103 protein-coding genes, 4 tRNA genes, 3 pseudogenes, 1 riboswitch and 1 other annotated feature (2 of these 112 cut by a window edge) are annotated in these 115,343 nt (G+C 46.0%); of the genes and pseudogenes, 66 read left to right on the top strand and 44 right to left on the bottom strand.

Translation table 11 applies throughout. From position 1 onward, the window contains the following. Positions 1–1,456, bottom strand: the 5' portion of a protein-coding gene (nadB, locus tag Q4Q57_RS01775) for an L-aspartate oxidase (RefSeq protein ID WP_006080772.1). Its footprint begins 158 nt before the window's first position; the window shows 1,456 of its 1,614 coding nt (coding positions 1–1,456); the start codon lies at positions 1,454–1,456; its stop codon lies off the left edge, out of view. 190 nt (positions 1,457–1,646) lie between these two features. On the opposite strand from nadB, the gene rpoE reads away from it, so the two are divergent. The 12 genes from rpoE to Q4Q57_RS01715 all read left to right on the top strand — a co-directional run bounded on the left by rpoE (position 1,647) and on the right by Q4Q57_RS01715 (position 11,736). After that, positions 1,647–2,225 (top strand): RNA polymerase sigma factor RpoE, encoded by a 579-nt coding sequence (rpoE, locus tag Q4Q57_RS01770; RefSeq protein WP_107946832.1) that lies wholly within the window; start codon positions 1,647–1,649, stop codon positions 2,223–2,225. Positions 2,226–2,266: 41 nt separating this feature from the next. Then, positions 2,267–2,893 carry an RseA family anti-sigma factor gene (locus Q4Q57_RS01765; RefSeq protein WP_311889443.1) on the top strand — a complete coding sequence of 209 codons (627 nt, stop codon included), beginning with the start codon at positions 2,267–2,269 and terminating at the stop codon, positions 2,891–2,893. A 12-nt stretch (positions 2,894–2,905) separates the two neighbouring features. Then, positions 2,906–3,838 carry a MucB/RseB C-terminal domain-containing protein gene (locus Q4Q57_RS01760; protein ID WP_311889441.1) on the top strand — a complete coding sequence of 311 codons (933 nt, stop codon included), beginning with the start codon at positions 2,906–2,908 and terminating at the stop codon, positions 3,836–3,838. A 10-nt stretch (positions 3,839–3,848) separates the two neighbouring features. After that, positions 3,849–4,319, top strand: coding sequence for a SoxR reducing system RseC family protein (locus Q4Q57_RS01755; protein ID WP_220776558.1), 471 nt, complete (start codon positions 3,849–3,851; stop codon positions 4,317–4,319). Positions 4,320–4,488: 169 nt separating this feature from the next. Continuing rightward, positions 4,489–6,279 (top strand): translation elongation factor 4, encoded by a 1,791-nt coding sequence (gene lepA, locus Q4Q57_RS01750; protein WP_311889438.1) that lies wholly within the window; start codon positions 4,489–4,491, stop codon positions 6,277–6,279. Positions 6,280–6,461: 182 nt separating this feature from the next. Further along, a complete protein-coding gene (lepB, locus tag Q4Q57_RS01745; RefSeq protein WP_220592335.1) occupies positions 6,462–7,379 on the top strand; it encodes a signal peptidase I in 918 nt (305 codons plus the stop codon). Position 7,380: 1 nt separating this feature from the next. Beyond that, the gene (rnc, locus tag Q4Q57_RS01740) at positions 7,381–8,061 is read left to right on the top strand and encodes a ribonuclease III (protein ID WP_300478021.1); all 681 of its coding nucleotides are present in this window, start codon (positions 7,381–7,383) and stop codon (positions 8,059–8,061) included. Continuing rightward, positions 8,058–9,074, top strand: coding sequence for a GTPase Era (gene era, locus Q4Q57_RS01735; RefSeq protein ID WP_220776557.1), 1,017 nt, complete (start codon positions 8,058–8,060; stop codon positions 9,072–9,074). Before rnc ends, era begins: the two co-directional genes overlap by 4 nt. Before the next feature lie 28 nt (positions 9,075–9,102). Then, the gene (gene recO, locus Q4Q57_RS01730; RefSeq protein WP_311889429.1) at positions 9,103–9,813 is read left to right on the top strand and encodes a DNA repair protein RecO; all 711 of its coding nucleotides are present in this window, start codon (positions 9,103–9,105) and stop codon (positions 9,811–9,813) included. A gap of 70 nt (positions 9,814–9,883) precedes the next feature. Further along, entirely contained in the window at positions 9,884–10,621 is a 738-nt protein-coding gene (gene pdxJ, locus Q4Q57_RS01725; protein WP_259543805.1) for a pyridoxine 5'-phosphate synthase, read from the top strand. Further along, complete coding sequence (acpS, locus tag Q4Q57_RS01720) at positions 10,621–11,004, top strand: holo-ACP synthase (RefSeq protein ID WP_311889426.1); 384 nt, start codon at positions 10,621–10,623, stop codon at positions 11,002–11,004. Before pdxJ ends, acpS begins: the two co-directional genes overlap by 1 nt. 210 nt (positions 11,005–11,214) lie before the next feature. Then, positions 11,215–11,736, top strand: a complete 522-nt coding sequence (locus tag Q4Q57_RS01715; protein WP_311889424.1) for an Mpo1-like protein — start codon at positions 11,215–11,217, stop codon at positions 11,734–11,736. 100 nt (positions 11,737–11,836) lie between these two features. On the opposite strand, the gene Q4Q57_RS01710 is transcribed toward Q4Q57_RS01715, so the two are convergent. Together Q4Q57_RS01710 and Q4Q57_RS01705 are read right to left on the bottom strand one after the other, a co-directional pair. Beyond that, positions 11,837–13,111 (bottom strand): HlyC/CorC family transporter, encoded by a 1,275-nt coding sequence (locus tag Q4Q57_RS01710; protein WP_006080785.1) that lies wholly within the window; start codon positions 13,109–13,111, stop codon positions 11,837–11,839. Between the two features lie 99 nt (positions 13,112–13,210). Then, positions 13,211–13,999, bottom strand: a complete 789-nt coding sequence (locus Q4Q57_RS01705) for a cytochrome c biogenesis protein CcsA (RefSeq protein WP_311889422.1) — start codon at positions 13,997–13,999, stop codon at positions 13,211–13,213. Positions 14,000–14,288: 289 nt separating this feature from the next. Between Q4Q57_RS01705 and ffh the strand changes: the two genes are divergently transcribed. From ffh to Q4Q57_RS01650, 11 genes are all read left to right on the top strand, one after another. Beyond that, positions 14,289–15,662 carry a signal recognition particle protein gene (gene ffh, locus Q4Q57_RS01700; RefSeq protein ID WP_311889421.1) on the top strand — a complete coding sequence of 458 codons (1,374 nt, stop codon included), beginning with the start codon at positions 14,289–14,291 and terminating at the stop codon, positions 15,660–15,662. Between the two features lie 218 nt (positions 15,663–15,880). Then, positions 15,881–16,132 (top strand): 30S ribosomal protein S16, encoded by a 252-nt coding sequence (gene rpsP / locus Q4Q57_RS01695; RefSeq protein ID WP_006080788.1) that lies wholly within the window; start codon positions 15,881–15,883, stop codon positions 16,130–16,132. 20 nt (positions 16,133–16,152) lie between these two features. After that, the gene (rimM, locus tag Q4Q57_RS01690) at positions 16,153–16,683 is read left to right on the top strand and encodes a ribosome maturation factor RimM (protein ID WP_006080789.1); all 531 of its coding nucleotides are present in this window, start codon (positions 16,153–16,155) and stop codon (positions 16,681–16,683) included. Between the two features lie 15 nt (positions 16,684–16,698). Next, the gene (trmD, locus tag Q4Q57_RS01685; protein WP_028760810.1) at positions 16,699–17,445 is read left to right on the top strand and encodes a tRNA (guanosine(37)-N1)-methyltransferase TrmD; all 747 of its coding nucleotides are present in this window, start codon (positions 16,699–16,701) and stop codon (positions 17,443–17,445) included. Positions 17,446–17,479: 34 nt separating this feature from the next. Continuing rightward, entirely contained in the window at positions 17,480–17,833 is a 354-nt protein-coding gene (gene rplS, locus Q4Q57_RS01680; protein ID WP_006080791.1) for a 50S ribosomal protein L19, read from the top strand. 259 nt (positions 17,834–18,092) lie between these two features. Beyond that, entirely contained in the window at positions 18,093–19,184 is a 1,092-nt protein-coding gene (locus Q4Q57_RS01675; RefSeq protein ID WP_311889405.1) for a 3-deoxy-7-phosphoheptulonate synthase, read from the top strand. 26 nt (positions 19,185–19,210) lie between these two features. Continuing rightward, entirely contained in the window at positions 19,211–20,350 is a 1,140-nt protein-coding gene (gene tyrA, locus Q4Q57_RS01670) for a bifunctional chorismate mutase/prephenate dehydrogenase (RefSeq protein ID WP_106649862.1), read from the top strand. Between the two features lie 216 nt (positions 20,351–20,566). Then, positions 20,567–22,231, top strand: a complete 1,665-nt coding sequence (gene hcp, locus Q4Q57_RS01665) for a hydroxylamine reductase (RefSeq protein ID WP_311889404.1) — start codon at positions 20,567–20,569, stop codon at positions 22,229–22,231. Positions 22,232–22,363: 132 nt separating this feature from the next. Then, positions 22,364–23,530 carry a hybrid-cluster NAD(P)-dependent oxidoreductase gene (locus Q4Q57_RS01660; RefSeq protein WP_311889403.1) on the top strand — a complete coding sequence of 389 codons (1,167 nt, stop codon included), beginning with the start codon at positions 22,364–22,366 and terminating at the stop codon, positions 23,528–23,530. 162 nt (positions 23,531–23,692) lie between these two features. Further along, positions 23,693–24,028 carry a hypothetical protein gene (locus Q4Q57_RS01655; RefSeq protein WP_006080796.1) on the top strand — a complete coding sequence of 112 codons (336 nt, stop codon included), beginning with the start codon at positions 23,693–23,695 and terminating at the stop codon, positions 24,026–24,028. A gap of 43 nt (positions 24,029–24,071) precedes the next feature. Further along, positions 24,072–25,376, top strand: coding sequence for a sodium:proton antiporter (locus tag Q4Q57_RS01650; RefSeq protein WP_311889402.1), 1,305 nt, complete (start codon positions 24,072–24,074; stop codon positions 25,374–25,376). A gap of 165 nt (positions 25,377–25,541) precedes the next feature. Here Q4Q57_RS01650 and Q4Q57_RS01645 read toward each other — a convergent pair whose 3' ends face one another. Then, positions 25,542–27,536 carry a chorismate mutase gene (locus tag Q4Q57_RS01645; protein WP_311889401.1) on the bottom strand — a complete coding sequence of 665 codons (1,995 nt, stop codon included), beginning with the start codon at positions 27,534–27,536 and terminating at the stop codon, positions 25,542–25,544. Between the two features lie 41 nt (positions 27,537–27,577). After that, positions 27,578–27,694 (bottom strand) — a sequence feature (Phe leader region). A 1,651-nt stretch (positions 27,695–29,345) separates the two neighbouring features. Then, entirely contained in the window at positions 29,346–29,702 is a 357-nt protein-coding gene (hpf, locus tag Q4Q57_RS01640) for a ribosome hibernation-promoting factor, HPF/YfiA family (protein ID WP_006080799.1), read from the bottom strand. A 299-nt stretch (positions 29,703–30,001) separates the two neighbouring features. Here hpf and Q4Q57_RS01635 point away from each other — a divergent pair, with 299 nt between their 5' ends. Continuing rightward, on the top strand, positions 30,002–30,694 hold the full coding sequence (locus Q4Q57_RS01635) for a cytochrome b/b6 domain-containing protein (RefSeq protein WP_107946843.1): 693 nt from the start codon (positions 30,002–30,004) through the stop codon (positions 30,692–30,694). Positions 30,695–30,769: 75 nt separating this feature from the next. On the opposite strand, the gene Q4Q57_RS01630 is transcribed toward Q4Q57_RS01635, so the two are convergent. The 5 genes from Q4Q57_RS01630 to pepA all read right to left on the bottom strand — a co-directional run bounded on the left by Q4Q57_RS01630 (position 30,770) and on the right by pepA (position 38,216). Then, positions 30,770–31,219, bottom strand: a complete 450-nt coding sequence (locus Q4Q57_RS01630) for a cytochrome c (protein WP_311889400.1) — start codon at positions 31,217–31,219, stop codon at positions 30,770–30,772. 339 nt (positions 31,220–31,558) lie between these two features. Next, positions 31,559–34,435 (bottom strand): valine--tRNA ligase, encoded by a 2,877-nt coding sequence (locus Q4Q57_RS01625; RefSeq protein WP_311889398.1) that lies wholly within the window; start codon positions 34,433–34,435, stop codon positions 31,559–31,561. 20 nt (positions 34,436–34,455) lie between these two features. Further along, entirely contained in the window at positions 34,456–34,959 is a 504-nt protein-coding gene (locus tag Q4Q57_RS01620; RefSeq protein ID WP_071938331.1) for a DNA polymerase III subunit chi, read from the bottom strand. A 247-nt stretch (positions 34,960–35,206) separates the two neighbouring features. Continuing rightward, positions 35,207–36,250 carry a diguanylate cyclase domain-containing protein gene (locus tag Q4Q57_RS01615; RefSeq protein ID WP_311889394.1) on the bottom strand — a complete coding sequence of 348 codons (1,044 nt, stop codon included), beginning with the start codon at positions 36,248–36,250 and terminating at the stop codon, positions 35,207–35,209. A gap of 457 nt (positions 36,251–36,707) precedes the next feature. Next, entirely contained in the window at positions 36,708–38,216 is a 1,509-nt protein-coding gene (gene pepA / locus Q4Q57_RS01610; RefSeq protein ID WP_012197436.1) for a leucyl aminopeptidase, read from the bottom strand. Positions 38,217–38,459: 243 nt separating this feature from the next. Here pepA and lptF point away from each other — a divergent pair, with 243 nt between their 5' ends. Both lptF and lptG read left to right on the top strand, forming a co-directional pair. Then, positions 38,460–39,572 carry an LPS export ABC transporter permease LptF gene (lptF, locus tag Q4Q57_RS01605; protein WP_311889393.1) on the top strand — a complete coding sequence of 371 codons (1,113 nt, stop codon included), beginning with the start codon at positions 38,460–38,462 and terminating at the stop codon, positions 39,570–39,572. After that, positions 39,569–40,627: an LPS export ABC transporter permease LptG gene (gene lptG / locus Q4Q57_RS01600; RefSeq protein ID WP_006085768.1), complete on the top strand. Its 1,059-nt coding sequence runs from the start codon at positions 39,569–39,571 to the stop codon at positions 40,625–40,627. Before lptF ends, lptG begins: the two co-directional genes overlap by 4 nt. A 127-nt stretch (positions 40,628–40,754) precedes the next feature. Here the strand turns inward: lptG and Q4Q57_RS01595 are convergent, their stop codons facing one another. The 5 genes from Q4Q57_RS01595 to Q4Q57_RS01575 all read right to left on the bottom strand — a co-directional run bounded on the left by Q4Q57_RS01595 (position 40,755) and on the right by Q4Q57_RS01575 (position 44,398). Further along, positions 40,755–41,264 carry an RDD family protein gene (locus Q4Q57_RS01595; protein WP_006082594.1) on the bottom strand — a complete coding sequence of 170 codons (510 nt, stop codon included), beginning with the start codon at positions 41,262–41,264 and terminating at the stop codon, positions 40,755–40,757. Positions 41,265–41,317: 53 nt separating this feature from the next. Beyond that, entirely contained in the window at positions 41,318–41,575 is a 258-nt protein-coding gene (locus Q4Q57_RS01590; RefSeq protein WP_006082593.1) for a DUF2960 domain-containing protein, read from the bottom strand. Positions 41,576–41,604: 29 nt separating this feature from the next. Next, complete coding sequence (locus Q4Q57_RS01585; protein WP_006082592.1) at positions 41,605–41,955, bottom strand: DMT family protein; 351 nt, start codon at positions 41,953–41,955, stop codon at positions 41,605–41,607. After that, positions 41,952–42,449 carry a GNAT family N-acetyltransferase gene (locus Q4Q57_RS01580; RefSeq protein WP_311889381.1) on the bottom strand — a complete coding sequence of 166 codons (498 nt, stop codon included), beginning with the start codon at positions 42,447–42,449 and terminating at the stop codon, positions 41,952–41,954. The genes Q4Q57_RS01585 and Q4Q57_RS01580 overlap by 4 nt, the downstream gene beginning before the upstream one ends. Positions 42,450–42,892: 443 nt before the next feature. Next, complete coding sequence (locus Q4Q57_RS01575; protein ID WP_311889380.1) at positions 42,893–44,398, bottom strand: carboxypeptidase M32; 1,506 nt, start codon at positions 44,396–44,398, stop codon at positions 42,893–42,895. Between the two features lie 63 nt (positions 44,399–44,461). On the opposite strand from Q4Q57_RS01575, the gene Q4Q57_RS01570 reads away from it, so the two are divergent. From Q4Q57_RS01570 to Q4Q57_RS01560, 3 genes are all read left to right on the top strand, one after another. Continuing rightward, positions 44,462–45,028, top strand: a complete 567-nt coding sequence (locus Q4Q57_RS01570; protein ID WP_311889379.1) for a DsrE family protein — start codon at positions 44,462–44,464, stop codon at positions 45,026–45,028. A gap of 106 nt (positions 45,029–45,134) precedes the next feature. Beyond that, on the top strand, positions 45,135–45,770 hold the full coding sequence (locus Q4Q57_RS01565) for a YqiJ family protein (protein WP_311889378.1): 636 nt from the start codon (positions 45,135–45,137) through the stop codon (positions 45,768–45,770). Positions 45,771–45,806: 36 nt separating this feature from the next. Then, a complete protein-coding gene (locus Q4Q57_RS01560) occupies positions 45,807–47,585 on the top strand; it encodes a flotillin family protein (protein WP_107402360.1) in 1,779 nt (592 codons plus the stop codon). A 187-nt stretch (positions 47,586–47,772) separates the two neighbouring features. On the opposite strand, the gene Q4Q57_RS01555 is transcribed toward Q4Q57_RS01560, so the two are convergent. Next, positions 47,773–50,142: an OmcA/MtrC family decaheme c-type cytochrome gene (locus Q4Q57_RS01555; protein ID WP_311889377.1), complete on the bottom strand. Its 2,370-nt coding sequence runs from the start codon at positions 50,140–50,142 to the stop codon at positions 47,773–47,775. 355 nt (positions 50,143–50,497) lie between these two features. Between Q4Q57_RS01555 and Q4Q57_RS01550 the strand changes: the two genes are divergently transcribed. From Q4Q57_RS01550 to Q4Q57_RS01540, 3 genes are all read left to right on the top strand, one after another. Then, positions 50,498–51,142 (top strand): 4Fe-4S dicluster domain-containing protein, encoded by a 645-nt coding sequence (locus Q4Q57_RS01550; protein WP_006085762.1) that lies wholly within the window; start codon positions 50,498–50,500, stop codon positions 51,140–51,142. Between the two features lie 16 nt (positions 51,143–51,158). Then, positions 51,159–53,282, top strand: a complete 2,124-nt coding sequence (locus tag Q4Q57_RS01545; RefSeq protein ID WP_311889374.1) for an aldehyde ferredoxin oxidoreductase — start codon at positions 51,159–51,161, stop codon at positions 53,280–53,282. A 94-nt stretch (positions 53,283–53,376) separates the two neighbouring features. Continuing rightward, entirely contained in the window at positions 53,377–53,898 is a 522-nt protein-coding gene (locus Q4Q57_RS01540) for a hypothetical protein (RefSeq protein ID WP_310454482.1), read from the top strand. A gap of 200 nt (positions 53,899–54,098) precedes the next feature. On the opposite strand, the gene Q4Q57_RS01535 is transcribed toward Q4Q57_RS01540, so the two are convergent. The 3 genes from Q4Q57_RS01535 to Q4Q57_RS01525 all read right to left on the bottom strand — a co-directional run bounded on the left by Q4Q57_RS01535 (position 54,099) and on the right by Q4Q57_RS01525 (position 56,393). Next, on the bottom strand, positions 54,099–54,851 hold the full coding sequence (locus tag Q4Q57_RS01535; RefSeq protein WP_071938323.1) for an ABC transporter substrate-binding protein: 753 nt from the start codon (positions 54,849–54,851) through the stop codon (positions 54,099–54,101). Between the two features lie 159 nt (positions 54,852–55,010). Next, the gene (locus tag Q4Q57_RS01530) at positions 55,011–55,646 is read right to left on the bottom strand and encodes a DUF2913 family protein (protein WP_012587120.1); all 636 of its coding nucleotides are present in this window, start codon (positions 55,644–55,646) and stop codon (positions 55,011–55,013) included. A 99-nt stretch (positions 55,647–55,745) separates the two neighbouring features. Further along, positions 55,746–56,393, bottom strand: a complete 648-nt coding sequence (locus Q4Q57_RS01525) for a peroxiredoxin-like family protein (RefSeq protein WP_311889372.1) — start codon at positions 56,391–56,393, stop codon at positions 55,746–55,748. 404 nt (positions 56,394–56,797) lie between these two features. Between Q4Q57_RS01525 and Q4Q57_RS01520 the strand changes: the two genes are divergently transcribed. From Q4Q57_RS01520 to Q4Q57_RS01510, 3 genes are all read left to right on the top strand, one after another. After that, on the top strand, positions 56,798–57,013 hold the full coding sequence (locus tag Q4Q57_RS01520; RefSeq protein ID WP_311889371.1) for a TIGR02450 family Trp-rich protein: 216 nt from the start codon (positions 56,798–56,800) through the stop codon (positions 57,011–57,013). 468 nt (positions 57,014–57,481) lie between these two features. Then, the gene (locus tag Q4Q57_RS01515; RefSeq protein WP_311889370.1) at positions 57,482–58,384 is read left to right on the top strand and encodes a homocysteine S-methyltransferase family protein; all 903 of its coding nucleotides are present in this window, start codon (positions 57,482–57,484) and stop codon (positions 58,382–58,384) included. Between the two features lie 9 nt (positions 58,385–58,393). Then, positions 58,394–59,794, top strand: a complete 1,401-nt coding sequence (locus Q4Q57_RS01510) for a basic amino acid/polyamine antiporter (protein ID WP_006082575.1) — start codon at positions 58,394–58,396, stop codon at positions 59,792–59,794. A gap of 142 nt (positions 59,795–59,936) precedes the next feature. Here the strand turns inward: Q4Q57_RS01510 and Q4Q57_RS01505 are convergent, their stop codons facing one another. Together Q4Q57_RS01505 and Q4Q57_RS01500 are read right to left on the bottom strand one after the other, a co-directional pair. After that, positions 59,937–61,238, bottom strand: coding sequence for a DEAD/DEAH box helicase (locus tag Q4Q57_RS01505; RefSeq protein WP_011847413.1), 1,302 nt, complete (start codon positions 61,236–61,238; stop codon positions 59,937–59,939). Positions 61,239–61,628: 390 nt separating this feature from the next. Beyond that, on the bottom strand, positions 61,629–63,197 hold the full coding sequence (locus Q4Q57_RS01500; RefSeq protein ID WP_311889368.1) for a methyl-accepting chemotaxis protein: 1,569 nt from the start codon (positions 63,195–63,197) through the stop codon (positions 61,629–61,631). 594 nt (positions 63,198–63,791) lie between these two features. On the opposite strand from Q4Q57_RS01500, the gene Q4Q57_RS01495 reads away from it, so the two are divergent. After that, positions 63,792–65,057: an HD domain-containing phosphohydrolase gene (locus tag Q4Q57_RS01495; protein WP_311889367.1), complete on the top strand. Its 1,266-nt coding sequence runs from the start codon at positions 63,792–63,794 to the stop codon at positions 65,055–65,057. A gap of 193 nt (positions 65,058–65,250) precedes the next feature. On the opposite strand, the gene Q4Q57_RS01490 is transcribed toward Q4Q57_RS01495, so the two are convergent. Then, positions 65,251–67,038, bottom strand: coding sequence for an aminopeptidase P family protein (locus Q4Q57_RS01490; protein ID WP_311889366.1), 1,788 nt, complete (start codon positions 67,036–67,038; stop codon positions 65,251–65,253). Between the two features lie 392 nt (positions 67,039–67,430). Between Q4Q57_RS01490 and Q4Q57_RS01485 the strand changes: the two genes are divergently transcribed. Both Q4Q57_RS01485 and Q4Q57_RS01480 read left to right on the top strand, forming a co-directional pair. Further along, positions 67,431–68,216, top strand: coding sequence for an ROK family protein (locus Q4Q57_RS01485; protein WP_115334163.1), 786 nt, complete (start codon positions 67,431–67,433; stop codon positions 68,214–68,216). 312 nt (positions 68,217–68,528) lie between these two features. Continuing rightward, positions 68,529–68,617, top strand: a riboswitch (cyclic di-GMP riboswitch). 114 nt (positions 68,618–68,731) lie between these two features. Beyond that, positions 68,732–71,338: a glycosyl hydrolase family 18 protein gene (locus Q4Q57_RS01480; protein ID WP_311889365.1), complete on the top strand. Its 2,607-nt coding sequence runs from the start codon at positions 68,732–68,734 to the stop codon at positions 71,336–71,338. 96 nt (positions 71,339–71,434) lie between these two features. On the opposite strand, the gene Q4Q57_RS01475 is transcribed toward Q4Q57_RS01480, so the two are convergent. Beyond that, positions 71,435–71,905 (bottom strand): FKBP-type peptidyl-prolyl cis-trans isomerase, encoded by a 471-nt coding sequence (locus Q4Q57_RS01475; protein ID WP_115334165.1) that lies wholly within the window; start codon positions 71,903–71,905, stop codon positions 71,435–71,437. A gap of 234 nt (positions 71,906–72,139) precedes the next feature. Between Q4Q57_RS01475 and Q4Q57_RS01470 the strand changes: the two genes are divergently transcribed. Further along, positions 72,140–73,495, top strand: coding sequence for a TIGR00366 family protein (locus Q4Q57_RS01470; protein ID WP_311889364.1), 1,356 nt, complete (start codon positions 72,140–72,142; stop codon positions 73,493–73,495). 74 nt (positions 73,496–73,569) lie between these two features. Here Q4Q57_RS01470 and Q4Q57_RS01465 read toward each other — a convergent pair whose 3' ends face one another. The 5 genes from Q4Q57_RS01465 to Q4Q57_RS01445 all read right to left on the bottom strand — a co-directional run bounded on the left by Q4Q57_RS01465 (position 73,570) and on the right by Q4Q57_RS01445 (position 77,483). After that, positions 73,570–74,037, bottom strand: coding sequence for an Sbal_3080 family lipoprotein (locus Q4Q57_RS01465; RefSeq protein ID WP_261273167.1), 468 nt, complete (start codon positions 74,035–74,037; stop codon positions 73,570–73,572). An 82-nt stretch (positions 74,038–74,119) separates the two neighbouring features. Further along, positions 74,120–74,659, bottom strand: coding sequence for a DUF1294 domain-containing protein (locus Q4Q57_RS01460; RefSeq protein ID WP_311889363.1), 540 nt, complete (start codon positions 74,657–74,659; stop codon positions 74,120–74,122). Positions 74,660–74,697: 38 nt separating this feature from the next. Beyond that, the gene (locus tag Q4Q57_RS01455) at positions 74,698–75,894 is read right to left on the bottom strand and encodes a DUF418 domain-containing protein (protein ID WP_311889362.1); all 1,197 of its coding nucleotides are present in this window, start codon (positions 75,892–75,894) and stop codon (positions 74,698–74,700) included. Positions 75,895–76,062: 168 nt separating this feature from the next. Beyond that, positions 76,063–76,500 carry a nucleoside deaminase gene (locus tag Q4Q57_RS01450; RefSeq protein WP_006082562.1) on the bottom strand — a complete coding sequence of 146 codons (438 nt, stop codon included), beginning with the start codon at positions 76,498–76,500 and terminating at the stop codon, positions 76,063–76,065. Positions 76,501–76,565: 65 nt separating this feature from the next. Next, positions 76,566–77,483 (bottom strand): LysR family transcriptional regulator, encoded by a 918-nt coding sequence (locus tag Q4Q57_RS01445; RefSeq protein WP_259559846.1) that lies wholly within the window; start codon positions 77,481–77,483, stop codon positions 76,566–76,568. A gap of 135 nt (positions 77,484–77,618) precedes the next feature. On the opposite strand from Q4Q57_RS01445, the gene xapA reads away from it, so the two are divergent. Then, positions 77,619–78,446 (top strand): xanthosine phosphorylase, encoded by an 828-nt coding sequence (gene xapA / locus Q4Q57_RS01440; protein ID WP_311889361.1) that lies wholly within the window; start codon positions 77,619–77,621, stop codon positions 78,444–78,446. Positions 78,447–78,753: 307 nt separating this feature from the next. On the opposite strand, the gene Q4Q57_RS01435 is transcribed toward xapA, so the two are convergent. Then, complete coding sequence (locus tag Q4Q57_RS01435; protein WP_311889360.1) at positions 78,754–79,254, bottom strand: hotdog fold domain-containing protein; 501 nt, start codon at positions 79,252–79,254, stop codon at positions 78,754–78,756. A 224-nt stretch (positions 79,255–79,478) separates the two neighbouring features. Here Q4Q57_RS01435 and Q4Q57_RS01430 point away from each other — a divergent pair, with 224 nt between their 5' ends. Both Q4Q57_RS01430 and Q4Q57_RS01425 read left to right on the top strand, forming a co-directional pair. Continuing rightward, positions 79,479–80,393, top strand: coding sequence for a DUF368 domain-containing protein (locus Q4Q57_RS01430; protein WP_311889359.1), 915 nt, complete (start codon positions 79,479–79,481; stop codon positions 80,391–80,393). A 203-nt stretch (positions 80,394–80,596) separates the two neighbouring features. Further along, complete coding sequence (locus Q4Q57_RS01425) at positions 80,597–82,186, top strand: hypothetical protein (RefSeq protein WP_311889358.1); 1,590 nt, start codon at positions 80,597–80,599, stop codon at positions 82,184–82,186. A 51-nt stretch (positions 82,187–82,237) separates the two neighbouring features. On the opposite strand, the gene Q4Q57_RS01420 is transcribed toward Q4Q57_RS01425, so the two are convergent. The 3 genes from Q4Q57_RS01420 to Q4Q57_RS01410 are packed head-to-tail and all read right to left on the bottom strand — an operon-like array spanning position 82,238 to position 84,630. Further along, positions 82,238–82,897 carry a PAS domain-containing protein gene (locus Q4Q57_RS01420; protein ID WP_311889357.1) on the bottom strand — a complete coding sequence of 220 codons (660 nt, stop codon included), beginning with the start codon at positions 82,895–82,897 and terminating at the stop codon, positions 82,238–82,240. A 50-nt stretch (positions 82,898–82,947) separates the two neighbouring features. After that, a complete protein-coding gene (locus Q4Q57_RS01415) occupies positions 82,948–84,222 on the bottom strand; it encodes a serine dehydratase subunit alpha family protein (protein WP_261273158.1) in 1,275 nt (424 codons plus the stop codon). A 24-nt stretch (positions 84,223–84,246) separates the two neighbouring features. After that, positions 84,247–84,630 (bottom strand): RidA family protein, encoded by a 384-nt coding sequence (locus Q4Q57_RS01410; RefSeq protein WP_220592380.1) that lies wholly within the window; start codon positions 84,628–84,630, stop codon positions 84,247–84,249. Positions 84,631–84,886: 256 nt separating this feature from the next. Here Q4Q57_RS01410 and Q4Q57_RS01405 point away from each other — a divergent pair, with 256 nt between their 5' ends. After that, on the top strand, positions 84,887–86,158 hold the full coding sequence (locus Q4Q57_RS01405; protein WP_106649901.1) for an amino acid permease: 1,272 nt from the start codon (positions 84,887–84,889) through the stop codon (positions 86,156–86,158). A 177-nt stretch (positions 86,159–86,335) separates the two neighbouring features. Here the strand turns inward: Q4Q57_RS01405 and Q4Q57_RS01400 are convergent. The 3 genes and pseudogenes from Q4Q57_RS01400 to Q4Q57_RS01390 form a co-directional block, all read right to left on the bottom strand. Beyond that, positions 86,336–87,954, bottom strand: a pseudogene (locus tag Q4Q57_RS01400) (methyl-accepting chemotaxis protein). 44 nt (positions 87,955–87,998) lie between these two features. Beyond that, on the bottom strand, positions 87,999–88,409 hold the full coding sequence (locus tag Q4Q57_RS01395) for a phosphate ABC transporter substrate-binding protein (RefSeq protein ID WP_311889356.1): 411 nt from the start codon (positions 88,407–88,409) through the stop codon (positions 87,999–88,001). A gap of 9 nt (positions 88,410–88,418) precedes the next feature. Further along, a pseudogene (locus Q4Q57_RS01390) lies at positions 88,419–89,490 on the bottom strand (porin). A 690-nt stretch (positions 89,491–90,180) separates the two neighbouring features. Between Q4Q57_RS01390 and Q4Q57_RS01385 the strand changes: the two are divergent. From Q4Q57_RS01385 to Q4Q57_RS01375, 3 genes are read left to right on the top strand one after another with little or no spacing between them, the layout of a single operon-like run. Further along, positions 90,181–91,323, top strand: a complete 1,143-nt coding sequence (locus Q4Q57_RS01385; protein ID WP_311889355.1) for a transglutaminase domain-containing protein — start codon at positions 90,181–90,183, stop codon at positions 91,321–91,323. Between the two features lie 16 nt (positions 91,324–91,339). Continuing rightward, positions 91,340–91,657 carry a hypothetical protein gene (locus Q4Q57_RS01380; protein WP_063884598.1) on the top strand — a complete coding sequence of 106 codons (318 nt, stop codon included), beginning with the start codon at positions 91,340–91,342 and terminating at the stop codon, positions 91,655–91,657. Then, positions 91,654–91,938, top strand: a complete 285-nt coding sequence (locus Q4Q57_RS01375; RefSeq protein WP_063884572.1) for a heavy-metal-associated domain-containing protein — start codon at positions 91,654–91,656, stop codon at positions 91,936–91,938. The genes Q4Q57_RS01380 and Q4Q57_RS01375 overlap by 4 nt, the downstream gene beginning before the upstream one ends. A 247-nt stretch (positions 91,939–92,185) precedes the next feature. Here Q4Q57_RS01375 and Q4Q57_RS01370 read toward each other — a convergent pair whose 3' ends face one another. Further along, positions 92,186–92,692: a hypothetical protein gene (locus Q4Q57_RS01370; protein ID WP_259562199.1), complete on the bottom strand. Its 507-nt coding sequence runs from the start codon at positions 92,690–92,692 to the stop codon at positions 92,186–92,188. 314 nt (positions 92,693–93,006) lie between these two features. Here Q4Q57_RS01370 and Q4Q57_RS01365 point away from each other — a divergent pair, with 314 nt between their 5' ends. From Q4Q57_RS01365 to Q4Q57_RS01310, 12 genes and pseudogenes are all read left to right on the top strand, one after another. Further along, positions 93,007–93,960: a YbgA family protein gene (locus Q4Q57_RS01365; RefSeq protein WP_006082548.1), complete on the top strand. Its 954-nt coding sequence runs from the start codon at positions 93,007–93,009 to the stop codon at positions 93,958–93,960. A gap of 60 nt (positions 93,961–94,020) precedes the next feature. Beyond that, positions 94,021–95,031, top strand: coding sequence for a MerR family transcriptional regulator (locus tag Q4Q57_RS01360; RefSeq protein ID WP_311889352.1), 1,011 nt, complete (start codon positions 94,021–94,023; stop codon positions 95,029–95,031). A 22-nt stretch (positions 95,032–95,053) separates the two neighbouring features. Further along, positions 95,054–96,532, top strand: coding sequence for a deoxyribodipyrimidine photo-lyase (phrB, locus tag Q4Q57_RS01355; RefSeq protein ID WP_375163671.1), 1,479 nt, complete (start codon positions 95,054–95,056; stop codon positions 96,530–96,532). A 23-nt stretch (positions 96,533–96,555) separates the two neighbouring features. After that, on the top strand, positions 96,556–97,002 hold the full coding sequence (locus tag Q4Q57_RS01350) for a nuclear transport factor 2 family protein (RefSeq protein WP_006082545.1): 447 nt from the start codon (positions 96,556–96,558) through the stop codon (positions 97,000–97,002). Then, positions 97,002–97,802: an SDR family NAD(P)-dependent oxidoreductase gene (locus tag Q4Q57_RS01345; protein WP_259573453.1), complete on the top strand. Its 801-nt coding sequence runs from the start codon at positions 97,002–97,004 to the stop codon at positions 97,800–97,802. Before Q4Q57_RS01350 ends, Q4Q57_RS01345 begins: the two co-directional genes overlap by 1 nt. Then, positions 97,799–99,049 carry an NAD(P)/FAD-dependent oxidoreductase gene (locus tag Q4Q57_RS01340; RefSeq protein WP_115334179.1) on the top strand — a complete coding sequence of 417 codons (1,251 nt, stop codon included), beginning with the start codon at positions 97,799–97,801 and terminating at the stop codon, positions 99,047–99,049. The genes Q4Q57_RS01345 and Q4Q57_RS01340 overlap by 4 nt, the downstream gene beginning before the upstream one ends. Further along, positions 99,046–99,870, top strand: coding sequence for a DUF1365 domain-containing protein (locus Q4Q57_RS01335; protein WP_311889347.1), 825 nt, complete (start codon positions 99,046–99,048; stop codon positions 99,868–99,870). Before Q4Q57_RS01340 ends, Q4Q57_RS01335 begins: the two co-directional genes overlap by 4 nt. A gap of 1 nt (position 99,871) precedes the next feature. Further along, positions 99,872–101,158, top strand: a complete 1,287-nt coding sequence (locus Q4Q57_RS01330) for a cyclopropane-fatty-acyl-phospholipid synthase family protein (RefSeq protein ID WP_259513613.1) — start codon at positions 99,872–99,874, stop codon at positions 101,156–101,158. Between the two features lie 81 nt (positions 101,159–101,239). Next, positions 101,240–101,812, top strand: a pseudogene (locus Q4Q57_RS01325) (DUF2878 domain-containing protein); the annotation flags it as partial. A 21-nt stretch (positions 101,813–101,833) separates the two neighbouring features. Further along, positions 101,834–102,379: a chalcone isomerase family protein gene (locus Q4Q57_RS01320; RefSeq protein ID WP_311889484.1), complete on the top strand. Its 546-nt coding sequence runs from the start codon at positions 101,834–101,836 to the stop codon at positions 102,377–102,379. Beyond that, positions 102,367–102,912 carry a DUF3833 domain-containing protein gene (locus Q4Q57_RS01315; RefSeq protein WP_311889344.1) on the top strand — a complete coding sequence of 182 codons (546 nt, stop codon included), beginning with the start codon at positions 102,367–102,369 and terminating at the stop codon, positions 102,910–102,912. The genes Q4Q57_RS01320 and Q4Q57_RS01315 overlap by 13 nt, the downstream gene beginning before the upstream one ends. Before the next feature lie 264 nt (positions 102,913–103,176). Continuing rightward, complete coding sequence (locus tag Q4Q57_RS01310) at positions 103,177–103,407, top strand: hypothetical protein (RefSeq protein WP_106649918.1); 231 nt, start codon at positions 103,177–103,179, stop codon at positions 103,405–103,407. A gap of 96 nt (positions 103,408–103,503) precedes the next feature. On the opposite strand, the gene Q4Q57_RS01305 is transcribed toward Q4Q57_RS01310, so the two are convergent. Continuing rightward, positions 103,504–103,848 carry a DUF3634 family protein gene (locus Q4Q57_RS01305; RefSeq protein WP_220777163.1) on the bottom strand — a complete coding sequence of 115 codons (345 nt, stop codon included), beginning with the start codon at positions 103,846–103,848 and terminating at the stop codon, positions 103,504–103,506. 153 nt (positions 103,849–104,001) lie between these two features. Here Q4Q57_RS01305 and Q4Q57_RS01300 point away from each other — a divergent pair, with 153 nt between their 5' ends. Beyond that, complete coding sequence (locus tag Q4Q57_RS01300) at positions 104,002–104,187, top strand: hypothetical protein (RefSeq protein WP_106649920.1); 186 nt, start codon at positions 104,002–104,004, stop codon at positions 104,185–104,187. Positions 104,188–104,457: 270 nt separating this feature from the next. Here Q4Q57_RS01300 and Q4Q57_RS01295 read toward each other — a convergent pair. The 4 genes from Q4Q57_RS01295 to Q4Q57_RS01280 all read right to left on the bottom strand — a co-directional run bounded on the left by Q4Q57_RS01295 (position 104,458) and on the right by Q4Q57_RS01280 (position 105,321). Then, positions 104,458–104,533, bottom strand: a tRNA-Thr gene (locus tag Q4Q57_RS01295). Positions 104,534–104,540: 7 nt separating this feature from the next. Then, positions 104,541–104,616: transfer RNA gene (locus tag Q4Q57_RS01290), tRNA-Phe, on the bottom strand. Between the two features lie 532 nt (positions 104,617–105,148). Continuing rightward, a tRNA-Thr gene (locus tag Q4Q57_RS01285) sits at positions 105,149–105,224 on the bottom strand. Between the two features lie 21 nt (positions 105,225–105,245). Continuing rightward, a tRNA-Phe gene (locus Q4Q57_RS01280) sits at positions 105,246–105,321 on the bottom strand. Positions 105,322–105,709: 388 nt separating this feature from the next. Here Q4Q57_RS01280 and Q4Q57_RS01275 point away from each other — a divergent pair. Both Q4Q57_RS01275 and Q4Q57_RS01270 read left to right on the top strand, forming a co-directional pair. Further along, a complete protein-coding gene (locus Q4Q57_RS01275; protein WP_259503825.1) occupies positions 105,710–106,261 on the top strand; it encodes a cytochrome b in 552 nt (183 codons plus the stop codon). 4 nt (positions 106,262–106,265) lie between these two features. Next, on the top strand, positions 106,266–106,841 hold the full coding sequence (locus tag Q4Q57_RS01270; RefSeq protein ID WP_106649922.1) for a YceI family protein: 576 nt from the start codon (positions 106,266–106,268) through the stop codon (positions 106,839–106,841). Between the two features lie 87 nt (positions 106,842–106,928). Here Q4Q57_RS01270 and Q4Q57_RS01265 read toward each other — a convergent pair whose 3' ends face one another. Further along, positions 106,929–107,207 (bottom strand): oxidative damage protection protein, encoded by a 279-nt coding sequence (locus tag Q4Q57_RS01265; protein WP_006082532.1) that lies wholly within the window; start codon positions 107,205–107,207, stop codon positions 106,929–106,931. Between the two features lie 2 nt (positions 107,208–107,209). Further along, entirely contained in the window at positions 107,210–108,301 is a 1,092-nt protein-coding gene (mutY, locus tag Q4Q57_RS01260; protein WP_259213162.1) for an A/G-specific adenine glycosylase, read from the bottom strand. A 199-nt stretch (positions 108,302–108,500) separates the two neighbouring features. On the opposite strand from mutY, the gene trmB reads away from it, so the two are divergent. The 5 genes from trmB to Q4Q57_RS01235 all read left to right on the top strand — a co-directional run bounded on the left by trmB (position 108,501) and on the right by Q4Q57_RS01235 (position 112,906). Continuing rightward, positions 108,501–109,217, top strand: coding sequence for a tRNA (guanosine(46)-N7)-methyltransferase TrmB (gene trmB, locus Q4Q57_RS01255; protein WP_011847376.1), 717 nt, complete (start codon positions 108,501–108,503; stop codon positions 109,215–109,217). A gap of 53 nt (positions 109,218–109,270) precedes the next feature. Continuing rightward, on the top strand, positions 109,271–109,597 hold the full coding sequence (locus Q4Q57_RS01250; RefSeq protein WP_006082529.1) for a YggL family protein: 327 nt from the start codon (positions 109,271–109,273) through the stop codon (positions 109,595–109,597). Continuing rightward, on the top strand, positions 109,597–110,511 hold the full coding sequence (gene glsB, locus Q4Q57_RS01245) for a glutaminase B (RefSeq protein WP_311889341.1): 915 nt from the start codon (positions 109,597–109,599) through the stop codon (positions 110,509–110,511). The genes Q4Q57_RS01250 and glsB overlap by 1 nt, the downstream gene beginning before the upstream one ends. A 182-nt stretch (positions 110,512–110,693) precedes the next feature. After that, on the top strand, positions 110,694–111,515 hold the full coding sequence (locus Q4Q57_RS01240; protein ID WP_259540874.1) for a YggN family protein: 822 nt from the start codon (positions 110,694–110,696) through the stop codon (positions 111,513–111,515). Positions 111,516–111,964: 449 nt separating this feature from the next. Further along, positions 111,965–112,906 carry a LysR family transcriptional regulator gene (locus Q4Q57_RS01235; RefSeq protein ID WP_006082526.1) on the top strand — a complete coding sequence of 314 codons (942 nt, stop codon included), beginning with the start codon at positions 111,965–111,967 and terminating at the stop codon, positions 112,904–112,906. Positions 112,907–113,617: 711 nt separating this feature from the next. On the opposite strand, the gene Q4Q57_RS01230 is transcribed toward Q4Q57_RS01235, so the two are convergent. Next, positions 113,618–115,343 carry the 3' portion of a DUF885 domain-containing protein gene (locus tag Q4Q57_RS01230; protein ID WP_311889338.1) on the bottom strand. 125 nt of this gene lie beyond the right edge of the window, so only the last 1,726 of its 1,851 coding nucleotides appear in the window; the start codon falls outside the window, past its right edge; the stop codon is at positions 113,618–113,620.

The raw sequence follows: 115,343 nt of genomic DNA, 5'->3' as shown, positions 1-115,343 counted from the left end.
TGACTCTGAAGTTACTGTAATACTCCTGAATTTCTTGCTGTAACATCAGGCAGCGACGCAGAGCGCGTTCCAGACGTTTATCCGAGCGCACGATCCCGACGTAGTCCCACATGAATAACCGCAGTTCGTGCCAGTTATGGGCGATGACCACTTCTTCGTCCGAGTTAGAGACTTTGCTTTCATCCCATGCTGGAATTTGTCCCGGCATTTGAATTTTATACAGCTGGCTCTCTATATCATGTGACGCCGCACGGGCAAACACTAAACATTCGAGTAGCGAGTTACTCGCCAGACGATTCGCGCCATGTAAGCCGGTATAGGCCACTTCACCAATGGCATAGAGGCCATTGAGATCGGTTTGACCGTGCATATCTGTCATTACACCACCGCAGGTATAGTGCGCGGCAGGCACGACAGGGATAGCATCTTTAGTGATATCAATTCCCAGCTCTAAGCAACGGCTATAGATGGTTGGGAAATGCTTCATCACAAAGTCAGCATCTTTATGGCTGATATCCAGATACACACAATCGGCCCCCAGACGTTTCATCTCATAGTCGATAGCGCGGGCAACAATGTCACGTGGGGCGAGTTCAGCGCGTTCATCAAAGTCCGGCATAAAACGGCTGCCATCAGGACGACGCAGATACGCCCCTTCACCACGCAGGGCTTCGGTGAGTAAGAAGTTGCGCGCATCGGCATGGTACAAACACGTCGGATGGAATTGGTTGAACTCCATATTCGCCACGCGGCAACCTGCACGCCATGCCATGGCAATACCGTCACCGCTAGCGACATCGGGGTTAGAGGTATATTGATAAACTTTAGAACTACCGCCGGTCGCTAACGCAACAAACTTGGCCTTAACGGTTTCGACGTGTTCTTCGTTGCGATTCCACACATAAGCGCCTAACACTCGATTTCCTGGGCGATTTAATTTACGGGTGGTGATAAGGTCGATGGCGTTATAGCGTTCTAAAACTTGAATATTGGGGTGGGCGAGTGCACGCTCTTGTAGTGTGGTTTGCACTTCTTTGCCTGTGGCATCGGCAGCGTGCAAAATACGTCTGTGGCTATGGCCGCCTTCACGGGTTAAATGGTAAGGTGCATCTTTTGCATTGCCGTCTGTGGTTTCTTCTTTATCGAAGGCGACGCCACATTCGATCAGCCATTGCATTGCACTCTTAGCATTTTCAGCGGTAAAGGTGACGACGTCTTTGTCGCATAAACCCGCACCTGCAATTAATGTGTCTGCAACATGGGATTCGATAGTGTCACTTTCGTCGAAGACGGAGGCGATACCGCCCTGGGCGTAGTAAGTCGACCCTTCCGAGAGTGGGCCTTTTGAAAGCAGAATTACTTTTGCTTTTTCAGCAAGATGCAAAGCTAGTGTCAGACCTGCGGCACCGCTACCTATGACTAATATGTCAGATTGGTGTTCAACTACTTGTTTCATCGGGTATCATGATGTGACTGAAGAGTGCCAACTATGGTAAACCAACTCACGGATTATGGGTACTTTCCTTTTAACCTTACTTTTTTTGTATATTTTTTAGAACTTTTTCAAAGTACGCGAGTCTACATAAGTGAATATGATTCGAGCGACTGAGAAATCAGCATTTTAGATTTAGGAGAAGTCGGCTCGGATGAGTGGACAATTAAGTGATCAACAATTAGTTGAGCGCGTACAACAAGGTGATAAAAACGCTTTTAACCTGTTAGTGCTTAAATATCAAAGTAAAGTCATTAGCTTGATATCCCGTTATGTACGGAACCAAGCGGACGTTGCCGATGTCGCACAGGAAGCGTTTATCAAAGCTTATCGAGCTTTGCCAAACTTTCGCGGTGAAAGTGCATTTTATACTTGGTTGTACCGCATCGCAGTAAACACTGCGAAGAATTATCTCGTATCACAGGGGCGTAGAACGCCCGCTAATGATGTTGATGCAGAAGATGCCGAATATTATGAAGGCAGTGATGCGCTGAAGGAGTTCGCCTCCCCAGAACGGCTATTGTTATCGGATGAAATTAAAAAAGTGATTTTCGATACCTTAGAAACGCTGCCAGAAGAATTACGAATGGCCATCTCGTTGCGTGAACTTGATGGAATGAGTTACGAAGATATTGCCATAGTCATGGATTGTCCCGTAGGGACCGTAAGATCGCGTATCTTCCGAGCTCGAGAGGCAATCGATAAAAAGCTCCAGCCGTTGCTGGAAGCCTAAATTCTTATTTTAAGAAACCCTTATATTTAGACAGGTGAAAAATGGATAAATTAGGTCAAGAATGGGTATCTGCCGCAGTCGATGGAGAGACTGATGCGCAGACCATGGCAGAGTTATCTGCTGATACACATTCACATGATAAATGGCATAACTATCATATGATAGGCGATGCCATGCGTGGCGAGTTGCCGCAGAATATTGTGTTAGATCTCTCTGCTAGCATTGCCGCCGCCATTGAGCTTGAGCCAGCGATAGTTGCGCCTAAGCATTATGCGTCTAAGGTTGCTGCACCTGTAACCCCGCAAATTGCCGCCAATGCGCAGCAAAACCGCGTCGTACCTTTGTTTAAGCAATTTGGCCAATATGCCATTGCTGCGACGGTTGCCATGTTTGCGATTGTCGGTGTGCAGAATTACAATCAGAGCGCCGATGATGCCGCGTCACCATCGCCAGTATTGATTACCAGACCGCTCATTGGTAGCGCATCACCTGTGAGTCTACAAACGGGTCCAGTTCAACAGAATCAAGGTTATACCAATGATCAAGTGAACGAGCAGCGTCGCCGAATTAATACTTATATTCAAGATCATATGTTGCAACAACGATTGAATACCGGTGCGGTTGTAGAGGACAATACCGAGGTCGTACCCGTTCCGGTCAATCAATAACGAGGAGTTAGCTTGCGTCTAATCCTGTTGGCTTTATTAGCCTTGGTCTTTCCTGCGATGGCGCAGGAAGATATGCCTGCCAAAGTCTGGCTCGAGAAAATGAGTCAGGCTTTACGAGAGAAAGAGTTTAAAGCATCGATTATTCAACTTCAGGCCGATCATATTCGGCCTTTGGTTTACCTGCACGGTAAGGTGAATAATCAAGAAGTTGCCTTTCTAGAATACCTTAACGGTCCACCTAAAAATGCTGTGCGTGTCGGCAATCGTGTCACCTTTATTGAGCACGACGAGCCTGCATACAGTATTGTTTCTAATCATATCCAAGGTGTTTGGCCTGCCGCTTTTTCTGCCAATATGGCGGATTTAGAAGTGGGGTATCAATTTGTGCTTGGTGGTCGCACCCGTATTGCTGGGCGCCCTGGGCAAATGATCCGCCTGTTGCCCAATGATGAATTCCGTTATGGCTTTCAAATTTGGCTCGATATGGAAACTTATCTGCCGCTGCGATACGACATGCTGACTCAAGATAAGCAATTGCTTGAGCAGATCATGGTGATTGAACTCATCGAACTCAGCGAGCCGCCAGCTATCTTGCAAGAAGCCTATAAGCAAGAATGGCCGGCAGTTATCGATCAAGCCGAGCGCCAAGACGGTCAAAACTGGCAATTTGCTTGGTTACCCGCAGGTTTTACTGTGGTCGTGCGTGATCACCATAGATTGATTGGCAGCCATGAGGCGGTGGAATACATAGCACTGACCGATGGGCTGGCAAATATTTCAGTTTATGTGGCGCGGGCGGGGACGAGTCCATTGCCTGAAGAATTAATCACCCGAAATGGCTTGTCGTTAGTCTCAGAAAAAGTGGGGAATGCCGAAGTGGTTGCTGTGGGTAAAGTGCCGACAGAAACCCTAACACGCATAGCTAAAAGTCTGACGCTAGAATAGGACGCCGATTATGATGGAAGAAATTGCCCGAGTCGTCGCCAGTGATAGCCAAGGCTGGTTGACGGTTGAAGTCGAACTTAAGAGTACCTGCAAGAGCTGCAGTAATAGCGAGTCTTGCGGGACCTCTGCTGTGGCTCAGGCTTTTTCCTCGAAAACTCAGCAATTTTCGATCCAGAGTGACCGCCGCTGCGAGGCGGGTGAGTTACTAAAATTAGGACTTCCCGAGAGCGTGATCCTCAAAGCGGCGGCATTAATCTATTTAATGCCGCTGTTTGGTTTGTTTGTTGGCGCAGCATTAGGACAATTTTTAGGCCAGTTACTTGAGTTTAATCCTAACCTAGGTGCCATGGGCTTTGCGGCCGTTGGTGCCTTGCTTGCATGGTCTTTTGGTAAGCAACAGGCCAAACGCTTAGAAGTCGATGCTCAACCTGTGATTTTGGCCTATTTGGGTATGAGCATCAATTTGCAAGAATTAACTTAATAATTTCAGTGCCTTATTTTTAATTAAAAAACAGCTAACTGCGGTTTTGGGCGTTGTTTTATCTGTCTGTCTTAAGTCGGAGTGAATGTGATTGGTATTGAAACCGCAATCAGGTACAATTTCGCTCCTTTGAACCGTATCCATTTTCAGTATTAGTCATTGCAGCATAATGAAACAAATTAGAAACTTCTCAATTATTGCCCATATCGACCATGGTAAATCGACGCTATCAGATCGTCTTATTCAGGTTTGTGGCGGTTTAACCGACCGTGAAATGGATGCTCAAGTTTTAGATTCGATGGATCTAGAACGTGAGCGTGGTATTACGATTAAGGCACAAAGTGTCACTTTGGATTACAAAGCCAAAGATGGCCTAGTCTATCAACTCAACTTTATTGATACCCCAGGTCACGTTGACTTCTCCTACGAGGTCTCGCGCTCATTAGCAGCCTGTGAAGGCGCTTTGCTGGTGGTTGATGCGGGTCAGGGCGTTGAAGCTCAGACATTGGCAAACTGTTATACCGCGCTGGATATGAATCTAGATGTGGTCCCAATTTTAAACAAGATTGACTTACCACAAGCCGATCCAGAACGTGTTGCTGCCGAGATTGAAGATATCGTTGGTATCGATGCGATGGATGCTGTGCGTTGTTCGGCTAAAACTGGTGTCGGTGTCGACGAGGTTTTAGAAGTCATTGTTGCCAAAATTCCACCGCCAGAAGGCGATCCTGACGCACCATTGCAAGCCTTGATCATCGATTCTTGGTTTGATAACTACTTAGGCGTAGTGTCGTTAGTGCGAATTAAACACGGTAGCCTGAAAAAAGGTGACAAGTTTAAGGTCATGTCTACAGGGCAAAACCACACTGCGGATCGCGTCGGTATTTTCACTCCAAAACAAACTGACAAAACCGAACTTAAAACCGGTGAAGTCGGCTTTGTGATTGCGGGTTTGAAGGAAATTCACGGCGCGCCCGTGGGCGATACGTTAACTTTAGCCAAAAATGGTGCTGAAAAGCCGTTACCTGGTTTTAAGAAAGTGAAGCCACAGGTATACGCTGGCGTATTCCCGATTTCTACCGACGAATATGAAAACTTCCGTGATGCGCTGAACAAACTCAGCCTGAACGATGCGTCATTATTCTTTGAACCTGAAAGTTCATCGGCACTCGGTTTTGGTTTCCGCATTGGCTATTTAGGCCTGCTGCACATGGAAATCGTCCAAGAGCGTTTAGAGCGTGAATACAACCTAGAGTTGATCACTACTGCGCCAACCGTAGTGTACGAAGTGGTGATGACCAGCGGTGAAACGATTTACGTTGATAACCCGTCTGATTTGCCAGCGATTAACAACATCGAAGAAATGCGTGAGCCGATTGTTGAGGCCAACATTTTAGTGCCAAAAGAATACTTAGGTAACGTGATTACCCTATGTATTGAAAAACGTGGCACGCAAGTGAACATGGTTTACCACGGTAACCAAGTGGCTGTGACTTATCATCTGCCAATGGCGGAGGTGGTCATGGACTTCTTCGACCGTTTGAAATCCACTAGCCGTGGCTATGCGTCACTCGAATATAACTTTATTCGTTTCGATCCCGCTGACATGGTGCGTTTAGATATTCTCATCAATGGCGACAGAGTCGATGCCTTGGCTATGGTTATCCATAGATCCAACATTCGTCACCGTGGTTTAGCCTTAGTCGATAAGATGAAAGAGCTTATCCCGCGTCAGATGTTTGATATCGCGATTCAAGCGGCTGTGGGCAGTCAAATTATTGCCCGTTCAACCGTGAAAGCCCTGCGTAAAGATGTAACGGCTAAATGTTATGGCGGCGACGTTTCTCGTAAGAAAAAACTCTTAAATAAACAAAAAGAGGGTAAGAAACGGATGAAGCAAGTGGGTAACGTTGAGGTGCCACAGGAGGCATTCTTAGCGGTACTTAAGCTAAACGAGTAATCGTTAGCATAGAAATGACCATTTAGTTGACTATTGCGCCGCTGTTTGCGGCGCTTTAGTTAGGTTATCGTATTGGTTTATCACTTTGGTTTACCAAGGTCGAATACGGTAAGTTAACTAAAGTATGATATTCGCTGAGTTAGGCACCTTTAAATGATTTTAAAGCAGGAGTTCAATAAGCAATGGCAGCGTATTTTTCCATTATTCTAGTGCTAATCACCCTGATCTCGGGACTTATTTGGTTAGTCGATGTACTCGCATTCGCCCCTAAGCGTCGTGAGAATTTAGCGTTAGCCAAGGCCTCGCAAGCGACGTTAACCGAAGAAGCTGAGTACCAAATCATCCGTGAGTCGACCATAGTCGAAACCGCGCATTCTATTTTCCCTGTGATTGCCTTTGTGTTGATCCTGCGTTCATTCATTTATGAACCATTTCAAATCCCATCGGGTTCTATGATGCCTACCCTCTTAGTGGGCGACTTCATTCTGGTGGAGAAATTCAGTTATGGGCTTAAAGATCCCGTATGGCGCACTAAACTGGTTGAAACTGGCGAGCCAAAACGCGGTGATGTGATCGTGTTTAAATACCCTGAAAATCCGCAAATTGACTACATCAAACGTGTTGTCGGTTTACCGGGTGATAGAATTATTTACCGTAACAAGCAGTTGATGATCCAGAAGGCCTGTGGCGTTGAGCAAACAGCTTGCCCAGAACCACAAGTTATCGCCCGTACTGAAATCAGCCGTGGTGATTATAGCCAAGATGGCGTGCCATTACTGCGTTACACGGAGCAACTGGGCGAGGTTGCCCACGATATTTTGATCAACCCAAGTCGTCCCGACATGCTGGGATATTTTAAGCGCGAAGGTAATTTACCTGCGGGTGAGTTTTTAGTACCTGAAGGCCATTATTTTGCCATGGGTGATAACCGCGATAACAGTACCGACAGTCGTTTCTGGGGCTTTGTGCCAGAAGAAAACCTGGTCGGTAAAGCGGTAGCGATTTGGATTAGTTTTGAATTTGACCGTTCAAAAGCCGACTTCCTCCCAACTTGGGTGCCAAGCGGTGTGCGTTTTGAGCGTGTAGGTGGAATTAAATAGCATGGAACCGATTAAAAATTTGCCACGTTTGTGTCGTACTTTAGGTTATGAGTTCGAGAATATTGAGCTGTTGACTCAAGCGCTGACCCACAGAAGTGCGGCAAATAAACACAATGAACGCTTAGAGTTTTTAGGTGATTCAATTTTATCTATTGTGATTTCTGATGCCTTATATCATCAGTTTCCGAAGGCGACCGAAGGCGATTTAAGCCGGATGCGCGCCACCTTAGTGCGCGGTGATACCTTAACTATCATCGCCCAAGAATTTAAGCTCGGCGATTATTTGTATCTCGGTCCTGGTGAATTAAAAAGTGGCGGATTTAGACGCGAGTCGATTCTTGCCGATGCGGTTGAAGCCATTATTGGCGCCGTTTACCTTGATTCCGATCTCGAAGTTTGCCGTGTATTACTGCTGAAATGGTATGCCGAACGTTTGGCAGAAATCCAACCTGGGATCAGCCAAAAAGACGCGAAAACCTTACTGCAAGAGCATTTACAAGGGTTTAAAAAGCCGCTGCCTGATTACCAAGTAATCAACATAGAAGGCGATGCCCACGATCAGACATTTACCGTTGAATGTCGTATTGAAGACTTGAGCCAAAGCGTCATTGGTGTGGCGAGTTCACGCCGTAAAGCCGAGCAAATCGCGGCCGCTCAAGTATTGGAGTTACTAAAGAAATGACCAAAAAAACAGACTTGTCAGGTATCGATGCTGCAAAAGCGGCAACTGAGCCGAGTTTAGATGAATTACTGGCAAGGATGAATGCGGCCGCGCCAACGCCGTCGGCCCATTACGATGTCACTTATTGCGGCATGGTAGCGATTATTGGTCGCCCTAACGTCGGTAAATCGACGTTAATCAACCGTTTGCTTGGCCAAAAGGTGAGTATTACTTCTAAAAAGCCGCAAACGACGCGCCACCGTATCATGGGTATTCATACCGATGGTCCTAAGCAAATCGTGTTCATCGATACACCGGGTTTGCACATAGAAGAGCAGCGGGCGATTAATCGCTTGATGAACCGTGCTGCGGCCAGTTCACTTGCTGATGTGTCTATGGTGATTTTTGTGGTTGATGGCATGACCTGGACCGCCGATGATGAAATGGTGCTCAGCAAATTACGTCGTGGCGGTGAAGAACGTCAGACGATTCTGGCGATCAACAAAGTCGATAATATCAAAGACAAAGAATCACTATTCCCATATTTGGAAGAAGTCGCCAAAAAATATCCTTTCGATGAAATTTTGCCGATTTCAGCCAGCAAGGGCACTAACGTCCAGCGCATTTTAGAGCTGGCAGCGGCATCGATTCCTGAGGGACCTTTCTTCTTCCCTGAAGATTATGTTACTGACCGTTCGCAACGTTTTATGGCGTCGGAAATTGTGCGTGAAAAACTGATGCGCTTCCTAGGTGATGAATTACCCTATGATGCCACGGTTGAGATCGAACAGTTTAAGATGATGGAAAATGGCGTTTATCAAATCAATGCCCTGATCCTCGTTGAGCGTGAAGGTCAAAAACGTATGGTGATCGGTAGCAAGGGCGAACGTATTCGCACTATTGCGACTCAAGCCCGCTTAGACATGGAAACCTTGTTTGATAATAAAGTCTTCCTTGAAGTGTGGGTGAAAGTGAAATCTGGTTGGGCCGATGATGAACGCGCCCTACGTAGCTTAGGTTACGGCGACGATTAAGCATTAATTCCAGCGAGCGCGCTTACCGATGAAACGTGGTTACGTTTTACATCATCGCCCATATCGAGAGTCCAGTGTCTTAGTTAACCTCTTAGTTGACGGCATTGGACGGGTCGATGTGGTTGCCCGAACCGGCAGCGGTAAGCGCTCTATCAAGAGTATTCTCCAGCCCTTTCAACCGCTGATCTTCGAATTTAGCGGTAAGTCTGAATTAAAAACCTTAACTCAAGTCGAAGCCGCTGCACCTGCTGTGCCTCTATCGGGCCAAAGTTTATTTGCTGGCATGTATATCAATGAGTTATTGGTTCGCACTTTGTCTGTGCAGCACAATGCTGAAGAGTTATTCCTCATTTATCATCAAGCCTTAGTCGGCCTTGCAGCGAAGTTTTGTCAATCCCAACTGCGCTATATTGAACTCGCCCTGCTGCGGGAAGTAGGTTTTATGCCTTCGCTTAGCCGCGATACTCAGGGTGAACCACTCGTTGCTGAAGATTATTACCAGCTCGTGCCTGAGTTAGGCTTTCAATTTGTGCTCAACTCCCGTGCTCGCAACGCCTATCAAGGTGCTATGTTGACGGCACTTAACGATAATCAACTCGCTGACGTGCATTTTTTGAGCGCTAAGTTATTGATGCGCTCCCTGTTAAAGCCATTACTTGGGACTAAACCTTTGCTGAGTCGACAATTGTTTGTCAGCGCTGCCACGCCAACCAAGATTGATGGGAATAATTCGCCCTAGCTCCTGTTTTTTTGTGTAAGCCTAAGTACAATAAGCCGCAATATCAGCGTTCAACATTAAGGAGTTCCCGATGAGCCGTATCTTATTGGGCGTGAATATCGACCATATTGCTACCCTGCGTCAGGCGCGTGGCACCAGTTATCCTGATCCTGTGCATGCCGCCGCCGTTGCTGAACATGCGGGCGCCGATGGTATCACTATCCATTTGCGTGAAGACAGACGCCATATCATAGACCGCGATGTATATCTGCTGGCGAAAACCTTAAAAACCCGCATGAATTTCGAATGTGCTGTTACCGAAGAAATGCTTAACATCGCCTGTGACATTAAGCCGACCTATGTTTGTTTAGTGCCAGAAAAACGTCAAGAAGTCACCACTGAAGGCGGTTTAGATGTGGCGGGGCAGTTAGATAAAATCACTGCTGCGGTTACTCGTTTAGCCGCTGAGGGCATTCAAGTTTCCTTATTTATTGATGCCGATAAAACCCAAATCGATGCCGCTGTTGCCTCTGGCGCACCGCTTATCGAAATCCACACTGGCTGTTATGCCGATGCGAAAACGGAAGCACAAGAAGCCACTGAGTTAGCGCGTATTAGCGAAATGGCCAAATACGCCCATGGCAAAGGTTTAGTGGTTAACGCGGGTCATGGTCTGCATTATCACAACGTGAAACCGATTGCGGCGATTCCTGAGTTATATGAACTCAATATCGGTCATGCGATTGTCGCCCGTGCCGCGATTGACGGTTTAGCGACAGCAGTGAAAGACATGAAAGTGTTAATGCTTGAAGGTCGTCGAGGCGAATAATGGCGATTGTTGGCCTAGGCACAGATATCGTCGAGATTGAGCGTATTCAGGCGCATGTGGCGCGCGCAGGCGACAAGCTGGCGAAACGTGTGCTGACCGAGGCTGAGTTGACCATTTATACTGGCCATAGTCAGCCAAGCCGTTATCTTGCCAAGCGTTTTGCCGCAAAAGAAGCTGCAGCCAAAGCGCTCGGTACGGGCATTGGCCGCGGCGTGTCGTTTCAGCATATTCACATTGGCAACAATGAGGATGGTGCGCCGACGATTCACTTTACCGAGGGGGCGCTTACGCGCTTACAGCAGCTTAAAGCGACGGTTGGGCATATCTCTATTGCCGATGAAAAATCCTATGCGATTGCGACGGTAATCATAGAGTCTCAATAAACCCGAGTTTTGTGTCTGTCGGCGGTAAAAAAGGAACCTCAGGGTTCCTTTTTTCATTTCTGGATGGATATCAAAATAAGTACTAAACAAGTAAATGCAACAATTCGTTTACTTTTGCTGTTCAGCTTAATTGTTTTGCGCTAGTTTATGGCTTGCGCACCTCGCAATTTGGCGCAGGTAAAAGCAGGGGAAAATGAAGAGGAATCCGACATGAAATCCGCCGCAGAGCAGTTATCGACCTACAAAAGTGTGCATTTAAATCAGCGTAATATTCAGACCCATTTTATTGGTATCCCACTGATTATTTGGTCTGCTTTCTTGTTGCTGGCCACTGTACGTATTCCGCTTGGCAGTCTGGGTGAGACCAGTTTAGCCGTGATTGTCGGCGTGTTAGTGTCGGCCTACTATGTCCGTTTACACTTAAGGCTCTCAATGGGGCTGATCTTATTTATGGTTCCTGTACTGCTCACAACTGAATGGGCGGCGCATATTGCCGGTGCCACTTGGCTTGCCCTAGGGGTATTTGTGGTGGGCTGGGTGTTCCAGTTAATTGGCCATAAATATGAAAAAGCCAAGCCTGCCTTTGTAGATGATTTGAATCAGTTATTAATTGGGCCATTCTTCTTGATGGCGGAAGTGTATTTTATGTTGGGCCTAGAAAAGGCGCTCAATGCCCAGATAACGCCGATGGCGATTGAAAAGCGTCGCGCATTGGAGGCGAAAAAGATTTAACTCGTTACATCACTTGGGAAAAGTATTGCTCGGGGGAGCAGTCGGCCGAACGACATTTTAGTATGTGGTTCGGCCGATTTTTTATGGGGCAAATCGAAAGCTAAGCTCTGGGCGGGTGATAGTGCAGCGGTATGATTCGCACAGTTTTAATCATATTTTCTGCTACATCGATGATCTCTAAGGGATAACCGGCTAAACGTAAACTGGTGTTGGCAGATGGGATTTCCTCTAGGTATTCTAGGATCAGACCGTTGAGGGTTTTAGGGCCGTCGGTCGGGAAGTTCCACTTCATTTCTTTATTCAAATCGCGAATGGTAATGCTGGCATCGACTAAGTAACTGCCATCTTGCTGCACTTTGATATCTTCACTCGGCGTGGTTAACATTGAAGTAGTAAAGTCGCCGACAATCTCTTCGAGAATATCTTCGAGCGTCACTAGACCTTGAATATCGCCATATTCATCAACCACTAAGCCGATGCGCTCTTTGTTCTGTTGAAAGTTAGCCAGTTGCACATTGAGTGGTGTACCTTCAGGCACAAAATAGAGCTCTTTCACTGCGCGCAGCAGAGATGACTTACTAAATTGCTCTTTCGATTGTAATCGCAGGGCATCGCGCAAATGAATAAAGCCCACCGCATCGTCAACTGTGTCGCGATACACTAACACTCGGGTGTGTGGACTTTGGATGACCTGCCGATTGATGACCTTAAACTCGTCATTGACGTTAATCCCGTAGATATCTGAGCGCGGCACCATAATGTCTTCAACGGTGACTTTCTCTAAATCTAGGATAGATAACAGCATTTCTTGGTGACGTTGGGGGATAAGTGCCCCAGCTTCATGTACGACAGTGCGCAACTCTTCTTGGCTTAACGCATCGCTACTATTGACGGTTTTAATTCCCATTAAACGTAAAAAGCCTGACGTGATGAGGTTTACGCCTTTCACGAAGGGCGCTAATAGGATCAACAACCAGCGCAGCAGTATGCTGGAGGGGAAGGCGATACGTTCGGGATTGAGTGCGGCGATGGTTTTGGGGGTGACTTCAGCAAATACCAATACAACGAGTGTCAGCACACCGGTAGCGATGGCGACACCTAAGTCCCCCCAGAGGCGCATACCAATAATAGTGGCGATAGCCGATGCTAAAATATTGACTAAGTTATTGCCGATTAAGATCAAACCAATCAAACGGTCAGGACGCTCAAGCAACTTCAAAGCTCTAATCGCCCCTTTATGGCCATTGCTGGCTAAGTGGCGTAGACGGTAACGGTTGAGTGTCATCATGGCGGTTTCTGAGCCTGAGAAATAGGCAGAGAATAGGATAAGCACTAGTAAAACGATCAGGAGTGCGCTTGTCGATATAGCGTCCAAAAAAGGCTCCAATATGGCCAGTAAACTTAAGTAAATACCGACATTTAAAAAAAGTGTCAAGTCGGCAGCGGCATTAACTGCCTTTGCCGACTTAAATGTTTAGTTGAGGATTAACTCTTTGACAATGCGCGCGCCAAAATAAGCGAGCGAAAGTAAGGTGGCGCCAGTCAAAGTGTAAATGACTGCGGTACGAATTTTACAGCCGACCCAATACTGTTGCCACAACATAGTAATGTATACAAACCAAGCTATTATCGACAGGATAGCCTTATGACCTTTGCCATCGGCGAACATGTCTTCAAGAAAGATAAAGCCGGTTGCGAGTGATAAACTGAGCAAGATAACGCCGATAATCACTAAATGATAAAGTTGTTTCTCAACTGTCATCAGTGGCGGAATGCCTGGGCTCAGCATAAATTGTTTTTTCTTCAGCTTATTTTGGATCATCGCCAGTTGTATCGCATACAGGGCGGCTATCATCAGGGCACTGTAGGCCATGAGTGACAATACGACGTGGGCTAATACTTCAGGATAAAGCTCAAAATGCGTGATGAACTTAGGCGGTAATAACCAGAGCAGGGCCACCGAGAGCACAGAGCAGGCGTAAACCACGGGCACTACGACGATCACCTTCAGCCTGAACATCAACACTGTAAAAGTAAAGGCGATAATCCAGTTCACTAAGGAAATCACGTTCGTCAGGCTAAAGTTTTGCCCATCAGTGGTGAAAATCACTTGGGATAATGCAGCAGCATGCAGAATGACCGCAATGGCTGCTATGCCTGCGACGGCGCGGCGATTCGGACCGTCGGGGTGGAACAATCGACTCGTCACTAGTACCAATGCAATGCAATAAAAAAACATGGCTGAGGCAGAAAAGATGACCATGGGTAATTAACCTATTTGTGTAGTTAAAGGTGCCTTATAAACGGGGCATACAGATCAATATTTTCCCTAGAATAACATGAGCTGTCGGCAAATGGGCAGTGACATGAGTTGCAAAATTTAGCAGATTCTTATTGTTAGGGTTAAATAGTGTGTTAACGACAATAAAACATGACTCAGCGCAAGTAAAACACTTAACCACAATCAAGATGGGTGCAGCAGTAGCATAATGCGCATGCATCGTTATAATACAGCCCATCAATCGAGATTCTTAAAGGTATAGAACAGGACGATGTTTGAGAACCTAACCGACAGACTGTCACGCACACTGAAAAATATCAGTGGCCGTGGTCGCTTAACTGAAGAAAACGTTAAGGAAACCCTGCGCGAAGTGCGTATGGCACTGCTGGAGGCCGATGTTGCCCTGCCTGTGGTGCGCGAATTCGTTAATAATGTAAAAGAACGTGCCGTTGGCCAAGAAGTCTCTAAAAGCTTAAGCCCTGGTCAAGCCTTCATTAAGATAGTTCAAAGTGAACTTGAAAAATCCATGGGCGAGGCGAATGAAGCCTTAGATTTAGCCACTCAGCCGCCTGCTGTGATCATGATGGCGGGTTTGCAAGGTGCGGGTAAAACCACCAGTGTGGCCAAACTGGGTAAATTTTTACGCGAACGCCATAAAAAATCGGTATTGGTGGTTAGTGCCGACGTTTACCGCCCAGCGGCGATTAAACAGCTTGAGACATTAGCGCAAGAAGTCGCTGTGGAGTTTTTCCCATCGGACGTTAGCCAAAAGCCAATCGACATTGCGAAAGCGGCGATTGCCCACGCTAAATTAAAGTTCATCGATGTGGTGATCCTCGATACCGCGGGTCGTCTGCACGTCGACGAAGCCATGATGGACGAGATCAAAGGCTTACACTCTGCGGTCAAGCCTATTGAGACCTTGTTCGTTGTGGATGCTATGACAGGTCAAGATGCGGCGAACACGGCTAAGGCGTTTAACGAAGCTTTGCCACTGACAGGGGTTATCTTAACCAAAGTCGATGGTGATGCACGTGGTGGTGCTGCGTTATCGATTCGCCATATTACCGGCAAGCCAATTAAATTCCTCGGTGTCGGTGAAAAAACCGATGCGTTAGAACCGTTCCATCCCGATCGTATTGCTTCGCGTATTTTGGGTATGGGCGATGTGTTATCGCTGATCGAAGAAGTTGAGCGCGGCGTCGATAAAGAAAAGGCCATGAAACTGGCTTCGAAAGTGAAGCAGGGTGGCAGTTTCGATTTAGAAGATTTCCGTGAGCAGTTACAGCAAATGAAAAACATGGGCGGCATGATGAATATGCTGGAAAAACTGCCCGGTGTAGGTCAATTGCCCCCAGAAGCCTTAGCGCAAATCCAAGACGGCAAAATGACAGGCCAAATGGAAGCCATCATTAATTCGATGACGTCCAAAGAGCGTAAGAACCCTGATTTAATCAAGGGCTCACGCAAGCGTCGTATTGCTGCGGGTTCTGGCACGCAAATCCAAGACGTAAACCGTTTATTGAAACAGTTTACGCAGATGCAAAAGATGATGAAAAAAATGTCTGCTAAGGGCGGCATGCAAAAAATGATGCGCGGAATGCGTGGCATGATGCCGCCTGGAATGAAATTTCCAGGTCGTTAATCGGACATTTTTAGTTAAACCTAGCACTTTATCAGTCGGTTGACTCTGGTAACAATGAACCGCTAACGAAGGACGCAGGCGTAATAATCGCCATCTTTGGTTGCATTAGTTGGAAACTCAGGTAAAATCTTCCGGCTTTCTATCTGGGACTCTTCGCGAACACGGGGTTCCAGTTTTTATTTTTGCTTCAAAGCAAATCATTAGAGGATTGAAAACGCATGGTTACCATTCGTTTAGCTCGTGGCGGCGCAAAAAAGCGTCCATTTTACAACATCGTTGTTGCTGATAGCCGTAACGCTCGTGACGGTCGTTTCATTGAGCGTGTAGGTTTCTTCAACCCATTGGCCCGTGGCCAAGAAGAAACATTACGTTTAGACCTAGCTCGCGTTGAGCACTGGGTTTCTAACGGTGCAGCTGCTACAGAACGCGTAGCAAAATTGATCAAAGACGCTCGTAAAGCAACTGCTTAATAGCGTTAAGGTATAGATTGATGAGCAGTAACCAACAGCCAGTCGTACTGGGGAAATTAGGCTCCTGTCATGGCATTAAAGGTTGGCTGAAAATCACCGCCTATACCGATTCTGTTGAAGGTATCTTTGACTACTCGCCTTGGCTTATTAAAGAAAATGGTGAGTGGCGCGAAATAAAGGTCACCCAGTGGCGTTATCAAGGCAAGGCCGTTGTTGCCTTACTTGATGGCGTAGAAACACGGGAGCAAGCGCAAATGCTCACAAATTGTGAGATTGCGATTTTGCCGGAACAGATGAACGATTTGCCAGCAGATGAATTCTACTGGCGTGATCTCATCGGTTGCGAAGTGGTCAATACAACTGGCTATAACATGGGAATTGTCGATCAGATCGTGGAAACAGGATCGAACGACGTATTACTCGTTAAAGCCAACGCTAAAGATAGTTTCGGCAAAGTGGAACGTATGATCCCCTTTGTCCCTGAGCAGTTCATCAAAACGGTGGACCTGCAAGGTAAACAGATTTTAGTGGATTGGGATCCTGACTTCTAAGTCGAGGTACAACAGATGTGGTTAGGGGTAATAACCCTGTTCCCAGAGATGTTCCGTGCCGTGACAGACTTTGGAGTTACGGGTCGAGCCGTGAAAAACGGCCTGCTCGAGTTGCACACGTGGAATCCCCGTGATTTCACCCATGATAGACATAATACGGTAGATGACAGGCCTTACGGCGGTGGTCCCGGAATGTTGATGATGGTGCAACCCTTGCGTGATGCCATTCATGCAGCGAAAGCCGCAGCGGGTGAAGGTGCGAAGGTGATTTACTTGTCACCTCAAGGACGCAAGCTGGATCAGCAAGGCGTCACTGAGTTGGCTCAATCATCACGTTTGATTTTGGTCTGTGGTCGATACGAAGGTATTGATGAACGCATCATTCAAACGGAAGTGGATGAAGAGTGGTCGATAGGTGATTACGTGCTTTCGGGCGGCGAATTACCGGCGATGACTCTGATAGATTCAGTATCGAGATTGGTTCCTGGCGTGCTAGGAAAACAAGCTTCGGCGGAGCAAGATTCTTTCTCCGACGGTTTACTGGATTGTCCACATTACACTCGCCCTGAAAGCCTAGATGGTCTTGACGTACCAGCAGTGCTGCTAAGTGGCAACCACGAACAAATTAGACTCTGGCGTTTACAGCAAAGCCTTGGTAGGACTTTACTGAGACGGCCAGAATTATTGCAAAATCTAGCTCTGACTGACGAACAAACGACTCTATTAGCGCAGTTCGTTGAAGCAATGAACAAGCATGCTTAGTCGTAGCTCAGTTAATTCTAGAACGGAGTAAGTTATGAACAACATCATTAAAATGCTCAACGATGAGCAAATGAAACAAGACGTACCTGCGTTTGGTGCTGGTGATACAGTAGTCGTTCAGGTTCGTGTTAAAGAAGGCGATAAAGAGCGGTTACAGGCTTTTGAAGGCGTTGTAATTGCTAAGCGTAACCGTGGTCTGCACTCTGCATTCACAGTACGTAAAATCTCTAATGGCGAAGGTGTTGAGCGTGCTTTCCAAACGCACAGCCCACTGATCGCTAGCATTGAAGTTAAGCGTCGTGGCCGCGTTCGTCGCGCCAAACTGTACTATCTGCGTGATCGTTCAGGTAAATCTGCACGTATCCGTGAGAAGCTGGCAACTAAGTAATAGTTACCGCTACAGAAAAAAAGACGTAGTGTTCGCACAGAAAACCGCCCTAGTGGCGGTTTTTTGTTGCTGTTTTTTGAGTATTTATACTTGATCTAATGGGAATGAACAGGCATAGTGGTCGCCTGATTGTAATGGTGTAGCATTACGAAAGTACATTGCGATGGGTTTACGCTATTTTTATCCGAAATGAATGCCCAAGCTGACTTGAAGTCCTGCTTCGACAACTGGGTTAAACACTAAGTCTTAGGTGGTAAGCATGCAACAAGATACGATTAACAACGTACACATTAGTTCAGAGAAAGTTTTAATCACGCCGCAAGAGCTTAAAAATGCCTTGCCACTCTCTGAGCATGCTTATCGTTATATTCTTAATGCTCGCAAAACCGTGGCTGATATCGTCCACAAGCGCGACAATCGAGTATTGATCGTCACTGGCCCTTGCTCTATCCATGATATCGCCGCCGCAAAAGAATACGCTTTAAGGCTTAAAACTCTGCACGATGAACTCAGTGATGAGTTTTACATCTTAATGCGAGTCTACTTTGAAAAGCCGCGTACTACAGTAGGTTGGAAAGGCATGATCAACGATCCCGATATGGATGAATCCTTCGATGTCGAAAAAGGCCTGAAAATGGCCCGTGAGCTGATGATTTGGTTGGCCGAATTAGGGCTACCAGTCGCCACTGAAGCGCTTGATCCTATCAGTCCTCAGTACATTTCTGAGCTAGTGACCTGGTCAGCCATTGGCGCTCGCACTACTGAATCGCAAACCCATAGGGAAATGGCATCGGGTCTGTCTATGCCGGTGGGCTTTAAAAATGGCACCGATGGTAAGCTCGATGTGGCGATTAATGCGCTAAAATCGGCAGCCAGCAGTCACAGATTTATGGGCATAAACCAGCAGGGCCAAGTGGCGTTATTGCAAACCGCGGGTAACCCTGATGGTCATGTGATTTTACGCGGCGGCGCAACACCCAACTACGATGCTAAGAGCGTTGCTGAGTGTGAGGCGCAGTTACACAAAGCTAAACTGAATGCACGTTTGATCATCGATTGCAGCCATGGCAATTCATCCAAAGACTACAGCCGCCAAAAGCCTGTGTGTGAAGATGTGTTCGAGCAGATTTATAACGGCAATAAATCGATCATCGGCGTTATGCTAGAAAGCCATTTAAATGAAGGCAATCAAAGCTGTGATAAGCCATTAAGCGAGCTAGCTTATGGTGTATCTGTGACAGATTCCTGTATTAACTGGGAAAAAACAGAAACCATTTTACGTGACGGCGCGGCGAAGTTATCTTCAATACTTCCAACGCGTTTCGATATGCTTAAAGTAGCTAATGCGTAAATTGCTACAGCTTAATGGACTCAAGTATGAATGAAAAAACAACGGCCGAATTAGAACATCTTCGTGGCCTGATTGATGGTGTCGATCAGCAATTATTGCATTTACTGCGTAAGCGCTTGGATCTCGTAGCGCAAGTGGGCACAGTGAAACACGGCGCCGGTTTACCGATTTATGCACCGCAGCGTGAAGCCGCCATGCTCGCTAAACGCCGCGAAGAAGCGAAAAACATGGGGATTGCGCCGCAATTAATTGAGGATATTTTACGCCGCTTGATGCGTGAGTCTTATCTCAATGAAAAAGATGTTGGCTTTAAGCAGGTTAAAAAAGATTTAGGATCTGTGGTGATTATCGGCGGTAAAGGGCAACTCGGTGGACTATTTTCACAAATGCTGACCCTATCAGGCTACCAAGTGGAGTTGCTTGATAAAGACGATTGGCAGCAAGCAGATAGCTTATTTGCCGATGCGGGAATGGTGTTAGTGACTGTGCCGATTGCGATTACTTGCGAGCTTATTCGTGAAAAGCTGAGCCAATTACCGGCAGACTGCATTCTGGCAGATTTGACCTCCATTAAGACTGAGCCGGTTAACGCTATGCTTGAGGCGCATTCTGGTCCGGTTGTAGGTTTTCATCCTATGTTTGGTCCCGATGTGGGCAGTCTGGCGAAGCAAGTCGTGGTGGTGTGCCACGGACGTGAGCCTGATAAATACCAATGGTTACTCGAGCAGATCGCAATATGGGGCGCGCGGATTGTCGAAGCAGAGCCTGAACGTCACGACAGTGCGATGCAGTTAGTGCAGGCAATGCGTCACTTTTCGACCTTTGTGTATGGTTTGAATCTGTGCAAGGAAGAGGCAGATATTGATACTTTACTGCAATTTAGCTCGCCTATTTACCGCTTAGAATTGGCTATGGTAGGGCGATTATTCGCCCAAAGCCCAGAGCTTTACGCCGATATTATTTTTGCTCAGCAAGATAGCCAACATGCAATCGGCGATTACTTAGATAACTACCGTGAAGCGTTGGAGCTGCTAAAACGCGGTGACAGGGACGAGTTTATTAAGCAGTTCCAAACCGTCGCTAAATGGTTTGGGGATTTTGCTCCCCAATTTCAGCGTGAAAGTCGTATTATGCTGCAATCGGTAAATGATATGAAAACCAATTAATAAATAACAAGTTACTTTTTAAAACGCCCATCATTGATGGGCGTTTTTTTATGAGATTTTGGCAGGTTTGATTGCTTATATTAGCGATCACTTAAAGTGATCTTTCTCTAACATTTAGCATCTCATTCTAAAAATGACTGTCGCTTATGGTGCGTTTAGGTAGACTAGTTTTAAACATGTAAAAATAAAGCATGAATTTAAATTAGGAGTCTATCCATGTTCTGTATTCAGTGTGAGCAAACCATTCGTACACCCGCTGGCAATGGTTGTAGTTATTCCCAAGGTATGTGCGGCAAGTTGGCGGCAACGTCTGATCTGCAAGATTTGTTGATTTATATGCTGCAAGGCGTGTCTGTGTATGCGGTTAAAGCCCGCGAGCTGGGCATTATCGATGCTGAAATTGATAGTTTTGTGCCTAAAGCCTTTTTCGCGACCCTCACCAACGTAAATTTCGATGACGAGCGCATTATGGCCTATACCCAGCAGGCGGCTCATTATCGTGCTCAGTTAAAAGCTTCTTACGAAGCGGCTTGTGAACAAGCGGGTATTGCCGTTGAGCAAGTGCCGCAAGTCGCTCAGTTAGTGCTGGGGACCAGTAAGATTGAAATGCTAGCGCAGGCACCGATTGCACTGCTGAATAAAGATAAGCATGACGTTCATGAAGACATCATGGGGTTAAGACTATTGTGCTTGTATGGCCTTAAGGGCGCGGCTGCTTATATGGAACATGCTCGCGTGTTGGGACAGACTGATGCCGATGTTGCAGGGCGCTTCCATGAAATCATGTCTTTCTTAGGTGAGCCGAGTGTCGATGGCGATAAACTATTTACCACTGCGATGGATATTGGTCAGTTGAACTACCGCATAATGGCCATGCTGGATGCGGGTGAAACTCAGGCCTTTGGTCATCCAGAGCCAACAGTTGTGAATACTAAGTCCGTTAAGGGCAAGGCAATTTTAGTCTCTGGTCATGATATGAAGGATTTAGAGCTTATCCTTGAGCAGACAGTCGGTAAGGGCATCAATGTGTTTACCCACGGCGAAATGTTGCCCGCACTGGCGTATCCTGCCTTTAAAAAATACCCACAGCTTGTCGGTAATTACGGCAGTGCTTGGCAGAATCAACAGCAAGAATTTGCCAATTTCCCTGGCGCTGTGGTGATGACGTCCAATTGTATTATCGACCCCAATGTTGGCAGTTATAGCGATCGTATCTTTACTCGTAGCATAGTGGGTTGGCCTGGTGTGGTGCATATCGAAGGCGATGATTTCTCGGCTGTGATTGATAAAGCGTTAGCATTAGAAGGCTTTATCTACGATGAAATCCCCCACACTATCACCATTGGTTTTGCCCATAATGCCTTGATGGCGGCAGCGCCAGCTGTGGTTGAAAATGTAAAAAGTGGCGCGATTAAACACTTCTTCCTCGTTGGCGGCTGCGATGGTGACAAGGCCGACAGAAGCTACTTTACTGAACTTGCTAAATCCACACCTAAGGATTCAATAATCCTGACGCTAGGCTGCGGTAAGTACAAATTCAATAAGCTCGAATTTGGTGATATTAACGGTATCCCACGCTTGCTCGATGTGGGCCAGTGTAACGATGCCTATTCAGCTATTCAGTTAGCGATTGCGTTAGCTGAAGTATTCGAATGTGATATCAATGAATTACCATTGAGTTTAGTGCTCTCTTGGTTCGAACAAAAAGCCATTGTGGTGTTACTGACACTGTTGTCACTCGGTGTGAAAAACATTCGCACAGGCCCAACACCACCTGCATTTTTAACCGCCAATCTCGCCAAAATTTTGGAGGAGAAGTTTGGCTTACGCAATACCACCACAGTTGAGGCCGATTTAAAGACCATGTTGAACGTGGCGTAAATCAGTCGGTGCTCATTGCTGAAGTCCTCTGAATATTGTGGCTTAAATCAGCAATGAGTGGTTGCTTAACTGCGGTTTTAATTTCGGATTTTCCGAGGGTTAAAACCGCAGTGTGTTGCAGGTAAAAATGTAATGAATGCGATAAATTTGAGTGTGATGGCAGGGGCGAAAGCGCTCCATAAACCCAAAAGTGTTAACCCAGTAGACGGTGGGCCAGCGCAAATCGGAGCAGGGCTAAGTGAGCTGGTGTGCGTTGAACGCTGGAATGAAACTATCGATGTGGTGAGTTTTCGTTTTCAGGTGGGCGAGCCGATGAAGTTTGACTATAAGCCCGGCCAGTTTATGACCTTTGTGCTCGATATTAACGGCGAGCAAGTGTGCCGCAGTTATACCTTGTCGTCATCACCATCGAGACCCTATTCCTTGATGGTGACGATTAAGCGTGTGGCGGGTGGACTGGTGTCTAATTATCTTATTGATCACTTGCAGCCAGGCCAGCGTGTGCGCGTACTGCAACCGACGGGGCAATTTAACTTAGTTGATATCTCTGCGCAGAAATATTTGTTTTTGAGTGCCGGTTGCGGCATTACGCCCATGTATTCGATGTCGCGTTATCTAACTGACACTCAAATTGATGCCGATATTGCCTTTGTGCACAGCGCGCGCTCAGACGCTGATATCATTTTTAAATCGTCATTGGAGACGATGGCGAACCGCTTTAATGCGTTTAAGCTCAGTTATGCGCTGGAGTCGGCGGCAGCATCACTTTTATTCTCCCCAAAGATAAGTTTTGATATAGGGCGATTAACTGCACAGATGCTGCAAACCTTAGTGCCTGATGTTGCTGAGCGAACGGTGTATCTCTGCGGGCCTGAGCCTTATATGCAGGCAGTAAAAGCGTTATTGGCCGAACTCAACTTTGATATGAGTCGGTTGCACCATGAGAGTTTTGCCACCGCAGAGAAAGCCGCACGTAATCAGCTCATGCAAGCAAAGTCGTCTGAAACAGATGAAAATCCGCAAGCAGGGGCTTTTACTTTTCCTTTTTTTAACTTAGCCATTGGCGATCGCAGCACAAGGCTAACACAAGGGCAGAGTTTACTTGAGGGAATCGAGTCTGAAGGATTACCGATTATTGCGGCTTGTCGTTCGGGCGTGTGCGGTGCGTGTAAGTGTCAAGTCTTGGAGGGAGAAACCACATCAACGAGTGTGATGACGCTGAGTTCTGCGGAAATTGACGCGGGGTTTGTGCTGGCGTGCTCTACAACGTTAACGTCCGATGTGAGACTAAAACTCTAGCGCGCTGATTAGTGATAGTTATATAGGGCTTATCATGCTTATTCTTAAATGGATGGAAATATTTCTAATCCTTAGTTGCGCTTATCTCAGTGAGAACGTAAGGTTAATGACAAGGGCGTATGATGTTTGCGCCCAGTCCATTAGTCTGGCTGGAGTCTCTCAATGACAATGACAACCACTTATGCCGCAAAAATTGAAGACCGTTCTCTTGGGCATTTGTTGTACGCCTTGATGTCGGGCTTTCCCTTATTATTACTTCCCGTGCTGCTAAGTTTGTTCATTAATGTTTCCCAACGTCAATCCCATGGAAACCCATTATTGGCGTCGCATTTGCGTTGGCAACGGCATTCTAATGTTGCCTTTCTTGGCTTGTTAGTGCTTGGCTATTGCGTGCCGTTAACTTGGCTCAGTCTTTCGATTTATCTTTTTGGGATCATTTGGTTTTGCCACAGGATCATTAAAGGGTGGTTAAGTCTATTGGATGGTTTAGAAATCTAAACTTGTGCTAGAGTCTCTAAATTGATGATATTTAGAGGCTCTTATGTCCAGTTACCAAATTCTGTGTATCCTCTGCGCCTTGGCGCTAGTCACTTCGGTTGTCTCTTCACGCGTCCATAAATTGCAGGAAACTGTGGCCATTACGGCTATCGCCTTAGGTATGAGTTTGTTATTACTCCTAGGGGGAAAGGCCTTAGGCGGACATGTTTATCTGTATTTTGTATCAGGCTTAGAGAAGCTCGATTTTCAAGCCTTGCTGCTCAATGGCATGTTAGGTTTTTTACTCTTTGCCGGCGCATTGCAGATCCGTTTAAAAATACTGAGGCATCAGAAGTGGGAGATTTTAATCCTCGCCTTTGTCAGCACTTTATTATCGACCTTTATCATAGGTGGACTGTTATTTTGGGTCGCGCCTATGTTGGGTCTACCGCTACAACTCAGCCACTGCTTGCTGTTTGGCGCCTTGATTTCGCCAACCGACCCCATCGCCGTTTTGGCTACCTTAAAGAAAATGGGCGCACCGGAAGATATTGCTATCCAAGTGGAAGGTGAATCTTTATTTAACGATGGCATAGGGTTAGTTATTTTTGTGGCGATATCGCAATTATCCTTCTCCACTGAACCGCTGACGTTTGTCCATATCTCTGAGTTATTTATTCGTGAGGCGGTAGGCGGGGTTATTTATGGTGGCGTTCTTGGTTTTCTGCTACATCATTTTTTCCGCTATTGCGAGGAAGAAACGCAATTGATGTTGGTCACTTTGCTGATCCCAACCGCGGGCTATGTGATGGCGGAAGTGTTTGGGGTTTCTGGGCCTTTAGCTATGGTGAGTGCAGGTATCATCATAGGTAATTTCAGTGTGCCTAAGTTTTTTGCCCGCCACGAGCGAGTGAAGTTACTGACATTTTGGTCGCTGATTGAATCCTTCTTTAATGCATTACTCTTCCTACTGCTCGGCTTACTGCTTTTGTTAGTCACTTTTAAAGCGCCGTTGTGGTGGTTTATGTTTGTGGCGATTCCATTGGTATTATTGGCGCGTGCCGTGAGCGTGTTATTACCTTATTTGGGCTTTAGGTTGTTTAAGTCTTACAACCCCTATGCAGAGACGATTCTGATTTGGGGTGGTTTAAGGGGAGGATTAGCACTCGCGATGGCGATGAGTTTACCTGAGGGGATTGTAATCGATGCTATTGGTGGTGTGGAGCTGCGGGAGTTGTTGTTAGTGATGACCTATGCCGTCGTCGTATTTTCGATTCTAGTGCAGGGCTCTACTATGACAGGGCTTATCCGCAGGAGTAATGCGGTTACCGAACCATCGAGGGCTGTTGGCTCTTCTGAAAATGCATAAAGGATGACTGGGCAGCGATAGTAAACAATATTAAGCCTGCTAGTCATCACGCTGACTTGCAGGCTTATTTCAGTCAATCAGGGATAAAAGAAGTCTCATTTATCCCTGAATACACTTCGAACTAACCACATTTCAGTTAAGATTAAATCACTCAAGATCAAAGCTTTAGTTAGCCCGATATAATTCCCGCACTACAGCGCTAATTAAGTTAAGCGACTCATGGTCATCATGGCTATCGAGTGGACAATTGAGTATCAATCCATCTACTTTAAGCTGCTTAATACCTTGGGTTTGAACCAGTAGGGCATCATCTGATACGGCATAGCTAGGGTTGATCAAAATGGGCAAATGACTCGTGGCTTTAATCTGGATCAGGCTCGCCAAATCGAGTGAGGATAGATTGGCGTTATTTAAGGTTCTAATGCCAGAGTCACACAGGATCAGTTGCTGATTACCTTGGCTTAAGATCACTTCTGTTGCCGTGAGTAATTCTTCAAAACTTGCCATATCGTTACGTTCAAGTATTAAAGGTACAGGTAAGGTGCCAGCATGGATGAGTAAGGTTTGATTAAACATTTGCTTACCCGCCAAGAACAGCATATCGGCGTGCTGAACGGCTAATGGCATATCGGCTTCTTGCTCTATGGCAATAATGCACACTAGACCATATTGGTGCAGGATTTGACGCAGTTTAGCTAGGGTCACTTCCGCCATAGCCACTTGATTAACGCTATTGAGCAGAACCGCTTGGAATCCTGCTTCTTTAAGCTGTTTCACTTGCTGCTCGAAAGCCGATAACGCTAAGTGTGAAATATCATTATTCAGTGTGATTTGCGCTATGGCACCGACATGCCCGGCACCGATTGTCATTGCACCGCAGTTGATCTCACTAGCTTGCTCTTTATAGGCTTTGCTATATCGAACAGGGCTGGTATTTGCTCCATTCTCGCTGATGACTTGATCCTTAGAGGTGCTAGGTTCAATCAGTAACTGGCTGTTGCTCAGCTGCGTGGGCTTGACTGTTTCACAAGGATAACAGCCTAATACTTTGATAAAACGAGTGATCCGCTCAAGTTGCTTTAAACCCGCCTGCATAGATTCACTGGAGATATTCGCGTCGATATCCAAATAAAACATCTCTTCCCAAGGTGTTCCTGGGATCGGGCGTGACTCTAGTTTGCTCATGTTTAACTGATGCGCCTTCAGAACCAGCAGAGCTTCCACTAAAGCACCGGCTTTTTGGCCCGTCGCCATAATCAATGTGGTCTTAGCGGGTAACTGCTCTGGCACGGCGACGGCTTTACGGGCAACAACGATAAAGCGGCTTTGGTTGATCTTCTGATTCGCTAAGCCCGCTTCTATAGACTCTAGCTGATAGAGTGCACCACCTTCGGCGCTACCAATTGCTGCAGCGCTGTTATCTGGGCTTTGATTCACCTTGTCCATCGCTTCTGCGCTGCTTGAGCAGTACTCCAGTCTCAAGTCTTTGTGCTGACTTAAATATCTGCTGCATTGGCTAATAGGCTGAGGGTGGGCATAGACAGTTTTGATGTCAGCTAATTTACTGCCAGCTTTGCCTAGTAGGCAATGGCTGACTTCAATCGTCGTTTCACCAACGATCGATAGACTGGTGTGCTGCAGTACATCATAGACTTCGTTGATTGAACCCGAGGAAGTGTTCTCAATCGGCAGGAAACCATAATCAGCATGCCCAGACTCAACGGCTTGCACTATTTCGTCGAAACTTTGGCAACCTAAGTCCAGCATTTCAACTTGGCGGCGTTGGCAATAGCGGGTTGCTGCGAGATAAGAGTAAGAGCCTCGTGCACCGAGGTAGGCGATACAATACTGCTGTTTTTGTGTTTCTGGGTTGGCACGGCCGTGAAGGTAAGCTTGTTGATTCAATACTGAATCTTCAATGATACTTTGGTAAAGGGAGATAACATAGTGGGCATCTAATCCCTTTTCTCTGCCTTCTTTCACCAGTCTAGCGAGCAGTTCTTTTTCCCTTTGAGTATCTCTGATGGGTCTGACATCCACTTCTTTACTACGGGCCACTTCTAGACTTAAGCGACGGCGCTCTGCGAGTAATGCCAGCAGTTCATTATCCAGATTGGTGATCTGCTCTCGGGTTTGATTTAAAGGCTGTGGTGTATGCATTCTGACCTCAATTGCCGCCATGTATTTTATCAATCGTTTAAGACAAAAAAGCCTCCCAGTTGGGAGGCTTTGGATTTTTACTTTCGTTATTACACAGTAAATCCGCCTCCTAGAGTGGGGGTGTAAAAAAGAAAGTAAAAAAAGCTGCTGTTATCATTTTCATGGTCTTAAAACTAAAGGGCTAGGGCTTAGCTGTCAATCAAAACTTTCTCACAGACAGCCTAAAAAGAAAGCGCACCCGAGGGTGCGCTGGTTTGAGTATGAATATATGGTCAAGCGAGTTTATCCTCCTTATGGTCAGTTTGGGACAAGGTAAAACACTCGTTTATCTTACATTTACGTGTAACAGTAAAACGTTAACAACTCACTAGATAACGACTTGCATTTACAATGAACATTAACAAGTACTTTATACGGCATAGTGTATAACATTGAAACTATGCTTTTTGAGTACCAGCGAACTTACGTTGACATGTCTTGCACTTATATTTTAACAATTAACACTTACATGGTTCTATAACATTAAAAACTAAAACTAAAACTAACATTTAAAATAAACGATTTACGGCTCATTAGTTGTACTAGGTACATATTGCTGTAAAAACAGCTTAGCCTTGTCATGCGTTTATGTCTTGCTACTTACGTTATTACTTTTTACTTTAAAACCTAACGTGTTAATACTTGGAGCGTATAACAAACTCTCATTTACTGTTATTGCATTTTTCGTCAAGTCTAGATGCCCTCCTTTTTAGTTGATAATTAAAAATTATTTAAGGTGTCTATAAAATATCAAAACTCAACTAACGGTAAAAGTTAACACATTACATAAAAATATTTATACGATTTACAGTTTTTACTATACAAATAACACTAAGTAAACTAATAACTTTTAATAAAACCAACGTATTGCACTTACATTAAACACTTACATTAAACACTTACATTAAATCACACGCTAAAAACGCTAACTAATATATCAGTGTAAATATGACTCTCTTCATCTAACAAAACGTGACCGTTGTTACCTCATTTGTCTCAGTGTTTAGCACACATTGGTGCCGACCCGTTTTATAATAAGCACTTTTTGTTATGTAGCTTTTGCTAATGTGACTTTTGTTTATTTTTACCTGGGCCTCCATTGTGGATATAAAAAATTGGATAGTTAAAGGTTTCGCTAATGTACTCGTTGCGCTGTACTCGGCTCCTTATGTTTACTCTGGTATTGAGCAATGCCGCCTGTTTCTAGTGGTCATCCTGTTATTCGGTCAAAATTGAGCACTACTTTAGTGAATGCCAACATACTTGATTGTAACTAATATCAACAATATCAATATTATCAAATTGTTCGCTTTGCGTTGCCTCCTTTCCTAACTTACTATTGAAAGTGGAACCTAGTTGAAAGTATAACGTTGAGCTTTTGAACGTGAAAATTATAAGTAAAATTAATCATTAACAACAAATTTTAGAACTTAAAACCCTTTGAGCTTAAAATCTTAGTACTTAAAACTATATGGGTTGGATTGGTCGTGCTCCTTAGTTATATCCAGTAACGTTATTTATAAATAATATCTTTTAATCAATATATGTAAATGAAAAATTAAAGTAAATCAACATTTGAAACGATTTAAATTCGCACCACTTCGATTCTTGCTGTCACTTTGTAAAGTGTAGTAGGTATTTAGTCAAACGAACTGTTTTTTTCATCATTAAAATGATTGCACTAAGCTTTTGTAAAAACTGTGATCTGATTAAATATTTCTACTTTATTGCTCTCAAAGTGATGCGTTTCTCGCACTCACTAAACTTAAATTATGCCGCATCTTCCTCCTCGTACTCGTCGTCAACTTCAACAATATTATTAGTCGGTGTTAATGATGTGGAACGTTGTGCTTCCGGTTTGTGTGTTATGCGATTGAGCTGCTTCTCTAATTTTTGGCCCATAGCGTTAATCGCAGTATATAAATTTTCATGTTTTGCTTGAGCGAAGAGTTCTCCATTTGGGATGCCAACCGATGCTTCAATTTTGAAACCAGGTTTCTCCTCCGTAATGATTACATGGGGATTTATCATTTGCACATCATGCCTTGAAAGTTTTTCGAAACGGCTTTCAATACGTTCGCGAATAGGAGATGTGACTTCAAGTTGCTTGCTAGTAATCTTTAGCATATTTCGAACCTTCTGTTGTTTCCTTGGATTTCAGATTACCAAGGTCTGCACTATAAAACGAGATCTAGATCACATTTTTGTGCCAGTTAGTTACTGTTCGTTGGATATTTGATCACTTAGACAAATATCAATAATTCCTGGCCAAAAAGCCTTGTATTGCCTGCTAAATCGGGTCATATTCGATGGGATAACTCCGCAGTCTTTGCCCTTATTTACTTATATTTACTTTAAGTTTCATCCTAAATCCCGATAAAATACCTCAACTTATTTCATTCGTTCACTTTGAGTTTGCCCATTTTATGAATATTGAACACGTTAAGATTAAGGTCTGGGATTTACCCACGCGAATTTTCCATTGGGGCATGGTGTGTCTGTTGGCACTTTTATGGTGGAGTGCTGACGCTGGCGAAATGCAGTGGCATCAAATTTTTGCTTATAGTTTGCTGATCCTCATTGGATTTAGGATCCTTTGGGGGATCATTGGTAGCGATACGGCAAGGTTTAGCCACTTTGTTCATCACCCTAAGGTTGTGCTCGACTACTTGAAAGCAATCAAAACTAAGGGAATGTCCGTTGTGCTGGGGCACAATCCTATTGGTGGCTACATGGTTGTCGCACTGATTGGGATCATTAGCCTGCAATTAGTCACAGGCCTTTTTGCGACTGATGATATTTTTACCGAAGGTCCGCTCTATAGTTATGTCAGTTCAGATACCAGTGGGTTTTTGACTTGGCTACATAAGATGAACTTTAACCTTATCCTAGCGCTGAGTGCCATTCATGTACTGGCAGTGGTTATCCATGCTATCAAGGGCGATAAGTTAGTTGGTGCTATGCTCAGTGGCTACAAGAAGGTCTCTAAGGTGGCACTGTCATCAAGCGTGAATCGTGATCTTACATTCAAGTCAGAGTGGCTTGCCTTAGTGCTGCTGGCTGTATTAGCGGCTGTGGTCTTTGTGTATTTAATGTGGCCGATAGTGCAAGTGCTATAGTTTTACGCAGAGTGTTTGAGTAACAAAAAGCCTGCTAATTAGCAGGCTTTTTGATGGACGAAAAACTAAATAGAACTAGTCTTTCTTATAAACGTCGTGACAACCTTTACAGCTTTTTCCTGTATTCATAAAGGCTTGCTTGATTTCAGCTTGATCACCTTTTTGAGCAATAGTAGCAAGAATGGCGGCATTCTCTTGGAAAGTTTTCATTTTTGCATCGAAATCAGCTCTGTCTTGCCAAACTTTGGCTAAGGCTTCAGTGTCGCCTTTGTCTGAGCCATCAATAAAACCTTCGAAAGGAATTTTTGATAATGCAGCAACATTCGTTGCGCGCATTGCGAAGGTTTCCGCTTCGAAAGGTTTTTTGCCTTTCATCATGGCAGCCATATCGCCGAAGTTATAAGCAATAAGACCAAATGCAGATTGGCGGTATTCAATCGCATCTTTAGAATCTTCGAAATTGTGTGCCTGTGCAGCTGAAGCCAATAGAGTACTGGCAACGAGAGTAAGTAGTAATTTTTTCATCGTATTCTCACAAATTAGCGTCGAAGTGTGACATTGCGCTTCTATTGTACACAAATTAACTTGATGTACTAGAAGCATTTTTGTCAGTTTTTGTCTGGATAAGATGACTAAACGTAACAAGTTATTTGTATGAAAATTGATGTCGGTTTAACAACAACACTAATCTAGATGGTTTTAGTATTAAGCCAGTCATTGTCTAAGAAAGATTTGGCTATATATGAATTTAACAGTAAGCGACTAATTTTTGTATTTAACATAGATATAAGAAGGGCAGCCTAGTGGCTGCCCTTCATTCAGTTAGAACCAATCATAACAAGTGAATCAGAGCAAATGAGAAGCTTAAGCTTCTAACTTAGCGAATTCTAATTTTTGCTCGTTGAGCTTGTCCATGTCACGTTTCAGATCTGTCATCTTAGCACGCTCTTTGTCGATAACCTCGGCTGGAGCTTTTGCCACAAAACCTTGGTTCGACAATTTGCCTTCGATGCGAGCGATCTCTTGACCGAGTTTTTCAAGCTGTTTGTCGATACGGACCATTTCGGCGGCGACATCGATTAAGCCTGCCATAGGGATCAGCAGCTCCATTTCGCCAATCAAACCAGTGGTCGACATAGGCGCAGTTTCGCCATCGGCTAAAATGGTCATGCTTTCTAAGCGGGCAAGTGTGGTGAAGAAGGTTTGGTTGGCTTCAACACGGGCTTTATCCTGCGCGCTAACACCACGAAGTAGGGCATTTAGCGGCTTAGATGGGGCAATGTTCAGTTCGGCGCGAATGTTACGCACAGCGACGATCACTTGCTTAACCCATTCTAAATCGGCCATTGCTGCGCTATCGACTTTAGCGGCATCAAATGTTGGGAACGGTGCCAGCATGATGGTATCACCAGCGACACCAGCTAACGGTTTAACGCGCTGCCAGATGGTTTCAGTGATATACGGCATCATAGGGTGCATCAGGCGTTGCATCGCTTCGAGCACTGTCACTAAGGTGTGACGGGTGCCGCGCATTTGCGCTTCGCTGCCATTTTGCAATACCGGTTTAGTTAATTCTAAGTACCAGTCACAGAACTGGTTCCAAGTGAACTCATACAGGGTATTGGCTGCTAAGTCGAAACGGTAGGCTGTCATGTGATCGTCAAAGGTCTTAACGGTTTGATTGAACAAGCCAATAATCCAGCGATCGGCCAACGACAGTTCCATTTCACCGCCTTTGTGCTCTGGAGAACCAGGGCCACAATCTTGATCTTCTGTGTTCATCAGCACGTAGCGTGAGGCGTTCCATAACTTGTTACAGAAGCTACGGTAACCGTCTAAGCGCTTCATGTCCCAGTTGATGTCACGACCCGTTGATGCCATTGCCGCAAGCGTAAAGCGCAGTGCATCTGTGCCGTGGGCTTCGATACCGTCGGCAAATTCTTTGCGAGTGCTCTTTTCAATCTTGGCTGCCAGTTGTGGCTGCATCATGTTGCCGGTACGTTTTTCAACTAAATCTTCAAGGCCGATACCGTCGATCATGTCTAATGGATCGAGTACGTTACCCTTAGATTTTGACATCTTGTTACCCGCTTCATCGCGGATAAGGCCGGTCACGTAGACAGTTTTGAACGGGACTTGTGGCTTGCCGTCTTCATCTTTGATGAAGTGCATGGTCATCATGATCATACGGGCAACCCAGAAGAAGATGATGTCAAAACCTGTCACCAACACGTCGGTTGGGTGGAAGGTTTTTAAATCTTCTAAATTGTCAGGCCAGCCTAAGGTTGAGAACGTCCACAGGGCTGAGCTGAACCAAGTGTCCAGTACGTCTTCGTCTTGGCGTAAGGTCATTGAGTCAGCGATATTGTGCTTAGCACGGACGTCGGCTTCGTTGCGGCCGACATAGACTTTGCCGTTTTCGTCGTACCATGCAGGGATGCGGTGACCCCACCACAATTGACGCGAAATACACCAGTCTTGAATGTCACGCATCCACGAGAAGTACATGTTCTCGTATTGCTGCGGCACAAATTTAATGCTGCCATTTTCAACGGCTTCGATAGCGGTTTTCGCCATTGGCGCAACAGCCACATACCATTGGTCGGTCAGCATTGGCTCGATAACCACACCTGAACGATCGCCGTAAGGCACTTTCAAGGCATGAGGCGCGATTTTCTCGAGCAGACCTAAGGTGTCAAATTCGGCGACAATAGCATCGCGGGCTTTAAAACGGTCAAGTCCGGCAAAACGTTCAGGCAGGCTGCCATCGAGCGTTTTGTTAAAGGTACCGTCAGAGTTCACCACTTCGGCACTTGCACGAATGGCGGCATCTAAGGTCAGCACGTTGAACATTGGCAGGTTGTGACGTTTACCGACTTCATAGTCGTTAAAGTCATGGGCTGGGGTGATCTTCACGCAACCTGTACCAAAGGCCATGTCGACGTAATCGTCAGCCACGATAGGAATGCGGCGGTTAACAATCGGCAACAGAATAAACTTACCGACCAGTGCTTGATAGCGTTCATCATCGGGATGCACTGCAACAGCACTGTCGCCGAGCATAGTTTCTGGACGCGTGGTAGCGACTTCTAAATAGTCTTTACCATCGGCAGTCAGTTCACCGTCGGCCAGTGGATAACGCAGATGCCACATGTGGCCCTGTTTTTCTTTGCTTTCTACTTCTAAATCAGAGATAGCCGTGTGCAGCTTTGGATCCCAGTTGACCAAACGCTTACCGCGATAAATCAACTCGTCTTCGTACAGACGTACAAACACTTCTTGTACTGCCTTGGACAAGCCTTCGTCCATAGTGAAACGCTCGCGGTCCCAATCAACAGAAGCGCCCATACGACGTAGCTGCTTAGTGATAGTGCCGCCCGATTGCGCTTTCCATTCCCACACTTTATCCATAAAGGCATCGCGACCTAAGTCATGGCGATTTTTGCCTTCTTCGGCTTCAAGCTTACGCTCAACCAACATTTGGGTGGCGATACCCGCATGGTCAGTACCGACTTGCCATAGGGTATTTTTGCCTTTCATCCGTTGGTAACGGGTCAAAGTATCCATAATGGTGTCTTGGAAGGCGTGGCCCATGTGCAAGCTGCCCGTCACGTTTGGTGGCGGGATCATGATGCAATAATTACCTTGGGATTCATCGCCGTGTGGCTTGAAGTAACCTTGCTCTTCCCAGTTTTGGTAAAGAGTTTGCTCGATGGACTGCGGATCGTATGTTTTTTCCATGGGAACGTGTCTGTCTCAAACTAATTAAGTGGATGTGTTGCTAAGTCTTGGGTCTGTAAATTGACCCCTAAGCCGCGATACTGTCGATAACGTTCGCGAGCGACCGCTTTATGCTGATCGTCATTGGCAACAAAATCGATAATGTGGCCAAAGTTTACCGCAAATGGGGGCGCTTGGTCTGCAAGATTAATCAGAACTTGGCGACTTTTGTTGGCGCCGAGGCGATCAAAACCAATTTCAACCGGCGATCCCGTCATCGGGCCTTCACCTTTGAGGTTATGTGGCACAAAAGCACTTGGCTCAAACTGCCATAAAAGTTCATCAATCGCATGGGCTTGCTGCTTATCTTGGCAATGGATATAGACCCATTGTTGTTTCACAAAAGCCTGCTGCGCCAGTTGGCATGCCAGAAGATGCATCTCGCAAAGCGCAGGGTTTGCATTCGCGGTTGCAACAGGTGAATCAACCTTGGCCTTGGCAGGTGATGCCACTGGCGGCATGAGATAAAACAGCACTTGAGTCATGATTTCAATGCCTTGCTTCACTTGTTTTAGTGGCGAACGAAAGGAGCAGTTTACACTAAAAGTTGCTAGGGGTTAATGGTGCAGTATTGGCCTAATGCTAGAGTGTGAGCAAGCTTAGCTGACTTGTTTTTATTTCAGTGTATTTGCGACAGAGACAGATTGAAAATGCTTGTGACCATTACAGGTCTCTGTCTCGATTACTACCATCTAGGCTCTGAGAGTGGACACTGTCTAGCATGTAAGTCGGTTATGCATCAATAGATGAGTGATAAATGAAACAACCACCTTTACCACTGCGCTTAATTTGATACATGCTGCTATCAGCTTGATGAAATAGGGTTTTAGCATCCTGGGCTAAGTTGGGGAAGAGTGATGCTCCTATGCTACAACTCACCTTGAGGGTCACCTTTTCTAAAGGTACTGGTTTTTGTAACTCTGCTAGGATACGGGCTAATAGGGCTTCTACGGCGATAATGTTATTGGCTTCGGCCAACCAAGCAAATTCATCCCCACCTAAGCGACACACATAATCATTTTTCCGTTGCATGTTTTTAAATCGTTGTGCCAATGCTTGCAGTAACTGATCACCAGTTTGATGGCCATAGTTATCATTAACTTGTTTAAAATCGTCTAAATCGATCAGCAACAAGGCGACATGGTTGGTTGGGTGGCGTTGTGCCCTGAGCAAGCAATTATTTAGTTCATTGTCGAATGCGGCTCTATTATACAAGTCGGTTAACGGGTCGTGGGTGGCTTGATACATAATTTCAGCGGCGCTGCGTTTATAATCGGTAACATCACGTGCAATGGCGTAGAGTTGGCTCGTGTTCTCGCTCAGTGCGGGGCAGCGCCAAGAGAGCCAGTGCCACTGACCTTGATTATCGATATAGCGGTTTTCAAAATTAATGCAATCTTGGCCAGAACCTAAACCTTGTAAGGCTTGCACTGTAATCTCTCGGTCATCCGGGTGAATAAGCTCAGTAATAGGTTTGGCTAATAATTCGTTTTGAGTGAAACCTAGTGTCGCCGCAAAAGCAGGATTAACTCTTTTAAAGTAACCATCAAGTGCCGCAATGCAGAGTAAATCGAGTGAGTTTTCAAAAAACCACTCCCAGTCTGCTTTAATTTGCTGATGACGGATTAACTCTGCTTGTAGGCACTCAGTCGTGTGAGTAAGCGTAGAGCGTTCTTGTTCAAGGGTATTAATGCGTTTCTCGAGATTTTCTAATTGCTCAATCTGGCTACGTAGGCGTTGGATGATATGCAGATCGTTTATTGGTTTATCGCTCATGAGATCACCTGTAATGCATTCAGCAATTAGCAGACTCTTCCATTAATGAGCGTTCAGTGCCCAGTTTGAATGTCGTGATTTCGTCCTGATAGTTATGGAGTCTAGTGGTAGTGCTTCGCCGCGCGAACATTAAGTATTATTGCTAATACTGTGGTTCGCAAGTTGCGAATAAGGGGGGAAGCCTTTTATGCTGATGAACTCATTATGCGGTTATTGTTTTATAGCCTCAAACTTAAGTCATCGGGCTTAAAATACTGTTTTATATCAAGGCAAATGAGTTAGTGATTAGGGAGATTAGTTCTGTATTGCAGACATGGCAGTTAAGCCTGTATTTGGGGAAATAATGACATATAAAAAGCCAGCGACTGAATGTCACTGGCTTTTTTTGAAAACGTTCAAGTCTCTTAGAGCGATACCAGTCTTTTGTTTGAGTGAGTCAAATTAAAGCTGAATAATCTTATTCGCCGAGTTCAACGCCAGCACGATTGATCAGGAACTGAGTCAATAGTGGCACTGGACGACCAGTAGAACCTTTGTTAGCACCGCTATTCCAAGCTGTACCCGCAACGTCTAAGTGAGCCCAGTTGTACTTTTTAGCAAAGCGCGAGAGGAAACATGCTGCTGTGATAGCACCTGCTGGACGACCACCTAAGTTGGTCATGTCAGCAAATGGACTGTCGAGCATATCTTGATACTCATCCCACAATGGCATGCGCCATGCGCGGTCACCACTTTGCTCACCTGCACTTAATAGCTCGTGTGCCAGTGGGTTATGCGATGAGAACAGACCCGATGCGTGTTTACCAAGGGCAATCACACATGCGCCAGTCAGAGTCGCTGTATCGATAACCAATTCAGGATCGAAACGCTCAACATAGGTCAACACGTCACACAGAACTAGACGGCCTTCTGCATCGGTATTTAACACTTCAACGGTTTGGCCTGACATAGTGGTCAGAATGTCACCTGGACGGTAAGCATTACCCGATGGCATGTTTTCACAGCCAGCAAGAATACCCACAACGTTGATAGGTAACTTCATGTCACAAATGGCTTTCATGGTGCCGATAACACCCGCTGCGCCGCCCATGTCGTACTTCATTTCGTCCATGGCTTCGCCTGGTTTCAATGAAATACCACCCGAGTCGAAGGTTAACCCTTTACCGACTAATACGATGGGTTTTTCAGTGCTATCGACAGCGCCCTTGTATTCCATCACAGTCATGATGGATTCGTTGGCACTGGCGCGACCGACTGCAAGGTATGAGTTCATGCCCAGTTTGGCCATTTGCTCTTCACCGATAGTGGTGACATGCAGTGTGTCGTGTACTTCAGCCATTTGGCGAGCTTGAGAAGCTAAATAGGCTGGATTACAGATGTTCGGTGGCATGTTGGCCACATCGCGACATAAGTGCATGCCGGCAGACACTGCCATACCATGCTCAATAGCGCGCTCACCTAAGGTTAACTCACGGCGAGTGGGGACATTGAACACTAATTTACGCAGTGGACGGCGAGTTTCACCTTTGCGGGTCTTCAGGGCATCAAAGCTGTAAAGACTGCTATTGGTGGTTTCAACCGCCTGACGTACTTTCCAATAAGTATCGCGTCCTTTCACGTGCAGTTCAGTCAAGAAGCAAACCGCTTCCATTGAACCTGTTTCGTTAAGGGTGTTGATTGTCTTAGTGATGATTTGTTTGTATTGGCGTTCGTCTAGTTCTCGTTCTTTGCCACAACCCACTAATAATACACGTTCACTCAATACGTTAGGAACATGGTGCAGCAACAACATCTGGCCAGGTTTACCTTCCAGATCGCCGCGACGCAGTAGGTTACTGATATAACCTTCGCTAATTTTATCTAATTGCTCCGCGATACCCGACAGACGACGGGGTTCATAAACACCGACCACGATACAGGCTGAGCGTTGTTTTTCGGGGCTACCGCTCTTTACGCTAAACTCCATGAGCACTCCTAGATTCTTAAAGACAAATTTTTATATTTATTGGATAATGTCTGCTTGTCCCGAAAAGGGCCTAAGTTATTACTCCAAAGGTGATTTATTCTCGGCGCTTGAGTCACGCATTTCGTGACATTAAGTTTACCTAGAACCCCTGAAGCTGGTCAGAAAACTATCAAAAGTAAACAGTTTACATGAAAGTTAGTCTGTTACCAGCAAAAAGATAAGTTTAGAGACCGGATCCTGCCTGTGATTGTATTTAAATACCTTATTCGAGAAGTTTTAAAGGCACAAATTGCGGTACTTTTAGTGCTGTTAACTATTTTTATTAGCCAGCATTTCGTGCGTATACTGGCCGATGCCTCCGACGGCGATTTTCCCGCCTCTTTAATCATGACTCTGATTGGGCTTAACTTGCCTTATCTGGTGATCTTAGTCCTGCCGTTAAGTTTGTTCTTGGGGATTTTACTGGCCCACGGCCGTATGTATTCCGAAAATGAGATGGTCATTCTCCACGGTGTTGGGGTCAGTGAGTGGTATGTCACCCGCGTGACGCTGATTCTTGCCGTGATCAATATGTTGTTTACCGGCTATTTATCCCTTTATGTTGCCCCTTGGGCAGAAGAGCAGCAAAACCAAGTGCTCGAAAAAGCCCAGTCCGAAGCCGGGCTTGCGGCCTTAGTACAAGGGCGTTTTCAGGCGAGCCCTAATGGCCGCGCGGTATTATTTGTAGAACGTATTGGTAAAGATAACGAGTTAGATAAAGTGTTTGTGGCCCAGTTGCCAGACCCTGATGATGAAACGGGTGTCACCAATGTGGTGGTCGCTAAAGGCGGGCGAGTGCAGGAAGATAGTACTGGCGCACAGCAATTAAACCTCAATGATGGCGTGCGTTATCAAGGCAGCCCTAAGGCGAAGGACTACCAAATGATCGAATTTGGTGGTTATAAAATGCAAATTAAAGAGCAGCAAGTCGACGAGCGTCGCCGTAAATTATCTGCACTGCCTGTCGATGAACTCGTGAAAATCGAAGGTGCAGAAGCCGTTGCCGAATTCCATTGGCGTCTTGCCATTCCGCTGGCGATTCCGATCATGACCTTGATCGCGGTACCACTCGCGCGGGTAAATGTGCGTCAAGGTAAGTTCGCTAAAATGTTCCCCGCAATACTCTTGTACCTTGGCTATTTTGGCCTCATGGTCGCCGGACGTAAGGCATTGCAAGATGAGATTATCCCTTTGTATCTTGGTATGTGGTGGATCCATATTTCGGCGCTTTTGATGGGGCTGTTCTTACTCGGTAAAGATAGACCTATGTTCAGTCGTATATCGGCTCTGTTTGCCCATAAGAAGGTGGCGGCATGAAGATATTAGACCTTTATATCGCCAGAGTATTGTTAAGCACTTCAGCGCTGTGTTTGCTGGTGTTGACAGGCTTGTCGGGCATCATTAAATGGGTTGACCAGCTGCGCTTAGTCGGCCGTGGCACCTACAGCATGATGGATGCGGGCATCTATGTGTTGTTTTTAGTGCCACGGGATATCGAAATGTTTTTCCCTATGGCCGTGCTGCTGGGCGCCTTGATTGGCATGGGAATGCTGGCATCGAACTCTGAACTTGTAGTGATGCAAGCTTCTGGCATGTCACGTTTGCAGATCACTATGTCGGCGATGAAAACCGCTGTGCCCTTGATGTTGCTGGTGATGGTGTTAGGTGAGTGGGGCGCACCGATTGCCGAGCAAAAGGCCAATGAGTTGCAAGCCATTAAACTCTCAGGCGGGAGTTTAATTAAGTCCCATCGCGGCATTTGGGCAAAGGACGGTGATTTGTTCGTGAACATTGGTGAAGTTGAAAACATCAATAAACTCAACAATATTACGCTTTATAAGTTCAATAGCGAACTTAAGCTCACCAACGTTGTGCATGCGGACCGCGCGGTGTTTTCCCAAGACCGTTGGCGTTTATTCGACGTCAAACGTACTGATTTAAGCTATGAGAAAGTCGTGCTTGAATATCTGGAAGAAGACCAATGGCAGTCGAGTTTAACGCCGGATAAGCTCAGTGTAGTTTCGATTAAACCTGAGGCGTTATCTATCCGCGGTCTGGTCGGTTATCTCGATTACCTTAAAACCAACAGCCAAGATCCTAGCCGCTATGAATTGGCGCTGTGGCGCAAGGTGATGCAGCCAGTGACGGTCGCTGTGATGATGTTAGTGGCTCTGTCGTTTGTATTTGGGCCGCTGCGAACTGTGACTATGGGCGCGCGGGTATTGCTCGGGGTTGTGGCGGGTTTCAGCTTTTATATCAGTAACGAGATTTTCGGTCCTATGAGCATAGTGTATGAGTTACCTGCCTATGTGGGGGCTGTGGCACCAAGCTTGCTGTTTACCGGCGTTGCCTTCTACTTTATCCGGCGATGATACTTATCTTATTACTTCCCATTTAGTCTATAAGAATAGTTTATAAGAACAGTCCCTAAAAAATAGCTCATAAAAAAACGACGCTTTTGCGTCGTTTTTTGTATTTCGGATTTACTTAAGAATAAACTTATGCCCCGTGCCAGTTACGCATTTGATTGGCTTCTTTAGACAATACAACCACTTCTGAGCGGGTCATACTATCTTGCAGGGCAAGCTTGTTGCCATTGATGAGGATCCACAGATTACCAATGCCGAGCAGTGACCAAACAATACGCGCATAAGCTGTGATCATGCTTAAGTTTTGGCCGTTTGGATGTTGGATCTTAAGCCGCCAAGCGCGCATCCCTAAGGTTTGACCGCCCTTACTCCAGAATAAGGCGTAGAAAGTGCCGACACACAAGACGAGCCAGAGTTGATAAATACCATGGTAAATCGGTGTGCCATTGAGCGCGTCAGAGACATGCTCAAAGCCATTCATGCCAGCCAATCCAGAAGCGGTAAGGCCGTAGAAAATGCCAAAGCCCACAGCGCCAGAAACCATATAAACGGCCACGGCTAACAGCGAATCGTAAACGGCAGCACCTAAGCGGCGAAAGAATCCCGCACGGGGAAAGTTAGCATGTTCGGTATTGAGCATCACAGAGTCCTGTTTTTAAAGTGCTTAAAGCGAATACAAATATGGATACCTGCCTAGGCTTCAGGTTCTTCGTCTCTAACAAAGTGGATATTGCTAAAGCCAAAGCGGGCAAATTCTACTTTTCTGAATTCTTTTTCAGCCTTAGCCCCCTTGCGCGACGTCATGGCGACTTGTTGCTCCATGGCTAAAAATTTGGTCAGATCGATACCTTCGGCTTCGGCCACGGCTTCATATAAATCATGGTGTTTGTCGTAGCTAAAGGCGATGGTTTTAGTCTTACCTTTGAAGGTATAAGTGACTTGACGGGCCATGGATGAGCTCTCCTGAAATAAGTCTGAAATTAATTAAATTCACTTCTAAAAATAAAATACACAGCACCTAATATGCACAATCCTGCCCACAGATAATCGAGCTTCAATGGTTCTTTCATATAGAAATAGGCAAAGGGGACGAACAGACTTAAGGTGATGACTTCTTGTAAAATCTTTAACTGGCCGACGTTCATAACCGTGTAACCGATTCGGTTAGCAGGTACTTGCAGCAAGTATTCAAATAGGGCGATGCCCCAACTCACTAAGGCGGCAATAATCCAAGGTTTTGAGCCTAAGGTTTTTAGATGCCCGTACCAAGCAAAAGTCATAAAGATATTGCTTAGGCAAAGTAAACCGATAGTCGTCAGGGTTGGATTCATCTTTCATCTCTATGATTAATTTTATAAATCATGTACATGGCATCGTCGGTATAGCTGCCAAGGCACTTGTCTATGGCCTGAGGTTTAAAGCCCATTTTTAGCCAATAACTGTCGGCGCCTTGAACGGCAACAAGGGACAAGGAATTGAGATTATAACGATCCGCCAACAGTGTTAAGCGAGTGAGCGCCTTAGCACCTGCGCCTAAACCTTGGGCTTTGGCTGAAAGCGCAATATCGTGCAGATATAAAGTATCAGCCTTAGGTAAATGGGTAATGGGCTGATAGAGCGCTGGCGGCATATTGGTGGTCCAAGGGTGAGCCAAGCAATAACCGACAACTGAGCCATTCACTTCGAACACAAAACAGGACTGTGGCGATACCTGCCATTTACTTTGCAGCACGTGCAATGGCTCAGGATCCAGTTGTGAGTAACACTCATCTTGGATTGCTAAAATGGCGTCCCAATCCTGTGGGGTGATTGCTCGCAGTAACATGGCCGACAATTATCCTGTTTCAAAAGTCCTGTTGAAGGAACTCCGTTGAAAGAGTCCTGATTCAAATAAGCTCGGCATTATAACCTCAAGCGGCTTCAAAATGCAGGCTTCAGCGGCAATATAAAGCGCTTTAAAACCTGTATAAACTGAGCTTTCAGCGCTTGTATACCCAAACAACCTGAAGATGCAGGATTCAGCGGGAGTTTAACGCACTTTAGGCAAGGCGGTTATTTGCAGACCTAGCGGGCTAAGTTAAAAATAACCAACGCAGCATAAAGTGCGTTAAAACCCGCCGGGACGGAGCGCCTAGGGCACTTCACTTCCGTGTTGCATCAATTCAAAAGGTGGCCGACATTCTGTCATTGATGCGCCTTGAATTGATGCACCCTAGGCGCTCTGAAACTCGACTCTTCAGGTAGCTTGGGTATAAGCGTTCGCAGCGGTTAAATGCCCAGATATCGTTGACGCAGGTGACGCTCAAGATATTGACCATTTAAGGTTTCGCCCGTTGCTTGGCGGATCAGTTCATCGGTCGTGAGCAAGGATCCCTTTGACCAAATGTGCTCGCGCAGCCATTGGAATACCGAGTCCAACTTGCCTGCATCGATTAGGGCTTCAATCGGTCCTAAGGCTTTTTCCATCGCAAAACGACATTGAGCGGCATACATGGCACCTAAGGTGTAACTTGGGAAATACCCTAGCTCACCGACAGCCCAATGGATGTCCTGCATGCAACCGTCGCGGTAATTGCCATCAGTATTGATCCCCAGTAATTGTTGCATCTGCGTCGACCAAAAATCAGGTAAATCATCGACGGTTAAGCTGCCGTCGACAAAGGCTTTTTCCGCCTCAAACCGCAGCAAAATGTGGCAAGGATAGGTGACTTCATCGGCGTCGACGCGAATAAGTCCGGGATTTACGCGGGTATAATGTTGTGCTAATTCTTGGGCTCTGAAATGACAGTTAAGATGCTGCGCGATTTTGGGCTGCAACTGACGCAAAAATGCCGGATTTGCCCCAAGCTGCATTTCGCAAAATAGACTTTGGCTTTCGTGGACGCCCATAGAACGTGCAAGCCCAGCGGGTTGACCGCGCCACGCTTGAGGTAAACCTTGCTCGTATCTGGCATGGCCTGTTTCATGAACTATGCCCATGATAGCACTGCTAAAATCGGCCTCATTGTAGCGAGTTGTTATCCGCACATCGCTTGGCACGCCGCCACAAAATGGATGGCTACTCATATCCAGCCTGCCGTGATTAAAGTCAAACCCCAAAAACGCCATGACGTCACGGCCAAGGGCTTGCTGCGCGCTGATATCGAAGGGGCCATTGAGCACAAGCTTAGGCTCGTTTGCCTGCTTAGCCAGCACTTCTTGGATGAGTGTCGGTAGCCAATCTTTCAGGCCGCCAAAGGTTTGTTCTAGCTTTGCCGTGGTCATTCCCGGTTCAAATTTATTGAGCAGGGCATCATAGGGCGTGATATTTTGCGCTTCGCCGCGGATCTGCGCTTCTTCCTTGGCAAGGTCGATGACCGCTTTTAGATTGGGCTTAAAGCCCTGCCAATCATTATTTTTACGCTGCTCGCGCCACGCATTCTCGCATTGATAAGCCATCTTGGTTTTGGCTTGTACTAGGTCGCCGGGCACTAAGTTGGCCTGTTGATACTGGTACAGTATTTCCCGCAGATTGGCTTCTTGCTCTGTTGAGAGAGATTCGTCCGCCGCGCCGTGTAAGTGCTCGGCTAAGGCGGCTGAGGTTTTGAGACCGTGGATATGCAGCGCCAGTTCTGCCATAGCATCACCGCGATCTTGACCACCGCCCATCGGCATCATGGCCGCTTGATCCCAGTCACCCAAAGCGCTGAAATGTTCAAAGTGAGAAATTTTCTGGAAATGTGCCGTCAGTTTGTCGTAACTTGGCGTTGGTACTTTAGTCTTAGGTGTGCCCATGGGATTTCCCTTCTGGCGCATAAAACCTGCGCGAATAAATAACAATAACAGGATGATAATACAATGAAGTCAAAATCATATAGCACTAAAACGCTTAAGGCTGCGCTGTGCCTGACCCTCGCCGCTATCGCTTCGACGGCGCAGGCGGGTGTCGATAAATTTGTGGCTGGGCCTGCTATTCCTGAGTTTGGTCAGATTGCTAAAGTCGATAGCATGATGCCCATTCCTAAGGGCATGAAGTTTAAAGTGGCTTTTGATATGAGTAAGGCGGCCGATGTGGGTAAGACGAATCGTCAGCTCGAAAGTTTAGCGCGTTTTATCAACATGCATGTGGCGGCAGGCGTTAAAGAAACTGATATCGAGCTGGCTATGGTGGTGCACGGTGGCGGTATTAGCGATTTAGCGGATGATGTTTTTTATGCCAAGCAGCATTCAGGTGCCGTAAACGCCAATCGCGCTTTGGTTAAGGCTCTGGTTGATCACGGCGTGAAGTTTTATATCTGCGGACAGAGCGCCGCTTATTTTGATTTAACCAATGCCTCATTATTACCTGGTGTTGATATGGCATTATCGGCGATGACAGCCCACGCTATTTTGGCGCAGCAGGGTTACAGTGAAAATCCATTTTAGAGTAAATTTTTAGTTTGGAAATAAGGCTTGGCTTGCTATTCTGTGGCGCATAAGTCGATAATTACAGTGAAATAAATGGAATGCTGTATTGTTCAAGGAGATGACTATGTGGGCGTTTTTAGTTGAGCAGCCTAATTTACCTTACACCATAGCTTTTGCCTGTGTTCTGGCCCTCGGTGTGTTTGAAGCCTTCGCGTTAGTCATTGGCTTAAGCATGATGAGTACGCTAGACCAATGGGTACCTATCGATGCGGATTATGACGCAGATGTGAGCCCTGGCGGACTTACTGGCATTGCCGGTTGGCTGTGCCTCAATCGACTGCCGTTATTGATTTGGTTTGTGCTCGCGCTGACCAGTTTTGCGATAGCGGGTTATATCGTCAATTTTATCAGTTTCAATGTCGCTGGCCTTTTACTGCCGCAATTGTTCACCTTACCCATAGCCATAGTTGCGAGTGCCTTTTCTTGCCGTTATTTCGGTCGAGTGCTGGCCGAACATCTGCCGAAAAATGAATCGAGCGCAATTTCGCTTGATGATTTGAGCGGCTATGTCGCGACTATTACCTTAGGCTGCGCCATCAAAGGTATGCCTTCCGAAGCCGTTGTGCGTGATAAACACCAACAAAAACATTACGTCTTAGTCGAGCCTGAAACCTCGGGCATCGAGTTTGCCTCTGGCACTCAAGTAGTGCTACTTAAGCGTGAAGGCCGTGTCTGGTCTGCTACGCGTTTTGATAATTAATCGTCCCCAGCCATAAATCAATTGAAAGGAAATCAAATGGATGTGTTAACTGATATCGGTTCATCCGGTAGTTTTATTTTGCTCGTTGCCGGTATGGTGTTACTTGGCTTTATCGTGATCGGGTTAATTTTTGCCAAGTTATATAAACGTGCAACCAAAGAAATGGCCTTTGTGCGTACCGGCTTTGGCGGTGAGAAAATCATTAAAGATGGCGGCGCTATCGTACTGCCAGTGCTGCATGAAACCATTTCGGTCAACATGAATACCCTGCGTATCGAAGTGGAAAAAACTCAGAAAGATGCGCTGATCACTAAAGACAGAATGCGTGTCGATGTGAAGGCCGACTTCTACCTACGTGTTGCCCCAAATTCCGATGGTATTTCGATGGCGGCGCAAACCTTAGGTACGCGCACAAACCGCGTTGAAGAGCTTAAAAAACTGATGGAGTCTAAGTTTGTTGACGTACTCCGCGCTGTTGCCGCTGAAATGACCATGACAGAAATGCATGAGCAGCGTGCCGATTTTGTGCAACGTGTGCAAAACAACGTGGCTAACGATCTGGAAAAAAACGGTCTCGAACTCGAGTCGGTTTCGTTAACGGGTTTCGATCAAACTGATCTGCAGTTCTTCAATGAAAACAACGCATTCGATGCCGAAGGTCGTGCGCGTCTGGCGAAAATCATTGAAGAGAAACGTAAAGAAACCAACGATATCCAACAGGATAACCGGATTAAGATCGAGCAACGTAACCTCGAAGCCGAAAAAGAATCCCTAGAGATTGAAAAGTCGGAAGAAGAAGCGCGCTTGATCCAGCAACAGTCTTTGGAATTTAAACGCGCCGATCAAAAAGCGGAAATCATTAAGCAGAAAGAAAATAAGGCCCGTGAAGAACGCGAAGCCGAAATTGCTAAAGAACGCGCTATCGAAACGGCTCAAATCGAAAAGACGAAAGATATCGAAACCCGCGAAATTGAAAAGTATAAGTCGATTGAGCAATCGCGCATTCAACAGCAAAGGGATATCGAAGTTTCTGAGCAGGAAAAACGCATTGCGGTTGCGGCGAAATCTGAAGAAGAATCTGCTGCCCGCGCCCGTGCTGCTGAAGCCGAAAAACTGAAAGTTGAGAAAGAAGAAGCGGTAATCACAGCGCGCCAAGTGGCCGAAGCGAACCGCCGTAAAGAGATTGAAGTGATTGATGCCCGTAAAGAAGCTGAGCGTGATGCGGTAGGTGTAACTGTACAAGCCGAAGCCGAGAAACGTGCCGCCGAAGACAGATCGAGTGCGATTTTGATTGAAGCGCGCGCTAGCGCCGATGCGAAAAAACTGCAGGCCGAAGCGGATGAGAAAGTCTATGCCGTTGAAGCTGCGGGTAAACAAGCGCTTTACGAAGCCGAAAACGTCTTAAGTGATGAGCAAATTGCCCTACAAAAATCCCTCGCGATTTTAAAAGCGCTGCCTGAAATCGTGGCACAAGCCGTTAAACCGTTGGAAAATATTGAAGGCATTAAAATTCTTCAAGGCTATGGCGCTGGCAATCAATTTGCCGCGGGTGGCGAAGGCGCTCACCATCAAGGTGGCATTGCCGAGCAAGTCACCAGTGCTGCATTAAACTATCGTGCTAATGCACCGGTGGTTGATGCCATGCTCAGAGAGTTGGGTTTAGTGAACGGTGATACAGGCACCTTGAATGATTTATTGAACGGCAATAACACGTTAACCGCCGAGGCGTTAAGTGGTGTGAAGTCGTCTCATGCTGAGCTTAAAGATTACAGCCAAACACAAGTGGTCGAGAGTCAAAGCTTGCCTAAGCTGTAAGGTCGATTTAGCTCACTCAATGAGGTTAGCTTGATGACTGAGCTTTATGAGATTAAATCAGCCAAGTAAGCTTTTGCGCTGAGTGAAGTCAGCACTGACTCAAGGCTTGATAAATCAGCTTGATTAAATAAAACCGCTCGCATTATTGCGAGCGGTTTTGTTTTTGGGCGAGATAAAATCTACCAGCCTATTGGTGCACCTTATCGACACCCGATGAGCGACCCTCGGCGTGACAGATGGCGCAGGATTCTTGCCCCGCTTGGTAAATTCGCCCTCCGCTGGCATCGCTTTGATAAACCCCACCAAAGCCACGTGCGTGAACCACTAAGCTATCCGTTTGTGTATGACAGGCGGCGCAGGTTGCCAAGGTTGGCGAATACTCGGCAATTTGACCATTGTTGACCGCATCGGGTGCGGCAACTAACAGGGATTGTTCTGCACTCAGTCCCGTGAGATCCAGTTGCCCTGCACTGTGGCAAACACTGCAATTGCTTTTCGCATTAGGGTAGGTGAGTTCTGGGCGTGGGTTGTCAAAACCGACGACAGTACGGGTTCCCGCGTGCAGTGAATGCACTAACTCCCTGTAGCTCAAGGTATTGTTGATGGTGCGATAGGGCTTGATTTGGTCGGCACCGGGAGTATGCATTATGCCTGCATTGAGATACATGATTGCATCATTGCTGTGGCAGCTTTGACATTGCCCATCTGTGAGCGCGGTTGCGGTTTGCGGTGCATGACAAGTGCCGCAGCTGCTAGTGGGCTCAAAAATCCCCCTCATCTGATGCGCCGACAGAACTCTGTCCTCTAAGCCTTGATCATGACATTGGCGACAAGCTTGTTCATCGACCTTAGCCTTTGCCGTAACCGTTTGACCTTGCAGGGTGAGCGTATTCAACGCGCTGAGGTTCACATTGTGATTGGCGATATTACAGTCAATGGCAAAGCCAGTGTTCTTATCAGCGCAGAGCACCAATTTACTGTAAAGCTTAGATTGGCTCAGATCGCCAAAGTCAGCAGTCGATAAGTTAGATATAGTGACCGTTAACTGATTCGGCGCCGTGATGTTTAAGGCAACATCGCTCGCGTTTGCCAATAAATCCCACACTTTACGCTGGCCATTATTAACTGGCATGTTGGCGTGATTGGTTTCACCCGCAGCAATTAACCAGAAAGATTTAATCATGGCTTGAGTAGCGGGAAGTTGATCCAGTTGCTGCACTTGCAGTGTGACGACTAGAGTTTGCGCCTCAACACTGAGCTGCGAGCTCAGTAACTTAATTTGGTAATCGCTCGCCAGTTTAGCGGCCGTATTCACTGCGGCATTGTGAAATAACCCGACACCTTGGGGATTATTGCTATCGGGGTGACAGCCACTGCAACTGAGTGCCCACGCCTTAGGGAAAATGTCCCTGTTGTGGAATAACCCCGCGACAGTGCCATTCCAGTCTGCTGGAATTTGTGCTGTGTGACAGTCAAGGCAGGCAGTTTTATTGGGAATATTGTAATTGCCACTTTGCGCCGTTGCGCCAGCGATATGACATTGCTGGCACTGGTTCATGTCGCCAGGAAAGGTCACATTGGAGAAGTCATATAACTGTCCCTTGTGGCCGACGATTTGATATTTAGCTTGGTGGATTTGGTGCGTCAATGTCGCCATATCTAAGCTGTTACCCGTTTCAGGGTCGCCAGAATAAGTCGTGTGACACACCACGCAGCCCTCAAAGGCAAAACGTTTACTGCCGTGCATCAAAAGGCGGGTATCGGCATTGGCCAAATCGGCATTATGGCAACGAAAACAGGCTTGCTCAGGTGCGATAACTTTGCGGCCCATGTTCGCTGCGACGGTTTGCCCCGTGGCGGGAACAAAGTCGTATATGCTGTTAATCAACTGAGTGTCGATTGGGCTATTGGCTAACGGTTTGAGTTCTAGGTAAATCCTGTGGGTCAGTTCTGGCGTGTATTGGGTATCGAGCCCCGAAAATTGCGGGTATGCCGTCAGCGGTTTGCTAAAGGTATAACGGTATAGACCTGCGCCTAGCGAGGTTAAACACGTCGTTTTACAGCTGCTTTCAATGCCCGCTTGAAATTGTGTTACGGCATTGGTTTGGGCATTGGTCGCGGGTTCCACTTGGTTGTTGATGTAGCTGGTCCATTGCAATGCGGTATCTGTCGTACTGGCGGTCTCACTCGTTGTGACAACACTAGTTTGCGCCGCAGCATCAGTTGTGGCTTGAGTGATGTGATAGTGCGCCTGCGGCGGTGCAAGCTTAGCGATACCAAGGCCTAAGGTATCAAGCTCCTTAAGGTTTTCTAGTCCAGTGACGGCAATGCCATTGGCGTTACTGAGAAAGAAATCGACCTGCACTTGAGTTTGCGCATCGATAGCGACTTTTTCGATTGTCGCTTTAAGAGTATCGGCCTGTTCTATGCTGATACTCACAATTCCAGGTGGGCCTTCTTTACCTTCTTCACCATCGGAACAGGCGGTCATCAGACAGACTGCAACAGCAATTGGCGTAAAGATTTTCCATTGAGAACGGGTATTCGTGTTCATCATTTTCCATTCCTTTTTAATTAGATTCTGTCGGGACTCTAATCGGAATGTATGCGTTTTAGATATTAACTGAGTTATGCGTTGAGTGGCAGTTAATTAACCGCTTTTAAACCTTTTCGATTAATTATATTGAAGTAATTTGAATTGAAGCATTATTTTAATTTTCGATATATTTAATTGTTAATTCTTAAAAGCGTTAGTCAAACACAAGTCGTGTAACTTGATCTAATACTGCCCCAATTTGGGTAAGTGTGACGCAGACGTAAAATAATAATAGATATTACTCTAGCATAAATTGTCGGGAATCAAAGTGTATGCATATTTTAATTATATTGCTTTGACTAATAAAGGATCGAATATGATTACCAGAAGAGGAATACTTAAAAGCAGTATGGGCGTTGCTGTCGGTACTGTATATCACGGGACACTGATTAGCTTTCTTACCGGTTGTGGCAGCGACAATGACAGTCAGGAAGTCGTAGAAGTCATGGCCGGTGGTTTAATGGTGGTCAACCCTGTGGTGTGTGTGAGTTGTCGACGCTGCGAGATTGCCTGCAGCTGGAACCACGAGGGTGACAGTAGTCCAACGCTGGCGCGCGTAAAAGTCGAACATAACATGAACTTCGGCCCGCATGGCATGCAATTCAACTATCACATACAGCATGGCGAATGCGGTGATGGCACCATAATTCCTGCCACTTGCCGCCAATGTGAAGTTTGTACACAAGTGTGCCCGCAACAGGCTATTTCAACCAACCCGCTAACCGGCGCCAAAGTGGTTGATGAAGAACTCTGTGTTGGATGTGGTTATTGTGCGGATAAATGTCCGCAGCAAGTGATTAAAGTCGTCCGCAGTAAAATGAAAGCCGTGAAATGCGATTTATGCAATGGCCAGCCTGCTTGTGCTCAAGTTTGTCCTACTGGGGCAATTAAATTTTATCCTTGGGATGAAGCCGAAGCTGCATTAGAACAATATGAAAAATATACCGGCTTAGTTTCTTGAATCGAGGTGAAATATGATGAGTAATATAATTGGTGGTTGGGCAGGAAAAGTCCTTAGAGTTAATTTAACGACAAATACGATTTCGTATGATCCCATAGAAAAATATTATGACTATATTGGTGGTATGGGTATTGGCTATAAAATATTGTGGGATGGTCATAAGGACAATATAAAGGCAATCGATCCTGAGAATATTATTGTCTTCTCTGCGGGGCCATTAACGGGTTCAGGCGTGATTTGTACTGGACGAACAACGATTACTTCCCGTAGTCCAGTGATTGAAAAACACCTTATTGCCGACGGTCACTTTGGTGGCCATTTTTCGCCTGCAATGAAATTTGCCGGCTTCGATGCGATTGCAATTGAAGGCAAAGCGGCGAGCCCTGTGTGGCTAAAAATTGTCGATGACAAGGTCACTATTGAACCCGCCGATGCGCTATGGGGCAAAGGCATATTCGATACCCACGCCATGATAGCGCAAATGATGGGCCCTAATGCACAAGTGGCGGCGATTGGCCAAGCGGGTGAAAACCAAGTGCCTCTGTCTGTCATCATGACTCAGGGCGGACACTCTGCGGGTGGTCATGGCTCAGTTATGGGCTCAAAAAATTGTAAAGGGATCGGTATTATCGGCACGGGTGCCGTCAAAATCGCCGCCAATAATGAAAAGATGCGCGCCTTAGATGACCATATTTTAGGAATTATTGGCGCCAATAATAATGGTGTGGTGCCTTCTACGCCGCAATCTTGGGCCGAGTACTCAGCCCCTATTAGTCGCTGGAAATCACGACCTGGCCTTAAGTGGGGCGCTGCCGATCAAGAAATTGATTTAGGCGAAGTGCCTTGGAATGAGCGTAACCGTATTGGATTTCGTACTTCGATGGCCGAAAGCTACATAGGCGTCGAATATGCCAACAAGTGGATGAAGCGCACTGGCGGTTGCCATTCATGCCCAATACGTTGTTTCTGCGAGCTTAAAGTCCCTGAACTGAAGAGTAAATATGGTCGTAAGACCGAGCATATTGCCAACGTCTGTATGGGATTCCTCGTGCCTCAGTATTTGATGGGCACCACAAACGGTTCAGAAGCACATGCAATGGCGGGAGCTTTGGGGGCACAGATCCTCGATGATTACGGCATTTGGTGTAACTATGGTTTGATTTCTCATATCTTTAAGTTTTTAAAAACACACGATATGTTCAAATATTTACTGCCAGAAGAGGAATACAACAGCATTCCTTGGGCGCTTTGGGATAATCAAGATCCTGCCTTCTTAATCGATTTCTATCGCCGCATTGCCTACAAAGAAGGCGAAATTTCCCATATGGCGGATGGCTTGTATGACTTAATCGCGCGTTGGGGCTTAGATGGCACAAACCCCGCATTAGGGTATTGGGACATACATAAAGAGAGTAAAACCAAGGTATTTAACCGAAAAACCAACGCCGCCGTGCACCATGCGAGTGAAACCGCAGGTCAGGTGGGCACTTTAATCAACGTCGTCTTTAACCGCGATGCCCAGTGCCATTCCCACATCAACATCGTTAACAGTGGGTTACCCCACGATATGACAGTCGCCATCGCCGAGAAAAAATGGGGCGAGGGCGCCTTTGATAAGGTGAAGTGGTATACCCCGATTAATGCCGCTAAGGTTCGCTTTGCTAAGTGGTCTTTAGTGAAAAACGTGCTGCATGACTCGCTGACACTGTGTAATTGGATGTTCCCGCTATTGGCATCGCCCGATAAGAACCGTAATTATGAAGGCGATAGCACCATAGAATCGCAAATGTTCAGCCTAGTCACAGGGATTGAAACCAGTGAGACTGAGTTAGATTTCAAGGCGGAAAGAGTCTTGCATCTGCACCGCGCCTTAACCATGTTGCAGATGAATGAGGGCAATATGCGTGAAGAGCACGATGTGCTCAGTGACTGGGTTTACGATATGGACCCAGACAAAAACTTTGGCGAAGAGGGCACCATCAAGATGGACCGCGCCGACATGCAAACCTCGCTGGACATGTTCTACGAAGCCTTTGGTTGGGACATTCAAACGGGAGCGCCAACGCGGGCCACACTCGACAAGTTTAGTCTGGGCTTTGTCGCCGACAAATTAGCGGCACGAGGCTTGTTACCCGCTTGAGCACTCTAGTTGGGCACTATGATTGGCGCTATGACTGGACATTATGAGTGAACACTATGATTGGGCGCTATGATTGGACATTATGAGTGAACAAATGATTGAACTCGTCGGTTATATCCGAGTATTTAGCCAGCATGGACGTTTAGTCACGGCGGAGCAAATTGCCGCTGTGGCTGGGCTGGAATGGGATAATAAGCAAACGGTTGCGGGTTATATTCAGTTGATCCTCGATGAGGCTTATGCGGATGTGCAGATGCGTTTGTCGGATAAGCGGCATTTTTTCTATTCCGACAAAAGTATCGTTGAGCGCTATGCCGAGCAATGGTTAGCACTGGAGCGCGGTGATGCATTTGAGGCCATCATAGCTCAAATTCGCCGCAATAGTTGCCGCCATACTGAGGTGTATCAGGAGAGTGTGCTGACTTTTGCCCCCTATCTTTATGATGAGCCCCAATTAGCCAATGTGCGTGAGCAATTGCCGCAGCAGCTTGGCGCTGAAGATATCCATTATGCCGTGGATAAACAGGGCAAAGGTTACTATTACTCGACTCAAGGATTGAGCCACAGCTATGCCGCTGTCCTCGCCAATTACGATCCCTGTGAATGGTCAAACTGACATTAAGCTGAATAAGTTGAGCTATTGATAAGTGTTGATAAACCTTGGATCTGTATCGATGAGCGCCTGCGGGCGCTTTTTTATTGATGACGGGAAATGTGGACAGATGGCATGCTGATGATGTTATAACGAAAAAAAACGATTGAGCTAAGCCCAAGCTGTAACTGTGGTCTTAATAACGCCAATGCTTGAGCATAGGATCAGCTTGCCAGTGTTTGGGTGTATTTTTTGACTATCGCATCAATCTTACCGTTGGCTTTTAGGGTCGCAATCGCTTGATTGATGGCAGGCAGCAAATCGGCATGTTCCTTACGTAACCTAAACACTAAGTCTCCATCGGAATGCACCGCCGCAAGGGCGACAGGGATCCGCAACTGAGTCGACCAATACAAGGCTGGATAATTACCGGAAATAATCGCATCGACTCTGTGTTTATCTAAGGCTTTGACTAACTCTTGCTCAGAGGTAAAGTCGGCACGGATAAAGTCCTTATCGTCGTGGTATAAATAACCGCGCACTGTCCCGATTTGTTTACCTTTTATCTGGTCGATATCCTTATATTTACTGACATTTTCAGGCAGGGTGACCACATATTCGGTGATTTGCATTATGGGAGCGGATTTAACAAACAGCGGCCCCAAATCCTGCTTTTCAAACCAACTCGGGCTGACGATATCAAAGTCGAGTTGACCAGTTTCCAGAGCGTTATTAGTGCGCTTTGGCGGCAAGGTGAGGATTTCACCGTCGATTTTAGCTAAGGATAGAATCATCGGGATAAGCTCAGTGATCATCCCCGGCGCCTCGGCTTGATCACCAATAAAATACGGATACCAAGAATAGGAGCCAGTGATATTGTATTTGAGCTGCTCCGCATAGGCGTGTGGTTGAGTAAAGCAAAGGGCGAACAAGGCAAATCGAACTAAGTGTTTATACTGCAAACATCGCTTAACCATATTGCTTTTATCCTTGTTATCTCTGCTTTAGCCAAGGCCTATCCGATGGCCATTCTACCTAAACTGTGTGAATAAATTGTTTATTGGGTCACAATCAGTCACATCAGCCATAGTTAAACAGTTTTCACCTTTACGCCATTACACTTTACGCTATGACACCTAAGCCAATAGCTGACACAGGGCGGGCTGCTGATTATGCGGGAAAATTTGATAGGTTTTATGGTGCTTAACCAAGCTGGTTTTCTTATTGCCTTGGCTGAGTAATAACCCATGGGATAGGGCGATACGCGTTAGGGTCTGTTCATCGGCGCGGACATATAAGTTGATTGGTTTGACCAACTGATTATCTTTAATATGTTGATTAAATTCTTTTGCATCAATTACTAAGCTAGATTGGCCATCACCATCGAGTTTGAGCTTGGCGCTGATTTCAGTGTCAGTAAAGACTAACCATTCGGCTTGCTTTAAAGTTTCTATCATAGCATTTAATGCCGTACCTAACGCTTGCTCTGATGTCTCAACTGTTTGATATTGATGCACAATCCTTTCTAGCAAACGCTTGAGTTCGGCGCCCGCACCTTGGCTGCGAGCCAAACGTATCCAAGCCGTGAGATCGTCGGCTACCAGTTTAGAAAAGCGTTTTTCCTTTAAGGACTCGACCATCCAATTACACAAAAAATGACTTTCCTGCGCAGAAGTGCGCTGGGCTTTCTTGGTCTGTGCTGAAGCGGTTAAATCGGCAAGACCCGCAAGGGCGAGTTCGAGCACAGCTTGGTTATAGGTTTGAGAATTCATTATGACTCCGCCGCGGGCTGAAGTGATGTTATCTATTTGAACTTGGACGATATTGATTGCGGCGGAGCTAGTTTAGCAAAGCGGTCGATAAACCGATATTTATTCTTGCGATCCCACCAAACTTGCGGCGGTTAAGATCAGCTTAGGTGCGGGTCTGACCTTGTAGTTAGGATTCACATATTGGAAATGAATCAAACCTTTATCATCGCTAATATAAATGGCGGGCACAGGTAAGACTAAACGTTTGGCTCCCTCGGGAGTCGTCCACATTGGATTATCGACATGAAGACGCGAAGTATAAATCTCAGTGACCTTTTCGCTTGTGTAAAAAGCTAAGCCAAAGGCTTGCGCTGCCAGCATTTTTTCATCGGAAAGCAGTAGATACTTAAGCTCATTTTTTGCCGCCGAAGCCTTAAGTTGAGCTGGTGTATCGGGTGAAATACCCACTAATTGAAAGCCCATTTTTAATAATTCAGGCTCAATCGCTTTTAACTGTCCCATTTGATTGTTACAAAATGGGCACCAGCCGCCGCGGTAAAAGAAAAAGATGGTCGGTTTTTGCTGGGTTAATTCGGCTAAATCGACGGTTTTACCCTTTATATCATGCAAGTTTACCTTAGGAATTTGCTGACCATTGAGTAGCGGACTGATGGAAAACTCATCTCTGGCAATGGGCTGCGCCAGAGTCGTAAAGCTAGTGAGCAATAGTGTGCCTACGAGGCAAAGTGTTTTTAGTATGGTTGACATGGACGTTCCTAACGTTATCTTTCAATGGCTGCGTTTCTAAGCACTGACAGTTATCTTTTGTCTGCCCTAGTACTGAGATCTGCTTGTGTAATTTGTTGCTTAAGTCATCTCCGTTGACGAGATCTTCGCTTAAGTGCTTTTTGTGTAAGTGCCATTGCGCGGTCTTGCTGTATTGTTCGTATTGGCCAAGGCGCTCTTAAGCGAGTTTCTAAAGGAACGGGGATTAGCGGAAGTTATTACATAACGCCGCAAATTTACTGTTCAAGGACACATTAGACCTAACAGACTCATTTGGTATCGGGGTGGATAGGATATGAGCCCAGTTGCTCAATTAGTTGTTCAATTAGCTGATCAATAAAAGGAATGAGTGATTTCTTTTACATTAGCTGTCACGCGGAGTTTTGATGAATAAAATTAACCCTAATAAATTACTCAACAGTAAGTGGACCGCCGTTAAGCCGACCAATAAAGAAAAACATTTTTTAGTCACTGAGATTGAGTTTGATGAGGAAGGCGTAGTGATCTCGTGCTCAATTGAGGCTGTGATGTCAAAGCGAGTTATACCTATAAACTGGCATGATTTAAAAGATGAAATCCTTTGGTTGCAGGGCTGGAAATAGTTAAACGAATTGGGTAAATACCAATCTCATATTATCCAAAGACATGGAGGGCACTCATCTTGTTCTCCAGTTTTTTAACCATCATCTTCTAGGTTCTCTAGTTCATTTCGCAGCAATATCATTTATCAATGCCCTCATCATGCCCTCCATCAATGTCTTCCATCAACGATCCCATCAATACCTCGTCTCTTGCCGTCAACTGGGCATGTTTTCGTAGCGCAGCGGCATCCATTTATTCAAGTTTGAGATTAATCCGTGTTTTTTACTGATATCGATTGCGGCTAAATCGAGATTCCGTTATTTTGTTATAGCCATCTAAACGTCTGGATGGTTTTGCAGTTATTAAGGTACTCACTGAAGCTATGCATTGTCGTCATCGAACGCAGCAAGGTGCTAGGTAGCAGGATTCTCATTAATTATGAGTGCCTTAGTAAAACGAAGTCGCATAAAAAGATTGAGGTAAGCAAGATGGATAAGCAGCAACTGTGGGTTTTGGATGGTGGCATGGGGCGTGAGTTGGCAAGACGGGGCGCACCCTTTCGACAGCCTGAGTGGTCGGCGTTGGCCCTGATAGAAGCGCCACAAACCGTGACTGAGGTACATCAAGCCTACGTAGCCAGTGGGGCCAAAGTCATCACCACCAACAGTTATGCACTCGTGCCATTTCATATCGGCGACGAGCGTTTTGCCGCCGAGGGTGAAGCGCTGGCTGCATTGGCGGGCAAATTGGCAAGGGATGTCGCGGATGAACACGCAAATGCGGTTCGCGTCGCGGGCTCATTGCCACCCTTGTTTGGCTCTTACCGTGCCGATTTATTTGATGCCGCGAGGGTGAGTGACTTGGCTCTCCCACTCATTCGAGCGCTGTCGCCCAGTGTCGATCTCTGGTTAGCCGAAACCATGAGTTTGATTGCCGAACCTTTAGCCATCAAGGCCTTGCTGCCAGAAGATGGCAAACCATTTTGGGTTTCATTTACCTTAGAGGACGAGACGCTTGGGAGCGAACCGACACTACGTTCCGGTGAGCGGGTGGCAGATGCTATCGACGCGTTAGTAGCAGTCGGTGTGGATGCGATTCTGTTCAACTGTTGTCAGCCTGAGGTGATTGAGGCGGCATTACAGGTGGCCAGCGATAGATTGAGTGCTCTGGGGCGTGCCGATATTCGACTCGGTGCCTATGCCAATGCGTTTCCTCCTCAGCCGAAAGAGGCGACCGCTAACGATGGTCTGGATGAGATCCGGGCCGATCTTGGGCCGCTCGATTATCTCGGTTGGGCTGAGCGTTGGCGCGCGGTAGGGGCTTCGCTTATCGGTGGTTGCTGCGGCATTGGTCCCGAACACATACAGGCTCTTTCTACTCGTTTGCGCTAAGGATTTTGTATGAAAGAGAACAGGATAGGTCTCTGGTCACTCACTGCCCTAGTGTTCAGCTCTATGGTAGGTGCGGGGATTTTTAGCCTGCCGCAAAACATGGCTGAAGTGGCGGGTGTTCGAGCTGTGCTGATTGGCTGGGGGATCACAGGTGTGGGCATCTTGGCATTGGCTGCGAGTTTCCTCTATCTGTCGCGCTTGAAGCCTGAGCTTGATGGCGGCATTTATACCTACGCCAGAGCCGGTTTTGGTGAGCTGGTGGGCTTTTTTTCTGCTTGGGGCTATTGGCTTTGCGCCACCATAGGCGTGGTGGGATATTTAGTGATTGCGTTTGCCGCCCTTGGCAGCTTTGTCGATACGCCGCAGCAAGTTTGGTTTGGCGAGGGCAATACGCTGGCCGCTTTTATCGGTGAGTCGTGCATTTTGTGGGCGGTGCATTGGTTGGTCTCCCGCGGCGTACAGCAGGCCGCCATGTTCAATCTGGTGGCGACATTAGCCAAGAGTTTGCCGTTATTGCTGTTTGTACTGTTTGCCTGCTATTACTTCGACCCAGTGACTTTTGCTCAGGACCAAGCGGCCAGCACTTTAGCTGTGCCAGTGTCTGAACAAGTGCGTAACACTATGCTGATCACGCTTTGGGTATTTACCGGTATCGAAGGTGCGGCAGTGTTATCGGCGCGTGCTAAAAATAAGCGGGATGTGGGTACGGCGACTGTCCTCGGCGTCGTGCTGGCGCTACTACTTTATGTGCTTATCTCTGTGCTAGCGCTGGGGATTTTAGCTCGTCCTGAACTTGCAGCGCTGCCTAATCCCTCTATGGCGGGACTGATGGGACACATGAGCGGCTCTTGGGGCAAGGCACTGATCAGCGTTGGGCTTATTGTTTCTGTATTGGCCTCCTACGTGAGTTGGACCCTGTTCTCGGCAGAGGTGCCTTTCAGCGCAGCCCGCCACGGTGCTTTCCCTGCCATCTTTTTGCGGCAGAATCGCAATGGCACGCCGATCGCTTCCCTCTGGTTATCTAGCTTAACAGTGCAGTTTTGTTTGTTACTGGTGTGGCTGCTGGGTAAGGGGTATACCAATCTGCTACTCATTTCTACGTCGATGATTTTAGTGCCTTACCTATTGATTGGACTGTTCCTGCTGAAGCTTTCTTTGAGTGGACAGGGCAATGGGCTGATGAGAATCGTGGCGCTAGTGGCGAGCGGTTATGGACTCTGGCTACTCTATGCTGCAGGCGTCGAGTATCTGTTACTGTCCTTGCTACTCTACGGCCCCGGGTTACTCTTGTTTCTTTACAGTCGCCGCCAAGTTGTCGATGGTAAAAAGCTTAACGGACGTGAGCGATTGCTCGCGGGGGCGACGCTGCTGAGTTTGTTCCCCGCGTTATGGTCTTTTTGTTATCAATAAAGGATTGCTGTTGGTTAAAGTGGGCAGTGCTTTATCGAATTGGGCATAAAAAAATCGGCCACAACAGTTGTTGTGGCCGATTTCACTAAAACACGTGGGATGGGGTTAAACGCTATGCGTTTTACACCGCCCGTTTTAGCGATTACTTAAGCTTTTTCGCTTTGCTAGGCGCTTGACCCACCTTCATTTTTACGCGGCGGCCTTGCATGTTTTTCTCAGCAGTAACTTGAGCGCCAACGTTGTCGGTTCTTTGTTGCTTCTTGGCAAAGCTACGGCGGGTTTGCAATTGCTTTAATAGCAATTCGCGGCTGCCTACTTCATAACCTGGCACAGTGACGCGGCGAATTTGTTGACCGATCAGTTTTTCGATATCGGCTAAGGTACGTTCTTCTTCGCGGCTCACGAAAGAAATGGCTACGCCAGTTTTCCCCGCACGGCCTGTACGACCGATACGGTGGACATAGTCTTCGGCGAGGAAAGGTAAGTCATAGTTGACTACGTATTCAAGGCTTGGGATATCCAGACCACGGGCGGCGACTTCGGTGGCAACCAGTACGCGTACATCACCTGCAACAAACTCACGCAGGGCGCGGCGACGACTGCCTTGGCCTTTATCACCGTGGACCACTTCAGATGGGATCCCATCTAAATTCAATTCTTTGACTAGCGTATCGGCGGCATCACGGGTCGCGGTAAATACCAATACCTGTTGCCAGTTTTTCTTGCCAATTAGCTCAGACAGCAGTTCACGTTTACGGCGTTGTTCAACCGGATAAACCACTTGGCTAACCGTATCAGCCGTAGTGTTTTGCTTATCAACGCTGATCACTTGTGGTTTAACCATCATGTCGTTGGCGAGTTTTTTCACCGCACTTGAGAAAGTGGCCGAGAACAACAGGTTTTGACGCTTCTTATTTACCGCTTGCAGGATCTTTTGGATATCGGCGCTAAAGCCCATGTCTAACATACGGTCGGCTTCGTCTAGGACTAAAAAGTCGACGTTCGACAGGCTTAAGTTACAGGCGGTAAGGTGCTCAAGTAAGCGACCTGGGGTGGCAACAATCACATCGGCGCCGCGTTTCAGCTTTTGCGCTTGTGTTTCTATCTTTACGCCGCCATAAATGGTTAACACGCTGAAGTTTAAGTATTTGCAGTAAGCCGTAACGTTGTCAGCCACTTGAGCCGCAAGCTCACGGGTCGGCGTAAGGATTAATACGCGGGCATTCGACTTTAACGTTTCGCTTGGATTTTCAACCATCTTTTGCAGGATCGGCAGCGCGAAAGCGGCGGTTTTACCCGTACCGGTTTGGGCACTGGCTAAGACATCTTGGCCGCGGCGGATAGCAGGTATCGCTTGCTGCTGAATAGGCGTCATTTGTTGATAACCGCAATCTGAGATAGCGCGCAAAATCTCGGGGGAAAAACTAAAAGATTCAAATCTCATTTTGGATTCCTATCGTTCACTTATTCAAACATTCAAGCACCGCGAGCCTCTATTGTTTACTCGACTAAGGAGAGAGGCGTGCCGACTGGCTCATTCTTCCACACAGATTTTATAAGAAAAATGGCGGGCGCGGAGTATAGCAAAAATTTCGGTTAAAACCTGAACTTTTTAGTGTTTTGGCATTTTATCGGCATCATTTTATCGCCAAGAGATAAAAGCCTTAGCGACGGCTCAGGCGGGATAGGGCCAATTCTGCACGCTCTGGATTGAGTATGCTCTTAGCAGAGTATGATTTGAGGTTGAGTGACGGCTGGCGGAAAGAACGAACAAAAAGAACGCGATAGAAAAATGCCGCAGTTTTGGCTGCGGCATTTTATATCTTGCTTATGGCTAACCGAAGGTGCGTCTTAGGCCGAGGGCCTTCTCGGCATTGTGTTTAAGCAGATGAGCAGCATCACCAATCAGATGGGTTGCGGCTAAGTTTTCTACGCTTGAATGGGTGATGGAATGTATATTGCTGGCAATCTCGTTGACCACTTGACGCTGTTGATCCGCTGCCACTGCATTTTGTTGGGCAAAGGTGTGGATATCACTCACTTCTTGGTAAAGGGTATTCACATTGTCGGCGGACAGTTGAATGTCGCTAGCGCAGCGCTCCGCATGTTGGCGGCTCTGTTCCATTTCTTTGGCCCATATGTTGAGCATAGAGAACATCTTATCGACACTCTTTGAAATACTGTTGGTCGATAGTTGGGTTCGACTCGATAGCGCGCGCACTTCATCGGCGACTACGGCAAACCCTCGGCCTTGTTCACCTGCACGGGCAGCTTCAATGGCCGCATTGAGGGCGAGAAGATTAGTTTGCTCGGCGATGGAGTCAATTTCGCCCATCGCATTAGCAACTTGCTCAGCTTCTTTATTCAATTGATGAGCATTATTAGCGGCATCGGCAACAGACTTGGCCAGTTGTTCCACTTTTTGAGTGTTGGCCTTCATATTGGCGCTGCTTTTAAGGCAGAGATCGTAGGCGGTATTGATGCTGGTGGACGTGAGATGGGTATTCTGCGCCACTTCTGTAATGGTTGAACTCATTTCTTCCATCGCGCCAGAGAGCTGTTCTAACTGACTTTTCTCTTGATCTAGGCTGACATAGGTTTGCTCGGTCGCAACCACTAATTGATCGGCAATTGCGTGCAATTGATTGGCTTGATCTTGAGTTCGCCCCAGTACGCCATTCATTTTGGCCTGCAGCATGATGAGCTGGAAATCGAGGATAGAAGACGTATCGGCACCCGAGTAGATGTAGCGACTGATAGAGTCGTATTTGGTTTGCATTTCAATCAGTTTAGCGGGAATGCGAAAGGCCTCATCGTAGAATATAGCCAAGTTTAAACTCATCAAAACCGCCCCCGCGATAATCACGCCCCAGCCCCAAAAGTAGCCTGCGATCAGTAAGCCTGTCGAGGCGACAACCGCCGAGAGGATACGTTTCTGCATTAAGCTTAAGGGCTTAGAAATGGATTTATCCAGTTTAAGTCTTTGGTATATCTCATTTGCTTTGCTGACGTAGGCGGCCTGAGGCTGAATACGCACCGATTGATAACCGACAATAGTGCCGTTTTCAAACAATGGCGAGACAAAGGCATCGACCCAATAGAAGCCACCATTCTTACAGCGGTTCTTCACTATGCCGCGCCAAGATTGGCCCGACTTAAGCTTTTCCCACATTTCTTTAAAGGCGGCGCTTGGCATATCGGGATGACGAACCATATTGTGGGCACTGCCGACTAACTCTTGGGCGCTATAGCCTGAGACTTCGGCAAAACGGGCATTAACGTATGTGATAACACCGCGAGTGTCGGTGGTGGAAATGAGTTCGTCCTGTGGTGTTAAGCGGATTTCTTGATCTGATCTCTGTGCATTCAGTGTTCTGTTGGCAGACGCGTTACTCTGGCTCATTTAGTGTGTCCATTCAGGGCCGATATGATTCATTGGGGTTCAGGGGCGCGGTGTTAGGCGCTAATTTTCTTGCGCTTACTCTCATTGGGGTAAGCTTGTTATGTGATAAGACTATCATTTTTGTATGGGTATAGGAGAGCGCTTTTTGATGGCTTACCCATGAAAATCAATCGTTCGTTGTATTTATAAGCTATTGCAAAATATAAAATTTTTAAGTATTGCGAATATAGAATTAAACGAGCGTTTATCCTGCTAAAACGCAAATTTCAGTATTTTGTATAGGGTTATTTTTCCTCAGATATTGAGTGGATATTAGACGCTCATGTTATCGACTAAATCTGCTCGGCGACATTGGACTAATGTCGTTGATTCGGTTGCCATATCGCGGCATTCATTCGGGCGCTTTATTCGTCTTAGTCTATTCTTTAATGGGCAACAAACTATGACTTGCTGAGCGTGTGATTTATCTGGCTTTGCCTCAGCGTTGTAATATTATCCGCACCCTTTAGTTCATTAACTCAGGTTCATTCGCTTAGGTTAATAAGATCAGCTTCATTAGCTCATAGCGGGAATGCAACATAAGAGGATTTTCCCATGGCGATATCACTTAGACGTGGCGTAGCTAAATTGGCTACCTCGTCCTTGGGGACAGCAGCGGCACTTCCCCATTGGCGACGTTTGATTTTTGAACGTCTATTTGGCTTTCTTGCGCTTCTTTGCGTGCCCGTATATATCACCAGCGTGTATTTATGTGTCATCGCCGATCTTTGGTCTATGGTGGTATTCGATACGCTGGCTTATCTTTTTTTACTATTTTTGCTGTATTTTCCTAAGCTTGCTGATAGTACGCGTTTTGGCTGTGGCTGCTTCTTGGGGTTTGCTATCGGCGTTGGTTTTTTGATTGCGATTGGTCCATCGGGTGCGGGGTTCTTCTGGTTATTTATCTTTCCGCCATTAGTTGGCATTTTCTTAGGAAGTCGCGCGAGCTTATATGCCCAATATTTAAATGGGCTGAGTCTGGTACTGATTGGGCTTGCCTATCACTTTGGCTGGTTAAACTGGCCCGATATTCACGGTTACAGTTTGGGTATTTGGGCCGTTGTCGTGGTCAATTTTATTGTAACCAATGCCATGTTGACGCTAACCATCACTTACTTATTAGGTAAGTTGGCTGATTCACTCGATTCAACCTTAGCCTCACGCCAAGCGACTGTATTAGGGTTGGCCAAACTTGCCGAATACAGAGACAACGAAACGGGCGCGCACTTACTACGTATGCGGCAGTATTCAAAAATGCTCGCGGCGCAGCGGCTGCAGGCCGACAATCCACCTGCTGAATTAAACGATGATTTTATTCAAGATATTAGTCTATCGGCCATTTTGCACGACATAGGTAAAGTCGGTATTGCCGATGCGATTCTACTCAAACCGGGTAAATTAACCCCGCAGGAGTTTGAGCAGATCAAAGCTCACCCTGTGATTGGTGGGCAAGTGTTACGCAGTTTGTTGGAATATGCGCCCCAATGTACGTTTATTCGGATGGGCCAAGATATCGCGTCGGGTCACCATGAAAAGTGGGATGGTAGTGGTTACCCCTTAGGGTTGAAAGGTGAGGATATTCCGCTTTCGGCACGCATAGTTGCCTTAGTGGATGTCTATGATGCGCTGACTTCGCCGCGATGCTATAAGCGACCCTTTAGCCACCAAGAAGCCATCGATTTAATGATTGAAGGCAAAGGTAAGCATTTCGACCCTGAGTTAGTTGATTGTTTTATGGCAATTCATCAAGAGTTTGAAGTGCTATCTAAGGCATCGCTGGATGATGCTTATCAGCCTATGGCGCAGCCCACTATGGTTTAGCGACTCGTGTTTTTAATCATGTTTTGAAATCATGTTTTGAAATAGGACTAGGCTTGAAAGTACAGATGCAGCGCTAAAAAAACGCCCAAGGCTCATAGCCTTGGGCGTTTTATTTTTTAGCATATAACTGATTTAGATGATGGTTTAAATGACGACTTAAATCGCTACTTATCCGCAGGAGTGCTAAATCGCTCTAAATCGCTTTAGTCACTTTCGTTAACCACGCGAGTTCATCACCGGACATCAGCGGCGAAAGTGTATGGAACACTTGCTGATGGTAAGCATTGAACCAGTCGATTTCCCCTTGCGTTAGCAGGCTCTTATCGATAAGGCGGGCATCCATAGGGATCATAGTCAATGCATCGAACTCATACATCTCACGCTCAGCGCCTTTCAGTGCTTCACAGTGTTGCACTACGACTAAGTTTTCTAAGCGAATGCCAAAACTCTCAGCGCGGTAGTACCCCGGCTCATTGGAAAGCACCATGCCGGGCATCAGTGCGATACCGTTGACATTTTTACCTATGCGCTGCGGACCTTCGTGCACACTTAAAAAGTGACCCACGCCATGGCCTGTGCCGTGGTCGTAATCAAAACCATGTTGCCATAGATATTGGCGGGCGAATGCATCGAGCTGCTGGCCTGAAGTGCCTTTTGGGAAGCGAGCTTGGTCTAGCGCGATATGACCTTTTAGCACCAGCGTGACCATTTTTTTATGTTCATCAGTCACTTTGCCAATCGCAATAGTACGGGTCACATCTGTAGTGCCATCGATATATTGCGCGCCAGAATCCACTAAGTAGATGCTGTCCATCGTCATCATCGCAGGTGTGCCATTGTTGTGATTGTAATGGCACATGGCGGCATTGGGGCCCGCTGCTGAAATGGTGTCGAAACTTGGCTCGCGATAGCGCTCATCCTGCAGGCGGAAGCTTTCTAATTTATCGGCAAGTGTGGCTTCATCGTGCATACGCTTGGCGGCGACTTCGGCATCTAACCATGCAAGGAAGCGGCTCACAGCAACGCCATCACGAATGTGACAAGCGCGCATTCCGGCAAGTTCAGAGGGATTTTTCTGTGCTTTAGGCAAAGAAACGGGATCGATTCCAGCAATCAATTTAGCCCCCGCTTCACGGGCGAGATTTTGTGCCCAAGCGTTAGCCGAGTTTGGATCGGCCAGCAGTTTAACGCCTTGCAAGCTGGCAAGGGTATCGGCGAGCGTGGCCTCGTCCTTAAAGCTTACTCCTGCACCGACATGCTCCTCAATGCCCTCAGGGAGTTTGCTTAAATCGGTAAACAGCAGCATATCGCCATTAGCATGAAGCAGGGCACTGCCGAGCACGACAGGCAGACGCGGAATATCGTTACCGCGAATGTTTAATAGCCAGCAGAAAGAATCTAAGGCGGCAATCAAAGCAACATCAGCACCGGCTTTTTTCACCAAGGCGCCAATTTCAGTACGTTTTTGCAGACTGGTTTTACCGGCACTCTTGTTACTGAATAGCGTGATCGGCGCACTCGATGGTGCGGGGCGATCCTGCCAATGCAAATCGATAGGATTTTGCTCAACCGCTACTAATTCAATTTGGGCTTTGCTTAAGGTCGCTTTGGCATTTTCATACCAAGCTAAAGTATGCAAGCGTGCATCAAAGCCAACGCGAGATCCCGCTGGCAGCGTGTCACATAACCATTCAATTTGTGGCGTGTCGGTCAGGCTTTCATAGCTGAAAAGTGCGGCATCCACTTGCAGACGAACTTGAACCGTATAACGGCCGTCGGTAAAGATAGCGGCTTTATCTTTCAATACGATAGCCATACCTGCCGAGCCAGTGAAGTTGGTTGCCCAGTACAAACGTTCGTTATGTTCTGGCACATATTCGCCCAGATACTCGTCGGCGCGGGGAATGATAAAAGCATTGAGATTGGCGGAAGATAATTCGCTGCGAATGGCACCGAGGCGGCTGGCAATTAAATGTGACATATGGGCTCCAAGTGAGACTGGCACGCTGTGCGAGTCGGTAGGCAAAGCTTGCCTAAGGATAAATTGGTCTATGTTTATTTGAGTTCTAACCAGCTCGGATTATCGCAAGCCTAACGCGCTGGATGCAAGGGGAGCGAATAAAGGATTTTGTATACAATCGTGAATTTGTGCTGACTGTGATGAGCAAGCTAAGTGTTTTACCCTTAATTTATTTGTGTGATTCTTAGCATAAAACCTGAGTAAAACAAAATGTCAGTCATATTTTTTGTAGACTTGTTCCTTACAAATTAGCGACTTAAGTTTTATTCAATCGCTAACATTTGGACCCTATGCTAACATTTGCCATCTCCGCTCGGGGTCAGAGTGGGGCACATGTATCAGTGGAGTAAGCGATGCAAATACTAACAATAGATGTGGGCGGTACGACAGCCCTGTTCGAACTTCAGCTCGCGGGACATACAGAACAATATAAAATCCCCACAGGCGAAGGTTTTAAAATTGAAGAGTTAAATAATCAAATCGCTGCGCTTGAACGCGATTACGATTTACAGCATTACCAATTAGCGATTGGCGTACCTGGACTCGTACAAAATAATCGTTTGGTTGCCTGTAAATCGTTACCCGGGCTCAATGGCTTGAGCTTCGATACAGTCAAAACCCAAGGCGAGCTTAAGTTTATCTGCAACGATATGGATGCGGGTATGCAAGCCACGTGTGATGCCAAATATGCCTGTGAGTTGTTGGTCATGTGCGGCACTGGTATAGGGATGTCGATTGCGTTTAATGGGCAAGCCTTTACAGGTGCGACGGGGGTTGCAGGGGAGTTGGGCCATTGCCGCGTGATGACTGAATCAGGCGAATTTAGTTTAGAGCAACTCGCCAGTGGCGATTCTGTGCGCAGCCGTAACATCACTACTCAGGATGATTTATATCGTGCGGGCAGTTACCTTGGTATGGGGCTGGCGTGGACAGTTAATTTATTTAATCCCAATCGGATTTGGCTCGCGGGCAACATGATGAACAGTGCTCCTTACTACAAAGGCTGCCTCGAAAGCTTAAAGCAAATGGCATTGAGCGCGCCCTTAGCTGAGATGAAAATCAACCGCGTCGATGATATGGAAACCTTAGTGTGCCGAGGTTTATCTGTGATGCTCGCAAGGGATTATCCACGCGCATAAGGATCATAGATGCTGTTAGCTAATGGTTTTGAATTATTAGATTACAGCGGCTCAGTGCTAGTGGTTTAAGCAGTATTAGCAGCATAAATAGTGAAATTGATAACAGGACAGGTGATGCCTTTGGCTTATCGTGTCCTGTTTTTTTATGGCTAAAATAGTCAGCAAAGCCTTAATTATCAAAGTAAATATTAGAAATAGCTGAACTGTATTTAATTGCTTTCTTATCAGACCACTACCTTAGTTGATAATATTTTGTTGCATTTTTATTGCGCTTACGTCTATGCTGATTATCGCAATGACAACGTTGTCATCGCGTGTAAAAGGCAAACCAGTTGAAAAACTGGGACGCAAAGCCTCCGGTCTAAGGGTTCGTCTGTACCTATGATAGCGGGGATACCACAGGTTTTTCTTCGTGCAATTGTCAGTCGTGTTGCATGGTCTTAAGAGAGTGTTGTTTCCTGTCTACGCTTTGTTTGCCTTATTGATTCATATAAAAAATTCAATAGGGATATCTCATGTTCAAGACTCAAATTTCAACATCAGCCTTGCTGGTGGCATCGGCGCTGGCATCTACCGTGAGTGTCAGTGCATTTGCCGTAGCGCCCGGCAAACCGACTATAGGTTGGGGCGAAACCAAGTTCGCTATTATCGAAGTTAATCAAGCCGCTACGGCTTACAATCAGTTGGTGACCATTAAAGATGCTGCCGACGTTTCAGTCAGCTGGAACCTTTGGAGTGGTGATGTGGGCAATAAAGCTCAAGTGCTGCTCAACGGCAATGTCGCTTGGGAGGGCCCCTCTGGTGCTTCGGGCACCGCTAATTTTAAGGTGAACAAAGGCGGCCGTTATCAGATGCAAGTGCAACTGTGTAACAGCGATGGTTGTACGGCGAGCGATACCAAAGAAATTCTCGTGGCCGATACCGATGGCAGCCATTTAGTGCCACTCAATGCTCCGCTTAAAGAAAACAATCGCCCATACGTTAACAAGTCGGGCAAAGTGGTCGGCAGTTACTTTGTAGAATGGGGTGTGTATGGCCGTAAGTTCCCAGTCGATAAGATCCCAGCACAGAACTTAACTCATATTTTATATGGCTTTACCCCTATTTGTGGTGGTGATGGCATTAACGATAGTTTGAAAGAAATCGACGGCAGTTTCCAAGCGCTGCAACGTGCCTGTAGTGGCCGTGAAGATTTTAAAGTCGCTATCCACGATCCTTGGGCGGCGGTCCAAATGCCACAGGCGGGCGTGAGTGACTACTCTGATCCCTACAAAGGCAACTTCGGTCAATTGATGGCGCTGAAGCAAGCCCACCCCGATCTAAAGATTTTGCCTTCGGTCGGTGGCTGGACGCTATCTGATCCCTTCTTCTACTTTGGCGATAAAACTAAGCGCGATACTTTTGTCGCATCGGTGAAGGAATTCCTGCAAACGTGGAAGTTCTTTGATGGTGTCGACATTGATTGGGAATATCCAGGTGGTGGCGGTGCGAATCCAAACTTAGGTAATGCCAATGACGGTGAAACCTATGTGACCCTGATGCGTGAACTGCGCGCCATGCTCGACGAGTTAAGTGCTGAGACGGGTCGTACCTATGAACTGACTTCCGCAATTGGTATCGATGCTCAAAAAATGGCAAAGGTCGATTATCAGGCCGCTCAGCAGTACATGGATTACATCTTCTTAATGAGTTACGACTTCAATGGCGGTTGGACGAACACTGAACTCGGTCATCAAACCAATCTTTATGAGGCGAGTTGGGATCCTGATACCCGCTATACCACAGACAAGGGTATTAAAGCTCTGTTAGCTCAAGGTGTTACTCCAGGAAAAATTGTGGTTGGTGCCGCTATGTACGGCCGCGGCTGGACAGGCGTGAATGGCTACACGGGCAATAACCCATTCACAGGGACAGCGACGGGCAAAGTGAAAGGCACATGGGAAGATGGCGTGGTGGATTATCGCCAGATAGTGAACGAGTACATGGGGAGCGGTTGGACTTACAGCTATGACGAAACGGCCGAGGCGCCATCATTGTTCAAGGCATCTACGGGAGATTTAATCACTTTCGATGATGCGCGTTCCGTTAAAGCCAAGGGCCAATATGTGCTTGCCAATCAGCTAGGTGGTTTATTTGCATGGGAAATTGATGCCGATAACGGCGATATTCTAAATGCGATGCACGAAGGTTTAGGTCATGGCGAAGGAACTACGCCACCGGTGAATAAAGCGCCGATTGCCAATGCAGGTGCGGATGTGAATGTCACAGGTCCCGCCGATGTGGTGCTCAATGGTGGCGGATCGCGCGATCCTGAAAATGAGGCGCTGACGTATCTTTGGACTCAAGTGTCTGGCCCAACGATTGCCATCGCAAACGCCGATATGGCGAATGCGACGATTCAACTGAGTGCAACGCAAACCGATGTTGTCTATGGTTTTAGCCTTAAAGTCACTGATCCAGAAGGGTTATCTGCCACAGATTTAGTGACAGTGACCAATAAGGCGGATACTCCGAACCAAGCTCCCGTGGTGAGTGTAGCTGCCACTGCAACAGTGGAAGCGGGTAAAACTGTTAGCATAGTGGCGAGTGCCTCTGATGCCGACGGTGATGCCTTAACTTACGCTTGGACTGTGCCCGCTGGCGTGTCGGCAACCGGACAAAATAGTGCCACCTTAGTGGTCACTGGGCCTAATGTCACCGAAGCGACCAGCTATGGTTTGAGCGTGCTGGTTTCCGATGGTGCCTTGGATGCGAGCGCATCGACTAATCTGACCGTGACGCCAAAAGTGATCGGTGGTGGTTGTGATGCAACCGATCCTAATGCCGGTAACTATCCTGCTTGGCAAACCAGTGTGGTGTACAACACGGGCGATACTGTGAGTCACAGTCAGTTGGTATGGAAAGCCAAGTACTGGACGCAGGGCAATACGCCATCTCGCACCGCTGATCAATGGCAGCTACTCAGCCAAGTTGATCTCGGTTGGGATGCGGGTGTGGTGTACAACGGCGGTCAAACTACCAGCTATAACGGTCGTTTATGGAAGGCGAGTTACTGGACTAAAGGTGATGTACCTGGCGTTGCGGCGGTGTGGGTTGATATTGGCGCTGCAAGCTGTCCTTAATCATCCAACATACTAATATTATTTGAGTTATAGAGACAAAAGCCCTGCGATAATGCAGGGCTTTTTATTATGCGATTAGGCTCATTGCAGACAGATTTAATCAATCTTAAGCAGTTCTACATCAAAAATGAGCACTGAACCACCGCCAATCTTGCCCGTGCTGCTGTTGCCGTAGGCGAGTTCACTCGGGATAAAGAAACGCACTTTATCGCCAACGACCATAAGTTGTACGCCCTCGGTCCAACCTTTAATCACCCGATTAAGCGGAAATGCGATAGGCTCGCCGCGATCAACCGAACTATCAAACACAGTACCGTCGATCAAAGTGCCATGGTAATGCACTGTCACTGTATCGCTGGCTTTAGGATGAACTGTGCCATCGCCTTGAGTTAACACTTGATATTGCAAACCCGAAGCTGTGGTGATAACACCTTCTTTAGTTTTGTTTTGCGTTAAAAATTCATTGCCTAAACGGATATTCTCTTGGGCGGCTTTTTGGCCGTTCATCGAGGTAAAGAAGTAAAAAATCACCCCAGCAATCACAGCAACGGCAAGTAACATTTTCATATAAAGAGCACCTTAGTTAATTTTCGCCATATTATCAGTTTTTTAGCTTGAGATGCTATTGGCACTCGCACCTGCATTGAGGGGGATATCTGTTGCTACCACTTCAAGGCGTTAAAAATCCCCTCAAGACTTTATCCCGCTTTAGAGATCGCTTAATCTGTTGGCTTAATACTCAATAAAAATTCAATAAAAACAGATAAAAACTAGAATTTAGATAATAAACAAGGAAAGTCTATGTTAAACAAAGCGGCAAAACCTTTGGTCAAACTCGTCGACCGATATCTACCCGATCCCTATATTTTCGTCCTTTTACTCACCTTAGTGGTGTTAATTGCAGCTGTGGTCGCAGAACACAAAACTCCGCTGGAAGTCATCAATTATTGGGGCGATGGCTTTTGGACCTTGCTGAGTTTTTCGATGCAGATGCTGTTAGTGCTGGTGGCGGGATTCATGCTGGCAAGCTCGCCGCCGATTAAAAAGCTGCTCGATGCGATTGCAGGATTCGCTAAATCGGCACCGCAAGCCATTATTTTAGTGACCTTGGTCTCACTGGCCGCCAGTTGGATTAACTGGGGATTCGGGCTAGTGGTGGGCGCGTTATTTGCCAAAGCCTTAGCGCGTAAAGTGAAAGTGGATTATCGGCTGCTGGTCGCCAGCGCCTATTCTGGCTTTGTGGTTTGGCATGGTGGGCTTGCGGGTTCTATCCCATTAACCATAGCAACGGCGGGGCATTTCTCTGAAGCACAAATTGGCATTATCCCCACCAGTGAAACCATTTTCGCGAGCTTTAACTTACTGTTAGTGGCGATTCTTTTTGTGGTCATGCCATTAGTGAATCGCTTTATGCTGCCTGAAGACAAGGACAGCATTTATGTCGACCCAAGTGCCCTTGACGACAAAGGCAGCGACCCCGCAGCTTCGGCGCTGGAGTTTACCCCTGCCAATGTGAGCGAGTGTCAGCTTGAAAGCCGACCTGCGGATAAGCTTGAAAATAGCCGCTTACTCGGCTGGAGCGTCGGTGGCGCTGGGCTTGTGTACTTAGGCTATTACTTTTGGGTACAGGGCGGCAGCTTAAACCTTAACTTAGTGAACTTCTTATTCTTGTTTCTCGCCATCCTCTTACATCAAACGCCACGCAGTTTATTAACCAGCTTGAATGAGGCCATTAAGGGCGGCGCAGGGATTGTGATCCAATTCCCTTTCTATGCGGGCATTATGGCGGTGATGGTGCAGTCGGGTTTAGCCCAAAGTATTTCGGAAGGTTTTGTGGCCATAGCCAGTGCCGAGAGCCTGCCATTTTGGAGCTTTATCAGTGCAGGAATTGTGAATATTTTTGTGCCATCGGGAGGGGGGCAATGGGCCGTGCAGGCGCCGATTATGTTACCCGCTGCCGAAGCCTTGGGCGCCGATGTTGCTCGGGTAGCTATGGCCGTAGCTTGGGGTGATGCCTGGACTAACCTTATTCAACCTTTCTGGGCACTGCCCGTGCTGGCAATTGCGGGCTTAAAAGCGCGGGATATTATGGGATTTTGTTTAATGCAGTTGATGATCACAGGCGTGATTATCAGTATCGCGTTGAGCTGGTTTTAAAGATAATAAACAGTGCAAAACTAAACAGGGTAATTCTATGATTACCCTGTTTTTTAGTTAAGGTTTCAATGATATTAATCGCTTGAACCATTTACTTTTTTTGTTGCTTCATCAGCAGTGATTTGACCAAATAGAGCTGACATCATATAGCTAATACGATTCGCAGCATTACCAAACTTACTCGGGTTCGCAGTATAGGGTACTTGAAACTTAACACTGCCAACTCTTTGGCCATTCTGAAATGCGTTAATTTCAGCGCTTTTTAAATATAATGCCAAGTCCCAAGTCCAATTGCCTTCATATTCTAATGTGAGTTTATTTAAATCATGTTTAGAATCATCAGGCTGCACTGTGTAGGTGTAATTATTTGCTTTTAGCCATGTCTCCATTGTTTCTTGGAAGCCGTCACGTGTTTCTTTATCTTTAATAATGACTATTTCTACATTGTTAGTATTTGTTTCTATTGGTTTTGCTGTATAGCGAGGTGCGGCACAACCCGATAGTATTGCAACACCCAAAACTGCAACTAAAAATTTTTTCATAATTTAACCTTTTGTTTTTGTATTAAAATAAGTTAAAGCGTTTTAGTGACAAACTTTAGATTTTCATAGAATCCATAGCTTGCTAGATAAACATATCTACGGCGCCGGTTTTTATGCCATAACCCAGCACGGCTAAGTTAGCGACAACGGTTAGCCAGAAGACGTTTCTAAATGAGGCTTTAACTGACTTGTGCCTTAACACGTTTTGGGCAAACAGGGCGCCGGGCCAACCACCCACGAGGGCGAGCAGATGCAAAGTGCTTTCTTTCGTGCGCCATTTACCGCGTTTTGCGGCGGATTTATCGATAGCGTAGGCGATAAAGGTTAGCAGGCTCAGTGTGAGGTACATGCCCGCAATGCCGTAGGGCAGCATATGTTGCTGCGCTGCGCCGATTAAACCAGCAAGAAAAATCACCACCAATAACAGCGGCATAAGGCTTGAGCCTGAAGTGGCTGCATTGGATTTTTGAGTACGGCTACTTTGGGCTCGATTGTTTGTTTGGGCACGATTGTTTGAAGTGCGACTGTTCTGAGCACGACTGCTTTGTGGTCGATTCTTTTGAGCACGATTAGTTTGAGGTGAAGCGCTGTTGCCCGTTTTGGCTGGTTTTGAATTCGTCATTATCTGGTATCAATCTCGTGTCAGTGTTTTTAAGCTTGCTAGCGTTCTTGTGATGCAGCGTATTTTTTAAACGCGAGGTGGCGCCAAAGTTTTTCCAATGGCCCTTGCTTGAAATAGCGTAAGTACAGGCTGGCTAACAGTAATTGCACTACTGAATAAACCAGTGCCATGGCCATGTATCCCCATCTGTCTAGACTCAATAGCAATTCTGGAGCTAAGTGCCTAAACACTAACACGCCAACGATGGATTGCAGAATATAGAGACTAAAAGCAAGCTTGCCAACATTTTGCAATGGAGTCAGTCTATTAGGATTGTTCTGGCAAATTTTAACCATAATATGAATGTAAATCAGCGCCATTGGAATAGCGCTTAGCATGATCAACACATCTGAAAACGTCACTAGAATAGGATTATTGCTAAAGTCTAAACCGATATCGAGTAGCGATACCGTCACACTGGCGAGCACTAATTTCAGCAGTTGTGGCTTGCTAAACCCCCGCTCAAAAGTTCCCTGTTGATACAAGGCCATGCCGAGCAACATTAAGCCCGCCGTAAACCACATTATGGTAAAAGGGATCACCAACGCCATATAACCCACTTGTATCAAATGCAGGAACAATTGGTCGGCATAGCTTGAGGTCCATGCTCCGTATTGCTCTGCAAATAGACTCGATTCTCGAGTGAAAGGTTCATCGCTGCCCGTAAAGCTAATCAGCGTGATGATCACTAAGGCGCTTAAAATAAAAATATTCGCTTTGCGCTTAAGGGCTTCAATACTTAAATCTTTGTAACACAAAGCTAAAAATCCGCTGATCCCATAGGTTAATAAAATATCACCTGGCCAGATAATGATGCCGTGGAGTAGGCCAAACACCATTAGCCATTTCAAACGTGAGCGCAGAAGTGGATATGCTTCTAGGCCTTTGGCGCTAAATCTCTGATATTGAATAAAAAGCCCGACACCAAATAAGATGGAAAACAGACTGATAAAGCGCGCCTCGATGAAAAAGTTACTGAACACTTTGATTATGTGATCCGACAGCGGCGGCGTTTCGTGGGGGGCATAGCCAAAAAAAGTAATGCCCATAAAATAGATATTCATAAAAAATATCCCCAACACGGCTAAGCCGCGAATGGCATCGAGATTGGCATTACGCTGTGCAGGAATCGTCATGACGACTGGCTGCGTGGAGTCTGTTCTTGACCAAGGGTCTTTAGGTAAGTTGGCTGGCACGTTAGCTGAGTTCCTTTCGCTAGTAAGCATGTTCCACTTTTCACTGGGATTTGGGAGGGCTAGCCTAGCAGGCGCTAGCCCCCAATGAAATACAGCCAATACAAAAAGTGAAATACAAAAAAGATAGCAAGTGAAATATAGAAAGTGATTGAGAAGAGTGAAGATCCACTACTCGCCGATATCTTCATTCCAGAGTGTGGGATGGTTAGCGATAAAGTCGTGCATCAGTTGTTTGCACTCGGCGTTATCGACCACAGTGACATCAACGCCGCGGGATTTGACATAGGCTTCTGGCCCTTGAAAGGTGGTGTTTTCACCGACGATGACTTTAGGTATGCCATAAAGTAATACCGCACCGCTGCACATATCACAGGGCGATAGGGTGGAATACAAGGTTGCTCTTTGGTACTCGGCGGCGCTAAATCGGCCGGCATTTTCGAGGCAATCCATTTCGGCATGCAGTACTGAACTGCCTTTTTGTACCCGTTTATTGTGGCCACGTCCGACGATTTTGCCATCGATCACTAGTACCGAACCAATAGGGATGCCGCCCTCGGCCAGTCCTTGTTTGGCTTCTTCAATGGCTGCCGCTAAAAATTCATCCATCTTGATATCCTTAAAATATGAACCCTGAATATTAAACTCAGCATAGCACTCGTTTGGGAGACAATCTAAATGGTTTTGATTTGTTGCTTCAATAAGTCCCTCAGGCTATCAATAATCGGCAGCGAAGCCATTTCTGGCCGATAAATCAGGCAGATATCGGCGGGGATTGTTTGTTTTAATTTAATAAACTTTACCCTAGGCCAAGGCTGTGATGCATAACTTTGCGGCACTATGGATACTCTGTTATCGCCAGCGATGATCGCCATCAAGCTATTGGGCTCGACCATTTCCTGTATCAGCTGTGGTATAAATCCTTCGGCCTGACAGTTGGCGATAATCAAATCGCTAGAGGCGGAGTTGGCACGGCTGAGTAAGGTAAAGGGCTCATCTTTGAGTTCACTCAAGTCGATGCTTTTACGTCTGGCTAAGGGATGTTTATTTGCCAGCGCTAACACCATAGGTTCGCTGGTGATGGTTTCGGCGATTAGGTGCGGCAGATTTAAGGTGTCGGCGTAGCGCACTAGGCCAAAATCGATTTCTTGATGCGCTAAGGCGACTTTTTGAGTTTCAGGTGATAACTCTTGAAAAATGAGCTCATTATCAGGGCATTGCTTGCGAAAGCTTTTCAGAATGTCACCAAATCCCATCCAAAAAAGCGAGCTCATGATGCCAATCCGAATATGGTTTCTATCGAGTCGCCCAAGCTGAGCCACTTGTTCCAATGAGGTATTCACCAGCTCGAATATTTGCTCGCACTTTTCTCTTAACAATTGGCCATAGGGTGTGAGCTCCACTTGCCGAGTGCTGCGAGTGAACAGCTCAACGCCAAGGAGTGATTCTAACTCTTTGATTTGTGCGCTCAGCGGAGATTTCGATAGATGCAGTTGCTCGGCAGCAGCGGTAAAGTTTTTCACTTCAGCCACTCGATGAAAATACCGCAGCATCTTCAAGGTAACGAGTTCTGGTGCGTTTATCTTGCTCATCTCAGGCTCACTATTTTTATTTATTGTCCTTTTTATCAGCACAATAGTGCGGTTAATCGCGATTATTTGCAACCCCAAGCCCGCTTATACTGAGGGTCGTTTACTCTTTCATTCCTTTGCTATGAGGTACCTTGTATGAGCCATGATCCTGTTATTAATGCCCTTGCGACGATTCGAGCCCGTAAACCGAATTTCTCTCCCCGTGCTGCTATGATTTTGGGCTCAGGACTTGGCGCGTTTGCCGATAATTTAGATAACAAAGTGGTGATCCCCTATGAAGATTTAGACGGCTTTCCCGTGAGTACCGTCGTCGGTCACTCGGGAGAGCTGGTGCTCGGCAGCTTACATGGCGTAGACATAGTGTGCATGAAAGGCCGTGGGCATTTTTACGAGCACCAAAGCATGAAGGTGATGACGACGCCGGTGCGTACTTTCAAACGTTTAGGGTGTGAATTGTTACTTGTGACTAACGCTGCGGGGTCATTACGGCCAGAGCGGATCGGCGTGGGATCATTAGTGATTTTCAGCGATCACATCAACACTATGCCAGGTACGCCTATGACGGGCGCAAACGATGACAGCTACGGCCCGCGCTTTTTTAGCTTGGCCAATGCCTATGATAAAGACCTCAGAGCAGAAGCCTTAAGTGTCGCAAAAGCCGCAGGCATTGAAGTGAATCAAGGGGTCTTTGTGTCTTACTCTGGCCCGTGTTTTGAAACCGCGGCCGAAATCCGCATGATGCAAATTATCGGTGGCGATGTGGTGGGAATGTCTGTGGTGCCAGAGGTGATTTCAGCGGCGCATTGTGGTTTGCCAGTACTGGCTGTGTGTGCCATTACCAATATGGCCGAAGGATTGGGGGATGTGCAGTTATCCCATGAACAAACCTTAACATCCGCCAAGCTTGCCGAAGCTGACTTTATCCGTTTAATTGAGCGTTTTACCACCAGCCATTTTGCTTAATATCTGGTTTAACTGGGCTGCTATATAACGATAGGGCGCGATAAAGGGCTGCTATTTTAAAAGCTCGTATTTAACAGGTCGAATTAAGCTCTCGTATTTAAGAGCTCATATTGAAGAGTTCGGATTTAAAAGAACAGATTTAAAAGTCCGTACTTAAAAATCCTTACTTAAAAGTGAGCGAGCAAGGCGCCGTGCAATTGCGCTAACATAGTTTTTTAACGAAATACGGCTGAAGGCTAAAAAAGTAAAAGGGAGCTTAGCTCCCTTTTTAGATGCAGACATTAAGCACAGCGCTCGTGTAAAACGCTTATTTCTGTGGTTTTTCTGAAATCCACAACTTGATATGTCCCTTTACTACGACCACACCTTGGGTGTCGTAGGCGGTAACGGGGACGAGCATATCGCCCGGAGTCCATTGCTCTGGCGTCACTTCGGCGATACACAAAATATCGCTGCCTGCTTTGGCGGTATAATCCAAACTCATGCCCTTAGGGATCCAACGTAAATGCTTTGGAATTGAGGCTTCGGCCATCACGCCCATCGCCATTTCTAGGCCGTTACAAATCGCAATCACATGCACAGTTTTTATATGATTATGAACAGCATGGCGTTTTTTAATTAAACAGGCGCAATGATTAAGGCGTAATTCAGTGATCAGTGGTTTGATGGTGCCAAAATAGGGCGCCATTCGTGAAACCATGATTGAAAACAGTTTTTGGCCGAAGGGATAAAGGCGAGTCTTATGGTAGAGCGCGAGCACTTTATTTGGTTTTTGTTCTGCAGTGCTAGAAGAGTCAGTCTGGCTCATGGTCATCCTTAATTATGATGCAAAGGGATATGGTTATCTTGAGCCGGTTCCAAGTTGAGCTTGGACTGCTCTGGTCGGATGAGTGTAACATTAGGATAACAACAAATACCAGTCGGCATAATTAAGCAAACTTCATTTCGCGGTTTTTAGTGTAACACCGTATAATTGCGGCCAATTTGTCGTTTAGCGGCAATGGCATATTGATTTAACTACAAGGACTCACAGTGAAATATTTGCTGACATATTTTAAGGGAATGGCCATGGGCGCTGCCGATGTGGTGCCAGGCGTTTCGGGCGGCACCATAGCGTTTATTACCGGTATTCTCGATACCTTGCTCGATAGTGTAAAACGCATCAATCCTTCCCTTTGGGGCGTAATCAAGTCGCAGGGCATAAAAGGGGCATTTGCCCATATTAATGGTGGCTTTTTAGTGAGTCTGCTGGCGGGGATCCTGACCAGTATTTTTACCTTTGCTAAGTTAATCTCTTGGTTACTGGTGACGCACCCGATCCCGATTTGGTCGTTCTTTTTTGGGCTTATTATTATCTCTGTCGTGCATATGCTTAAGCAAGTGAATGGTTTCACTGTGGCACGTTTAGGTTTATTTGCCTTAGGTGTGCTGGCAGCATGGGCGATAACTGTGTTAAATCCGGTCGCGGTAGAAGCCAGTTATATGAATATCTTCTTCGGCGGCGCGATTGCGATTTGTGCTATGGTGTTACCGGGGATTTCAGGCAGTTTTATCTTATTATTGTTAGGCTTATATCCCGTGGTTTTAGCTGCGGCTAAAAATATTCAGCTGGATATTTTGGCCTGTTTCGCCGTTGGCGCTGTGATGGGATTACTGACGTTCAGCCATTTATTGTCGGCACTGTTGCGTAAGCACCACGATGCCACTATCGTGTTTCTAACCGGATTAATGTTAGGCACCTTAGGTAAAATTTGGCCATGGAAAGAAACTTTAACTTGGCGGACCAACTCCCATGGTGAGCAAGTGCCGTTATTGGAACAGAATATTTCGCCGCTTAATTTTGAACAAGTGACCGGCCAACCTTCGCAACTCGCCTTTGCGATTGTGTGTATGCTGGCGGCGATTGCACTGGTATGGGGGTTAGAGAAAGTGGGCAAAAGAGATTAATCCTTTATTTAATACCCTTGATATAACGTTTCCCCTATCAAAGCAGCGAGCCTTCGCTGCTTTGTTGTTTTCGCCCCAAAGGCAACAGATATTTAATTTTCATGGTTTTTTTGTACAATACTTAGCCTTTGCAGAGGTGTGGCTTTGGTTGAAGGCACCTGTATAAATTCAGTATGAGTTTGTCGTTACGATAAGGATGTTTTGTGAATAAGAATACCGTTTCATGGGCGGGCGCCGCGCTCGCTTTCTTCGCGTTAACCCATGTGATTACCAATAGTATCAATAAGCAAGATGTCGGGCTCTCCCCAGAGCAACGCACGCAGATGGAAAACACCTTGCAGCAGTATGGGCCCAAGGGCAAGGCATCTCAGTATGGCCAATATGCTCCAGCCGATAATACCAATCTCACAACTGACAACTCCCTCAAGAATGTCCGGCATATCTACAGTAATAAAGGTGCTTTTGCGGCACTTCGGCAGGATGGCAGCGTGGTGACATGGGGCGATCGTCAGTGCGGCGGCGACCATAGCGCCGTGGCGGCTGAATTAGTCAATGTAAAAAGCATTTTTGCTTCGACAAATGGGTGTGGTTTTGCGGCATTAACCCAAGACCATCGACTGGTGATTTGGGATATGGGGGATGCGCCTGTATTACTTAGAGATCAGCTTACGCAAGTGGCAGATTTTGTGATGCGTGATGATCTGTTTGCCGCCATAAAACGAGATGGCAGCGTCATCAGTTGGTCTATCGTGGATGGGTCTTTGGATGAATTAAATCACGGAATTTATTCAGCGCCAGCGTTGAAGAATGTGCAGAGTGTGAGTATCAATGATGCAGCATTTGCTGCGTTACTACAGGATGGCACTGTGGTGACCTGGGGTTCGGCCTATCACGGTGGTAATAGTCAACACCTTGCCGCAAAACTTAAGAATATTAAAGCTGTTTATGCGGCGCCAAGTGCCTTTACTGCCGTGACTCAAAACGGGGAGCTAATGTCTTGGGGGAGCGTCAATGATGGTCAAGAAAGCCAAAGACAACTGGCTAGACTCAGTGAGTTTACGGCAGTTACCAAAGTTGTTCATTCAGTATTTGGTTTTACTGCATTAATGGCCGATGGAAGAGTCTATGCGTGGGGTGAAGGTTTTTTGCCAGAGAGTCGTGTACTTTTTCCGTTAGCCTTAGCGAACTCGCCCGCTAATAGCCAAGAAAAAGTCATTGATATTGTAGCTAATGATGGCGCTTATGCTGCGTTAAAAGCGAATGGCGATGTTGTAGTTTGGGGTCATAAACGCCATGGCGGTAATGCTTCGGCCGTGCAAAACAAGTTGCAACATGTACGCGCACTATATGCGATAGATACGGGGTTTGTTGCGCTGCGAGAGGATGGCACATTAATAGGTTGGCAAGGAGCAGAGGATTTAAGTGGTGAACCTATGATGCAAGAGATTACAGATGTAGTTCAAGTGGTTACGTTAAATCAGGGGTATGCAGCGTTGAAAGCGGATGGCACTGTAGTAGAGGATAGCGCGGGACCTAAGCTTGGTGTCTCTGAGGTTATCGAGCTTATCCCAAGTGTTATGGGATTTACCGCTAAGCGACGTGATGGGAGCCTTTCTGTTTGGCAATTTGGCGGGCTGAGTTGGCATGCTAAAAAACAAGATATTGATCTAACCGATGTCATTGAGGTGCGTGGCAACATATCAAACATGATAGCGCTCACTTCTGATGGTAAAGTTTTGACGTGGGATCTGTTAGGGAGTGGCGGTGAAGCTGATGCTGATATGTCATATTAAAACGAGGCTGGAATATTTCATTTCAGCCCGTTGATTCAATCATGCACGCAATTAAGCTTGATTGGCTTTGATTTCCCGCAGATAGCGATAAATCGAATGCACCGAAATCCCCAATCGAGTGGCCGCGACTTGGGCGCTGTCCTTGAGTTCGAAAATCCCTAACTCATGCAATTGATTAACGATTTCGCGGTTCTTCTGTGAAGGGGAAATCCCAGAGTTTGAGCGCACTTCATGGTTGATACTGTCAATCGTGCTATGGAGCGCTTCATCGATATTGCGGGCAAACACCTCGGGCGAGCTGGTCAGTTCGCTGCCAAGGAGTTGCTCTGGCATCATAGTGCGCAGCACAGATTGCAGTGGTGCATCCATGTCGCTGTTAATACACAGCAAACCTATGGGTTGATTTTTACTGTTACGGATCACAGTCGTGATCGATCTTAGCGTCTTACCATTGGCGCATTTCGTTAGGTAAGAGTTAGAAATATCCTGACCTGTCTTGAGTTTAAGCAAGGCAAGGTTGGTTATCGGCGCACCCACTTCACGGCCTGTGACATGGCCATTGGCAATTTTGACCACAGACGGATGTTTCGCATCTAGGCTGTGCAATACCACTTCTGTGTGTTCACCATACATGGCAGCGATGCCATCGACGATATTTTCGACCGATTTCAAAATATCCAGATCACTTTGCGTTAAATCTTGCAGTTTCACAATTTCAACCTTTAGTTATTAACCCGCTATTATTCAGCGGGTTAAAATCATTATGCCGACATAATATCGATAATAGTGACATCTGTGGATGACATGCCATTGAGGATCATTTTGCCAATGTTTTTAATGGTTTTCTCTACATCGGTAGCAATAATACCTTGGCCTGAGACATTGTGACTACTGAGCGCCATCAAAAATGAGCGCACGGCCGCACTAGATGACGTGCTGACCTTCATGGCGCAGGAGGCTTTCGCGCCATCACACACCATGCCCGAGCTGTCGCTGATCACGTTTTGAATCGCGAAACAGGATTGTTCGAACGAACCTCCCGCCAAATACACCATAGCCATAGAAGCGGCTGCGCTGGTGACGGTATTACCACAAAATGCCGACAGGGGTGGGTAATGGGACTTGATATAAATCGCCCCTAGATGGCTCATTATCAAGGCGCGGGCGAGCTGTTCTTCCGAAACCTTATAGCATTGCGCCGTTAATACCACGGGAATAGTCGCGGCTATGCCTTGGTTGCCACTGCCAAGATTACTCATGGCGGGCAAGTTCGCACCGCCCATGCGCGCATCGGAGGCGGCAGCCGTTAACATCACGATTTTATTGAGTAAATCTTCACCAATAATGCCAGCGGCTATGCCACTTTTCATGGTGCGACCGACTTCGAGTCCATAGGGATTCGCCATGCCTTCATCGGATAATTTGCCGTTTAGCTCAGAGGCTTCGAGGATGAATTTGATCTCTTCGAAGGGGACTTCTTGGGCGAAGCGATAAATGGATTCGATAGTGATGTCCACGCCTTCACAGATAGACCCCGTGGCTTTAGCTTGCGTGCTGTCAAGGCTAAAGACGGATTCGCCGTTGAGGCGCTTTTCGGCGATCAGTGTATGGCCGCCGCAGATTTTCACTAGGGCTTCGCGGTCGCCTTTTTTCGCGATGACACAGCAATAGATAAACTCTGCCGTTTCAGTGCGCTCAACTGTGACTTTACCCGCATCAATCAATGCCTGTGCTTTGGCGACTTGCTCCGGCGTGATTACGGCTAATACTTCTAAGCCCGCATCAGGATTGCCAGCAATGGCGCCTGCTGCAGCGGCAATTGCCAGACCGATTTTGCCTGTGCCAGGTACAAATACGCCCATAGAGTTTTTATAAAGATTGTCAGACACTTGTACCGCAATTGAATCGGGTTCAACACCCAGTAAGGCGCGGGCGACGGCGGCGGCGTAAGCAGCGGCGATGGGCTCAGTGCAGCCTAATGCGGGCTTAACGACTTGTTTGATGATGCGAATATACTGCTGCCATTGGGGTTTCATCAGCTTACAACCTTATGTTAATGCTTAAATGTTAACGTGTGCTATGGCTTCAACTTCCACTTTAACGCCCAGTGGAAGATCCTTCACCGCAAAACAGCTACGTGCAGGGCAGTCGGTTTTAAAATAGGTTTTATACACTTCGTTAAAGGCGGCAAAGTCACTGATTTCAGCAAGATAACAAGTGGTTTTGAGAACCGTGTCTAAGCTACCACCACCCGCTTCAAGCACGTATTTGAGATTATCTAGCGATTGAATCGATTGTGCGGTGATCCCACCGTCAACCACTCCGCCTTTCTCTTTACAAACGGGCAGTTGGCCAGAGGTGAAGATGAGATTGCCATAGCTCGTACCGTGTGAATAAGGGCCAATGGCCGCGGGAGCACGTTCTGCATGAATAATAGTTTTCATTGTCTCTCCAACTTGCAAATAAAATTGAATGCCTAGGTCGGCGTATGTGCAACATTATTTGTATTTTTATGTTTTATTGCAATTATTTTTTAATGAATTTCATTTGTCACTGCGGTTTGTGCGCTATTTATCTCGTTTTCAGTCAAGTTGTGAGCTTTAACTCTTTGTTCAACAAAAGTTGAGTATATTGATTGCTGAGTTTGTTATGTTCAAATATATTTGCATAAAATAATAGCAACAAGGTAAAGGTGAAATAATGGATGCAACAATTACTGCTGCACAGTGGAAAGCAGATACCCGCTTCGATAGTACGGATTGGGGCTGGATTATCATGAGTATTGGAATGGCGATTGGCGCGGGGATCGTGTTTTTGCCTGTGCAGGTCGGTTTAATGGGGTTATGGGTGTTTTTACTGTCTGGCATTATTGGCTATCCTGCCATGTATATGTTCCAACGGTTGTTTATCAATACCTTAGCCGAATCGCCTGAGTGTAAGGATTACCCGAGTGTGATTTCGGGTTACTTAGGTAAAAACTGGGGCATGCTGTTGGGCGGCTTGTACTTCATCATGCTGGTCATTTGGGTGTTCGTTTATTCAACGGCCATTACAAACGACAGTGCTTCATTTTTGCAAAGTTTTGGGGTCACCAAAGCGTTATTGTCAGAAAATCCTTTTTATGGTCTAGCCTTAATCTGCGGCTTAGTTGCCTTAGCCTCCCGCGGTGAAAATCTACTGTTTAAGATCTCCACTTTTATGGTGCTGACTAAGCTGGGTGTTGTGGCTGTGTTAGGGTTATTGATGGTGGATAAGTGGGATATCAATAATATTGGCGCTATCCCAGCAACGGGTGATTGGTTAAAAGATGCGGTCGTCATGCTGCCTTTTACGCTGACATCGATTCTGTTTATTCAAAGCTTAAGCCCTATGGTGATTTCATACCGTTCACGGGAAAAATCTTTAGCCGTGGCGCGCTTTAAAGCGATGCGCGCGATGAATATTGCCTTTGGTGTCTTGTTTGTCGTGGTGTTCTTTTATGCCGTATCATTCACGCTCGCTATGGGTCACGAACAAGCGGTGCGGGCATCGGAAGAAAATATCTCGGCCTTGGCTATGGTCGCCCAAGGTATGCAGGGGCAAACGCTGAAATTACTGAGTCTGACACTGAACATTTTTGCCGTCATGACGGCTTACTTTGGCGTGTATCTTGGTTTCAGAGAAGCTTGCCAAGGGCTAACCATGAATATGCTGCGTCGGTTTATGCCTGAAGATCGCATCAACAAAAAGCTTGTCGGTTACGGCATCATGATTTTCACTATTCTACTGTCGTGGGGCGCGATTGTATTGAATGCGCCAGTGCTAAGTTTTACGTCAATTTGCAGTCCAATCTTTGGTTTAGTGGGTTGTTTAATTCCCGCTTATTTAGTGTATCAAGTCCCCGCACTGCATAAGTACAAGGGCATGTCGCTGTATATCATTATCATCACGGGTTTATTACTGTGTGTATCACCTTTCTTGGCGTTTAGTTAGCAGGGTTAAAATGGGGGGAAGTTAAGCTTTGATGCATAAAAACCGGTATTGAGTTACTCAATACCGGTTTTTTGCGAGGAAAACGACCTTAGACAATTATATCAAGCAATTATTTCAAGCCATCATTTCAAGCAATCATGACAAGCCATGATCCCAAACAATCATCATAAGTCGTCCTCAAAGTTTAAATTGTGAGGTGGCGTTTTTCAGTTCATCGGCAAAATCGACTAATCCCTCAGAAACATTGCGAACCTGCGACAGAATTTGCAATGTCTGTTCGAATGAAGCGTTCATGTTGACGACGTTATCGACCACTTGAGAAGCGACCGAGGCTTGTTTTTCCGTTGCCGAGGCAATGTGGGTATTCATACTATTGATACTGACAATCTGCTGCTGAATCGATTTCAATGCACTGCCCGTGTTTTGGGCATTGGTTTCATTTTCTGATGATTTAGACATGGCCACATTCATGGTACTAACCGAAGAAATAGCCGCCGTTTTAAGGTTTTGTAACACATGACGGATTTCTGTGGTCGCATCAGCGGTTTTAGAGGCGAGGGCACGGACTTCATCCGCTACCACGGCAAAGCCCCGTCCTTGCTCACCCGCGCGGGCAGCTTCGATAGCGGCGTTCAGTGCCAACAGGTTAGTTTGCTCAGCAATCGAGGTAATCACATTTAAGATAGAGGTGACATTTTCAGTGTCTCTGGCAAGTTCATTAATTGAGTTAGAAGCGGCCTGAATCCCCGTATTTAATTCCTGTGAAATATCGATAGTCCGTTGGACGACTGTCATACCTTGCATGGCTTCTTTTTCGGCGATCTGGGCAGCACTGGCGGCTTGGCGCGCATTTTGCGAAATTTCGATGACGGAGTGGGCATGTCTTCCATTGAAACTTGCACAGCACTGGCATCATGGCTTTGCCTCTGGGTTGCATGCGTTGCATCTTCCATTCGCTGTTTGAGTGAGTGCGAGCTTGCAAGTAAGGGATCGGTAACATTCACTACTCTACGAATCGAATCACCGAGTAACCCAAGGAATCGATTGAAGTTACTCGATACTTGGCCGAGTTCATCGCTACCTGATACGTTAAGTTTATGGCTAAGATCACCCTTACCATCGGCGAGCTCACTCAATGACTGGGCAACATTACGGGCGGATGAGCTAATGGCGCGTGCAATGGCGATAGTGACAATAAACATCACGATCAGTAAAGCGATACCTATGGAGAGGGTGAGCCATAAACTTTGCTCCGATCTGTCACCCGCTTCTTTTATCGATTGTTTAAATTCGAGTACTTTGTCTTGTTTGTAGTTTTGTATTTCATTGAGTACGGCTTCATAGGCTTGGGATTTTTCTTGGCTGATTTGGCCAATATTTGCCATATCAATCGTACCTGCCAGCATGCCTTTAGCTAGCTTAATCGTCATGTCGTTATAACGGGTTAATTTAGCCGATAGATTGTTGAGTTGATTGGCTTGTGAGGGATCGACCTTGTCTAACTGTTGGAGGTTTTTGCGTAAAGATTCGTACATATTACCGGCATTGGTTAACAGGTCTTCGTCGGCAAAAGAAACGGATTGAGTATAAAGCTCATCGAGTCGTTGGATAAAAAACACGTTTTGATTGGCGAGTTCAACCCTTTGGTAAACTTGCTGCTCCATATAGTTAAGAGTGGTGCGATTTTTATTTATGGAGATAACACTAATGCTTAAGTTTAAAGCGAAAATGATGACTGCTAAAATAAATATCGCGATAACTTTTTTAAAAATAGAAATGTTATTAAAGAAATTCATCCCTTGCCCCCAAGTTGTGCAGAGCTTAAGCCCGGCACTCCAATCTAAAACTCGGCAATAACTTTTACCGAATCATTGGCCTCATTACTATCAATATAGCCAATAATATTAGGGTTAGATGCAACTAATTTTATCATCTCCGCCCCACTACTGACTTCCTTGGGTGGCGTTCCTTTGCCCGTAAACACTTTCTGTGACCAATATGACTTAAGTTGGCTTGACGACTTGCCCAGTACTTTAGTGTCAAATGTCTCCCTTAAGGGCATAGCGCTGTCAAGATTGACTGGTACTGCTTGGGCTCCTCCGGGGAAGGTCTTTGTTTTTCCTAAATAAATATTCTCGATTGATTTTTGATCTATTGCATCCGCATTACTGGGATTTACTATGACGACTACGCCAGCAAATAATGGCATTGACAGTAAACTGAGTAGGATTGAGCAAAGTAATTTTTTCATATCTCTCTCCTAAAATACTAAATCAATACCAAGACTGATGGATTTAGAATCCCCCGCAATTTTCAAGCCTGGGCCACCGTCATCTTTAACATCATCATATTGAATTTTAAAGGCTGCCGAGGGATGGAAATCCCAACGTATTCCTACTGAACTCGTATGGTGCACTTCGAGATTTTTACCTTCATTGAAGTCCGAATAGGAAATGTATGGCATTACTGAATCGATACGGTAGCCGAAAGTGAGCAAGTAAGTATCTAGATTACTCCCATCGAGATCTAAGCGGTTCAGCTCAGATAAAAAAAGGAAATTCTCATAATCTATATTAACGGATAGCCCATAGAATTTGCCTGAACGTTGGGTGCTGCCATTCCTGCTGAATGCCACCAATATAACGTTCATTCGTGTATTGCATATGTGTTAGGCGAATATCTAACCAATCTTTGTTGAATTGAACAACAATACCGCCTATGTCCTTCCACACTTCTCGGGTATTTTCGAGGAAGAAAAAGTCAGATAACAGTTTATTGGATTCACTATCTTCGCTACCGTAATAGACTTGCCCTGACATGGTCCAGTCGCCAATTAAATAGTTTTATAGCGCGCTGACACCTGTGTAGTTAAATATTTGCCATGTGTAGTTATCTGCGGGTGTACGTATCCAAGGATAGGCATATCCAACATCAAAAAAGTCACTGTAATAGTAGAGCGGTAAGCGTTTTTTACCTCCTTGTACTGTCCAATGATCATTGATCTCATAGGACAGATAAGCCCATTCAAAACTTGCCGAAAAGTCATCAGCCCCGCGGGAAACAACCTGTGCAGTGGCAGATAAACCTTCGAGTAAATCTGCTGAGAATTGAATACCAAATAAGGTATCGGGTTTGAAACTAATATCTTCATCATAGGCGCCAACGAGTGGATAGTCGGCGAGAAAGGTGGGTCCTAAATCAAACTCTGCAACGCCCGAACCCTCGAGAACTTGACCAGCAACAACTGAGGCAAAACCTGAAATGTTGACTTCTGCATAAGCGGTAGAGCTGAGCAAAAGTGAGCAAAGACCTAATGAAAGCTTATGTTTCATAAAAAAGCCCTTTAAGTGAGTATATTCGTTTTTAAGCCTAGAACAGGCACAAACATACGCAAACTTTTATTAAACATTTTTGTAACATGGTGGTCTGGCTCCCATTTTGAAAGATAAGTTTGATATTTTATGAGTAAAAAGCGTTAGGTAATTCGAGCTAACTTAAGTCAAAACTGTAAGTTCAATATTCTAAATTTGGAATGATTACTCAGCCATACCCATTAAACTGTTAAAGTGAGACTGTGATCTCCCTGAAAACTGTTTCGAAAATTTGCCAAAGAATATTATTGATTTTGCTAAATGAGAGACTCAAAGCTTGAGTGAAAAGTGGTGAGATAATTATCTTTATTAACAACATTAGCCAAAGCTAAATATGGTTGTTATTTAGCCTTTAGATTATAAAAATAACGCAATGGATACTTTTTATTAAACTAAAATTGGGCTTTTTACATAAAAATGCTCTAAATCTATCATTGATTATGCTTGTTAAGTCAACGTCGATATTTATTCCATTTTCATGTGTATGCCAACGCTGTAGCATATTTTACTGAGTTTTTTCTCCGATGTAGTGGTTTTATACTGTATGGTTAGCAGCTTGATTGCTGCACACTGCTATAGCACCTATAATCTTGCTCTCTTATGTTGAGTTTCTCTTCTTTCTAAACATGATCCAATAAAAGGAATGTCATAATGCAAAGACGCAATTTTTTAAAAAGTGCGGCTATTTTGTCGACTGCGGGTTTTATCACGCCAGTACTGGCATCTTCCTCTAAATCGAGTGTCGTTGAACATAGCTCAAGCGATGGACGCCGCCGTTTTACCTTAATTAATAGTTACCATCTTATTGCCCCAGAAGGGTCTGAGGGTGTGGTTAAGTTGTGGATCCCTTTGCCTGAAGACACGCAATTCCAACGGGTCAGTAAGCTGAATTTCACCGGCAGTTTTAAAGATGCCTATATCAGCTCAAACAACAGCTATGGCGCTAAAACGCTGTTTGCGACTTGGCCAGATGCCAAAGACAGCATGACAATGACCGTTGAGTTAGACATTGAAACCTTAGATTGGGAACCGGTTAAAAGCGGCGCTTTGACTCACTATCGCACACCAACACAGATCCACTATCCTGCAGATGTAGAACGTTATTTACTGCCGACTAAACATATGCCGATTAACGGTATTGTGAAGCAAACGGCGGATAAAATCGTTGGTAGCGAAACGGAGCCACTGAAACAAGCGCGACTGATATACCTTTGGGTTAGCGCCAATATGTTCCGCGACAATAGTGTGATTGGCTGTGGCACGGGTGATGTGGCCAGCATTTTAGAAAGTGGTAAGTTAGGCGGTAAGTGTACCGACATTAACTCGGTATTTGTGGCGCTAATGCGTGCCGTGGGAATCCCTGCCCGTGAAATGTTTGGTATTCGCTTAGGTCAGGCGATCAAGATGGGTCATTACTCTAAAAAGGCCTTTGGGAGCGCCGATGACAAAGGGGCTGCCGATGTTAGTGGCGGTCAACATTGCCGCGCTATGTTCTATTTAGCGGGTTATGGTTGGTTGCCCGCCGATCCTGCCGATGTGACTAAAATGCGCTTAACAGAGAAAAAAGAACACAGCGATCCTGCGGTTCAGGCGGTGAATGATTACCTCTTTGGTAACTGGGAAATGAACTGGGTTGGCTTTAACTATGGTCGCGACTTTGATTTATTCCCTGAAGCCGAGCAGACACCACTGAATAACTTTGGTTATCCCTATGCGGAAGTCGATGGTGATCCTGTGAATTATTATGAACCAAAAGTGTTTGCCTATGACTACCAGTCAACCGAACAACGCTAAGGGACTCTTAGCGACGATGGCCGCCGCAGTGATTGCTGCGGTTGCTTCAAGCCTATGCTGTATTGCCCCGCTTATTTATCTGGTGTTCGGGGTGTCGGCCGCGAGCCTGTCGGGGATTGAGCAACTGAGCTGGCTGCAAGTGCCCATGTTGATACTGTCTACTGGACTTATCCTGATGGGATTTTGGCGGCTCTATTTTGCTAAAAAACTATTTTGTACTGCGACGTTGAGTCGTACTCAGATGGTGTGGCTGTACTGGTTAACTGTGCCTGTCGTGCTGGCATTTCAGTTATATCCTTTTGTATTACCTTGGTTATTAGAGGTGTTCGAATGAAGTTAGTGTTATTTCTCGCCTTTAGCCTGTGTTCAGCGTCGAGCTGGGCGGCAAACGTGCTGGTTACCTTGGATGTTAAGGGCATGACTTGTCCGCTGTGTGTCACTGTCGTGAATAAAGCCCTGCGTAAAACCGATGGGGTGATTAAGGCCAAAGCTTCGTTGAAAACCGAACAAGCAATAGTGACTGTGCCAGAGGATTTTAATCTCGATAATTTGCTCAAGGCCGTTGATGAAACGGGTTATAAGGGCAGTATTAACAAGATAGAGAAACAAGCTTAAGCGTCTTAGAACAGTTGCTGGTAACGCATTTTAGCAGCTCGTTTTTAGCCACTTTCTCTTAGCCAGCTTTTAGCAAAAGAGTTAGCCAAAAAATATTAAAGATCAGCCTAGGTTCAAATGCTTAGGCTGATTTCTTACCGAATGAATCACTCGCCACGTCATCAGTCTATCTTCCACACCCGCTTACACTTCTCTCAATACTCAATACACCTCATTCCGCCTAACGCCTAGGCATTCCATTGCTTGGTTAGCTGTAATACACCTCGGGATCGACTCTGCGCTGCCTCTGTTCATTTTTCTCTGAAGACTCCTTTATCAGATCCATTTTTTGCGCTTGCAGTAACTCTAGTTGCTTGGCTTTTTCTTCATCAGACAGGCTTTCATCGTTGGCAATTTTTTCCATTTCAGCCTCTAACTGCTTCAGTTTTTCCCTATCGACACCTGTACGCTTATCGAGGATCGCCTGCATGGCTTCAGCCAATTTGTCGGTGCTTTTATCTGACTCAGGTTTGCCAGCAATGGCTTGCACATTCCCTGTATAGCCTTGTTTGGCGTTAGCTGCGAGATGGCTATAGGTATCGGCTGTCGCGACAGGCGCAGATGAGGAGAGGGTGACAGTATCTTGGCTAACAGCGGGACCCGTTAATGCAATCGAAGTGGCATCATTAGCTTGATTACTCTGGCTTGATTTGAGTTGCGTGAGTGCCAAATTTGCATAGGGATTGGTATAGCTGTTTGGGTTGATTGTGCTCATGTCCGATTCCTTTTGGTATGGCCCAGTAGTTGTGCCCAGTAGTTGCGATTGAGTCCCTTGGCCACCTTTGGCCTTAATACGGCACGATTAAATGGTGCTAATGGTCGTTTCAACTAATTTAATGATGACGCTGTATTTTATAAGCAAGTTAGGGGCCAACTCTGGCTAATTTGGCGCTTATGTTGGGTTATTCTGTGATTGATTTACCTGAAGTAATGCTCTAGTGAGGCTTTTAAAAAATATTTATACAAAAACTTGATCCTTGTACAACTATGGTCCGTAATTAAAGACATAGTGATACAAGGAGTCGACTTATGTACAAGTTTAACCCGCAGCGAATTCAGATTGGGATCAGTGCTTGCTTATTAGGGGAGAAGGTTCGTTTTGATGGCGGACATAAAAATTCTACCTATTGTAATCAAGAAATTAAGCAATTTTTTGATTATGTGCCTATCTGTCCGGAAATGGCGATTGGCCTAGGTGCGCCCCGTAAAAGTATCCGTCTAGTTCGTGATGGTGAAACCATCTTAGTTCAGAGTGGTGACGGTAGCTTAGATGTGACCGATAAGCTCAATGAATACAGCGAAAACAAGGTTGAAGAGCTTGATTTCCTTGGCGGATATTTGCTTTGCGCTAAGTCGCCAACCTGCGGCATGGAGCGGGTAACAGAATACAAAATTGGCACTAACAATGGCTCTAAGTCGGGGATTGGTGTGTTCGCCCGCAAGTTGATGGAGCGATATCCATTATTGCCCGTGGAAGAAGAAGGCCGCTTGCATGACATGGTGCTGCGGGAGAACTTTTTCACCCGCGTTTATGCTTACCACGATTGGCACCTGATGAAGCATGAGGGGCTGACTAAGCATAAGTTAGTGAAGTTTCATTCCCGCTATAAATACCTGTTAATGGCGCATAGCCCTACATGGTATCGCGAGCTTGGGCCGATAGTGGCCAATATTGAGGATCTTGAGCAAAGCGCGACCCGCTACTTTGAAGGCTTTATGACGGCGCTGAAAATCAATGCGACCCGTAAAAATCATACCAGTACGCTGCAGCATATTCAGGGCTACTTTAAAAAGCATTTGAGCAAAGAGCAAAAGACAGAACTGTCTGAAGCGATTATGAAATATCGCGAAGGTTTATTGCCTCTGTTAGTGCCTATCACGCTCATCAACCATTATCTGCGGGAATTCCCAACGCCTTACATAGAAGAGCAAGTGTATTTGAATCCCCATCCAGAGGCGTTGAAGCTGCGCTATGCCTACTAGTATTGGCTTTGCCGTACTGAGTAGTTTTTAGCTTTGAATTTAGTGAGTTATTACTGATATATGAAACAAGATACCCAGTCCATGAGCAGCGATGAGCCCAATGATGGCGTGTTACTCCCCATTGGTGAAGTGTCGGCCTTAACCGGCGTGAATGCCGTGACCTTAAGGGCATGGCAGCGCCGTTTTGGTTTAGTGATCCCTGCGCGCACGCCTAAGGGACACAGATTATATACGAGTGAAAATATCCAAGAAATCCATGAGATTAATGCATGGTTAGCTAAAGGTGTTGCGATCAGCAAGGTTAAACCTTTGTTGATGAGTGCCGCCAAATTATCAAGTGAAATGATTGAATCCCAAGTTGTCGATCTGTGGGGCGAGCAAATTATTGCGCTGAATGCGGCATTGTTCGACTTCAATCAGCATAAGTTGCAGCAGATATTAGACGATGCATTTGGCTTATATCCGTTTCAATTAGTGAAAGAAAAGTTACTTCAACCTTGGCTTAATCAACTCGATGACTTAGCGGATGAGCGGCTCGATGCCGAGTTAATTCTCGCTTGGTTAAAAAGCGAATTACTCAGCCGAGTGGGTGGGCGTTATGCCTTTACCGGACAGGCCATTGCGGCGCGAATGGCTGTGGTGCAGTTATCCCGCGGCGCTGCCACGCCGCCTAGCTCTACTCGCACTAAAAGCTTGTTTTCTTTGTTGCTATTGCTTGAGTTAGCATCGCTTCGAGTATCGGTAATCGACCTTGGCGAGCAGGCCATAGGCAGTTTACCGCTGCTGCAGGGCAGGCTTAACGTCGATGCGCTTTTGCTGATCCCTGATCCAAATCATTCGGGTTCTGAGCAGACTGAAATGCTCACTGTATTGGCACAAATGAGCTTCCCATGTCGATTTGTTGGCCCCTTTGTACCGACGTTGACTTCCTTATCGGCTTTCTGGGCGCCTTCGATGACTGACTTTATTGGACAAATGCCGTCTCGCTCTGTGGGGAAGGTCAACAGAAGTCACAAAGGCAAAGGGAAAAGCGAGCAGGGCAATAGTGGAGAAAACAATGACATCAGTTAACGATTCAATGCCAATAGATTCAATGCCAATAGATTCAATGTCAATAAAAGTGCAGGGCAATAATGCATTGATGTGGTTTCGCCAAGATTTACGCCTCGCCGATAATCAGGCGCTAACCGCTGCTTGCGATTGGGCTCGGGAGAATGGCGTGGCACTTAAGGCCATTTATATCGCTACGCCAACTCAGTGGCAACGCCATGATGTGGCGCCCATTCAGTTAGATTTTATCGAACGTCACATCAATTTGCTTGCCCAAGGGCTGGCGAGTTTGGGGATTGCATTCGAATTAATTCAGTTAGATACCTTTGCCGATGTGCCAGCGTTTATCAGTGATTACTGCCAGCAGCAGGGTATTAGCCGCGTGTTTGCCGGCAGTGAGCCTGAGATTAACGAGCAACAGCGTGACCAAGCCTGTATTCAGGCGGGTATTCCTCTGGTGCTAACCGAAGAGCATTGTTTGCTTAAGCCGGGCACAGTGCTGAACTTGTCCGGCGACATGTATAAGGTTTTCACTCCTTTTAGCCGTAAGTGGCGAGAAATTGCCGCTCGCCATGCCATTTTGCCGCTTCCAGTTCCGGCGCCGCTTGGACCTGTGTTGACCGAGCCAAAGCCGCATTTGTTTAACAATGTCACTAAAGTATCGAGTGAACTTTGGGCTGCGGGAGAAGGGCAGGCAAAGCGTAAACTTTCAGCATTTATTCAGCAGAAAGTGCAGGATTATAAGCAAGATAGGGATTTCCCCTCCATCGATGGTACCAGTTCAATTTCACCCTATTTAGCCATTGGCGTGGTTAGCCCAAGACAATGCGTTGCTGCGCTATTGCATGACTTCCCCGAGGTGATTGTCGACGATACTAGCCCAGCTCGTACTTGGTTAAATGAACTGATCTGGCGCGAGTTTTATCGTCATTTGCTGGTGGCGTTTCCTGACTTATCTAAGAATCACAATTTTAACCGTCAAGCTGACCATGTGCAGTGGCGCAACAATCCGCAGGAGTTTGCAGCCTGGTGCGAAGGTCGTACTGGCTATCCGATTGTCGATGCGGCAATGCGTCAGCTCAATCAAACGGGTTGGATGCACAACCGTTTGCGTATGGTGGTGGCGAGTTTTCTGACTAAACATCTACTGATTGATTGGCGTTGGGGCGAGCGTTATTTCCGCCAAAAGCTCATCGATGGTGACTTGGCCGCGAATAATGGCGGCTGGCAGTGGTCCGCCGGTTGTGGCTGTGATGCCCAGCCTTATTTTCGCATTTTTAATCCTATGAGCCAGAGTGAAAAGTTTGATCCAGATGGCAGCTTCATCCGTAAGTACTTACCAGAGCTCGCATCTTGGGGAATTAAGCAATTACATCAACCCAGTACAGCGCAGACACCGTCCTTGTTTGACCAGCCGTTATTCACTAAAACGGCTTATCCGAGTGCGATTGTCGAGCACAGTGCAGCAAGAGCAAGGGCATTAACCGTATTAGGCGTATTGAAAAAGGCCGCGGCCCAATAAATAGGATCAGGAGCAATAACCAGATGACAAACCAAGCGACGACTGAGACTAATACGCTTGTTGATGATTTTATTCAGCTTTATCAAGCCTTGAATAAAGATAACTTGCACCTGTTGAGCCAAGTTTACGACGACAGTATTAGCTTTACCGATCCTATGCATCAGATCAAAGGGCTAGAGTCGTTAACTCAGTACTTCGCGAAGTTATATAAGAATGTTAAGCATATTCAGTTTGAGATCAAAGAAGTACAGCAGGATGCGAATCAAGCCGCGCTGTTTTGGCAGATGGAATATAGCCACCCTAAGTTGAATAAAGGCGGACTTATCCGTGTTGATGGCATGAGCCAACTTAAATTCAACGACAAGATTTATTTTCACAGGGATTACTTCGACTTAGGGCAAATGTTGTACGAGCATTTGCCTTGCATGGGCGGGCTTATCCGCTTGCTTAAAGACAGGGCGGCTAAGTAATGGACGTTGTTAAGCCATTGAAAATTAATACCGTGCTTATTACAGGTGCAAGCTCAGGCATTGGGCTGCAACTGGCGCAGGATTATTTAGCCTTAGGTTGGCACGTCATTGCCTGTGGCCGCTCCCAAGAAAGATTAGATGCGTTAGCCTTGAATGAACTCGTAGGTGTCACGTTGTTAATTTTTGATATATCCCAGCGCGACCAAGTTCAACAAGCTGGCCACGATTTAGCCGAGCTGTTGGCGAAAACCGATTGTCAGCTCGATTTGGTGGTTTTAAACGCGGGCAGTTGTGAGTACATAGACGATGCTAAGGCCTTCGATGATGTGTTATTCGAGCGCGTCGTCCATACCAATTTAATTGCGATGGGATATTGTCTCAGCGCATTTTTACCTTTAATGCCAAGGGGGTCACGTATTGGCTTAATGAGTTCCAGCGCTATTTATTTACCTTTCCCTCGCGCTGAAGCCTACGGCGCCTCTAAAGCTGGCGTGCAGTATCTCGCCTCGAGTCTCTCGCTTGATCTTGCTAAGAATGACATAGGTGTGAGCTTGATTTGCCCTGGTTTTGTGGCGACGCCACTGACCGCAAAAAATGATTTTTCCATGCCAATGCAAGTGAGTGTGCAAACCGCTTCTAAGGCAATCCGCAATGGGCTTAAAGGTGGCAAGCGCGAGATCCATTTTCCGCGACGCTTTACTTATCTATTGAAATTGATGTCGTTTTTACCTGCCTTTGTGTGGCAAAAAATGATTGCAAACGATACTCAAGCCAAGCCGCTTAAGGACAAGAGTTTATGAAAAATATCGCCATCGTCGGCACCGGCATTTCTGGATTAACCTGCGGCCATCTATTAAGCGAGTCGCACAAGGTCACAGTGTTTGAAGCCAATGACTATATCGGCGGCCACACGGCGACAGTCGATGTGGAGCACCAAGGCCAAACCTACGCCATAGACACAGGTTTTATCGTGTTTAATGACAGAACCTATCCAAGATTTGAGCGTTTATTGGCTCGCCTTAACGTGACCATATTACCGACTGAGATGAGTTTCAGCGTCCATAATGCGCTGACAGGGCTTGAATATAACGGCCACAATTTAGGGAGTTTGTTTGCCCAAAAGCGTAACCTGCTGAATCCGCGCTTTTGGGCCTTTTTAAAAGAAATTCTACGCTTCAATAAAGGCTGTAAGGCACTCTATCAACAGGATATTTACCCTGAAGGCAACTTAGGTGATTATTTAGACAGTGAAAACTTTTCGCGCTTTTTTGCCGAGCACTATATTTTGCCCATGGGCGCGGCAATTTGGTCTTCGAGCATAGAAGATATGCGTGCGTTTTCGTTGAAGTTTTTTATTCGCTTCTTCCAGCACCACGGTTTATTAAATGTCAGTGATAGGCCCCAGTGGTATGTGCTAAAGGGCGGCTCGCGTAGCTATATTCCTGATCTTATTGCGCCCTTTAAAGACAATATTCGCCTTAACTCTCCTGTGACAGGTATTGAACGTCATGGCAATGGGGTGAAGTTGCAGGTCCACGGTGAATGGTTGGAATTCGATGAGGTGATTTTAGCCTGTCATAGCGACCAAGCACTGCGGATGTTAAACGATCCCACGCCAACAGAACGCGCCATTTTAGGCGATCTCAGCTACCAGAATAACGATGTGGTGCTGCACATGGATACGCGTATCCTGCCTAAGCGAAAAGCGGCCTGGGCGAGTTGGAACTATAGGTTAGATGGCAATCTAAAACGCCCTGCGTCAGTAACTTACAACATGAACATACTGCAACAGTTACCAGCCAATGCGCCGACGTTTTGTGTCACTTTGAATCAGTCAGAGTTGATTGATGAGGCGAAAGTGATACGCCGCTTCAATTATGCCCACCCAGTGTTTAACGAAGCCAGCCTTAAGGCGCAGGGCCGCCGTGAGGAAATATCGGGTCAAAATCATACCCATTTTGCTGGAGCCTATTGGCACAATGGTTTCCATGAAGATGGCGTTCGCAGTGCACTGGATGTGTGCGCCCATTTTGGTGTCAGCCTATGACCGATGTAAATGTGACAAGCTTAAATATGACAGAGCTCAATAGCGGCATTTATTACGGCACAGTATCTCACAGCCGTTTTACGCCGATTAAACATAGCTTTAGTTATGCAATGGCGCTGCTGGCGATTGACTTAGATGAAGTCGATAAGATCAGTGCCATGGGGCGAGTTTTTGCCAGTCAGCGCCGCGCTTTACTGAGATTTAATCCGAGAGACTATTTAACTTCTTTTACGACTAAATCCAATAACAGCGGTGAAGTGGCAGTTGCCGATCCGAGCGCCGCGGCACTTAAGAGTCGAGTGCTGGCTCAAGTGGCTGAGTTAGGTGCAGATAAGCTGTGCGACCGAGTTTTGTTTGTAGGTCAGATCCGTCATTTTGGCGTGTATTTCAGCCCAGTAAATTTCTACTTTTGTTATCAAGATCAAACGCCTTTGTACATGTTGGCCGAGGTGAGTAACACGCCTTGGGATCAACGCCATTGCTATTTAGTGGATGTAGCCGCGCCCAAACCTTCTGACAAAGTGTTTCACGTTTCCCCCTTTATGACCCTCGATATGCGTTATCTCTGGCATGTGGCTGCGCCGAGTGAAGACTTAAATATTGGTATTGAAAACAAGTCGATGCAAGAGAATGGTAAAAAACTGTTTAATGCCAATCTAATGATGAAACGCCAACCTATCACGGCGGCCAATTTACGGACGCTTTTGTTTCGCTTCCCTTTTATGACTCTCAAGATCTTCTTCGGGATTTATTGGCAAGCGCTGAAACTCTTTTTCAAACGTGTGCCCTTTGTGCCGCATCCAGCTCAGATGGAGAAATAACATGGAAAATACTGCTTCGCAAACCTCAGTCGCCACAGAGAAACTGCCCGACAGTATTGCGCGTAAAGTCTTGCTCAAGGCGCTGGAAAGTCTGCCCCACGGTTGCTTGACCTTAGTTGAGGGCGATAAGAGTTATCGTTTTGGTGAGAGTCATACCGATTTACATGCCACGCTTGTGGTTAAACACCCCAGTTTTTATCGTCAAATAATGCTTTCAGGCTCCATTGGTGCAGGTGAAGGTTATATTCAAGGCCATTGGACGAGCCCAGATCTCACCAAAGTTGTGCAACTGTTTGCCCGCAATTTAGCCTTGCTCGATAGGATTGAAGCCAAGTTTTCTTGGTTAACCGGCACGATAAACCGCGTGAAGCATGTGCTGAATCGTAACTCGCAGGAGGGCTCGAAGCGTAATATTCTGGCCCACTACGATTTGGGTAATGCCATGTACGAGCAATTCCTCGACCGTGAAATGTTGTACTCGAGTGCGCTTTATCCCCATGAGGAAGCCAGTTTGCAGGAAGCCCAGCTGTTTAAGCTGATGACTATCTGCGAACGACTCGATTTACAGCCAGGTCAAACCTTGCTTGAGATTGGTACTGGCTGGGGCGCGCTGGCTATCTATGCGGCCAAGCATTATGGCGTGCACGTGACAACGACGACGATTTCAGATGCGCAATACGCCTATGCCAAAGCGCGCGTTGAAAGCGAAGGCCTGAGCGATAAAGTGACACTGCTGACCGAGGATTATCGCAATCTGACGGGGGAATACGACAGGGTTGTTTCTATTGAAATGATTGAAGCGGTAGGGCATGAATATTTACCGGGTTTCTTTAAAAAGCTGGAATCACTGTTAAAGCCCCATGGGCGTATGCTGCTTCAGGCGATAACGATTGCCGATCAACGTTACGACAGCTATCGCAAAAGTGTGGATTTTATTCAGCGCTATATTTTCCCCGGTGGCTGCTTACCTTCTGTCAGTCAAATGGTCGGTCATATTGCCAAACAGACGGATATGGTGGTCTGGTCGCTCAATGATATGGGGCTCGATTACGCTAAAACGCTGAGGCATTGGCATGAGAATTTTGATCATGCTGTGGGTGAAATCCAAACCTTAGGTTATGGCGAAGACTTTATCCGCATGTGGAAATTCTACCTAAGTTATTGTGAAGGTGGATTTTTAGAACGCACCACAAGCACAGTGCATTTAGTTGCCGTACGTCCGGACTATCGCGTTCTAGGCAATAGTCAGCTTAGCCAAGCTGTTCCTGCGGCAATCCGGCTAGATTAGCCGTTGAGAGTAGTTCGTTTAGGTGCATCCGTTTAAATGAAATTGTCGCTGTAGTTGTAGCAAGATAAAAGTGAGGCAAAGATGAAGTCAATGTTAGCTAACTCTCGGCATCTGCCTAAACATCAGGGTTTTATTCTCTATAACGCCCTGAGTTTTCAGGCTGTGTGGTGGTCTAGTGTGCTTTGGCTTAACTTGTCACTGCTGCTAACTATACCTTTATTATTGCTTCACTTTATCCTGTTGTCCTCGTCGGGTAAGGGCCAATATCGCCAAGTGGATTTACGATTAATGCTCAAGGTTGCCGCCCTAGGGATCGGCATTGACACTGTGCTGTCGGTTTTAGGCCTGTTTGAGTTTCCAGCCTTGCCTTGGTGGCTTGGCTGTTTATGGCTGCACTTTGGCTTGAGTTTGAATCATAGCTTAGCGTTTATGCGACCCTTACCGCTGATATTGCAGGCGTTACTCGGAGGAATATTTGGCACGTTAAGCTATGTCGCGGGCGCGCAGTTTAATGCGGTGATTTTGCCCTGCGGCAATGTTATTTCTGCTGTGGTGTTATTTTTTGTTTGGCTAGTCTTGCTGCCCTTTTTAATCCAACTTGCTAATCCCTATGGATTTAATCGAAGCACTAAGGCTCGCACTTTTACTGTTTTTAATTTCAGCAGCTTAAGTTTATTGGCGCTCGGTTTGTTGATTGCACCTTTAAAACCATTAGAGGCGAAAACTTCTAACTTTGAAAACATTAATATCGAGCTGAATGATGCCGCCGATGTGACGCAGACTTTTCAGGAAGTAGGGCGCGGAGAAATGGATTGGCTGTGGTTTAGTTTGTATAAGGCGAGACTGATGACGGTAAATGGCCGTTATCAACAGGGGCAATATCCTCTACTACTAGATATTGAATATTATCGAGATATAGAGTCTGAAGATCTGTTAGAAGCGACCAAGGATCAATGGCAGCATCTAGCGTTTGCCGAAAATGATATCCAGCGTTGGTTTAGTTTATTAACCGCCACTTGGCCCGATGTGAAGCAGGGCGACCATTTAAGTTTTAAGGTTATGGATGGGCAAACGAGTCAGTTTTTCTTTAATCATCAACCACTCGAGATTATCCAGGATGCTGATTTTGCGGAGGCATTTTTAGCGATTTGGTTATCGAAAGACACTAGCCGTCCGAGTTTACGGGCGCAATTACTCGGAGAAAAACCATGCGATTGTTAATACGACTTATCGGTCAAAAGTTATTGTTAGGCCTAATAATGATAGGGCTGCTATCGAGTTGCTCATCGGTGGAAGTGACGGATTATAAAGATACTCATCCTACACTGGTGTTGGAATCATTCTTTAATGGACCATTAAAAGCATCTGGGATAGTGCATGATTTTAGTGGCAAAGTGATCCGCAAATTCAATGTCACTATGGAAGCTAGTTGGCAGGGAAACGAGGGCGTCATTAATGAATGGTTTGTTTATGATGATGGCGAAACTCAAACCCGTGTGTGGCGCATTAAAGCACTCGGCGAAGGGCGATACTCGGGAACTGCAGGCGACATTATTGGCATCGCTGATGGTCAATCCAGTGGTAGCGCGCTACGTTGGAAATACGACATGCTATTGCCCGTCGATGGTGAGGAATACCAAGTACATTTCGACGACTGGATGTTTTTAGTGAATGATAATACCATTATAAATCAGAGTGATATTATTAAGTTTGGCATCACAGTGGCTAAAGTCACTTTAGTTATTCAAAAATAGTCTCAGCAATTTTTAGTTAAGTTAGCTTAACTATGTTTGTGCTTGCTTGTCATGGATTCACTCTGTTGATTAAGGCTTAAGTTGGCTTAAACAGTATAGCTTGGCTAATAATCACCTTTTGTCTGCACTAAAGTATCTAACTCAAACCAAAGTGGCAGCTAGGCATTTTTTGCTAGCGACATAAAGTGATAAATATAAGAGTCATGTTGGTGTAACTCATTGTTTATTATTTTAATTATTCCGAGTTTAAGTTGGTATAGATAAATGATTAAAAAACACTTAGTTCTATGGTGTGCCTTGTTGAGTTTGTCGTTAACGGCTTGTTCATCCTTTGACGTTGTGTTTGAGGAACAAGCTGAGACAAAAGCTGACCCTCATCAACCTGCCAGCGATCCTATGGTGCAAGATAATGAACGCCGTATTCGAGATGCGAGGGCAGATGGTCGTTTAGAATCCGATTTTTTAAAACCTAGGTACCCGGTTAAGTTTAAATAAGAAGAGTGGGTTAGGGACTCGCTGCAACCTCAATACTTAACCTTCAACAAGCATTGTGGGTTAAGTATTGAGGTTGCTAGGGAAAAGGGCGAAGGGCTAGCCTGCTTGACGACTGTTATCTATCGATTTTTTGTCATAATATTCAAACGGAAACACATTACGGATCCTTTGCTTCACATTGTCACTCACGTTGGCAGAAATATGTAAGCGTACATCTCCTGATTTTTCAGCCCTAACAGTACAGGTCAGTTTTTCAGCTTTAGCAATGTGGCGGCATTCCCGCTCGAAGCGCTCTGGGATTTTGCCTTTATGCTGAGTCATGCGGCCATCTTTAAAATGCATTTCAAAAATAGTTAGGCCTTTCTTGCCACCAAATATGAGTTTGTAAACGAGAAAAATACCAATAGCGACAAAAATGAGTTTGAAAATATCGGCTGTCATAACGCCCCCTATTTTATGTTTATAGGACAAAGATACTCCTGAGCGACTTGTTTTAACAGTGCGCTAACACGCAATTTTGAATTGGCAATAAAATCATTCCCGCCTAGACTTAACTGGCGAAGGAAAAGTAACCCCTCAGTTAAGGAAAACGCCATGTACTTATCAAATGCAGATCGTTGGTCATTATTGTGTAAGAAGCAAATCGATGTAATTGAAAAACTTTCTACACAATTCCCCGAGAGAAAAGCACATCTTAGTGAACTCACTCAAGGGTGGCGCCATGTTCAACATCAAGTTCAAGCCGGTGATAGGCCTATGCCACTCGAGCTAATCAAATAAGTGCGAGCTGCTTGATCTGATAGTTTGTATAAGAGCCTAAAGTCACTCAATGAGTGGCTTTTTTATTGTGTGAGTATTGATGTTCTGTTTATGCAATTTATCGAGTACTTGAGTAAGGCGCGGGTCGCTAGTGAGTTCTTTTAGGCCAAGCAAAACGCAAGCTGCTGGTGTTGACGTGAGTCAGTGGTGCTTTGCACTGAACACTTCAAATTTCAGATACAAAAAACAGATACAAAAAAACCACTCGTTTGAGTGGCTTCGTTGTTTATATGGTGCCGGCACCAAGAGTCGAACTCGGGACCTACTGATTACAAGTCAGTTGCTCTACCAACTGAGCTATGCCGGCTAAATTGTGGTGCCCGAACCCGGAATCGAACCAGGGACACGAGGATTTTCAATCCTCTGCTCTACCGACTGAGCTATTCGGGCAACTAACTAAGCGTTAGTTAACTACTTCAAACTAAGTCTTAAAGACCTTGTTCGTTCGAAGTGCGCGTATAATATAGTGCTCGCTTTGGCTGTGCAAGCCCTTTTTAAATGACTGATTAACTATTAAACAAAAATCGAACATTTATTTGATTCTTCCACTTTTCTCATATTGAGTCGCTGAAAGTTTCAGCATTTTAGTGACGTTAGTGCTTCCTTTGGATTGATAAGGTTAACTTCAGTGCTCGTTTAATCTGTGTTTTAAGAAAGAAAATTAACGCTTAAGGCATTTTATGTATGCGAAGGGGGAGGGATATCGTCTAATGGCGAAGTTTAGTGAGTGTTAGGTACTTTTATCGACAGCAGATTTCGGTAGATAAGTTTGTCTGCAATTATGATGTTGAACAGGCATGAGTTGAAGGGCCAAAAGTCTATCTCAAAACCTACTGGAATTATCGAGAGTAAGTCAGTTTCACTTAGCACTTCAAATTTCAAATACAAAAAAGCCACTCATTGAGTGGCTTCGTTGTTTATATGGTGCCGGCACCAAGAGTCGAACTCGGGACCTACTGATTACAAGTCAGTTGCTCTACCAACTGAGCTATGCCGGCTAAACTTTTACTGCAAAATAATGGTGCCCGAACCCGGAATCGAACCAGGGACACGAGGATTTTCAATCCTCTGCTCTACCGACTGAGCTATTCGGGCAACTAACTAAGTGTTAGTTAACTACTTTGAACTAGCTAGCTGAACCGTCTCGTTCGAAGTGCGGCTATATTAGCTAGTGAGTTTCACCTCTGCAAGTGCTTTTTCCCAATTAATAACTCGTTCGGCGGTTTAATGTGCATCTTGGCTGTTTTTTATCTCTTATTCTGTGAATTCAGGTCAATTTCATTCGTTGACTGTATTTTTCAAGTCAGGGGGATGCTGATGTTTACTATAGATTTGTGCTCATAAATCCTAATTTTCGGCTTACTTTCTAAAATTTAGAAAGATATGAGCGATTTTTACTGATTTTAGTTTTTAAAATTAGACTTATGATAATGAATATTATTTCATGGATGGCATGAAGAAAACGCGAATACGGAGTCGCAGTATGTTTCGAAATAGTAAGTTGGCTTATGGGATAACCGCAATTGTGACTCATTGGCTGAGTGCGATCGTCGTCATTGGGTTGTTTGCGGTAGGTGTGTGGATGGTGGAGTTAACCTACTACAGCGCATGGTACAAGACAGCGCCACATCTACATAAGAGCGTCGGGATTTTACTCTTGGCAGTGACGTTATTCCGCTTGTTGTGGCGCTTAGTGAATCCTAAGCCCGTACCAGAGGCGAATCATAAGCCTTGGGAGAGGCAGGCTGCTCATATTGCGCATTTAGCTATTTATGTATTGCTGCTGGTGATCATGTGTGCCGGCATTCTTATTTCAACGGCAGAAGGCCGTGGAATTATGGTGTTTGACTGGTTTGAACTACCAGGATTTGGACCTTTTTTTGAAAACCAAGCTGATATAGCAGGCGATATCCACCAATACGCAGCTTATAGCTTAATCGCACTCGTGGTAATCCACGCTGCAGGTGCGTTAAAGCATCACTTTATCGATAAAGACGCAACTTTACTCAAAATGATTAAATTTAATCGAGGATAATACAATGAAAAAGCAACTGTTAAGCGCACTGATTGGTGCATATCTATTGGCTCCGATGGCGGCTTCAGCGGCGGACTATGTCATTGACCGTGAAGGAGCACATGCCTCTATTACTTTCAAAGTGAGTCACTTAGGTTATAGCTATGTCGTTGGTCGCTTTAATGATTTTAGCGGTGACTTTAGCTATGACGCGGCTAAACCCACTGCGGCTAAAGTGAATGTGAAAGTAAATACGCTTAGTGTGGATTCAAACCACGCCGAGCGTGACAAGCATATTCGTAGCGCCGATTTCCTAAACACGAGTAAGTTTGCGCAAGCGACGTTTACCTCAACCACAGTTGAAGATAAAGGTAATGGCGACTTAGTGATTAACGGCAACTTAACCTTAAATGGTGTCACTAAGCCATTAGCGATCAATGCCCATGCAGTGGGCGAAGGTCAAGATCCTTGGGGTGGCTACCGTGCAGGTTTTACGGGCACAACCACGTTTGCGATGAAAGATTTCGGTATCAAAATGGATTTAGGCCCAGCATCAAGCCATGTTGAGTTAGATCTTGTGGTTGAAGGCGTGCGTAAGTAACGCTCAGTTATTCTTCACGAGATGAATAAACAAAAAGCGCCGAAAGGCGCTTTTTTGTGGGCTTTATCGTTAAGTGAACGACAAGAATTAATCTTGGTCTTTTTCAGGCACAAAACCTTCAATTTCTACTTCTTTACCTTCAAAGAGGAAAGAGGTCATTTGTTCTTCAAGAAACTTACGATCATCAACATTCATCATGTTGAGTTTCTTTTCGTTAATCAGCATGGTTTGCTTTTTTTGCCATAGGCCCCAAGCTTCTTTGCTGATGTTATCAAAAATGCGCTTACCTAAATCACCTGGATACAGTTGAAAGTCTAGGCCGTCGGCTTCTTTATTTAAATATACGCAATTGACTGTACGCGCCATGATTATTCCTTACTGACTGCGGATTGAACGAGTGATCCCAAATTGGCTAGCACGCGCTCGGTGGCGGCGGCGAGTCCCACTTTGGAAGGATGACTTATGTTATACCAGAGAGACTGGTTTTGTTCCATGACAGCGCCCACGCTCTCTTTATTGCCGTGGGTGTTATCTAAATTAAGCATCATGGGCTGAATATCTAAATGAAAGTGGCTAAACGTGTGCCTAAAGCCAGTTAGCCATTCGAGTGGCTGCGCAGCAAACCCTTGCTCTTCGAGGTGGGTTTCAAGTGCGGCTTGGGTGGCAAACTCAGGGAAACACCAAAGTCCGCCCCAAATTCCCGCTGGCGGACGTTTAGCTAAAAACACTTGGTTGTCTTGCATTAGCACTAACATCCACGCCGCTTTGGTCGGTATGGCTTTTTTAGGTTTTTTGCCGGGGAAATCGGTTTGTCTGCCAATCAGCTGAGCTTTGCAATCAATCGCCACTGGGCAAGCGGCGCAGTTAGGTTTACTACGAGTGCAAATACTGGCGCCGATATCCATCATGGCTTGATTATATTTCTGAATATCTTGCTGCGGCGTATACGTGTCAGTTAGCTGCCAAAGCTGCGCTTCGACCGTTTTTTGCCCCGGCCAACCGGCGATAGCGCCGTGTCTTGCTAACACGCGTTTGACGTTACCGTCGAGGATCGGGTGATGTTGCCCAAGTGACAGTGACAATACCGCGCCTGCTGTTGAGCGACCAATGCCAGGCAGCGCAAGTACTTGCTCAAAATCCGTTGGAAATAATCCCTGATAATTGTCGCGGATCATCTTGGCTGCTTTATGCAAATTACGCGCCCTAGCGTAATACCCAAGGCCGGTCCAATGATGCAACACCTCATCATCTGGCGCGTTAGCAAGTGCTAACACATTGGGGAAACGCGCCATAAATTTAAGGTAATAGGGAATTACAGTCGCAACCTGAGTTTGTTGCAGCATGATTTCAGAAACCCATACGCTATATGGGGTTTTATCTTGCTGCCAAGGGAGGGTTTTACGACCGTGATTGTCGTACCAAGAGACGATACGTGTAGCGAAGGAGGCTGTAGATTTCATCGGCGCAGTGTAGCGGCAGTTATCTTCTTAGACAAGCTCAAAGACAAGTGGATAAGGGCTAAAAAGCCGAAAATCACTGCTAAATTCGCACTCTCAAATAATCTTGGTATACTTTCGCCCCATTAGTGCTTGCACTGTATGTTGAACTTTGGATAATGCCCTTCTTTTATGATGGTGCTGTCCACTAGACGAGGCAAAAATGAGCGAAGTCACTACCGCTGAATTTAATGAAGAAGGCAAGTATCTGCGTAAGATCAGAAGCTTTGTCCTAAGAGAAGGTCGCTTAACTAAAGGCCAAGCCCAAGCTATTGAAAGCCAGTGGCCAACAATGGGGTTAGATTACAGCCCAACGCCATTGGTTCTGAGCGACGTTTTTGGCCGTGAAGCCGATACTGTGCTGGAAATTGGCTTTGGCATGGGCGCCTCTTTAGTGCAAATGGCTAAAGACGCACCAGAGCAAAATTTTATTGGTATTGAAGTGCATAAACCGGGTGTCGGTTCTTGCTTAAGCGATGCCGCCATCGCGGGTGTGACTAATTTACGTGTGTATCACCATGATGCCATGGAAGTATTAGAACATGCGATTGCCGACGGTTCATTAGCCCGAGTGCAATTGTTTTTCCCCGATCCTTGGCATAAGAAACGTCATCATAAGCGTCGTATCGTACAAGCTGAATTTGCTGAACTGATCCGCCGCAAGCTAAAAATTGGCGGCGTGTTCCATATGGCAACCGATTGGGAAGAATACAGTGAGCACATGTTGGAAGTGATGCAGGCGGCTCCTGGTTATCAAAACCAGTCGAGTGACGGCACTGTGGTGCCACGTCCTGATCATCGCCCACTGACAAAGTTTGAAGCCCGCGGCCATAGATTGGGTCACGGTGTATGGGATCTGATGTTTGAGCGTATTGCTTAATCTAGATATTTCAATTGATTAATTAGTTTTTTAACACAACGGGGAAAGTCACTATGGCAACTAATCGTAGCCGTCGTTTACGTAAGAAAATGCGCGTTGATGAATTCCAAGAGTTAGGTTTTGATATGGCTTGGACTTTTGATGCATCAGTATCAGAAGCCGATATCGATGCAACTGTTGATAAATTTATCGATGAAGTGATCGAAACCCGTAAGTTAGGTTTCCATGGCGGCGGTCACATCGAATGGGAAGGCATTATCGCAACCCAAACGATCGGCAAATGTACCGAAGAAGATATTGCAGCAGTTAAGGCATTCTGGGCGAATCAAAAAGTGTCTCAGGTTGAAGTTAGCGAACTGTACGACATTTGGTGGGGTTAATGCCCGAGTTGGCATTACTTGAGGAAGTGGTCGAGAAAGTTCGACCCTTGCTCGGCCAAGGAAAGGTTGCAGATTACATCCCCGCACTGGCCAGCGTTGATGCTGGCAAATTAGGCATTGCCGTCACAACCGTTGATGGTGAAACCTTAGGTGCGGGCGATTACCTTGAGCCGTTTTCGATTCAAAGTATCTCCAAAGTTTTCAGCTTAACCTTAGCGTTAACTTTATATGAAGAAGCCGAAATTTGGAGCCGAGTTGGCAAAGAACCTTCGGGCCATTCATTCAACTCTTTAGTACAAGTCGAGTTAGAACGTGGCAAGCCGCGCAACCCATTTATCAATGCTGGCGCGTTAGTGATTGCTGACTTATTGCAGAGTCGTTTAGGTGCACCTAAACACAGAATGCTCGAGTTAGTTAGGCAACTAAGCCAAAACGATAAAGTCAGTTTCGACAAACAAGTGGCCGACTCAGAATATCAGCATAGTGCGCGCAATGCGGCGATTGCTTATTTGATGAAGTCCTTTGGTAATTTTCAAGGCGATGTTGATACTGTGCTACGCACCTATTTTCATTACTGCGCCTTAAAGATGAATTGCGCTGACTTGTCTAAAGCCATGTTGTACTTGGCTAATCGCGGCAAAAGCATAATTGGGACTGAGCTTATCTCTCAGGTGCAAACTCGGCAGCTTAATGCCCTGTTGGCGACTTCGGGCCTATACGATGGAGCGGGCGAGTTTGCCTATCGTGTCGGTATGCCTGGTAAAAGTGGTGTCGGTGGTGGCATCATTGCCGTTATTCCTGGGGAACTGTCGATTTGTGTTTGGTCGCCAGAACTCGATGGCAATGGCAATTCGCTTGCTGGCACTGCCATGCTTGAGCATTTAAGCCAACGCCTTGGTCGTTCCATTTTCTAGTTTTACTTCACGTTTTTATTAGCACTATCAGACTAAAAGTTAGCGAATTTCGCTAATGACCTTTTAGTGCTAACTTTCCTAAATCCAACATAATCATATTGTTATAAAGTTGGCACGTCTCCTGCTATAAGCTATTCAGTAGTTTAGGTTTATCGAATTATTCAGATTAAAGGACGAACAACATGAAATTAAATAAGCTATTAACTGGATTTGCCTTATCCGGCGTGATTTTAGGGACATCTGGCCTACAGTTGGCGCAAGCGCAAACAGAGCCTAAAGTCGATGAACGTTGTGAAGTCTCTTTAAATTATGACGTTATGGTTGAGCCTAAAAAATTAGTCATGAGCGAGAAGGGCACCGAAAAGTATCGCATCGAAGTCGATAAGTTATTTGTTGAAGGCAAACAAGTAAACTTAACCGATAAGCAAAAAAAGCTAGTGACTCAATACGCCGATGAAGTGTCGACGCAAGTGCCTGAAGTGATTGAAGTCGTGAACGAGGCCGTCGCATTAGCTTCGCAAGCGGTGAGCATGGCGTTAACCCCTTTAATGGGCGATGCGGCCGGTGCTAAATTCGATGAAATGATGGCAGGCGTCCAAAAGCGTGTTGATTCAGTTGCCTACCGTCATGGCGATAGCTTCTATCTCGGCGCGACGGAGGACTCGATTCAGAACACCTTTAACGACGAATTCGAGCAGGAAATGGAGCAAATTGTTCAGAACTCAGTGGGCACCATTATGATGACCATAGGTGGCCAAATCATGTCGGGTGACGGTGATAGTTTTGAAGCCAAGATGGATGCCTTCTCCAAAAAAATGGACAACTTAGGCCAAGATATTGAGCAACAAATTGAGAGTCAATCTAAGGGACTGGAAGCTAAAGCTGACCGTTTGTGCGACCGATTTGAAAATCTGTTAGTGCTTGAAAATCAATTACGCCAAGAGGTACCAGAACTCGCGCCTTATGCGTTGACACAAAACTCAACCAAGGAGCTGCGTGAATAGTTCTTGTTAATCGTCCTTACTAATAGTTTTTGTGAATAGCCCTTGGTTTTAACTGCAATAACTTCTATCTCCTTGTGCATGAGTCAAATTTGAATGCTACGCCCCTAGTCAATTTATCGCCTAGGGGCTTTTTTATTGGCTAATTCTTAGTGGCGAAAGCTATGAGGATAAAGTCGATGTGGCTTGTAGGCTTGGCTTGCAGCGATTTAGTTCGGAATGTTACAGTCTAGAGACGAATATTTGGTATACTCTTAAAATATAATTAAAAGCTGGCATATCAGTCAGATATAACACCCTACTTTAGTGGACTTTTTCGGTCTAAATCTCTGCGTTATATCACTTTAATGCGAGATATCAATGCTATGGTTATTTTTAAGCGATGATTACGCTAACCACTGCTATTCACCGAAAGTTAATATCATTGTCGTAAACAGCTTAAGGCGACTTCCATGTTAGAACTGTTAGAACCTATTGCGATTTTTACTCATGTGGCCAGAGCTGGTAGTTTTAGTGCCGCCGCAAGAAGGCTTGGGATTTCTAAGTCTAAGGTCAGTACACAAGTCGCCGATCTTGAACATAGACTTGGTGTTCAATTAATCCAACGTACCACCCGCAGCTTAAGCCTGACTGAAGCAGGGCATTTGCTGTATCTGCAAGGTGAAGAATTGCTGCGTGACGCTGAACAAGCGATAGCCAGCGTGCATAACTTAAATGATGCGACCCGCGGCGTGCTTAAGGTGGGGATTTCCCAGTCCTTTGGGGTGATGCATATCATTCCTGCGCTGCCATCCTTTATGGCAAAACATCCTGAGCTTGAGCTACAAGTGAGCTTACTGGACCATAAAGTAGATGTAGTGAGTGAAGGCTTAGACTTACTGTTAACTATGTCGGAGCAATTACCGCTTGGCATGGTTGCTAGACCTCTGATGAAGTGCCAATTCCTGTTAGTTGCTTCTCCAGGCTACATTGCTCAACATGGCGAACCAACTCGACCTGAGCAGTTAGTTGACCACAATTGTTTGGTCTATCAAGGCGAGTGGCACGAGCACAGCATGTGGCAATTTAAGAAGGGTGATGATTACTGTGAAATTGGCGTATCGGGCAATTTCAGGGTGGATAACGCACCCGCATTAAAATCCGCCGCAATCAGTGGTCTTGGGGTTGTGTATCTTGCAAGTTATCTGATGGAAGATGAAATTGCCAAGGGGACATTAGTGCCTTTACTGAAGGATTGGCAATTGACCCACCATCTGCCATTGCAGGCGGTTTATCCCCGTCGTAAGCACTTAGCACCTAAGGTCAGTTCTTTTATCGAATTCATCAAAGATCACATAGGAACGCCGCCGTATTGGGATGCGCCCTATGTCGAATTATTCAGTAAACGTCAGTAAAATAGGAAACATTGTTCTCAAAACCAGTTATATGTGATTTTAAATTAACTAGGCACTTTTGTGACTATTTAAAATCAATGCTTTAGGTTGAATTGGTGGGTACATTTGCGAATGATTTTTTAGGGTGTTCTAAAGCTGTTTTTTATAACATCCTTGAACTCTGTTCTTAATTGAATACAATGGTGGCAGTTGATTCGGAATGACCTGAGTCCTATACGTTTATTGGAAATGACCCCTTTCAATTTTTGTGTACAGGTCGGCATTTATGCAGTTTTGGATCACAGCCAACAGAAGTTTGAGAACTAAAACAATGTTGGCTCTTTAAACCATCATCCTAGTTTTTGGTTTACCTCAGCCTTATCGCTGAGGTAATTTTTTTATTGATGGTTTACAGCTTTAGGCACAAGTTTTGTCTCCCTGTACCCTAAAGTCGCAACTGTGTGTTAAGTGATGTGAAGGCGAGTGCTAAAGCATAAATTAATACAACAAATATAGTGACCCACAGTGAGAAGGGTTCTGTTATCTAACGGGATAATGGTACCAATAAAAAAGCCACTTTCGAGTGGCTTTTTTATTGGGGGTAGCTAAGGCATTCACCTATGTCGCTTTAGTAGTGAAGCAAGTTAACCGTGCTTCACTACTAAGCACTTAGGTATTAAAGCATTAAAGCATTAAAGCATTAAAGCATTAAAGCATTAAAGCATTAGTGCATTAGGCCTTTTTCTTGCTGGCTATCCAGAGATCGACTTGTTGCTCTAACACGTCCAGTGGCAATGCGCCGTTAGCAAGTACTAGCGTATGGAAGTCGCGGATATCAAATTGACTGCCAAGCTGTTGCTCTGCTTTATGTCTTAGCTCTAGTAGTTTAATCATACCTACTTTATAGGCTGTCGCTTGCGATGGCATAACGATATGACGTTCAACCATTTTCACCGCATCCGATTTAGCATTGGGCGTATTATCTACGTAATAGGCAATTCCTTGCTCGCGGGTCCACTTTTTAGCGTGGATACCAGTATCTACGACTAAGCGACAGGCTCGCCATAGCTCCATTGCTAGACGACCAAAGTCAGAGTAAGGATCGGCATAGAGTCCCATTTCTTTCGGGAAAGATTCGCTATATAAACCCCAACCCTCGATATACGCGGTATAACCACCAAACTTGCGGAATTTAGGAATATTTTGCAGTTCTTGGGAAATGGCGATCTGCATGTGATGACCCGGAATACCTTCGTGATAGGCCAGTGCCTCCATTTGGTATTTCGGCATGGCTTTCATGTCATATAGGTTTGCATAGTAGCTACCTGGACGCGAACCATCCGGTGCCGGTTGCTCATAGAAGGCTTTGCCCGCAGATTTTTCTCTAAAGGCTTCAACCTGTTTCACTATCATCGCGGCCTTAGGTTTTACTTTGAACACTTCATCCAAGCGCGACTTCATATTGTCGATGAGCTTAGTCGCCTCTGCTAAATAAGCGGCTTTACCTTCGGCGGTATTGGGGTAGTAGAACTGGGGATCGTCACGCATGAAGCTAAAGAATTGCTGTAAATCGCCTTTAAAATTGACCTTCTTCATGATGGCGCGCATTTCGTTGTGGATACGTTCCACTTCAGAAAGCCCTAAGTCATGGATTTGATCGGCGGTCATGTTTGTCGTAGTAGTACGAGCTAAGGCATTGTTGTAGAAGGCGGCGCCATTAGGGAGTTTCCACGCTCCATCACGGTCGTCAGCTTTGGTCGCTAACGTTTTTATATAATCAATGAGCTTGTTGTAGGCGGGCTCGACTTGAGTCACTAGTGCTTGCTCAGCTTGCTTTATTAACGCTTGTTTCTCTGTTTCTTGAATCGCTAATGCGTTCACTTTACGGCGAAAATCTGCGAGTAACGCGCTGTCGTCACCTTTATCAAAAGGCGCACCTTTGATGATGTTTTGGCTGTCTGAAATCACATAGGCGAATACAAACTTAGGCGCAATAATGCCTTTGTCTGCGCGGACTTCTAACACTGTCTGTAATTGACTTAAACGTTTGGGCACGCCATTTAAGCGGCTGATATAGGCCTTGGCATCGCTAACATCTGTGATTTGATGTTGGTTAATTAAGAAGGAGGCTATCATAGAGTGGCCGCCATACATCTGATTCACAGGGTAATTATGGTAGCGCCATTGGTCATCTTCGATGTCATTTTGCAGATTTTGTTTGAGTAAGGTGAGGCTGAGGTTTGTTTGTGGATCGAGTTTGGCCGCATCAATCAGATTGACCTGCGCCAGTTGTTTTTTCGTGCGTGCTAGGGCTTTATCATCGGCGGCATCACCCAGTTCATCCCATTTATCATAGTCTTGCTTGATCCCCATATAGGTTTGCGAAATAGGGCTCGCCATGATGTTTTCCATGAAGATGGTTTCGAACAACGCATTGGCTTTGTCTGACTCGGTTTGC

The organism is Shewanella sp. SP2S2-6, assembly GCF_031931965.1.
In the GTDB taxonomy this organism is placed as follows: domain Bacteria; phylum Pseudomonadota; class Gammaproteobacteria; order Enterobacterales; family Shewanellaceae; genus Shewanella; species Shewanella baltica.
The sequence above is the reverse complement of the archived record's forward strand: the minus strand, read 5'-3'. Positions and strand labels throughout refer to the sequence as shown.

Coding starts and splice junctions, on each gene's coding strand:
- rpoE (WP_107946832.1), top strand. CDS start 1,647: ATGAGTGGACAATTAAGTGATCAACAATTAGTTGAGCGCGTACAACAA.
- Q4Q57_RS01765 (WP_311889443.1), top strand. CDS start 2,267: ATGGATAAATTAGGTCAAGAATGGGTATCTGCCGCAGTCGATGGAGAG.
- Q4Q57_RS01755 (WP_220776558.1), top strand. CDS start 3,849: ATGATGGAAGAAATTGCCCGAGTCGTCGCCAGTGATAGCCAAGGCTGG.
- lepA (WP_311889438.1), top strand. CDS start 4,489: ATGAAACAAATTAGAAACTTCTCAATTATTGCCCATATCGACCATGGT.
- lepB (WP_220592335.1), top strand. CDS start 6,462: ATGGCAGCGTATTTTTCCATTATTCTAGTGCTAATCACCCTGATCTCG.
- rnc (WP_300478021.1), top strand. CDS start 7,381: ATGGAACCGATTAAAAATTTGCCACGTTTGTGTCGTACTTTAGGTTAT.
- era (WP_220776557.1), top strand. CDS start 8,058: ATGACCAAAAAAACAGACTTGTCAGGTATCGATGCTGCAAAAGCGGCA.
- recO (WP_311889429.1), top strand. CDS start 9,103: ATGAAACGTGGTTACGTTTTACATCATCGCCCATATCGAGAGTCCAGT.
- pdxJ (WP_259543805.1), top strand. CDS start 9,884: ATGAGCCGTATCTTATTGGGCGTGAATATCGACCATATTGCTACCCTG.
- acpS (WP_311889426.1), top strand. CDS start 10,621: ATGGCGATTGTTGGCCTAGGCACAGATATCGTCGAGATTGAGCGTATT.
- Q4Q57_RS01715 (WP_311889424.1), top strand. CDS start 11,215: ATGAAATCCGCCGCAGAGCAGTTATCGACCTACAAAAGTGTGCATTTA.
- Q4Q57_RS01705 (WP_311889422.1), bottom strand. CDS start 13,999: ATGGTCATCTTTTCTGCCTCAGCCATGTTTTTTTATTGCATTGCATTG.
- ffh (WP_311889421.1), top strand. CDS start 14,289: ATGTTTGAGAACCTAACCGACAGACTGTCACGCACACTGAAAAATATC.
- rpsP (WP_006080788.1), top strand. CDS start 15,881: ATGGTTACCATTCGTTTAGCTCGTGGCGGCGCAAAAAAGCGTCCATTT.
- rimM (WP_006080789.1), top strand. CDS start 16,153: ATGAGCAGTAACCAACAGCCAGTCGTACTGGGGAAATTAGGCTCCTGT.
- trmD (WP_028760810.1), top strand. CDS start 16,699: ATGTGGTTAGGGGTAATAACCCTGTTCCCAGAGATGTTCCGTGCCGTG.
- rplS (WP_006080791.1), top strand. CDS start 17,480: ATGAACAACATCATTAAAATGCTCAACGATGAGCAAATGAAACAAGAC.
- Q4Q57_RS01675 (WP_311889405.1), top strand. CDS start 18,093: ATGCAACAAGATACGATTAACAACGTACACATTAGTTCAGAGAAAGTT.
- tyrA (WP_106649862.1), top strand. CDS start 19,211: ATGAATGAAAAAACAACGGCCGAATTAGAACATCTTCGTGGCCTGATT.
- hcp (WP_311889404.1), top strand. CDS start 20,567: ATGTTCTGTATTCAGTGTGAGCAAACCATTCGTACACCCGCTGGCAAT.
- Q4Q57_RS01660 (WP_311889403.1), top strand. CDS start 22,364: ATGAATGCGATAAATTTGAGTGTGATGGCAGGGGCGAAAGCGCTCCAT.
- Q4Q57_RS01655 (WP_006080796.1), top strand. CDS start 23,693: ATGACAATGACAACCACTTATGCCGCAAAAATTGAAGACCGTTCTCTT.
- Q4Q57_RS01650 (WP_311889402.1), top strand. CDS start 24,072: ATGTCCAGTTACCAAATTCTGTGTATCCTCTGCGCCTTGGCGCTAGTC.
- Q4Q57_RS01645 (WP_311889401.1), bottom strand. CDS start 27,536: ATGCATACACCACAGCCTTTAAATCAAACCCGAGAGCAGATCACCAAT.
- hpf (WP_006080799.1), bottom strand. CDS start 29,702: ATGCTAAAGATTACTAGCAAGCAACTTGAAGTCACATCTCCTATTCGC.
- Q4Q57_RS01635 (WP_107946843.1), top strand. CDS start 30,002: ATGAATATTGAACACGTTAAGATTAAGGTCTGGGATTTACCCACGCGA.
- Q4Q57_RS01630 (WP_311889400.1), bottom strand. CDS start 31,219: ATGAAAAAATTACTACTTACTCTCGTTGCCAGTACTCTATTGGCTTCA.
- Q4Q57_RS01625 (WP_311889398.1), bottom strand. CDS start 34,435: ATGGAAAAAACATACGATCCGCAGTCCATCGAGCAAACTCTTTACCAA.
- Q4Q57_RS01620 (WP_071938331.1), bottom strand. CDS start 34,959: ATGACTCAAGTGCTGTTTTATCTCATGCCGCCAGTGGCATCACCTGCC.
- Q4Q57_RS01615 (WP_311889394.1), bottom strand. CDS start 36,250: ATGAGCGATAAACCAATAAACGATCTGCATATCATCCAACGCCTACGT.
- pepA (WP_012197436.1), bottom strand. CDS start 38,216: ATGGAGTTTAGCGTAAAGAGCGGTAGCCCCGAAAAACAACGCTCAGCC.
- lptG (WP_006085768.1), top strand. CDS start 39,569: ATGAAGATATTAGACCTTTATATCGCCAGAGTATTGTTAAGCACTTCA.
- Q4Q57_RS01595 (WP_006082594.1), bottom strand. CDS start 41,264: ATGCTCAATACCGAACATGCTAACTTTCCCCGTGCGGGATTCTTTCGC.
- Q4Q57_RS01590 (WP_006082593.1), bottom strand. CDS start 41,575: ATGGCCCGTCAAGTCACTTATACCTTCAAAGGTAAGACTAAAACCATC.
- Q4Q57_RS01585 (WP_006082592.1), bottom strand. CDS start 41,955: ATGAATCCAACCCTGACGACTATCGGTTTACTTTGCCTAAGCAATATC.
- Q4Q57_RS01580 (WP_311889381.1), bottom strand. CDS start 42,449: ATGTTACTGCGAGCAATCACCCCACAGGATTGGGACGCCATTTTAGCA.
- Q4Q57_RS01575 (WP_311889380.1), bottom strand. CDS start 44,398: ATGGGCACACCTAAGACTAAAGTACCAACGCCAAGTTACGACAAACTG.
- Q4Q57_RS01570 (WP_311889379.1), top strand. CDS start 44,462: ATGAAGTCAAAATCATATAGCACTAAAACGCTTAAGGCTGCGCTGTGC.
- Q4Q57_RS01565 (WP_311889378.1), top strand. CDS start 45,135: ATGTGGGCGTTTTTAGTTGAGCAGCCTAATTTACCTTACACCATAGCT.
- Q4Q57_RS01560 (WP_107402360.1), top strand. CDS start 45,807: ATGGATGTGTTAACTGATATCGGTTCATCCGGTAGTTTTATTTTGCTC.
- Q4Q57_RS01555 (WP_311889377.1), bottom strand. CDS start 50,142: ATGATGAACACGAATACCCGTTCTCAATGGAAAATCTTTACGCCAATT.
- Q4Q57_RS01550 (WP_006085762.1), top strand. CDS start 50,498: ATGATTACCAGAAGAGGAATACTTAAAAGCAGTATGGGCGTTGCTGTC.
- Q4Q57_RS01545 (WP_311889374.1), top strand. CDS start 51,159: ATGAGTAATATAATTGGTGGTTGGGCAGGAAAAGTCCTTAGAGTTAAT.
- Q4Q57_RS01540 (WP_310454482.1), top strand. CDS start 53,377: ATGATTGAACTCGTCGGTTATATCCGAGTATTTAGCCAGCATGGACGT.
- Q4Q57_RS01535 (WP_071938323.1), bottom strand. CDS start 54,851: ATGGTTAAGCGATGTTTGCAGTATAAACACTTAGTTCGATTTGCCTTG.
- Q4Q57_RS01530 (WP_012587120.1), bottom strand. CDS start 55,646: ATGAATTCTCAAACCTATAACCAAGCTGTGCTCGAACTCGCCCTTGCG.
- Q4Q57_RS01525 (WP_311889372.1), bottom strand. CDS start 56,393: ATGTCAACCATACTAAAAACACTTTGCCTCGTAGGCACACTATTGCTC.
- Q4Q57_RS01520 (WP_311889371.1), top strand. CDS start 56,798: ATGAATAAAATTAACCCTAATAAATTACTCAACAGTAAGTGGACCGCC.
- Q4Q57_RS01515 (WP_311889370.1), top strand. CDS start 57,482: ATGGATAAGCAGCAACTGTGGGTTTTGGATGGTGGCATGGGGCGTGAG.
- Q4Q57_RS01510 (WP_006082575.1), top strand. CDS start 58,394: ATGAAAGAGAACAGGATAGGTCTCTGGTCACTCACTGCCCTAGTGTTC.
- Q4Q57_RS01505 (WP_011847413.1), bottom strand. CDS start 61,238: ATGAGATTTGAATCTTTTAGTTTTTCCCCCGAGATTTTGCGCGCTATC.
- Q4Q57_RS01500 (WP_311889368.1), bottom strand. CDS start 63,197: ATGAGCCAGAGTAACGCGTCTGCCAACAGAACACTGAATGCACAGAGA.
- Q4Q57_RS01495 (WP_311889367.1), top strand. CDS start 63,792: ATGGCGATATCACTTAGACGTGGCGTAGCTAAATTGGCTACCTCGTCC.
- Q4Q57_RS01490 (WP_311889366.1), bottom strand. CDS start 67,038: ATGTCACATTTAATTGCCAGCCGCCTCGGTGCCATTCGCAGCGAATTA.
- Q4Q57_RS01485 (WP_115334163.1), top strand. CDS start 67,431: ATGCAAATACTAACAATAGATGTGGGCGGTACGACAGCCCTGTTCGAA.
- Q4Q57_RS01480 (WP_311889365.1), top strand. CDS start 68,732: ATGTTCAAGACTCAAATTTCAACATCAGCCTTGCTGGTGGCATCGGCG.
- Q4Q57_RS01475 (WP_115334165.1), bottom strand. CDS start 71,905: ATGAAAATGTTACTTGCCGTTGCTGTGATTGCTGGGGTGATTTTTTAC.
- Q4Q57_RS01470 (WP_311889364.1), top strand. CDS start 72,140: ATGTTAAACAAAGCGGCAAAACCTTTGGTCAAACTCGTCGACCGATAT.
- Q4Q57_RS01465 (WP_261273167.1), bottom strand. CDS start 74,037: ATGAAAAAATTTTTAGTTGCAGTTTTGGGTGTTGCAATACTATCGGGT.
- Q4Q57_RS01460 (WP_311889363.1), bottom strand. CDS start 74,659: ATGACGAATTCAAAACCAGCCAAAACGGGCAACAGCGCTTCACCTCAA.
- Q4Q57_RS01450 (WP_006082562.1), bottom strand. CDS start 76,500: ATGGATGAATTTTTAGCGGCAGCCATTGAAGAAGCCAAACAAGGACTG.
- Q4Q57_RS01445 (WP_259559846.1), bottom strand. CDS start 77,483: ATGAGCAAGATAAACGCACCAGAACTCGTTACCTTGAAGATGCTGCGG.
- xapA (WP_311889361.1), top strand. CDS start 77,619: ATGAGCCATGATCCTGTTATTAATGCCCTTGCGACGATTCGAGCCCGT.
- Q4Q57_RS01435 (WP_311889360.1), bottom strand. CDS start 79,254: ATGAGCCAGACTGACTCTTCTAGCACTGCAGAACAAAAACCAAATAAA.
- Q4Q57_RS01415 (WP_261273158.1), bottom strand. CDS start 84,222: ATGAAACCCCAATGGCAGCAGTATATTCGCATCATCAAACAAGTCGTT.
- Q4Q57_RS01410 (WP_220592380.1), bottom strand. CDS start 84,630: ATGAAAACTATTATTCATGCAGAACGTGCTCCCGCGGCCATTGGCCCT.
- Q4Q57_RS01405 (WP_106649901.1), top strand. CDS start 84,887: ATGGATGCAACAATTACTGCTGCACAGTGGAAAGCAGATACCCGCTTC.
- Q4Q57_RS01395 (WP_311889356.1), bottom strand. CDS start 88,409: ATGAAAAAATTACTTTGCTCAATCCTACTCAGTTTACTGTCAATGCCA.
- Q4Q57_RS01385 (WP_311889355.1), top strand. CDS start 90,181: ATGCAAAGACGCAATTTTTTAAAAAGTGCGGCTATTTTGTCGACTGCG.
- Q4Q57_RS01380 (WP_063884598.1), top strand. CDS start 91,340: ATGGCCGCCGCAGTGATTGCTGCGGTTGCTTCAAGCCTATGCTGTATT.
- Q4Q57_RS01375 (WP_063884572.1), top strand. CDS start 91,654: ATGAAGTTAGTGTTATTTCTCGCCTTTAGCCTGTGTTCAGCGTCGAGC.
- Q4Q57_RS01370 (WP_259562199.1), bottom strand. CDS start 92,692: ATGAGCACAATCAACCCAAACAGCTATACCAATCCCTATGCAAATTTG.
- Q4Q57_RS01365 (WP_006082548.1), top strand. CDS start 93,007: ATGTACAAGTTTAACCCGCAGCGAATTCAGATTGGGATCAGTGCTTGC.
- Q4Q57_RS01360 (WP_311889352.1), top strand. CDS start 94,021: ATGAAACAAGATACCCAGTCCATGAGCAGCGATGAGCCCAATGATGGC.
- phrB (WP_375163671.1), top strand. CDS start 95,054: ATGCCAATAGATTCAATGTCAATAAAAGTGCAGGGCAATAATGCATTG.
- Q4Q57_RS01350 (WP_006082545.1), top strand. CDS start 96,556: ATGACAAACCAAGCGACGACTGAGACTAATACGCTTGTTGATGATTTT.
- Q4Q57_RS01345 (WP_259573453.1), top strand. CDS start 97,002: ATGGACGTTGTTAAGCCATTGAAAATTAATACCGTGCTTATTACAGGT.
- Q4Q57_RS01340 (WP_115334179.1), top strand. CDS start 97,799: ATGAAAAATATCGCCATCGTCGGCACCGGCATTTCTGGATTAACCTGC.
- Q4Q57_RS01335 (WP_311889347.1), top strand. CDS start 99,046: ATGACCGATGTAAATGTGACAAGCTTAAATATGACAGAGCTCAATAGC.
- Q4Q57_RS01330 (WP_259513613.1), top strand. CDS start 99,872: ATGGAAAATACTGCTTCGCAAACCTCAGTCGCCACAGAGAAACTGCCC.
- Q4Q57_RS01315 (WP_311889344.1), top strand. CDS start 102,367: ATGCGATTGTTAATACGACTTATCGGTCAAAAGTTATTGTTAGGCCTA.
- Q4Q57_RS01310 (WP_106649918.1), top strand. CDS start 103,177: ATGATTAAAAAACACTTAGTTCTATGGTGTGCCTTGTTGAGTTTGTCG.
- Q4Q57_RS01305 (WP_220777163.1), bottom strand. CDS start 103,848: ATGACAGCCGATATTTTCAAACTCATTTTTGTCGCTATTGGTATTTTT.
- Q4Q57_RS01300 (WP_106649920.1), top strand. CDS start 104,002: ATGTACTTATCAAATGCAGATCGTTGGTCATTATTGTGTAAGAAGCAA.
- Q4Q57_RS01275 (WP_259503825.1), top strand. CDS start 105,710: ATGTTTCGAAATAGTAAGTTGGCTTATGGGATAACCGCAATTGTGACT.
- Q4Q57_RS01270 (WP_106649922.1), top strand. CDS start 106,266: ATGAAAAAGCAACTGTTAAGCGCACTGATTGGTGCATATCTATTGGCT.
- Q4Q57_RS01265 (WP_006082532.1), bottom strand. CDS start 107,207: ATGGCGCGTACAGTCAATTGCGTATATTTAAATAAAGAAGCCGACGGC.
- mutY (WP_259213162.1), bottom strand. CDS start 108,301: ATGAAATCTACAGCCTCCTTCGCTACACGTATCGTCTCTTGGTACGAC.
- trmB (WP_011847376.1), top strand. CDS start 108,501: ATGAGCGAAGTCACTACCGCTGAATTTAATGAAGAAGGCAAGTATCTG.
- Q4Q57_RS01250 (WP_006082529.1), top strand. CDS start 109,271: ATGGCAACTAATCGTAGCCGTCGTTTACGTAAGAAAATGCGCGTTGAT.
- glsB (WP_311889341.1), top strand. CDS start 109,597: ATGCCCGAGTTGGCATTACTTGAGGAAGTGGTCGAGAAAGTTCGACCC.
- Q4Q57_RS01240 (WP_259540874.1), top strand. CDS start 110,694: ATGAAATTAAATAAGCTATTAACTGGATTTGCCTTATCCGGCGTGATT.
- Q4Q57_RS01235 (WP_006082526.1), top strand. CDS start 111,965: ATGTTAGAACTGTTAGAACCTATTGCGATTTTTACTCATGTGGCCAGA.